105 protein-coding genes, 1 tRNA gene and 2 pseudogenes (2 of these 108 running past the window's edge) are annotated in these 113,740 nt (G+C 71.3%); 68 read left to right on the forward strand and 40 right to left on the reverse strand.

Annotated features, from left to right (window positions below):
- Together OU416_RS22480 and OU416_RS22485 are read left to right on the forward strand one after the other, a co-directional pair.
- Window positions 1-224: the final stretch of a TIGR02611 family protein gene (locus OU416_RS22480; protein WP_270928986.1), read on the forward strand. It extends 361 nt beyond the left edge of the window; the window shows 224 of its 585 coding nt (coding positions 362-585); its start codon lies beyond the left edge, outside the window; the stop codon is at window positions 222-224.
- Window positions 225-281: 57 nt separating this feature from the next.
- Window positions 282-353: transfer RNA gene (locus OU416_RS22485), tRNA-Val, on the forward strand.
- 235 nt (window positions 354-588) lie between these two features.
- On the opposite strand, the gene OU416_RS22490 is transcribed toward OU416_RS22485, so the two are convergent.
- Window positions 589-1,923 carry a serine hydroxymethyltransferase gene (locus OU416_RS22490; protein WP_270928987.1) on the reverse strand — a complete coding sequence of 445 codons (1,335 nt, stop codon included), beginning with the start codon at window positions 1,921-1,923 and terminating at the stop codon, window positions 589-591.
- 170 nt (window positions 1,924-2,093) lie between these two features.
- Between OU416_RS22490 and OU416_RS22495 the strand changes: the two genes are divergently transcribed.
- From OU416_RS22495 to OU416_RS22510, 4 genes and pseudogenes are all read left to right on the forward strand, one after another.
- Window positions 2,094-3,290 carry a helix-turn-helix domain-containing protein gene (locus OU416_RS22495; RefSeq protein WP_270928988.1) on the forward strand — a complete coding sequence of 399 codons (1,197 nt, stop codon included), beginning with the start codon at window positions 2,094-2,096 and terminating at the stop codon, window positions 3,288-3,290.
- Window positions 3,291-3,305: 15 nt separating this feature from the next.
- Window positions 3,306-3,506 (forward strand): annotated as a pseudogene (locus OU416_RS22500) (transcriptional regulator); the annotation flags it as partial.
- Between the two features lie 200 nt (window positions 3,507-3,706).
- Window positions 3,707-4,681 (forward strand): alpha/beta hydrolase, encoded by a 975-nt coding sequence (locus OU416_RS22505; RefSeq protein ID WP_270928989.1) that lies wholly within the window; start codon window positions 3,707-3,709, stop codon window positions 4,679-4,681.
- Between the two features lie 91 nt (window positions 4,682-4,772).
- On the forward strand, window positions 4,773-5,690 hold the full coding sequence (locus tag OU416_RS22510; RefSeq protein ID WP_270928990.1) for an acetoacetate decarboxylase family protein: 918 nt from the start codon (window positions 4,773-4,775) through the stop codon (window positions 5,688-5,690).
- Window positions 5,691-6,114: 424 nt separating this feature from the next.
- On the opposite strand, the gene OU416_RS22515 is transcribed toward OU416_RS22510, so the two are convergent.
- Window positions 6,115-7,377 (reverse strand): NADH:flavin oxidoreductase/NADH oxidase family protein, encoded by a 1,263-nt coding sequence (locus OU416_RS22515; protein WP_270928991.1) that lies wholly within the window; start codon window positions 7,375-7,377, stop codon window positions 6,115-6,117.
- A gap of 95 nt (window positions 7,378-7,472) precedes the next feature.
- On the opposite strand from OU416_RS22515, the gene OU416_RS22520 reads away from it, so the two are divergent.
- Both OU416_RS22520 and OU416_RS22525 read left to right on the forward strand, forming a co-directional pair.
- Window positions 7,473-8,075, forward strand: a complete 603-nt coding sequence (locus OU416_RS22520; RefSeq protein WP_270928992.1) for a TetR/AcrR family transcriptional regulator — start codon at window positions 7,473-7,475, stop codon at window positions 8,073-8,075.
- Window positions 8,076-8,164: 89 nt separating this feature from the next.
- The gene (locus tag OU416_RS22525) at window positions 8,165-8,611 is read left to right on the forward strand and encodes an SRPBCC domain-containing protein (protein ID WP_270928993.1); all 447 of its coding nucleotides are present in this window, start codon (window positions 8,165-8,167) and stop codon (window positions 8,609-8,611) included.
- Between the two features lie 26 nt (window positions 8,612-8,637).
- On the opposite strand, the pseudogene OU416_RS40315 reads toward OU416_RS22525, so the two are convergent.
- The 4 genes and pseudogenes from OU416_RS40315 to OU416_RS22540 form a co-directional block, all read right to left on the reverse strand.
- Window positions 8,638-8,811, reverse strand: a pseudogene (locus OU416_RS40315) (alpha/beta fold hydrolase); the annotation flags it as partial.
- Window positions 8,812-8,826: 15 nt separating this feature from the next.
- Window positions 8,827-9,204, reverse strand: a complete 378-nt coding sequence (locus OU416_RS22530) for a VOC family protein (RefSeq protein ID WP_270928994.1) — start codon at window positions 9,202-9,204, stop codon at window positions 8,827-8,829.
- Window positions 9,205-9,215: 11 nt separating this feature from the next.
- Window positions 9,216-10,112 carry a Vgb family protein gene (locus OU416_RS22535; RefSeq protein WP_270928995.1) on the reverse strand — a complete coding sequence of 299 codons (897 nt, stop codon included), beginning with the start codon at window positions 10,110-10,112 and terminating at the stop codon, window positions 9,216-9,218.
- A 552-nt stretch (window positions 10,113-10,664) separates the two neighbouring features.
- Window positions 10,665-11,168, reverse strand: coding sequence for a DinB family protein (locus tag OU416_RS22540; protein ID WP_270928996.1), 504 nt, complete (start codon window positions 11,166-11,168; stop codon window positions 10,665-10,667).
- A 429-nt stretch (window positions 11,169-11,597) separates the two neighbouring features.
- Between OU416_RS22540 and OU416_RS22545 the strand changes: the two genes are divergently transcribed.
- Window positions 11,598-12,005 (forward strand): MerR family transcriptional regulator, encoded by a 408-nt coding sequence (locus OU416_RS22545; RefSeq protein ID WP_270928997.1) that lies wholly within the window; start codon window positions 11,598-11,600, stop codon window positions 12,003-12,005.
- Here OU416_RS22545 and OU416_RS22550 read toward each other — a convergent pair.
- Window positions 11,992-14,676, reverse strand: coding sequence for a helix-turn-helix transcriptional regulator (locus OU416_RS22550; protein WP_270928998.1), 2,685 nt, complete (start codon window positions 14,674-14,676; stop codon window positions 11,992-11,994). The genes OU416_RS22545 and OU416_RS22550 overlap by 14 nt on opposite strands.
- Before the next feature lie 71 nt (window positions 14,677-14,747).
- Between OU416_RS22550 and OU416_RS22555 the strand changes: the two genes are divergently transcribed.
- Both OU416_RS22555 and OU416_RS22560 read left to right on the forward strand, forming a co-directional pair.
- The gene (locus tag OU416_RS22555; protein ID WP_270928999.1) at window positions 14,748-16,280 is read left to right on the forward strand and encodes an SDR family oxidoreductase; all 1,533 of its coding nucleotides are present in this window, start codon (window positions 14,748-14,750) and stop codon (window positions 16,278-16,280) included.
- A gap of 345 nt (window positions 16,281-16,625) precedes the next feature.
- On the forward strand, window positions 16,626-17,552 hold the full coding sequence (locus OU416_RS22560; RefSeq protein ID WP_270929000.1) for an NADP-dependent oxidoreductase: 927 nt from the start codon (window positions 16,626-16,628) through the stop codon (window positions 17,550-17,552).
- Window positions 17,553-17,558: 6 nt separating this feature from the next.
- Here the strand turns inward: OU416_RS22560 and OU416_RS22565 are convergent, their stop codons facing one another.
- The 3 genes from OU416_RS22565 to OU416_RS22575 all read right to left on the reverse strand — a co-directional run bounded on the left by OU416_RS22565 (window position 17,559) and on the right by OU416_RS22575 (window position 21,586).
- Window positions 17,559-17,969, reverse strand: a complete 411-nt coding sequence (locus OU416_RS22565) for a MerR family transcriptional regulator (protein ID WP_372907278.1) — start codon at window positions 17,967-17,969, stop codon at window positions 17,559-17,561.
- Window positions 17,970-18,107: 138 nt separating this feature from the next.
- Window positions 18,108-19,001 carry an MBL fold metallo-hydrolase gene (locus OU416_RS22570; RefSeq protein ID WP_270929001.1) on the reverse strand — a complete coding sequence of 298 codons (894 nt, stop codon included), beginning with the start codon at window positions 18,999-19,001 and terminating at the stop codon, window positions 18,108-18,110.
- A gap of 47 nt (window positions 19,002-19,048) precedes the next feature.
- Window positions 19,049-21,586, reverse strand: a complete 2,538-nt coding sequence (locus OU416_RS22575) for a helix-turn-helix transcriptional regulator (protein WP_270929002.1) — start codon at window positions 21,584-21,586, stop codon at window positions 19,049-19,051.
- Between the two features lie 218 nt (window positions 21,587-21,804).
- Here OU416_RS22575 and OU416_RS22580 point away from each other — a divergent pair, with 218 nt between their 5' ends.
- Window positions 21,805-23,118 (forward strand): helix-turn-helix transcriptional regulator, encoded by a 1,314-nt coding sequence (locus OU416_RS22580; RefSeq protein ID WP_270929003.1) that lies wholly within the window; start codon window positions 21,805-21,807, stop codon window positions 23,116-23,118.
- Here the strand turns inward: OU416_RS22580 and OU416_RS22585 are convergent, their stop codons facing one another.
- Window positions 23,119-23,592, reverse strand: a complete 474-nt coding sequence (locus OU416_RS22585) for a cupin domain-containing protein (RefSeq protein ID WP_270929004.1) — start codon at window positions 23,590-23,592, stop codon at window positions 23,119-23,121.
- 241 nt (window positions 23,593-23,833) lie between these two features.
- On the opposite strand from OU416_RS22585, the gene OU416_RS22590 reads away from it, so the two are divergent.
- Window positions 23,834-25,072 (forward strand): cytochrome P450, encoded by a 1,239-nt coding sequence (locus tag OU416_RS22590; protein WP_270929005.1) that lies wholly within the window; start codon window positions 23,834-23,836, stop codon window positions 25,070-25,072.
- Window positions 25,073-25,193: 121 nt separating this feature from the next.
- Here the strand turns inward: OU416_RS22590 and OU416_RS22595 are convergent, their stop codons facing one another.
- The gene (locus tag OU416_RS22595) at window positions 25,194-25,553 is read right to left on the reverse strand and encodes a hypothetical protein (RefSeq protein ID WP_270929006.1); all 360 of its coding nucleotides are present in this window, start codon (window positions 25,551-25,553) and stop codon (window positions 25,194-25,196) included.
- A 270-nt stretch (window positions 25,554-25,823) separates the two neighbouring features.
- Between OU416_RS22595 and OU416_RS22600 the strand changes: the two genes are divergently transcribed.
- From OU416_RS22600 to OU416_RS22640, 9 genes are all read left to right on the forward strand, one after another.
- Entirely contained in the window at window positions 25,824-26,399 is a 576-nt protein-coding gene (locus OU416_RS22600) for a DUF4232 domain-containing protein (protein ID WP_270929007.1), read from the forward strand.
- 69 nt (window positions 26,400-26,468) lie between these two features.
- A complete protein-coding gene (locus OU416_RS22605) occupies window positions 26,469-27,206 on the forward strand; it encodes a response regulator transcription factor (RefSeq protein WP_270929008.1) in 738 nt (245 codons plus the stop codon).
- A gap of 252 nt (window positions 27,207-27,458) precedes the next feature.
- Entirely contained in the window at window positions 27,459-28,328 is an 870-nt protein-coding gene (locus OU416_RS22610) for an ABC transporter ATP-binding protein (RefSeq protein WP_270929009.1), read from the forward strand.
- Window positions 28,325-29,302 carry a hypothetical protein gene (locus OU416_RS22615; RefSeq protein ID WP_270929010.1) on the forward strand — a complete coding sequence of 326 codons (978 nt, stop codon included), beginning with the start codon at window positions 28,325-28,327 and terminating at the stop codon, window positions 29,300-29,302. The genes OU416_RS22610 and OU416_RS22615 overlap by 4 nt, the downstream gene beginning before the upstream one ends.
- Before the next feature lie 121 nt (window positions 29,303-29,423).
- Window positions 29,424-30,371: a hypothetical protein gene (locus OU416_RS22620; RefSeq protein WP_270929011.1), complete on the forward strand. Its 948-nt coding sequence runs from the start codon at window positions 29,424-29,426 to the stop codon at window positions 30,369-30,371.
- Between the two features lie 55 nt (window positions 30,372-30,426).
- On the forward strand, window positions 30,427-30,828 hold the full coding sequence (locus OU416_RS22625) for a GntR family transcriptional regulator (protein WP_270929012.1): 402 nt from the start codon (window positions 30,427-30,429) through the stop codon (window positions 30,826-30,828).
- Window positions 30,825-31,673 carry an ABC transporter ATP-binding protein gene (locus tag OU416_RS22630; protein ID WP_270929013.1) on the forward strand — a complete coding sequence of 283 codons (849 nt, stop codon included), beginning with the start codon at window positions 30,825-30,827 and terminating at the stop codon, window positions 31,671-31,673. The genes OU416_RS22625 and OU416_RS22630 overlap by 4 nt, the downstream gene beginning before the upstream one ends.
- 234 nt (window positions 31,674-31,907) lie before the next feature.
- On the forward strand, window positions 31,908-32,582 hold the full coding sequence (locus tag OU416_RS22635; RefSeq protein WP_333779648.1) for a helix-turn-helix transcriptional regulator: 675 nt from the start codon (window positions 31,908-31,910) through the stop codon (window positions 32,580-32,582).
- Window positions 32,583-32,646: 64 nt separating this feature from the next.
- Window positions 32,647-33,657 (forward strand): sensor histidine kinase, encoded by a 1,011-nt coding sequence (locus OU416_RS22640; RefSeq protein WP_270929014.1) that lies wholly within the window; start codon window positions 32,647-32,649, stop codon window positions 33,655-33,657.
- A gap of 55 nt (window positions 33,658-33,712) precedes the next feature.
- Here OU416_RS22640 and OU416_RS22645 read toward each other — a convergent pair whose 3' ends face one another.
- The gene (locus OU416_RS22645) at window positions 33,713-34,636 is read right to left on the reverse strand and encodes an alpha/beta fold hydrolase (RefSeq protein ID WP_270929015.1); all 924 of its coding nucleotides are present in this window, start codon (window positions 34,634-34,636) and stop codon (window positions 33,713-33,715) included.
- Between the two features lie 574 nt (window positions 34,637-35,210).
- Here OU416_RS22645 and OU416_RS22650 point away from each other — a divergent pair.
- From OU416_RS22650 to OU416_RS22665, 4 genes are all read left to right on the forward strand, one after another.
- Window positions 35,211-35,894 (forward strand): helix-turn-helix transcriptional regulator, encoded by a 684-nt coding sequence (locus tag OU416_RS22650; RefSeq protein ID WP_270929016.1) that lies wholly within the window; start codon window positions 35,211-35,213, stop codon window positions 35,892-35,894.
- Window positions 35,895-36,129: 235 nt separating this feature from the next.
- Window positions 36,130-37,389 (forward strand): hypothetical protein, encoded by a 1,260-nt coding sequence (locus tag OU416_RS22655; protein ID WP_270929017.1) that lies wholly within the window; start codon window positions 36,130-36,132, stop codon window positions 37,387-37,389.
- 46 nt (window positions 37,390-37,435) lie between these two features.
- Window positions 37,436-38,089: a 16S rRNA (adenine(1408)-N(1))-methyltransferase KamC gene (gene kamC, locus OU416_RS22660; RefSeq protein WP_270929018.1), complete on the forward strand. Its 654-nt coding sequence runs from the start codon at window positions 37,436-37,438 to the stop codon at window positions 38,087-38,089.
- Window positions 38,086-39,243: a DUF371 domain-containing protein gene (locus OU416_RS22665; RefSeq protein ID WP_270929019.1), complete on the forward strand. Its 1,158-nt coding sequence runs from the start codon at window positions 38,086-38,088 to the stop codon at window positions 39,241-39,243. Before kamC ends, OU416_RS22665 begins: the two co-directional genes overlap by 4 nt.
- 12 nt (window positions 39,244-39,255) lie before the next feature.
- Here the strand turns inward: OU416_RS22665 and OU416_RS22670 are convergent, their stop codons facing one another.
- Window positions 39,256-39,723: a hypothetical protein gene (locus OU416_RS22670; protein WP_270929020.1), complete on the reverse strand. Its 468-nt coding sequence runs from the start codon at window positions 39,721-39,723 to the stop codon at window positions 39,256-39,258.
- Between the two features lie 269 nt (window positions 39,724-39,992).
- Between OU416_RS22670 and OU416_RS22675 the strand changes: the two genes are divergently transcribed.
- From OU416_RS22675 to OU416_RS22685, 3 genes are all read left to right on the forward strand, one after another.
- On the forward strand, window positions 39,993-41,210 hold the full coding sequence (locus OU416_RS22675) for an MFS transporter (protein ID WP_270929021.1): 1,218 nt from the start codon (window positions 39,993-39,995) through the stop codon (window positions 41,208-41,210).
- Window positions 41,211-41,414: 204 nt separating this feature from the next.
- On the forward strand, window positions 41,415-42,242 hold the full coding sequence (locus OU416_RS22680) for an SAM-dependent methyltransferase (RefSeq protein WP_270929022.1): 828 nt from the start codon (window positions 41,415-41,417) through the stop codon (window positions 42,240-42,242).
- Between the two features lie 159 nt (window positions 42,243-42,401).
- Window positions 42,402-43,181 carry an enoyl-CoA hydratase gene (locus OU416_RS22685; RefSeq protein WP_270929023.1) on the forward strand — a complete coding sequence of 260 codons (780 nt, stop codon included), beginning with the start codon at window positions 42,402-42,404 and terminating at the stop codon, window positions 43,179-43,181.
- A gap of 24 nt (window positions 43,182-43,205) precedes the next feature.
- On the opposite strand, the gene OU416_RS22690 is transcribed toward OU416_RS22685, so the two are convergent.
- From OU416_RS22690 to OU416_RS22700, 3 genes are all read right to left on the reverse strand, one after another.
- Window positions 43,206-43,955: an SWIM zinc finger family protein gene (locus OU416_RS22690; RefSeq protein WP_270929024.1), complete on the reverse strand. Its 750-nt coding sequence runs from the start codon at window positions 43,953-43,955 to the stop codon at window positions 43,206-43,208.
- Window positions 43,955-46,666: a DEAD/DEAH box helicase gene (locus tag OU416_RS22695; protein WP_270929025.1), complete on the reverse strand. Its 2,712-nt coding sequence runs from the start codon at window positions 46,664-46,666 to the stop codon at window positions 43,955-43,957. The genes OU416_RS22690 and OU416_RS22695 overlap by 1 nt, the downstream gene beginning before the upstream one ends.
- Before the next feature lie 284 nt (window positions 46,667-46,950).
- Window positions 46,951-47,781, reverse strand: coding sequence for an alpha/beta fold hydrolase (locus OU416_RS22700; RefSeq protein WP_270929026.1), 831 nt, complete (start codon window positions 47,779-47,781; stop codon window positions 46,951-46,953).
- A gap of 63 nt (window positions 47,782-47,844) precedes the next feature.
- Between OU416_RS22700 and OU416_RS22705 the strand changes: the two genes are divergently transcribed.
- Window positions 47,845-48,411, forward strand: a complete 567-nt coding sequence (locus tag OU416_RS22705; protein WP_270929027.1) for a CGNR zinc finger domain-containing protein — start codon at window positions 47,845-47,847, stop codon at window positions 48,409-48,411.
- A 97-nt stretch (window positions 48,412-48,508) separates the two neighbouring features.
- On the forward strand, window positions 48,509-48,694 hold the full coding sequence (locus OU416_RS22710) for a hypothetical protein (RefSeq protein WP_270929028.1): 186 nt from the start codon (window positions 48,509-48,511) through the stop codon (window positions 48,692-48,694).
- An 82-nt stretch (window positions 48,695-48,776) separates the two neighbouring features.
- On the opposite strand, the gene OU416_RS22715 is transcribed toward OU416_RS22710, so the two are convergent.
- From OU416_RS22715 to OU416_RS22725, 3 genes are all read right to left on the reverse strand, one after another.
- Complete coding sequence (locus OU416_RS22715; protein ID WP_270929029.1) at window positions 48,777-49,256, reverse strand: hypothetical protein; 480 nt, start codon at window positions 49,254-49,256, stop codon at window positions 48,777-48,779.
- 156 nt (window positions 49,257-49,412) lie between these two features.
- Window positions 49,413-50,696: an SLC13 family permease gene (locus OU416_RS22720; RefSeq protein WP_270929030.1), complete on the reverse strand. Its 1,284-nt coding sequence runs from the start codon at window positions 50,694-50,696 to the stop codon at window positions 49,413-49,415.
- 56 nt (window positions 50,697-50,752) lie between these two features.
- Entirely contained in the window at window positions 50,753-51,961 is a 1,209-nt protein-coding gene (locus OU416_RS22725) for a CaiB/BaiF CoA transferase family protein (protein WP_270929031.1), read from the reverse strand.
- Window positions 51,962-52,063: 102 nt separating this feature from the next.
- Between OU416_RS22725 and OU416_RS22730 the strand changes: the two genes are divergently transcribed.
- Both OU416_RS22730 and OU416_RS22735 read left to right on the forward strand, forming a co-directional pair.
- Complete coding sequence (locus OU416_RS22730) at window positions 52,064-52,708, forward strand: TetR/AcrR family transcriptional regulator (protein ID WP_270929032.1); 645 nt, start codon at window positions 52,064-52,066, stop codon at window positions 52,706-52,708.
- Window positions 52,709-52,834: 126 nt separating this feature from the next.
- The gene (locus OU416_RS22735; protein WP_270929033.1) at window positions 52,835-53,023 is read left to right on the forward strand and encodes a hypothetical protein; all 189 of its coding nucleotides are present in this window, start codon (window positions 52,835-52,837) and stop codon (window positions 53,021-53,023) included.
- Window positions 53,024-53,098: 75 nt separating this feature from the next.
- On the opposite strand, the gene OU416_RS22740 is transcribed toward OU416_RS22735, so the two are convergent.
- The 4 genes from OU416_RS22740 to pruA all read right to left on the reverse strand — a co-directional run bounded on the left by OU416_RS22740 (window position 53,099) and on the right by pruA (window position 57,594).
- The gene (locus OU416_RS22740; RefSeq protein ID WP_270929034.1) at window positions 53,099-53,734 is read right to left on the reverse strand and encodes a Pr6Pr family membrane protein; all 636 of its coding nucleotides are present in this window, start codon (window positions 53,732-53,734) and stop codon (window positions 53,099-53,101) included.
- Between the two features lie 198 nt (window positions 53,735-53,932).
- The gene (locus tag OU416_RS22745; protein WP_270929035.1) at window positions 53,933-54,709 is read right to left on the reverse strand and encodes a thioesterase family protein; all 777 of its coding nucleotides are present in this window, start codon (window positions 54,707-54,709) and stop codon (window positions 53,933-53,935) included.
- 140 nt (window positions 54,710-54,849) lie between these two features.
- Window positions 54,850-55,779: a proline dehydrogenase family protein gene (locus OU416_RS22750; protein WP_270929036.1), complete on the reverse strand. Its 930-nt coding sequence runs from the start codon at window positions 55,777-55,779 to the stop codon at window positions 54,850-54,852.
- Window positions 55,780-55,965: 186 nt separating this feature from the next.
- The gene (gene pruA, locus OU416_RS22755) at window positions 55,966-57,594 is read right to left on the reverse strand and encodes an L-glutamate gamma-semialdehyde dehydrogenase (protein ID WP_270929037.1); all 1,629 of its coding nucleotides are present in this window, start codon (window positions 57,592-57,594) and stop codon (window positions 55,966-55,968) included.
- 149 nt (window positions 57,595-57,743) lie between these two features.
- Here pruA and OU416_RS22760 point away from each other — a divergent pair, with 149 nt between their 5' ends.
- Window positions 57,744-59,396, forward strand: coding sequence for a PucR family transcriptional regulator (locus OU416_RS22760; RefSeq protein ID WP_270929038.1), 1,653 nt, complete (start codon window positions 57,744-57,746; stop codon window positions 59,394-59,396).
- A gap of 54 nt (window positions 59,397-59,450) precedes the next feature.
- A complete protein-coding gene (locus OU416_RS22765) occupies window positions 59,451-59,969 on the forward strand; it encodes a DM13 domain-containing protein (RefSeq protein ID WP_270929039.1) in 519 nt (172 codons plus the stop codon).
- 46 nt (window positions 59,970-60,015) lie between these two features.
- On the opposite strand, the gene OU416_RS22770 is transcribed toward OU416_RS22765, so the two are convergent.
- The 5 genes from OU416_RS22770 to OU416_RS22790 all read right to left on the reverse strand — a co-directional run bounded on the left by OU416_RS22770 (window position 60,016) and on the right by OU416_RS22790 (window position 65,095).
- Window positions 60,016-60,756, reverse strand: coding sequence for a hypothetical protein (locus OU416_RS22770; protein ID WP_270929040.1), 741 nt, complete (start codon window positions 60,754-60,756; stop codon window positions 60,016-60,018).
- 85 nt (window positions 60,757-60,841) lie between these two features.
- Window positions 60,842-61,033 (reverse strand): hypothetical protein, encoded by a 192-nt coding sequence (locus tag OU416_RS22775; RefSeq protein WP_270929041.1) that lies wholly within the window; start codon window positions 61,031-61,033, stop codon window positions 60,842-60,844.
- Window positions 61,034-61,304: 271 nt separating this feature from the next.
- Window positions 61,305-62,126: an SDR family oxidoreductase gene (locus tag OU416_RS22780; protein WP_270929042.1), complete on the reverse strand. Its 822-nt coding sequence runs from the start codon at window positions 62,124-62,126 to the stop codon at window positions 61,305-61,307.
- 300 nt (window positions 62,127-62,426) lie between these two features.
- Window positions 62,427-63,359: a type I pantothenate kinase gene (gene coaA, locus OU416_RS22785; RefSeq protein WP_093153900.1), complete on the reverse strand. Its 933-nt coding sequence runs from the start codon at window positions 63,357-63,359 to the stop codon at window positions 62,427-62,429.
- A 284-nt stretch (window positions 63,360-63,643) separates the two neighbouring features.
- Window positions 63,644-65,095, reverse strand: a complete 1,452-nt coding sequence (locus tag OU416_RS22790; protein WP_270929043.1) for an amino acid permease — start codon at window positions 65,093-65,095, stop codon at window positions 63,644-63,646.
- A 336-nt stretch (window positions 65,096-65,431) separates the two neighbouring features.
- Between OU416_RS22790 and OU416_RS22795 the strand changes: the two genes are divergently transcribed.
- From OU416_RS22795 to OU416_RS22810, 4 genes are all read left to right on the forward strand, one after another.
- Window positions 65,432-65,884: a universal stress protein gene (locus tag OU416_RS22795; RefSeq protein ID WP_270929044.1), complete on the forward strand. Its 453-nt coding sequence runs from the start codon at window positions 65,432-65,434 to the stop codon at window positions 65,882-65,884.
- The gene (locus OU416_RS22800; protein ID WP_270929045.1) at window positions 65,865-66,848 is read left to right on the forward strand and encodes an adenylate/guanylate cyclase domain-containing protein; all 984 of its coding nucleotides are present in this window, start codon (window positions 65,865-65,867) and stop codon (window positions 66,846-66,848) included. The genes OU416_RS22795 and OU416_RS22800 overlap by 20 nt, the downstream gene beginning before the upstream one ends.
- Before the next feature lie 222 nt (window positions 66,849-67,070).
- The gene (locus OU416_RS22805) at window positions 67,071-68,450 is read left to right on the forward strand and encodes an FAD-binding oxidoreductase (protein ID WP_270929046.1); all 1,380 of its coding nucleotides are present in this window, start codon (window positions 67,071-67,073) and stop codon (window positions 68,448-68,450) included.
- A gap of 16 nt (window positions 68,451-68,466) precedes the next feature.
- Window positions 68,467-69,699 carry an SAM-dependent methyltransferase gene (locus OU416_RS22810; RefSeq protein WP_270929047.1) on the forward strand — a complete coding sequence of 411 codons (1,233 nt, stop codon included), beginning with the start codon at window positions 68,467-68,469 and terminating at the stop codon, window positions 69,697-69,699.
- An 85-nt stretch (window positions 69,700-69,784) separates the two neighbouring features.
- Here OU416_RS22810 and OU416_RS22815 read toward each other — a convergent pair whose 3' ends face one another.
- Entirely contained in the window at window positions 69,785-70,204 is a 420-nt protein-coding gene (locus tag OU416_RS22815; RefSeq protein WP_270929048.1) for a MarR family winged helix-turn-helix transcriptional regulator, read from the reverse strand.
- 54 nt (window positions 70,205-70,258) lie between these two features.
- Here OU416_RS22815 and OU416_RS22820 point away from each other — a divergent pair, with 54 nt between their 5' ends.
- The 3 genes from OU416_RS22820 (at window position 70,259) to OU416_RS22830 (ending at window position 72,452) form a co-directional block, all read left to right on the forward strand.
- Window positions 70,259-70,807 (forward strand): cupin domain-containing protein, encoded by a 549-nt coding sequence (locus tag OU416_RS22820; RefSeq protein ID WP_270929049.1) that lies wholly within the window; start codon window positions 70,259-70,261, stop codon window positions 70,805-70,807.
- A 72-nt stretch (window positions 70,808-70,879) separates the two neighbouring features.
- Window positions 70,880-71,362: a VOC family protein gene (locus tag OU416_RS22825; protein WP_270929050.1), complete on the forward strand. Its 483-nt coding sequence runs from the start codon at window positions 70,880-70,882 to the stop codon at window positions 71,360-71,362.
- Window positions 71,363-71,597: 235 nt separating this feature from the next.
- The gene (locus tag OU416_RS22830; protein WP_270929051.1) at window positions 71,598-72,452 is read left to right on the forward strand and encodes a MerR family transcriptional regulator; all 855 of its coding nucleotides are present in this window, start codon (window positions 71,598-71,600) and stop codon (window positions 72,450-72,452) included.
- A 31-nt stretch (window positions 72,453-72,483) separates the two neighbouring features.
- Here the strand turns inward: OU416_RS22830 and OU416_RS22835 are convergent, their stop codons facing one another.
- Entirely contained in the window at window positions 72,484-73,872 is a 1,389-nt protein-coding gene (locus OU416_RS22835; protein ID WP_270929052.1) for a lipase maturation factor family protein, read from the reverse strand.
- A 101-nt stretch (window positions 73,873-73,973) separates the two neighbouring features.
- Here OU416_RS22835 and OU416_RS22840 point away from each other — a divergent pair, with 101 nt between their 5' ends.
- Entirely contained in the window at window positions 73,974-74,798 is an 825-nt protein-coding gene (locus OU416_RS22840) for a putative RNA methyltransferase (RefSeq protein ID WP_270929053.1), read from the forward strand.
- A gap of 101 nt (window positions 74,799-74,899) precedes the next feature.
- On the opposite strand, the gene OU416_RS22845 is transcribed toward OU416_RS22840, so the two are convergent.
- A complete protein-coding gene (locus OU416_RS22845) occupies window positions 74,900-75,394 on the reverse strand; it encodes a winged helix-turn-helix transcriptional regulator (protein ID WP_270929054.1) in 495 nt (164 codons plus the stop codon).
- Between the two features lie 99 nt (window positions 75,395-75,493).
- Between OU416_RS22845 and OU416_RS22850 the strand changes: the two genes are divergently transcribed.
- Window positions 75,494-76,093: a dihydrofolate reductase family protein gene (locus OU416_RS22850; protein WP_270929055.1), complete on the forward strand. Its 600-nt coding sequence runs from the start codon at window positions 75,494-75,496 to the stop codon at window positions 76,091-76,093.
- 122 nt (window positions 76,094-76,215) lie between these two features.
- Window positions 76,216-79,452, forward strand: coding sequence for an NACHT domain-containing protein (locus tag OU416_RS22855; protein WP_270929056.1), 3,237 nt, complete (start codon window positions 76,216-76,218; stop codon window positions 79,450-79,452).
- Between the two features lie 36 nt (window positions 79,453-79,488).
- Here OU416_RS22855 and OU416_RS22860 read toward each other — a convergent pair whose 3' ends face one another.
- From OU416_RS22860 to OU416_RS22870, 3 genes are all read right to left on the reverse strand, one after another.
- Entirely contained in the window at window positions 79,489-80,934 is a 1,446-nt protein-coding gene (locus OU416_RS22860; RefSeq protein ID WP_270929108.1) for an aldehyde dehydrogenase (NADP(+)), read from the reverse strand.
- Window positions 80,935-81,085: 151 nt separating this feature from the next.
- Entirely contained in the window at window positions 81,086-82,150 is a 1,065-nt protein-coding gene (locus OU416_RS22865; RefSeq protein ID WP_270929057.1) for a cobalamin-independent methionine synthase II family protein, read from the reverse strand.
- A gap of 161 nt (window positions 82,151-82,311) precedes the next feature.
- Window positions 82,312-83,661, reverse strand: coding sequence for an FAD-dependent oxidoreductase (locus OU416_RS22870; RefSeq protein WP_270929058.1), 1,350 nt, complete (start codon window positions 83,659-83,661; stop codon window positions 82,312-82,314).
- A gap of 226 nt (window positions 83,662-83,887) precedes the next feature.
- Here OU416_RS22870 and OU416_RS22875 point away from each other — a divergent pair, with 226 nt between their 5' ends.
- The 4 genes from OU416_RS22875 (at window position 83,888) to OU416_RS22890 (ending at window position 89,598) form a co-directional block, all read left to right on the forward strand.
- Window positions 83,888-84,790 (forward strand): SAM-dependent methyltransferase, encoded by a 903-nt coding sequence (locus OU416_RS22875; protein WP_333779649.1) that lies wholly within the window; start codon window positions 83,888-83,890, stop codon window positions 84,788-84,790.
- Entirely contained in the window at window positions 84,787-86,901 is a 2,115-nt protein-coding gene (locus OU416_RS22880) for a putative bifunctional diguanylate cyclase/phosphodiesterase (RefSeq protein WP_408642286.1), read from the forward strand. The genes OU416_RS22875 and OU416_RS22880 overlap by 4 nt, the downstream gene beginning before the upstream one ends.
- A 130-nt stretch (window positions 86,902-87,031) precedes the next feature.
- A complete protein-coding gene (gene thrS, locus OU416_RS22885) occupies window positions 87,032-89,047 on the forward strand; it encodes a threonine--tRNA ligase (protein WP_270929110.1) in 2,016 nt (671 codons plus the stop codon).
- A 71-nt stretch (window positions 89,048-89,118) separates the two neighbouring features.
- A complete protein-coding gene (locus OU416_RS22890) occupies window positions 89,119-89,598 on the forward strand; it encodes an HIT family protein (RefSeq protein WP_270929111.1) in 480 nt (159 codons plus the stop codon).
- A 67-nt stretch (window positions 89,599-89,665) separates the two neighbouring features.
- Here the strand turns inward: OU416_RS22890 and OU416_RS22895 are convergent, their stop codons facing one another.
- Window positions 89,666-90,193, reverse strand: coding sequence for a YceI family protein (locus OU416_RS22895; RefSeq protein ID WP_270929060.1), 528 nt, complete (start codon window positions 90,191-90,193; stop codon window positions 89,666-89,668).
- Window positions 90,194-90,412: 219 nt separating this feature from the next.
- Between OU416_RS22895 and pgsA the strand changes: the two genes are divergently transcribed.
- On the forward strand, window positions 90,413-91,018 hold the full coding sequence (pgsA, locus tag OU416_RS22900; RefSeq protein ID WP_270929061.1) for a phosphatidylinositol phosphate synthase: 606 nt from the start codon (window positions 90,413-90,415) through the stop codon (window positions 91,016-91,018).
- Between the two features lie 82 nt (window positions 91,019-91,100).
- Here pgsA and pdxS read toward each other — a convergent pair whose 3' ends face one another.
- Complete coding sequence (gene pdxS / locus OU416_RS22905; protein WP_270929062.1) at window positions 91,101-92,018, reverse strand: pyridoxal 5'-phosphate synthase lyase subunit PdxS; 918 nt, start codon at window positions 92,016-92,018, stop codon at window positions 91,101-91,103.
- A 206-nt stretch (window positions 92,019-92,224) separates the two neighbouring features.
- On the opposite strand from pdxS, the gene OU416_RS22910 reads away from it, so the two are divergent.
- Entirely contained in the window at window positions 92,225-94,339 is a 2,115-nt protein-coding gene (locus OU416_RS22910; protein WP_270929063.1) for an elongation factor G-like protein EF-G2, read from the forward strand.
- Window positions 94,340-94,472: 133 nt separating this feature from the next.
- Here OU416_RS22910 and OU416_RS22915 read toward each other — a convergent pair whose 3' ends face one another.
- Window positions 94,473-95,042 carry a helix-turn-helix domain-containing protein gene (locus tag OU416_RS22915; protein WP_270929064.1) on the reverse strand — a complete coding sequence of 190 codons (570 nt, stop codon included), beginning with the start codon at window positions 95,040-95,042 and terminating at the stop codon, window positions 94,473-94,475.
- A gap of 69 nt (window positions 95,043-95,111) precedes the next feature.
- On the opposite strand from OU416_RS22915, the gene OU416_RS22920 reads away from it, so the two are divergent.
- The 14 genes from OU416_RS22920 (at window position 95,112) to OU416_RS22985 (ending at window position 109,422) form a co-directional block, all read left to right on the forward strand.
- Window positions 95,112-95,813, forward strand: a complete 702-nt coding sequence (locus OU416_RS22920; protein WP_270929065.1) for an AzlC family ABC transporter permease — start codon at window positions 95,112-95,114, stop codon at window positions 95,811-95,813.
- Complete coding sequence (locus OU416_RS22925) at window positions 95,810-96,121, forward strand: AzlD domain-containing protein (protein WP_093153960.1); 312 nt, start codon at window positions 95,810-95,812, stop codon at window positions 96,119-96,121. The genes OU416_RS22920 and OU416_RS22925 overlap by 4 nt, the downstream gene beginning before the upstream one ends.
- Window positions 96,122-96,431: 310 nt before the next feature.
- Window positions 96,432-97,778, forward strand: a complete 1,347-nt coding sequence (locus tag OU416_RS22930) for an amino acid permease (protein ID WP_270929112.1) — start codon at window positions 96,432-96,434, stop codon at window positions 97,776-97,778.
- Window positions 97,775-98,428, forward strand: a complete 654-nt coding sequence (gene pdxT / locus OU416_RS22935; RefSeq protein ID WP_270929066.1) for a pyridoxal 5'-phosphate synthase glutaminase subunit PdxT — start codon at window positions 97,775-97,777, stop codon at window positions 98,426-98,428. Before OU416_RS22930 ends, pdxT begins: the two co-directional genes overlap by 4 nt.
- A 15-nt stretch (window positions 98,429-98,443) precedes the next feature.
- The gene (locus OU416_RS22940) at window positions 98,444-99,196 is read left to right on the forward strand and encodes a YebC/PmpR family DNA-binding transcriptional regulator (protein ID WP_270929067.1); all 753 of its coding nucleotides are present in this window, start codon (window positions 98,444-98,446) and stop codon (window positions 99,194-99,196) included.
- Between the two features lie 77 nt (window positions 99,197-99,273).
- On the forward strand, window positions 99,274-99,783 hold the full coding sequence (locus OU416_RS22945; protein WP_270929068.1) for a DUF4262 domain-containing protein: 510 nt from the start codon (window positions 99,274-99,276) through the stop codon (window positions 99,781-99,783).
- 108 nt (window positions 99,784-99,891) lie between these two features.
- Window positions 99,892-100,509 (forward strand): crossover junction endodeoxyribonuclease RuvC, encoded by a 618-nt coding sequence (gene ruvC / locus OU416_RS22950; protein ID WP_270929069.1) that lies wholly within the window; start codon window positions 99,892-99,894, stop codon window positions 100,507-100,509.
- Window positions 100,506-101,102: a Holliday junction branch migration protein RuvA gene (ruvA, locus tag OU416_RS22955; protein ID WP_270929070.1), complete on the forward strand. Its 597-nt coding sequence runs from the start codon at window positions 100,506-100,508 to the stop codon at window positions 101,100-101,102. Before ruvC ends, ruvA begins: the two co-directional genes overlap by 4 nt.
- A 249-nt stretch (window positions 101,103-101,351) precedes the next feature.
- A complete protein-coding gene (ruvB, locus tag OU416_RS22960; protein ID WP_270929071.1) occupies window positions 101,352-102,416 on the forward strand; it encodes a Holliday junction branch migration DNA helicase RuvB in 1,065 nt (354 codons plus the stop codon).
- A 438-nt stretch (window positions 102,417-102,854) separates the two neighbouring features.
- Window positions 102,855-103,235 (forward strand): preprotein translocase subunit YajC, encoded by a 381-nt coding sequence (gene yajC / locus OU416_RS22965; protein WP_270929072.1) that lies wholly within the window; start codon window positions 102,855-102,857, stop codon window positions 103,233-103,235.
- Between the two features lie 343 nt (window positions 103,236-103,578).
- Window positions 103,579-105,129 carry a protein translocase subunit SecD gene (gene secD, locus OU416_RS22970; RefSeq protein ID WP_270929073.1) on the forward strand — a complete coding sequence of 517 codons (1,551 nt, stop codon included), beginning with the start codon at window positions 103,579-103,581 and terminating at the stop codon, window positions 105,127-105,129.
- Window positions 105,126-106,301, forward strand: a complete 1,176-nt coding sequence (gene secF / locus OU416_RS22975; RefSeq protein WP_270929074.1) for a protein translocase subunit SecF — start codon at window positions 105,126-105,128, stop codon at window positions 106,299-106,301. Before secD ends, secF begins: the two co-directional genes overlap by 4 nt.
- Entirely contained in the window at window positions 106,298-106,852 is a 555-nt protein-coding gene (locus OU416_RS22980; RefSeq protein ID WP_270929075.1) for an adenine phosphoribosyltransferase, read from the forward strand. The genes secF and OU416_RS22980 overlap by 4 nt, the downstream gene beginning before the upstream one ends.
- Before the next feature lie 251 nt (window positions 106,853-107,103).
- On the forward strand, window positions 107,104-109,422 hold the full coding sequence (locus OU416_RS22985; protein WP_270929076.1) for a RelA/SpoT family protein: 2,319 nt from the start codon (window positions 107,104-107,106) through the stop codon (window positions 109,420-109,422).
- 366 nt (window positions 109,423-109,788) lie between these two features.
- On the opposite strand, the gene OU416_RS22990 is transcribed toward OU416_RS22985, so the two are convergent.
- Entirely contained in the window at window positions 109,789-110,628 is an 840-nt protein-coding gene (locus OU416_RS22990; RefSeq protein WP_270929077.1) for a peptidylprolyl isomerase, read from the reverse strand.
- A gap of 220 nt (window positions 110,629-110,848) precedes the next feature.
- On the opposite strand from OU416_RS22990, the gene OU416_RS22995 reads away from it, so the two are divergent.
- Genes OU416_RS22995 through OU416_RS23005 form a run of 3 tightly spaced genes read left to right on the forward strand, consistent with a single transcriptional unit; the run spans window position 110,849 to window position 113,458 of the window.
- Window positions 110,849-111,532, forward strand: coding sequence for an MBL fold metallo-hydrolase (locus tag OU416_RS22995; protein ID WP_270929078.1), 684 nt, complete (start codon window positions 110,849-110,851; stop codon window positions 111,530-111,532).
- A gap of 22 nt (window positions 111,533-111,554) precedes the next feature.
- Entirely contained in the window at window positions 111,555-112,823 is a 1,269-nt protein-coding gene (gene hisS, locus OU416_RS23000; RefSeq protein WP_270929079.1) for a histidine--tRNA ligase, read from the forward strand.
- Window positions 112,820-113,458: a hypothetical protein gene (locus OU416_RS23005; protein ID WP_270929080.1), complete on the forward strand. Its 639-nt coding sequence runs from the start codon at window positions 112,820-112,822 to the stop codon at window positions 113,456-113,458. The genes hisS and OU416_RS23005 overlap by 4 nt, the downstream gene beginning before the upstream one ends.
- A 92-nt stretch (window positions 113,459-113,550) precedes the next feature.
- On the opposite strand, the gene OU416_RS23010 is transcribed toward OU416_RS23005, so the two are convergent.
- Window positions 113,551-113,740, reverse strand: partial view of a YibE/F family protein gene (locus OU416_RS23010; RefSeq protein ID WP_270929081.1) — the 3' end only. The gene runs 1,187 nt beyond the window's last position; the window shows 190 of its 1,377 coding nt (coding positions 1,188-1,377); its start codon lies off the right edge, out of view; it ends in the stop codon at window positions 113,551-113,553.

The raw sequence follows: 113,740 nt of genomic DNA on the forward strand, positions 1-113,740 counted from the left end.
CCGAGTTCCACTGGGCCGGCCGCGTCAACGGCTTCGCCAAGCGCCACTACCGCCGCTGGGTGGACTGGCTCGGCCGCCAGCACCTCGCGACCAAGCTCGCGGTGATGGGCGGCACCTGCCTGATCGTGCTGGTCACGATGTGGATGCTCGGCCTGTTCGGCACGGTCGGGGGCTGGCTCGGCCTCCGCTGGAGCTGGTTGGCCTCCCCCCTGTTCGGGCCCTGAAAACACTCGTGTATTGTTCTTCCTGTCGCCGGGAACGGCGGCAGGAAAACAGAACAAGGGCGATTAGCTCAGGGGGAGAGCGCTTCGTTCACACCGAAGAGGTCACTGGTTCGATCCCAGTATCGCCCACGCAAAAATCCCCCCGGCTTGCTTCGCCGGGGGGATTTTTTCGTATCTCGTCGTGGAGGCCGAGCCCCCACGGTGCGGTGGTGGGTTTCGTCCGATCCTCGCGTTTGGGGAAGGTTCCCGGCCTGAGTCGGGGAACAGCTTCGTTCGTCGCTTCGCGCTGCACCTCCGGGTCGGCGCGCGGGAGCAGCGCTTTGCCGATCGCCCCGCAGTGCAACGGGTTTCGGCGTAGCCGGAGTCAGTGCGGCTGGTCCGCGGTGTAGTGCACACCGCTGAACTGCTTGCGCCAGACAGCGACGTCCAGCGCGACCGCGGCCGGGTCGCCATCGCGGTCCAGGCCGCGGGCGATCAACCCGGCCAGGTCGGTCATGTGATCGGGTTTCATGCCGAGCCGGACGAGCTCGGGCGTCCCCATCCGCAGGCCGTTGACGTCGCCCTCGACCGGGCTGTCCGGCAGGCCGATCCCGCAGGCGAGCAGGTTCGCCCTGCGAAGGTGCTTCGCGGCGGCCTGGCCGCCGCCCCACCGGTGCGCGCGGATGGCGAACTGGTGCGAACGGGTCGTCCCGCGAGCACCGGTGAACAGCGGCAGCCCGGCCTCCTCCAGTTCGGCGGCGAGCCGGGCGGCGGTTTCGACCATCGCAGCCGCGTACGCCTCACCCGCGACCTTCCAGTCGAGCATGGTGACAGCCAGCGCGGCAGCCTTGGCCGCGTCGAAGTTCGCGGTGAGGCCCGGGAAGGCGATCCTGTCGATGCGCTCGGCGAGCTCCGCGTCGTTGGTGACGATCGCACCGCCGGCCGGGCCTCCGAGGCTCTTGTAGGTGCTGAAGCTGATCAGGTGCGCACCCTCGGCCAGGGGTTGCTGCCAGGCCTTGCCCGCGATGAGGCCGCACAGGTGGGCGGCGTCGAAAAGCACCCGGGCGCCGACCTCGTCGGCGATCTCGCGGATCGATCCGACCGGGTGCGGGTGGAGGTTCAGGCTGGAGCCGATCGTGATCAGCTTCGGCTTCACCTCGTGCGCCAGGGCGCGCAGGGCGTCGACGTCGACGGTGTACCCGTCGGGCGCGACCGGTGCGGGCACCGTGTTGAGCCGGTACATCCCGGCCGAGCCACCGGCGTGGTGGGTGACGTGGCCGCCGATGGTGGTGGGCGGAGCGATGATCGTGTCGCCCGGTTCGCAGGTGGCGATGAAGGCGTAGAGGTTGGCGAGCGCGCCGGAGGCCACGCGGATCTCGGCGTAGCGGGCGCCGAAGACCTCGGCGACGAGCTCGGCGGCGATGACCTCGATCTGCTCGATCGCCTCGAGACCCATCTCGTACTTGTCCCCGGGGTAACCCAGCGATGGGCGCGAGCCCAGGTTCGCCGACAGCATGGCCTCGGCCCGCGGGTTCATGATGTTGGTGGCGGGGTTGAGGTTGATCGAGTCGATGTCGTGGATCCGCCGGTTCTCCTCGGCCAGCCGGTCGAGTTCGGCCAGCAGGTCGGCCGGGGTCGCGGCCGCCGCGGCTTCGGCGACGGTGCGGACCCGGTTCTCGGCGTGCTCGGGCACCCACGGGCGGTGGACGAGTGCGGTCATCTCCGGTGCTCCCCTCCCGGCTGATCCGGCGTCATCGCGGCCGCCCAGCCCGGTTCGACCAGTGTGTTCGCTCACCGTAGGGATCGACGGGGTGTCGGAGTACCGGCAGAACGCTCGGACTTGTGCGCGGCCTCTCCTACACTTGCAGGAGACGCGCGAAGGGGAGGGCCGTGCCGGAACGGCAGCTTCAGGAGCAGCTCGATGCCCTCGCGGTCGAGCTGCGGCGCGGGTTGACCATCGACAGCGTCAGCGGCGAACTGCTGGCCTACAGCGCGCAGCGCGACGACGCGGACCAGGTGCGGATCTCCTCGATCCTGACGCGGCACGTGCCCCCCGAGGTCCGCGAGTGGGAGCTGCGGCACGCGGGGAGCGAGCCGGGTGAACCGGTAGCGCTCCCGGCCAATCCCGAGATCGGCATGGCGGCACGGGTGTGCGTGCCGCTGCGCTGGAACGGTCGCACTCTCGGCCGCCTGTGGATGGTCGGCAGCAGCGACGGACTCGAGCGGGCGGTGCTGCTGCGCGGTGCTGACACGCTCGCCGAACTCCTCGCGCGGGCGGCCGACGTCGAGGTCCGGCCACGGCCTCCGCGGCGTGAACTCGACCGGCTCGTGCGGCGACTCCTGGAGGACGGGCAGGTCGAGGCCCACGACCGGTTCGTCGCCGCGGTTCCGGGTGTCGTGGACAGGGCGGTTCGGGTGGCCGCGATCGTCGCCGCGGACGACGCGGGTGCGGTCCGGCCCTGGTGTCCTGCGGAGTTCAGCGCGCTGAGCGGCTCGTTGAGCGCAGACCTCCGGCCCCTCGATGGTTTCCTCGGAGCGTGCGTGTCCCGCACGTACGCGCTCCTGGTGGTAGCTCGCGGGGACTGCGCCGAGGATCTCCGACCGGTCCTGAGCGAGATCGATCGTGTGGCGTCCCGGTGCCTCGCAGCTGGAACCCGGTTCACGATCGGGGTCAGCGACGGGGTGTCGCTCGGTCCGCGTTCGGCTCGCGATGCCCGTGCGCAGGCGCTCGCCGCGGCCGAACTGGCGGTGCTGGACCCGGAGTTGGACCGGCTTTCGCGGTGGAGCGAAATCGGCGCTTACCGGGTGCTGCTCGACGTCCGGGACCGCATCGACGACGTCCTCGAACCGGTCGACGAGGCGGGCCCGTCGGCGGCGATGCTGCTGACGACGTTGGAGACGTACTTGGACCTGGCGGGCGACGTGCAGAAGGTCGCAGCCCGGCTGTCCCTTCACCGCAGCAGCCTCTACTACCGCCTGGACCGCTTGGCCCGCCTGCTCCGGGCCGATCTCTCCGACGGGATGATCCGGTTGGAGCTGCATGCTGCGCTGAAACTCCGCCGAGTCGCCCGGCGGACCCTCAAGTAGTCGCACCCGGAAGTCGGCGCCCTCGAACTGACCTACGAGTCCCTCGATCTGCCCACCTCGCAGCGGGCCGTACACGACCTCTCGCTGTACACCGCCGAGCCGGGCAGTTCGCACGAAGAACGCCTGAGATTCCTCGCGAGCTGGTCGGCACCCGGCCCGCGAAGCACGTCGACGACCTCCGCCCCGGACCGCAGCGCCGACCGAGGCGGGAAGTAGCGCCGGGTTCCAGTGACTTTCCCCTTGCCGCAACCACTTTTGCCGGACACGTCGCGGCCGAAGGCTCGCGATGTGGCGGGAACGTGCCTGCGAGTTGCGTTCTGCGGCTGGCGCTCCACGATTGAAGCGGGCTTGCCCGTTTGGGGACGACTGTCAGCCGCGGCCGCTGGGCCGCACTACCTGCGTCACGTGGAGCCGACATGCCTGGGATTCCGCCACCGATCACTCCCCACCTCGAACCCGCCGCGAAGGAGCTGGCCGAAGCGACGGATCCGCACCCGCGGATCTACGAGGTCCCACCGGAGAAGGGCCGGGAGATCCTGGTCGGCCTGCAGAGCGACGAGAGCGTGCCCCGTCCGGAGGTCGACGAGGAGTGGGTCGACGTGGACGCCGGTGAGTGGGGCACCGTCCGCACCCGCATCATCCGGCCCAAGGGTGCGAGCGGGCCGCTGCCCGTGGTGTTCTACATCCACGGTGCGGGCTGGGTCTTCGGCGACGACGTGACCCACGACCGCCTCTTCCGCGAACTGGCCGTCGGCGCGGGCGCCGCGGGTGTGTTCCCCGTCTACGACCGGGCGCCCGAGGCGAAGTACCCCACCCAGGTGGAGCAGAACTACGCCGTGGGCCAGTGGGTCGTGCGGCACGGCGCGGAGCACGGGCTGGACACCTCGCGCATCGCCGTCACCGGCGAGTCGGTCGGCGGCTGCATGTCGACGGTGTTCGCGCTGATGAACAAGGAGCGCGGCGGGATCGATCTCAAGGCCCAGGTGCTGCTCTACCCGGTGACCAACGCCGATTTCGACACGCCCTCCTACGTGCAGTTCGCAGAGGGCTACTACCTCACCCGCGAGGGCATGAAGTGGTTCTGGGACGCCTACACCGCCGATCCCGCCCAGCGCGCCGAGGTGCACGCATCGCCGCTGCAGGCGTCGCTGGACCAACTCCGGGGGCTGCCCACCACGCTGGTCATCACCGACGAGGCCGACGTGCTGCGCGACGAGGGGGAGCAGTACGCCAACAGGCTGCGCGAGGCCGGTGTGGACGTCACCTCGGTCCGGGTGGCCGGGATGGTCCACGACTTCCTCCTCCTGGACAGCCTGCGCGACACCCGCGCCGCCAACGTCGCGCGCAAGCTCGCCGTCGACGCCCTGCGGACGGCGCTGCACGACAGCTGAGGGGGTGCACCCCATCGCAAAGTTGACGGTGCTCACATCCTGCCCTAGCGTGATGTGAGCACCGTACACATGTGATGGAGGAGTTGCGCCGATGCCGTCGACCGAACAGGACCGCGTCGAAGTCGATCTGGGTGGCCGCAGGGTCACCGTGCCGAAGGGCGGGCTGTACGACCGGTACCGGATGAACACCGATCTCGACGAGATCGCCCGCGATCCCCGCGTCAGCGGCGTGGACTTCTTCCGGCGGCTGCCCAAGACCGAGGTCGACTCGCCGATCGGGGTCACGCTCACCCCGAACTTCTACTACCGGATCTCGACCGCCCGGATCACGATGCTCGCCCGGTCCCGCGCGATCCGCACCCGCCTGCCCGGGGAGCTGGCGCCGCTGGAGATCGCCCCGGGCCTCGGGCTGATCTCGGTGATGTTCTTCCGCTACGACGTGTGCGACATCGACTTCTACACCGAGGCCGCCGTCGGGATCGCGGTCCGGCCGGCGCGGCACGGCAAGCTCGGCTTCGTCGACCTCGTCGCCGCGCTCAAGAACGAGCACCTCGACTCCTACGTGCTGTCCCTGCCGGTGAGCACCGGCATCGCCCAGGTCCGCGGCCACGACGGTTACGGCTTCCCGAAGTGGGTCACCGGTCTCGACGTCGCCATCGACGCCGAGCGGACGACCGCGCGGGTGGCCAACGACGCGGGCGGGACCGACCTGTCGCTCTCGGTGGCGACGCCCGCCCAGACCTCCTGTCCGAGCGGCGAGCGGGTCTCCTCGCTCACCTCGTACACGTCGATCAACGGTGCCTGGCACTCGACATTCAGCCAGACCAACGTGCTGTCGGCCGGAGCCGCGAGCTTCCCGCGCGACGTCGGCCTCCGGACCGGCGAGGGCCGCATGTCCGACGACCTGCGGTCGCTCAAACCGATCAGGACCGTTCGGCTCGACGTCGTGACCGAGGGCCAACTCGCCCTGCACATGCCCGTCCCCACCTCGGTCCGGACTCGGAACTAGGACACCCCGCGGGCGGCGCTGCGGGTTCGGCACAGCTGGGGACGCCCACGTCGACGACGCCGTCGCCAAGGGCGCGACGGTTCTCGCCGGGGGCGCGGCCGGATCTCGGGTCGCTGTGCTGCGAACCGGCGATCCTCACCGGCGTCACGCCGGGCATCCTCGAGTGCGCCGAGCCGCAAACCGTTGCACACCAACGAAACTCGCCCAGCGGTGTTTCGCACGAGACCTGGGCCGTTGTCCTGACCACCGTGCTGAGGGCGATCGGGCTGCACATCCACAATGGTGCGTCCGAATCGGGGGAGGGCTCCGGCCGTTGTCGGTGCCCTCCCTTTTGCTGCTCGCGCACCGGAGAGGAACACCGAAAAGCCCGTTGATCCTGCGCTTTCACGCAGTTCAACGGGCTTTCGGGTGCGGCTGGGGTCGCCTACGCCGGCCGACTCGCGGGCCTGGTGCTCTGTGCCGTGGGCAGCCAGGCGCGGTAGCGGCGCAGGGCCCGTCGCTGCTGGAGCTGCTCGCGAACCAGGGCGCAGGCCGGGTGGGTGCCCGGCGTGGGCTGGTTTCCGCGGGCGATGCGGCGCAACTGGTGGCGGACCTGCGCCATGCTGGCGGCCGAGGCGAGGGTCTTGTCGGACCAGGTCACCGGGCGCAACGTCCGGTCGGCCTCGCGGCCGTTCCGCCAGCGGTCCGGCAGGTCCGGGGTGACGGCGAGGGCGGTGCCCATCCCGACGAGCGCAACACCGCTGTCGAGCACCTTCTCGGCGGTGTCCCGCCGGGTGATGCCGCCGGTGAGCATCAGCGGGAGGGGGCTGGTCGTGACCAGGTCCTTCGCCAGTTCCAGGAAGTAGGCCTCGCGGGCGCGGGTGCGCGAATCCGCGGCGTTGCCCGTCATCGCCGGGCTCTCGTAGCTGCCGCCGGACAGTTCGACCAGGTCGACGCCGAGCGGTTCGAGCATCGCGATCACCTGCCGGGCGTCGTCGGCGTCGAACCCGCCGCGCTGGAAGTCGGCGGAGTTGAGCTTCACCGCGACCGCGAAGGAGGGCGAGACGGAGGCGCGGACGGCGCGCACGACGTCCAGCAGCATCCGGGCCCGGTTCTCCAGCGTCCCGCCCCAGGCGTCGGTGCGCTGGTTGGACAAGGGGGACAGGAACTGCGACAGCAGGTAGCCGTGCGCGGCGTGGATCTCCACGCCGTCGAACCCGGCCCGTTCGGCGCGCGCGGCGGTGGCGGCGAACCTGGTGACGGTGGCCTCGATCTGCTCCGGGGTCATGGCGACGGGGTTTCCGAAGCGGCTGCTGTGCTTGCCCAGGTCGACGCCCACCGCCGACGGGCCCCACACGACGCCGGGCATGTTCGCCTCGACCTGGCGTCCGGGGTGGTTGATCTGCATCCAGATCGATCCGCCGCCGGACTTTCCGGCTTCGGCCCACTCGATGAACGGCTCCAGCGGTGCGGCGTCGTCGAGCACGACGCCTGCGGGGCCGGTGAGCGCCTCGGCGTGGACCATGACGTTGCCGGTGATCAGCAGTCCGGTGCCGCCGGCCGCCCACCGCCGGTACAGCGCCAGCAGCTGCTGGTCGGGCAGCTGGCCGTCGCCGGCCATGTTCTCCTCCATGGCCGCCTTCGCGACCCGGTTGACCAGTGTCGCCCCGGAGCGCAGGTGCAGCGGCGAGAACAGCTCGTCAGCCATCGGGTTCACCCCTCACAGTTCGATCGCCTATGATGTGTGCATCGCTTACATTAGGCGAGGGATGTGAGCGCTGTAAACATCGGGGAGCGTGACGCATGCCGCACACGAGCGGTTCGTACCACCACGGCGATCTGCGCGCCGCCTGCCTGCGCGCTGCGCGGGAACTGCTGGAGGAGGACGGCAGCGCGGGCTTGTCGCTGCGAGCGGTGGCGCGGCGGGCCGGCGTGTCGGCGACGGCGCCCTACCGCCACTACCCGGACCGCGACGCGCTGGTCTCCGCGGTCGCCGCGGAGGGCTACCGCGAACTCGCCGAGCACCTGGCCGCGGCCCACCCCGCGCCCGCGACCCCCGACGACCTCGCCGCGATCGCCGTCGCCTACGTCCGCTACGCGCTCGACCACCCGGCCATGTTCCGGGTGATGTTCGCGGAGCCCTGCGACCCGAACAACGAGGAACGAGTCGCCGCGACCGCCGCCATCTGGGACTACGTCGGCGGCATCGTCCGGGGCGTCTTCCCCGGGGCCGATCCGGGAGCGCTGTCGAACGCGGTGTGGGCAGTGGTGCACGGCCTGGCCTTCCTGCACCTCGACGGCAAGCTCGACGCCACCACACCCGAGGCGGTCGCGGACCAGGTCCGCGCCGCCGTCACCGCGCTGTTCACCGCCACCCGGGCGGCAACCGGGCGGGCGGAGGCATAGCGGTCCGGTGATCACCGCGCGGCGAGGGCTTGCGGCACTTCGCGGAATAGCCCGGGATCGGTGCGGGTTGTCCCGGCATGATCCACGGGATGTTCTCCGTCGAGCGTGATTTCGCGGCGCCGGTCGAGCGGGTGTGGGCCGGGTACGCCGATCCGGGCATCCGGTCGCGGTGGCACCTGATCCCCGGTCGCGACAGCCGGCACGAGCTCGACTTCCGGGTCGGTGGGAGCGAATCGCTGACCGGCTCCTTCGCTCCGATGGGCGAGGTCGAGCAGATCGCCAACGTCGCCCGGTTCCACGACATCGTCGAGGGCGAGCGGATCGTGGCCTCTTACGAGGCGGTGGTCGACGGTGTTCTGCGGTGGGTCTCGCTGCTCACCCTCGATTTCGCCGGCACCGCCACCGGCACGCTGCTCACCCACACGGAGCAGTACGCCTTCCTCGTCTGGACCGGTGACGGCGCCGACGACGTCGCCCACCTCAAGGGCAGCGTTCCGTTGCGCCTCAACGCACTCGCCGGACTCGTCGAGCCGTGAACCGGCTGCGGCGCCTTGCCGGATGAGGGGCCGCAGCCGCGCAGGTCGACCGCTACCAGGCGGCAGCGATCGACCAGCTGGGTCGCCACGTCGCGCCACGCCGCGGCGTTGTGACCGCTGCCGTGGGCCAGCAGCACGTTCGCGCCCCGGCCGCCGAGGTCCAGTCCCGCCAGCACGCCGCCGCTGACGGGCACCTCCATCCGCTCCGATGCCGTCTACAGGTACGGGCTCGTGATCAGTTCGAGGGCGTGGCCCGCGGGATCCATGAAGTAGACGCCGCGGCCGCCGTGCCCGTCGTTGGTCTCCCCCGGGCGGGTCTGCTGCGGATCGGCCCAGTGCTCGATGTTCCTGCTCAGCAGCAGCGCGTAGGCCCGGTCGAAGTGCTCGTCGTCGACCAGGAAGGCGTAGTGCTGCATCTGGATCTCGTCGACCGGCGGTTCGGCGAACTGCAGCATGACGCCCTGATCGAGCAGGATGTTGGTGAACGGTCCCCAGGACGGCGCCTCGGCGGCTTCCAGGACGTCCCGGTAGAACGCCGCCGACTCGGCGCGGTCCTTGGCGGCGATGATGGTGTGGTTGAAGGTTGCTGGCATGCTTCTCCTGTTCAGTGATCGTGGGCGATGCGGGCGACCGAGCCGATTTCCAGCGCTGTCCAGGCGGCGCCGTCCGGTCCGATCGCGATGCCGTGCGGCTCCGAATCCGGTGTGGGCAGGTCGTGTTCGACGATGTGGCCGTCGGGCGAGATGCGGCCGACGCGGTTGCCGCCCCACTGGGTGAACCAGCAGCCGCCGGTGGGCGCCGCGGTGATGGCGTGCGGCTTGGCGCCCGGGTCGGGCAGCGGGAATTCCCGGAGGGCGCCGTCGACTTCGAGCCGCCCGACCTTGCCCGCCGCGATCCCGACGAACCACAGCGCGCCGTCGCTCCCGCAGGTGATGCCCACCGGCGCGGTGCCGTCGGGCAGCGAGTGGAGCGCCACCTCGCCGTCGAGGTCGATGCGGCCGATCGCGTCGGCCTGGTTGAGCGTGAACCACAGGGCTCCGCCGGGCCCCGGGGTGATGAACGACGGGAACGCCCCCGCCGCGGGCAGCGCGAAGTGGGCGATGTCGCCGTCGACCGTGATGCGGCCGATCCGGTCGGTGCTCATCTCGGTGAACCACAGCGCGCCGTCCGGGCCGGCGCAGATGCCGAACGGGCTGGCCGCGGGGTCGGGCAGCGCGAACTCGGTGAGCTCACCGCCGGTGGTGATGCGGCCGATGCGGCCGTCGGTGCGGGTGAACCACAGCGCGCCGTCCGGCCCCCGGGTGATGACGGTCGGCCGGCACGACGCCGAGCCCGCCGAGTACCGGCTGAGCTGCCCGTCGAGCGTCAGCCTGGCGATCTCGCCGCTGTGGGCGAAGGTGAGCCACAGCGCGTCGTCAGGGCCTGCCGCGATGCCGTAGGGGCCTTCGTCCGGCCCGGCGACGGCGAACTCGCGGATGCCGGGTTGAGCGGTCTTCTGCATTCAAGTCCTTTCCCGCGCCGACGCACCGGCGTGCTGCGGAACGCGCACAGCCGGGCGAGGCGACGAGTTGCATCGAGGAAGGGGACGCGGTGCCAGCTCGGACGTCCGGTCGACGCACGCAGCCGACCGCTGCCGGGCAGAACGTGCGGGGACGTGCCTTGATCGCCCAACAGGGCGGGGGAGGAGGATCCGATCCGGACCGCGTTGAGTGGGAGCCGAAACGGCTCCGGCGTCGCTCAGGTGGTCTTGAGACGTGGACGCATGGCGGTCTCCTCGGTCACGGTGCCTCCATGCCGACGTCGTCCACCCGACGCCGACACGCGGCACTGCCGAAATGTCTATCACGGACACCGGGAGGCGATCAACCTCTTTTCCGGCGGTCTCCCCGTGACGCCGGACTGCGGCCCGTGCGCCTCGAGGATCTCCGGCCCGCACGGGTGACCAGGAGCCCGGGGATCCCAAGTGGACGGTCGGCGGGTCGGGTGGACCCGGTCGGCGAATGCGAGCGGGATGCCCTGCGGCACCAGGACATCCCGGCTCCGCGATCGGCTTCTACCCGAGTCCGGTGGTGGGATGCTCGATCTGCTCGCGGAGGATGTCGCCGTGACCGGCGTGGCGGGCGAAGTCCTCCGCGAGGAGCAGGTAGATGAAGCGCAGGTTGACCTCGCCGAGGTCGGGGTGCGTCGTGGTGTCGTCGAGGCCGAACCCGGCGGCGATCTCGCGGGATCGTTCGCTGGCCCGCTCGAACTCGGCGATCACGTCGGGCACGGTCTCGTCGTCGGCCACGCGGAAGCTGGGATCGCGCGGCGTCGTGCCGCCATCGCACTCGCTCTTGGGCAGGCCTCCCAGCACGTGCTGGAACCAGATCCGCTCGGCGACCGCGGCGTGCTTGAGCAGGCCGATCGGGGTGGTCGGGGATGCGACGAGGCGGCGGCGGGCCTCGGCTTCGGAGAGGCCGCGCACCGTGTTGATCAGCTCGGACCGGTTGCGGTCGAGCGTGCTCTCCAGCAAGTGGCGTTCAGCGCCGGTGGTGGTTCGCGGTATCGACCAGGTCATCGTGGGCTCGATTCTGCTCGTGGGTGCGGGTCTGCCTGCGCGCACGTGGTTTCGGGAGTCGTGAGGGCGACCTCGGCCGCCGCCTGGCGCGGGCGCGGAGGTCGTCGGGTTCGCCGATCGCGCCGGTGCGCCGCTCGCTGAATGCGCGGCCGTCGGCGGTGATGCGCGAGATCTGCGCGTCGCGGGGCCGGGACTCGCCGGTTTGCTGCCTCGCGCGCAGGCGTCGCCCGCACCTTATCCCAAGCCGGGCGCGGGGTCGAGGGACGTCGGATCCTCGTGCCGCTGAACGCTTCTTCCGGTCCATCTTCGGCGTGTCCGATGTGGACTGTTCCGCCGGTGTTCGGCGCCGTGCGCAGGCGCTCCGCCTTCCGGCTGAACTTTGCATAGCCTAACCTTGCTTTTCCGGTTCGAGTTGGGTCGAATGGAACCATGGACGGACTGCTCTCGATCGGTGAAGTCGTGGCCCGCTTCGAGGTGCCGATCTCGACGTTGCACTACTGGGAACGCCGTGGGCTGATCACGCCCCACCGCCGTTCGGGACGGCGCCACTTCGACACCGATCAGCTCTACCGCCTCGCGCTGATCAAGCTGTGGCAGGGCACCGGGCTGATGAGCCTCGACGAGATCGCGACCGTGCTGGCGGGCCACGACGGCGAGCACGACTGGCGGGACACGGTCACCGGCCGGATGGCCGCGATCGAGGAGCAGGTGGCGCGGCTGAACGCAGGCCACGAGTACCTGCGCCACCTCTTGGAGTGCCCGGTCCAGAACGGGCTGGACGAGTGCCCGGAGTTCCGGGCCCAGGTCGCCGCGCTCGCCGACGTCAGCGCCGCTTGACGGGCGGGTCCGGCAGTCGGTTCTGGAGCACGCCGGCCAGTTCGTTGCGGGATGTGATGCCGAGCTTCGGGTACGCCTTGTAGAGGTGGTGGCCGACGGTTCGCGGGCTGAGGAACAGTTGCGCGCCGATGTCCCGGTTGCTCAGCCCTTTCGAGGCCAGCCGCACGACTTGCAGTTCCTGAGGCGTCAACGCGCCCAGCAGGTCCGGTGTCCGAGCCGGCTGCGTCTCACCGGTGGCGCGCAGCTCGGCTCGCGCCCGCTGAGCCCACGGTCCGGCACCTAGCCGTTCGAACTCCTCGGCGGCCGTTCGCAGCAGCGGGCGGGCATCGACCCGGCGCCGCCGCCTGCGCAGCCATTCGCCGTACAGCAGCTCGGTGCGCGCGAGCTCGAACGGTCGCCCGCCCGCCTGCCGTCCGAGGCGCACCGCTTCCGCGTAGCGGTGTTCGGACTCGTCGGCCGGTCCCAGCAGGGCAAGGCAGCGCTGCGCGATCCCACGCGCCCACGGCTGCTCGACGAGCTCGGCCCAGCGCAGGTAGCGCTGCACGGGCTCGTGCACCTGCTTGCCCAGCCGTGCAGCCGCTTCGGCCAGGTCGGGCACCGCCGACAGCGCGTCCATCCGGTTCGCGCCGTCGACCAGGGCGCTCAACCGGTCCCAGACCGCCTCGTGCCTGCCGAGGCCGAGGTCGAGCAGACCGAGGGCGCAGGCCGCGCGCACGTAGCTGTGCCCCGCTCCCGGTCGCCGTGCTTCGGCGGCCAGATCCGCACAGCGCCGCTCGTCGCCGTCCATCGCGGCGATGTGGGCGAGCCCGGCCGACGCGTGGGCGACCGCCTGCCGCTGGCCGATGTCCTCGGCGATGCGCAGCGCTTCCGTGCCGCTGGCCAGCGCATCGTGCCGTTGTCCCTGGTGGAGCTGGGTGCGGGCGAGCACGCCGAGCACGTGGACCAGCGAGCCGGCCGCGCCTCGGGAGCGGGCCTCCCGCTCGGCGGTCCGAGCCCAGTCGTGGGCGGCTCGGTGATCGCCGAGGAGCAGGTGCCACCAGGCGACCTTGCCGCACGGAACTCCTGCGCCGATCAGCTCGCGCAGTGCCGATACGCCGTCCGCGAGGTCGCCGGGGAGCGCTGAGTTCAGGCCGATCGCCGCTCTGGCCAGCAGACCGGCTTCGTCGTCCCCGAGCGCCCGGATCCGCGCCACGGCGTCGAAATCCGCTGCCGTCCAGGCGGTTTCGACCGCGAAGAACCGCATCCGGCTCGCGGCGCGGTCGTCGTGCTCGGCGACGGTGGCCGCCTCGTGGACGAGGATCCGGTGCGCTTCCAGCGGTCGGCCTCCCTCGTCGGCGAGCGTTGCGTGCAGGATTTGGCACTCGGCCAACGACTTCACGTCCGTCAGGTGCACCGCGGCCTCGCCCGCCAGGGCGCTCACGCGTTCGTTCTGCCCTGCTTCGTACGCCGCCTGCGCGGCGGCGAGAAGCCGGGTGCCGCGATCCTCCGGGTTCGGGCTCAGCGCTGCGGCCCGCTCGTAGGCCGCCGCGACCGAGGCGTAGCCGCCGAGCGAGCGGTCGGCTTCAGCGGCCTCGACCAGTGCGGCCGCCACCGACTCGTCCGGCCCGGTGGTCGCCGCCGCCAGGTGCCAGGCGCGCTGGCAGATGTTGTGCCGCCGCCCGAAGACCTCGGCGAGTTCGGCGTGCACGGCCAGCTTCTCGCCCAGCGTGGCCGACTGGTAGACCGCCGACCGGATCAGCGGGTGCCGGAAGTCCAGCCTGCCGTCGACGTGGCGCACCAGTCGCTGGTGCTCGGCGGCGGCCAGATCCGCGACACCGGCGTCGAACTTCCGCGCGGCCTCGAACACCGCATCCGGTTCGCCGGTGCCTTCCGCGGCCGTGATCAGCAGCAACGTCCGGGTGGCGGCCGGTAACTCCTCGATCCGGGCGGCGAAGGCCTGCTGGATCCGGCTGTGCGTCGGCAGCGGTGTCGGCTGCGCGGTCGACCTGCCCGCGCGCTGCGCGGCGGAGTACTCGTGCAGCGCGAGCGGATTGCCGCGCGCGTCCTCGGCTGTTCGCGCCTGAACGTGGCGGGGGAGATCACCGGCGTGCTCGTCGAGCAACCGCTGGGCAGCAGCTGCGGGCAGCGGCGCCAACCGCAGTTCGGCCACGCCGTGCGCGGGGAACGGCGGCGCGTGCAGGTCGCGAGCCGCGAACAGCAGCGCGATGGGCTCGGCCTCCAGCCGCCGCGCGGCGAACAGGAGCGCGTCGTTCGAGGCGTGGTCCAGCCAGTGCGCGTCGTCGACGATGCACAGGAGGGGCTGTTCCTCGGCCAGTTCGGAGAGCAGCGTCAGCAGCGCCGCTCCGACGAGGAACCGGTCGTTGCCCTGCGGAGGAGCGAGCGACAACGCCGACCGCAGTGCCGCGGCCTGCGGCTCGGGCAGTTCGCCGATGCGGTCGGTCAGGCCGGTGAGCAGCAGGTGCAACCCGGCGAACGGGAGAGGCGCCTCGGACTCGATCCCGACCCCGCGCAGCACGCGCATACCGGCTGCACCGGCCGCCGCGTGCTCCAGCAGCGCCGACTTGCCGATCCCGGCCTCACCGCGGACCACGAGAACACCGCTGCGCCCGGAGCGGGCACCGACGAGCAACCTGTCGACCGCGGCCAGCTCTTCGTCCCGGCCGTGAAGCATTCCGCCACCCTAGCCCGCACCAGTCACCTGACGGATGCCGAGCCCGCGGCCGGATCCCTAGCGTGACCTCCATGAACGAGCGAGACGCGGTGCTGGTCATCGGAGCGACGGGCAATGTGGGGCGGCAGGTCGTGCGGGAACTGGTGACGGCCGGGACACCGGTCCGGGCCCTGACCCGCAACCCCGCGGCCGCGCGGCTGCCGAGCGGCGCGCAGGTCGTCCAGGGCGACCACGCGGACCCGGAGTCCCTGCGCCCGCACCTGGCGGGAGTGCGCTCGGCCTTCCTGGTCTGGCCGCGCCTCGACGACACGGGTGCGGCCCGCGAGCTGGTGGACCTGCTCGCCGAGCACGTCGACCGGATCGTGTTCCTGTCCTCCGCCGCGGTCCGCGACGAGCTCGCCGAGCAGGAGGAACCGATCGGCCGGGCGCACCGGGAGATCGAGCTGGCGATCGAGCGCGCGGGGGTCCGGTGGACCTTCCTGCGGCCGTGGGCGTTCGCCGCGAACGCGCTGGAGTGGGCGGAATCCGCCCGCGCGGGAGACGTCGTGCGCGGTGCGTTCGGCGATCACCCGGTCACCATGATCGACGAGCGGGACATCGCCGCCGTCGCGGTCCGCGCGCTGACCGAGGACGGGCACGCGGGCGCCGCGTACGAGCTGACCGGGCCGGAACTGCTGAGCCCGGTCGAGCGGGTCCGGCTGATCGGCGAGGAGACGGGGGCGGAGCTGCGGTGGGCCGAGCTCTCCGACGAGCAGTGGCAGCAGCGGCTGCTGGCCACGGGCTTCGACGACGAGGCCGCGCGGGCGTTCCGCGAGAACTTCCGGGCATCGCTGGGCACCCCGCAGCCGGTCACCGACGCGGTGCGGGAGATCACCGGGCGGCCGGCCCGCACCTTCCGCGACTGGCTGCGCTGGCGCGCGGCCGAGTTCACCGACCCGCTGCCCGAGGTCGGTGCCCCGGACGCGGGTGTGGTGCTGATGAGCACCTGGACGCTGGACGCCCCGCAGCACCAGCGCGCGGCGGCCGACGCGGTGCTGGAAGCGTGGGCGGAGGGAACGTGGCCGCCCGGACTGCTGCGGCACAGCGTTCTCCTCGGCGCGGACGGTGCAACGGTCCTGCACTACTCGCAGTGGACGGACGAGGCGGCGGTGGCCGCGTTCCGCGAAGCCGATCGGCCGGAGCGCGTCGAGCGCATCGACGACGAGGTTCCCGGCATCCGCCGCAACGGCGTCACCGACTACCGGTTGTACCGCAGCAGGGTCGACGGTGCTTCCCACCGCCCGGGTTGCGTGGTCGTGGTGTCCTTCCGCACCGACACCGCGGAGACCGGACGGGCCTTCGTGGACGAGCTGCTGTCCTGGCAGGCGGGCGAACTGCCCGAAGGCGCGGTCGGCGGGATGTCCTCGAACCACTTCCACGTCGGCGTCGAGGGCACCAGCGTCGTCAACTACGCGGAGTTCGCCGACGAAGCCGCGCACCAGGCGGTGGTGGACGGCATGCTCGGCGCCGACGACTTCGTGCCCCGGCTGATCGAGAGCACCCCGGGCCTCACCGGCCTCGGCTTCCAGCGCTTCGTCCCCTACCGGGGCCTCACCCGCGGCTGACAGCGGTGCTGCCGATGAGGTGATGTTGCCGTGCTGCCCGCCGGATTGGTGCGGAATGAAGCACCGTGCGGAGCGTCGCGACGATCACCGGCAGGAGAGCGGAACGGCGCCCTGTGCTCCTGCTGCTCGCGCTCTCCGCGTGCTCGGCGCGATCCTCGCTGCGGCGACGCGGTCGCCCTTGAACTGCGCGAGCGGTGAGATCTTGCTGGAGCTGCGGGCCTTCCCCCCTTTGCTGCCCTTGTCGTCTGGGTCACACGGAGTGGAACCTGACATCAATGTCATGGAATAGCGTCGCACCGTCCTCGAGCCGACCGCCGGTGGAGGACGGTGAAGGAGGCCTCCGCGATGGGAAGAGCATTGGGGTACCGGACCTTCGGCGCTGCCGACGTCCAGGAGTTCTTCGAGCGGCCGGATCCCTCGCCCGGTCCCGCCGAGGTCCTCATCCGCGTCGCGGCCGCGGGGGTGAACCCGCTCGATCACCTGCTGCGGTCCGGGCACGTCCGCGAGCTGAACGGTCACGTGCCCTTTCCCCAGGTGATGGGGATGGAAGCAGCCGGAGCGGTGCTCGCGGTCGGTGACGAGGTGACCGGCCTGGCCGTCGGCGACCGGGTCACCGGGTTCGCGCTGACCGGTGCGGGCACGTACGCGGCGACGACTCTGCTGCTCGGCGAGTCCACCGCCCGCATCCCCGACGCCCTGCCGGAGACCTGGGCGGCGACCATCCCCGTCGCGGGCACCACCGCGCTGGACGTGCTCGACCAGCTCGACCTGCCCGCTGGTGCGTCGCTGCTGGTGAACGGGATCGGCGGTGGCGTCGGCATCGCGCTGGCCCAGCTCGCGCGGGACCGGGGCCTGGTCGTGGTCGGCACGGGCAGCACGGCCAAGCGGGAGCTCGCGACGACGACCGGCGCGACCTTCGTCGACTACACCACCGGCGACGTCGCGGACCGCCTCCGCGCGCACGCCCCGGACGGCTTCGACGCAGTCGTCGACACCGTCGGCGGCGAGTCCCTGCGCGGCATCGCCCCGCTGGGGGCGAAGCCGGACGCGCTCGTCTCCGTCGGGGACCCGTCGGTGACCGAGCTCGGCGGCGCGCCGGTCCACCGCCGCCTCGACCGGGCGAGCCTCGAACGCGTCGCCGAGCTGATGACCACCGGGCGCCTCGATCCGCACATCGCGCAGACCTACCCGCTCGCGCGGGCGCAGGAGGCGCTGGCGCTCGTCGAATCCCGCCACGCCACCGGAAAGATCGTCATCGACATGAGCCGCTGACCGCGCTCAGCCCGCGCCGCGATCACCCCGGCGCAGGCCGATCTGGTGCCGGACGTTCGCCGCGATCAGCTCGTCGAGGGCGTCCCGGGTCTCGACGAGCCGGGCGATGTCGGCGGTCAGCCGGTCGCGTTCGCCGACCATCGTGGTGAAGGCATCCTCGGTGACGTCCGCGGTGCCGCTGTCCACGCAGGGCAGCACCCGGGCGATCACCTTGCTGCTCAGCCCGGCGTCGAACAACCGCCGGATGATCTCGACCCGCGCGACCTCCGTCGCCGCGTAGAGCCGCTGCCCACCCGCGGACCGCGTGCTGTGCACCAGGCCCTGCTGCTCGTAGTACCGCAGCGAGCGGGCGCTGACCCCGGTCTGCCGGGCCAGTTCACCGATCCGCATGGTCGGGGCGAGCGACGTGGTGGTCATGAAGCGCCCGCCTCGCGCGCTGACAGGTATCGCACCCCACCACCTTAGCCCCGAAGCGCAGAACGCGGAGAAAGCCGGATTCCGGTGCACGCGGCGTTCGGCGCGACCAGATCAATCCATTGTGGAACATGCGAGGAGTCAGGCGTGTTCGGCGCAGAGGCAGGCCACTCCCTTCTCGATCCACTCCTGGCCCGTCCAGTCCGGGTGTCGTTCGAGCATCAGGGCTTCGACCTCGGCGGCGATGGTCTCCTCGCCGACCGCCGAGTCCCGGCGGGCCCAGGTCTCGTCGCGGAGGAGCTCCAGGTAGTCGCGGACGTCGGTGAGCACCTGGGGGCCGGAGGTTTCGCCGTGGCCGGGGACGACCAGGGCCGGGGCGGTGTCGATCAGGCGGTGCATCACCTCGATCCAGCGGAGGCCGGAGACGTCGGTGTCGTGCGGCGGGAACCACGGGAAGATCGAGAACTGGCCCGCTTCGACCAGGTCGCCGGCGAACAGGACGCCGGCGTCGGGAACCGTCACCACCTGGTCGCCCTTGCTGTGCGCGCGCCCGGTGGCTCGCAGCTGCACGATCCGGCCGCCCAGGTCGAGATCCCGGGCGTCGGGGTAGATCTCGTCCGGCGCGACCAGCTCGACGCCCTCCAGTTCGCGCTCGACCGGGCCGCCGAAGCCGCGGAACATCTCCAGGTAGCCCGGCCCCTTGTGCGCGAGGTCCGCGGCCTGCGCGCTGTTGGCGAGGTAGGTCGCAACACCGGCGAAGACCTGGGCGCCGAACGCGTGCTCGGGGTGGAAGTGCGTCGTCGTCAGGTACAGCCTGCGGCCCTCGGCGTACTCGGCGGCGAAGGCGAGGACCTTCTCGGCGTTGCGCGGTCCCATCCCCGTGTCGACGACCAGCACCGAGTGGCTGCCGCCGATGATGCCGATGTTGGGCACGAGCTCGACGCCGCGGTCGGGGATCACGAGCAGGTCGGGCGCCAGTTCGCGGGCGTTGCCGGGCTCGACGATCGGTTCGCGGAAGAGCGATTCGGAAGCCATGGGGCGAGTGTCCTTTCGATCAGCGTCCTGCGTCCAACACGTCCGGCTCATGCCGTCGGGTTCGCCGTGCCGTTGAGCATCGCTGCTGCGAGTTCCGTCCGGGAGCGGTAGCCGGTCTTGCTGAAGAACCTGGTCAGGCGGCCTTCCACGCTCTTCTCGCTGGTGCCCAGGACGGTGGCCAGCTGGGAGTTGGTCAGGCCTTCGGTGATCAGGGCGGCCAGCAGGCGCTCGTTCTCGGCCACGGTCGCGCTGCGGCCGGGCACCGTCATGTTCCGGGCTCGCATCAGCTTGCGCAGTCGTGCGCGCGGGATCAGCGCGTCCAGCTCGCCGAACATCTCGTACGCCGCGTGGGCGAGCTTCTGCTTCCCGGCAACGGATTCGGCGACCGCGGCGAGGGTGGTGGCGAGTTCGAACGGGCGGTTGCGGGCCTCGGCGAGCTCGATGGCCTCCGCCGCGGTGCGCGGATCCGGCTGGAGCAGCAGCCGCGCGAGCAGCGCGTTGAGCCGTGCGCCGGTGGTGCCCAGCTGTTCCGCGAGCTCCTGGACCCGCTTGGCGCACTCCCGCGCCGCGGCCGCGGTTCCGGTCTGCGACTCGAATTCGGCCAGCCGCAGCCACAGTTCGCCGGTGCCCGCGGTGATCCCGTTCTCGGTCGCGAAGCGGAGCCCGTCCTCGATGAGCGCCTTCGCCCGCTGGGTCGCGCCGAGCGTCGTTTCGAGCTCCGCCTCCGGGACCGCCAGCAGGTGCGGCAGCAGGAGGTGCTGGCGGCGGGCGTCGTCGAGGACCGTGCGCGCGCGGTTCAGCTGGCCGCGGGCGGTGAGGATTCCCGCCATCTCCCGGTACGTCGCGGTTCGCTCGGGGCCGTGGACGTGGGCCGATGCCGCGGCGAGGTCGGCTCGGGCGAGGTCCAGGGCCTCGTCCCACCGGCCCGCGAAGCTGGCGCCGATCGCGGTCGAGGGTTCGGGAACGTCCAGCCAGTCCGCGAGCGAGAGGGTGCGCCGCAGCACCTCGGAGGCAGCCTCCGGCGCGTTGTCGTCCTGCCGGCGGTTGAGCATGCGCAGCGCCGCAGCGCGGATGACCGTCCGGTTCTCCTCACCGCCCGGGATCGACCGCCAGCCGTGCTCCGCGAGCTCCTGCAAGGTGGCCGTGGCGCCGCTGCCCGCCAGGCCCACCACGTGGATGATCTGCAGGTCCTGCAAGGAATCCGGCGGGAGCTGGTCGGCGAGGTTGCGGAGCACGACCTCGGCGGACTGGAGGGCGGAGCCGAAGCGCTGGTGCCGCGCGCACGTCACGGCGTGCTGGTGCAGTGCCGCGGCGCGCCGGGCTGGGTCGGTGAGCAGCCTGGCCGCCGTCCACAGCCAGCGGTCGGCGAGCTCGCCGTTGCCGGTGCGGGCCGCCGCCGACAGCAGGTCCGCCGCGGCGCGTTCCCGGTCCGCCGGTGTGCCCGCGTCCACGAGCCGTTCCGGGAGGTAGTCGGGGGACTGGCAGGTCGCGGTGCCCGCCCGGAGCGCGTTCACCGCGAGCTGTGCGATCAGCTGTCTTTCGAACGGGCCGAGGCAGGCGGTGAGCAGGTCGGCGAGCACGGGTGCGCGGAACCGCCAGCTGCCCGCCGGTCGTCCGGGCAGCACCACGCCTGCCTCGCGCAGCTCGTGCAGCGCTTCCCCGACCGCCTCCTCCTCGATGCCGACGGCCTCGGCGATCAGCGCCGGGGCGGCGCTGCCCAGCGGATGCAGCACCGCCAGCGCCTTGACCACGTGCCAGGCCGGGTCCAGGTCGGCGAAGACGGGGTGGGTGGCCGGGAGTTCGGCCGCGCTGCGGACCAGGTGGGCCTGCTGGTCGACGATCCGCAGGCCGCCCGCCCGCTGGTAGCCCTCGACGGCGGCGCGCACGACCGCGGGAATTCCCGCGCAGGCATTGCGGATCGACGTCGCCAGGCCGGGCGCGGGCCTGGCCCGGAGCAGGTCGGTGAGCAGCTGCTCCACCGCCGACGCCGACAGCGGGCGGAGGCGCTCCTCGTGCACCAGCGCAGCCGCATCGGCGTCGAGCGCTCGGGCTGCGCACACGAAGGTGACCGGGGAGCCCGCGAGCGCGCTGATCGAGGAGGTCGCAACGGCGCGGGCATCGGCGTCGAGCCGGTGCACGTCGTCGAGGAAGACCACCAGGCGGTCGCGCCGCCCGGCCAGGGTGCTCACCACCCGGCTCAACGCGGTGCGCGCGCATTCGTCGCGGGCGAGCGGCAGGCCGAGTCCGTCGGAGAGCCTCGTCACCAGGTCCGGCAGGTCCGATTCCGCGCGGGGGATGCGGATTTCCGCGGTCGCGATTCCGGCTTCGACCAGCTTTTCCCGCACCTGCGACAGAACCGCGCTGCGGCCCATTCCGGTCGGCCCGGTGACCACGACCGCGGGCGCGGCCGGGCGGGCGCAGACGTCGAGCACGCGGGCGACGACGTCGTCGCGGCCGACCGAACGGACACCCGGGCCGGTCGTTCGGGCAGAGGTGCGTGCCGGGTCTGTCGCGGGGGCGGTGACCTGCGGCAGGGTCGGCAGGACGAGTTCGCCGGGCTGGATCGCGGATGCGGGAGTGAGCACGATTCCAGTATTGCCAGCGCTGCCGGAGCAGTTCGTGCGGAAACCGCGACAAGACCATTAAAACTTTCTTTCACGGGTGTTGGCGAATTCGAAAACATTGCCAGGTTCTAAAATCTGTCATTCATGATCCTTGGCGTGGCGACGTGCTGCGCGGAATCGGCGATAGCGTCCGCTCAGCGCTTCTCGGGAAAGCGGTGGCTACGGTGAGGACGGTCGGCATGGGTCGCGAACAGCTGCGGATCAAGGGCAGGGACGGCGCGCTCGCGGTGCTGCGGTCGGCATTGCGCTCCGGGGCGCAGCGCGGCCGGCTGGTGGTCGTGCGCGGTTCCGCCGGGATCGGGCGGACGCGGCTGCTGGAGGAAGTGGGCCGCCGCTGGCGCTCCCACGGCGTCCGGGTGGCCGATGTCCGGGTCGGCGGGCGTGATCGGCACGGCGTCGACGTGGTCGTCGAGGCGCTGCGCCGCGACTTCGACCGGCTGGGCGATCCCGGTCTGATAGACGGGATCAGCGCGCTGGTGCGGTTGTGCGGGTCCGAGGCCGGGTTTCCCGCGGTGGTGGCCGAGCTGGGCCGGGTGTTCGGCCGGATCGGCGGCCTCGGCCCGACCGCGGTGCTCGTCGACGACGTGCTGGGGATCGCCGATCCCGCGGCGCTGCTGCTCGCCGCGCGGCGCCCGGGCTGCCTGCTGGTGGCGTCGGTGCGCGCGGACGCCGAGCCCGCCAGGGCCGCGGAACTGCTCGAGATGGCCGATGAAGTGCTGGACCTGGAACCGCTGACCGACGAGGACGTCGCGGCGGTGGCCGAACTGGACGCGGACGCCCACCGGGCCCTGCGCACGGCGCTGGGCGAGCTGCACGGCAACCCCGGCACGGTTCTGGCCACCCTGGACCTGCTGCGCGAACAGGGGCGGCTCGTCGAAGCGGGCGACGGCCTGCACGCCCTGACCGACCCGGATTCGCCCATCGCGCTGCCCGGCGACCACGATCTGCTGCGCCGGGCCCGCGGCCTCGGTGAGCTCGCCACTCGCCTGCTCGCCGCGGTCGACGGCGGGCTGGACGTCGACGATCTCCGGTCGGTCGCGGCGGATCTGGGCTGCGACGTCGTCGAGTGCGGGCGGATGGTGGACCGGCTGGTCGCGAACGGGCTGCTGGTGGGGGATCCGTGGGGGCAGCTGCACTGCGCCTGCCCGGCGCTGACCGCCGCCGTCGTCCCGCTGCGGCGGCTGCCGGTCGGGCGGAACGCGGCCCGGACACCGTCCGAAGTGGACACAATGGTCGTCTCGTTCGCGCGGCCCGCGCCGGTCGGCGAGCACCGGCGCTCGCGGAGCTGGTCCGCCACCGAGGAGCGGATCGTCGAGCTGATCAGCACCGGGCGCACCAACCGGCAGATCGGCACGGTGCTCGGGCTGAGCGAGAAGACCGTGGAGAGCCACGTGACCCGCCTGCTGGCCAAGTCGGGATGCCGGTCCCGCGTGGGCCTGGTGGTGACGGCGAACCGCAGGCGCGGCGCGTCGCTCGGCATCCCGGCGGCGTGATCAACCCAGGCTGTAGCCGTACTTGTCCGCGGCGGCGGCCATCGCTGCCACGTCCGCGTCGTTGAGCGGCGGTCCCACCGCTCCGCGCTCGCCGGGCGTGCCGATCTCGGTGAACAGCCCTTCCACCCCGGCCGGGGTGTACATGAAGTACATGCGCGCGGGCTCGTCCTGGCTGAGGTTCCGGAAGGAGTGCCGGACGCCCTTGGGGATGTAGACGACGTCACCCGGGCCCGCCTCGTACTCCTGGTCGCCCGCGTTGATGACCAGCCGCCCCTCCAGCAGGACGAACGTCTCCGACTCGTTGTGGTGGGCGTGCGGCGGCGGCCCGGCGTTGGCCGGGACGATCGCTTCGAGCATCGAGAACTCGCCGTTGGTCTGCTCCGAGCGCAGCAGCGTCGTGTACGTGTCGCCGACGAGGTGGACGGCCTCGCCGCCGTCGGACGGAACGTGCACGGGGGAGATCTCGGATGACATCGGACGTCCTTCGTGTTGTGGTGTACGCGTTTTCGCGCCGGATGCGGCGAGAGTATGGCTGCCTGAACCACATCGGTGGGCTGCTGCCTCTTGTGCTCCGGAACTCTTCCCGATCGGCTCGCCCCGAACTGGTTTTCCGTTGTCCGAGCGGGCATTCCTCGTTGCCCGAAGGCGCGAGAGACGTGGGTGCTCCGGGGAATCCGGCTAGGCTGCCGGGCGAGTTCACGATGAGGAGCGGTCATTGTCTTCTGAAACCGGTGCCCATCCGCTTCCGCTGCCCCGCGAGCAGGTGTGCCCGTTCGGGCCGGCGCCCGAGGTGGCCGAGATCCGGCGGGACTCGCCGGTGCTGCGGGTGTCCTGCCCGACCGGCATCGACGCCTGGCTGGTCACCCGCTACGCCGATGTCCGGGAGGTGCTCGGTGACCCGGTGCGGTTCAGCTCCCGGCCCGGGATCTCCGGTCACGTGCTCGCCAACCAGCCGCCGGACGCCCCGATCGAGGAGGGCGACTTCCACCGGATGGACGGGCCGGAGTACCTGCGCTACCGGCGGGTCGTCGCACCCGCCATCACCGCGGTCAAGCGCACGGAGCTGTTCCGGCCGGTCGTGCAGCGCGTCGTGGACGAGCTGCTGGACGCGCTGGAGGCCGGTCCCGTCGACCTGCACGAGGAGTTCGCCGGGCCGCTGGCCTCATCGGTCATCGCCGAGCTGCTGGACGTCCCGCACGAGGACCGCTCCTTCTTCTGCGACCTCGCCAGGGCGCTGTTCGACGGCACCACCGACGTCGCCGAGCTGGACGCGGTGCGGCTCCCGCTGTTCGGATACCTGCACGAGCTGGTGGCCCAGCGCGTGCGGGAGCCCGGCGACGACGTGATCAGCGTGCTCGCGGCCAAGGCGCGGGCCGCGACTCGCCCGTTCACCGAGCTCGAGCTGCTGAAGATCGCGGCCGGGCTGCTGGCGGCCGGTTTCGACACGACCGCGAGCACCATCACCTACGGCGTCCTGGCGCTGTTGCGCCATCCCGATCAGTTCGCCCTGCTGCGCGAGGACCCGTCGCTGGCGCCGGGCGCGACCGAGGAGCTCCTGCGGCTGCTCACGGGTGGTTCCGGTGTGCTGCGGGTCGCGACCGTGGACACCGAGCTGGCCGGTACGCCCATCGCCGCAGGCGACTACGTCGTCGCCGCGGCGCAAGCGGCCGACCACGATCCGGAGCAGTTCGCCGATCCGGGCCGGCTGGACATCACCAGGCCGCGCGGCCCGCACCTGGCCTTCGGCCACGGGCCGCACCAGTGCCCCGGTCAGCACATCGCCCGGCTGGAGCTGACCACCGTGCTGGCCACGCTGCCGCGCCGCATCCCGTCCCTGCGGCTGGCGGTGCCGTTCGAGGAGATCGAGTTCCGCGCGGAGACCGTCGTGTTCGGGCCGAGGAGGCTGCCGGTCACCTGGGACGAGGTCCTGCCTGCGGAACAGCCGCGCTTTTGAGCGCGGCTCCGCGTCCCCGTCCGGTGATCAGTCCTCAGTGGAGAATGCGGGCGCCGTCGAGCCATCTCGTGGCTCGACGGTGCCCTTCACCTGGTCGAGGTGCGCGGAGTCGCGCCTGGGATCAGAACGGCTTGATGCCCGGGCCGTCGGGCGTGTCGATGGTGGCGATGTTCAGCCCGGCGCTCGGGTCGTAGGTGGTGGTGCCGATCAGCTCGTAGTCGTCGGCGTAGAACTCGACCTTCTCGGGCTTGTCGCCGCGGAGGTCGAACTCCAGGCACTGGCCGCTGGGCACGATCACGGTGGTGAGGCCGCCGCGCTCCGGGAACTCCGCCCAGGAGCCGAAGGAGCCCTCCGAGCACAGCGCGAGGACATCGGGAACGGCGGCCTGCGCGGCGCCCGTCGTGGCCATCGTGAGGGTGGCTCCGATCGCGGTGGCGAGCGCCAGTCCGCGACCTGCCCGGCGTCGAACGTTCTCCTGCATTGGACAGTCCTCTCATCCGTTTCGGATTGCGCTTGCCAATCAACCAGGAACGGGACCGAGCGCTCCGGAATCCCGGTGTTCCGGTGACTTTCGGCTCGCTTGATTGCCCGATGCCGCCCTGACCGTGTCCCGGTCGTGAGCAGTGGCTGAGCGTAAGACGTTTCAGAGCGGCCGGGGTTGCTCTTCGGTGACCAATCGAACTCCTGGGCATCCCGGGGTTGCGGTGCGCGTCTTCCGGTCTGAGAAGCGGATCGACCGAAGGAGCAGATCATGACCGCCAAGTTCCGCATCGCTGCCATCGCCGGAGCCGCGTGCGTCGTCGGGGTGGGCGCGGTGACCGCGGGTTCGGTGCTGGCCTCGGGTTCGGCGGTGAGCGCGAGCTCGGCGGTGACCGCGGGCCCGGTGTCGGCCGATCCCACCGAGGTCCCGTGCACCGCCGAGGACGTCACCATCACCGTGACCAAGGACCTCTCGCCGCCCGGGGAGTTCGAGGAGTTCCTGATCAAGTACACCGCGGCCACCCCGGAGACCAGCTGCACGCTGCAGGGCCCGCCGATCAAGGCCGGTCTGTTCACCGAAGCGGGCCCGGTGCCCGGCGTGGTGGTCGAGTCCGACGACGGCATGGGGGATCCGGTCATCGTGGAGGGCTCGATGTTCGGGATCTCGCGGCTCTCGCAGACCACCGGCGATCCGGCCAACCCGGTGATCCCCACCTCGATCGAGCTGACCCTGCCCGGGGTGCCTGCCGGGCAGGAGTCCCGCGAGGTGGCGGCGTGGCCCGCTGATGAGCCGGTCAAGGGTTCCTCGCTGTACGCCACCCAGATCACGCAGAGCGCCGCGGGCTGAGCGGATGAGCCGGGACGTCACCGCCGGGGCGAGCCGCCCCGGCGGTGACGCGCAGTCGAGGAGGGGATCGTGCCTGGCCGTTCAGCATCCGAGTCCGGTGGTGCCTGCCCGCCGCGGCGGGGCAGGCGGGTCCTGGTGGTGGAGGACGACCCGACGGTCGCGCAGGTGATCACCGGCTACCTGGGGCGGGCCGGTTTCGTCCCGGTGGTGGCGGCGGACGGGGTGACCGGGCTGGAGCTGGCGGAGAGCGTGGCGCCGGATCTGGTGGTGCTCGACGTGATGCTCCCGGGGCTCGACGGCATCGGCTTCTGCCGGGAGCTGCGCTCCCGCAGCCGGGTTCCGGTGATCATGGTGACCTCGCTGACCGAGGAGGAGGACCGGCTGCGGGGCCTGGAGGTCGGCGCGGACGACTACCTGACCAAGCCGTTCAGCCCCCGCGAGCTGGTGCTGCGGGTCCAGGCCGTGCTGCGGCGGAGCGACGCGATGCCGCCGCGACCGGCCGGTGGGGTGCTGCGCGCGGGAGATCTGGTGGTGGACCGGGCGGCGCGGGTGGCGACCAAGGGCGGGCGGCCGCTGAACCTGAAGAACAAGGAATTCGAGCTGCTGGTGTTCCTGCTGGGCAATCCCGGCCGGGTGGTGCGGCGGGACGAGCTGATGCGGGCGGTGTGGGCGCAGGAGTTCGGCGATGCCTCGACGGTCACCGTTCACGTCCGGCGGCTGCGGGAGAAGATCGAGGACGATCCGTCGCGACCCGGGATGCTGATGACGGTGTGGGGCGTCGGCTACCGGTTCGACCTGCCGCGGTGAGCGCGGGTGGTGTGGCCGGGACGCATGGGGGAGACGCCCCGGCCACACCACGAGTCTGGACCGTCCCGCGTCGGCGTCGGCCGGTGCGACCGCGGGCGGAGGGTTCTCCTTCACGGACGCCGAATCCGCTGGTGAGCAAGGGGATCCGCGCGCGGTCGGCCGGAGTCTCCGCCGTTGCGCGGACAACGCGCCCGAACTCTGGTGTACTCTTTCACTAGTTATCTAGTTAAATGATGATGTGGAAGGGTGATCATGAGTTCGGGACAGGTGCCCGCGGTGCGGGCGCACCAGCTGACCAAGAGGTACCGCCGCGGGTGGGCGCTGCGCGGGTGTTCGCTGTCGTTGCCCCAGGGCCGGGTGGTCGCGCTGGTCGGTCACAACGGGGCGGGCAAGAGCACGCTGATGGGCCTGATCGCCGGTCTGCTCAAGCCGACCGAAGGCGAGATCGAGGTGTTCGGACGTCGGCCCAGCGGCACCGGTGCGCCGGAGGAAGTCGCCTACGTGGCCCAGCAGAAGCCGCTCTACCCGGGTCTGACGGTGTCGGAGTCGCTGCGCTTCGCCGCGCGGATGAACACCCGCTGGGACCAGGCGTACGCCGAGCGGCTCATCCGCGCGGCGGAGGTGCCGTTCGAGGCCAAGGTCGGCAAGCTCTCCGGCGGGCAGCGCACCCGGGTCGCGCTCGTGCTCGCGCTGGGCAAGCGCCCCGGCCTGCTGATGCTCGACGAGCCGCTGGCCGAGCTGGACCCGCTGGCCCGGCAGGCGACTCTGCGCACGCTGCAAGAGGAATCGCGGCAGCACGGCATCGGGATCCTGCTGTCCTCGCACGTGCTGGAAGAGCTCGAAGCGGTCTGCGACCACCTGGTGCTGCTGGGCGGCGGCCGGGTGCGGCTGGACGGGTCGGTCGCCGATCTCGTCGCCGGGCACCGCGTGCTGCGGGGAGCCGGGCAGCTGCCCGTCGCGCCGGGCGAGGTCGTCGACAGCGGGCACTCCGGGCACGAGCAGGTCCTGATCGCCAAGCGGAGCGCTCCGGTGGCAGAACCCGGGTGGCGCGAGCAGGAACCCCGGCTCAACGACATCGCGCTGGCCTACATGCGCAACGACGACGCGGAGGTGGCGGCGTGATCTGGGTCGCCTGGCGCCAGCACCGCGCCCAGCTGATCACCTTGGCGGCTCTGCTGCTGCTCGGCAGCGCGGTGGTGCTGCTGCTGCATTCCAGCATGACCGGCTACATCGACGAGCACGGCTTGCAGGCGTGCACGGTGGACGGGCGAATAGGCGACGACTGCACGCAGGCGCGCAGGGCGTTCCAGGCCGAGTGGATCGATCGGCTCAAAACCGGGCAGGCGGCGCTTCTCGCGCTTCCGGTGGTGCTGGGCCTGTTCTGCGCTGCGCCGCTGTTCGCCCGCGAGATCGAGCACGGCACGCACGTGCTGGCCTTCACCCAGTCCGTCAGCAGGCTCCGCTGGATGATCACCAAGGTGGCGGTGCTGCTGCTGCCGTCCGCGGTGGTCGTGCTGGTGCTCCAGCTGCTGGTCGGCCGGTGGGTGGCGGCCGCCGGGATGCTCGGCACGTTGCGGTACAGCCCGTTGCACTGGCTGAGCTTCGACTCCACCGGGCCGATGCCGGTCGCGCACCTGCTGTTCAGCTTCGCCGCGGGTGCGTTCCTGGGCGTGGTCCTGCGGCGCTCGGTGATGGCGGTGGCCGCCACGTTCGCCGCGCTGATCGCACTGCGGGTCGCGGTGAGCAACGTCGACCTGAACTTCGTGCCGGTGCAGCGCTTGACCACGCCCGACCCGGCGGGCGACGCGAATCCCCGCGATTTCGGGGCCATGGTGCTGGACTCCGGTTTCCTCGGCGAGGACGGGCAACCGCTGAACCCGGAACCGCTGGACGTGTACGCCTGCCCGACGCCGCCGGACGGGTCTGCCACCGACTTCGGTGCCTGCTACGCGGCGAAGGGCCTGACCGGGAGGTTCGCCGACGTGATCCACCCGTCGGTGGCGCCGGGGCTTCAGCTGGCCGAGTTCGCCGCGTTCGGCATCGCCGCGGTCCTGCTGCTGGTGGGGACGGCGTGGGCGCTGCGACGGCAGCACTGATCCGCCGGGTGCCGCTTCGCGCACGCGGCAAGAGGAACAACGCGCTGGCCTACATGCGCAACGACGACGAGGTGGAGGTGGCGGCGTGATCTGGGTCGCCTGGCGGCAGCACCGTGCCCAGTTGACAACCCTGGCAGCTCTGCTGCTGCTCGGTGGTGCGGCGGTGCTGGTGCTGCACTCCAGCATGACGGGCTACATCGAGGCACACGGCTTGCAGGCGTGCGCGGCGGGCCGCGAGCTGGCCGACGGCTGCGGGACGCCGCAAGCGCGGGCCGACTTCCGGAAGGGGTGGTCCGGTCTGCTGATGGCGGGGAAGGTGGTGGTCCTCGCGCTTCCGGTGGTGCTGGGCGTGTTCTGCGCTGCGCCGCTGTTCGCCCGCGAGATCGAGCACGGCACGCACGTGCTGGCCTTCACCCAGTCCGTCAGCAGGTTCCAGTGGATGATCACCAAGGTGGCGGTGCTGCTGCTGCCGTCCGCGGTGGTCGTGGTGGTGCTCCAGTTCCTGGTGGAGCGGTGGGCCTCGGCCGCCGGGGACCTCGGTTCGGTCGTGGGCAACCCGTTCGTCTTCCTGAGCTTCGACACCACCGGGCCGATGCCGGTCGCGCACCTGCTGTTCAGCTTCGCCGCGGGTGCGTTCCTGGGCGTGGTCGCGCGACGTTCGCTGATGGCCATGGCCACCACGTTCGGCGCGCTGATCGCACTGCGCGTCCTGGTGAGCGGCGTCGACATGAAGTTCCTCCCGGTGCAGCGCATGATTTCGCACGATCCGGCCCGGAGCGCGCTGTCCGGTTCGGACGAACTCGTGGTGGTGCGCAACGGTTACCTCGGGCCGGACGGGCGGGACGTGCCCTCCAGCGCGGTGGACCTCAGCGCCTGCGCGCCGAGACCGGGTGTTCCCGAACCGGACATGGGCGCCTGCTACGCGCAGAGCGGCGTGACCGGGCAGTTCGCCGACGTGATCCAGGGGACGGCGGCGCCGGGGCTGCAGCTGGCGGAGTTCGCGGTGTTCGGCTTCGCCGCGGTCTTGCTGCTGGTGGGAACCGCGTGGGCGTTGCAGCGGCAGCACTGATCCGGCGCCGCCGGGTTCCGCGCTCGGATGAGCGGGGAGCACTATGCTGGGCCGTATGATCGAGTTCCGGATCGACCGTCGTTCCGGGGTCTCCACGTACGTCCAGATCATCCAGCAGGTCAAACAGGCCATGCGGCTGGGCCTGCTGGGGCCCGGTGATCGGCTGCCCACCGCGCGCGAGGTGGTGGAGGCGACGGCGGTCAATCCGAACACGGTGCTCAAGGCGTACCGCGAGCTCGAACGAGAAGGGCTGGTCGAGGCCCGGCGCGGGGTGGGAACTTTCGTGACGCGTTCGCTGGCGAGCGAGCTGACCGCCGTCGAAGCGCCGCTGCGGCGCGAACTGGAAGCATGGATGAGCCGCGCGAAAAGCGGTGGGCTGGCCGTGGAGGCGGTCGACGCGCTCTATGCTGCCGTCCGGGACGAGCACTTCCACGTTGAGGGGCCGAACGCACGATGAGCGCGTTGCGCACCACCGGGTTGTCCAAGAGCTACGGCCGGAAGCCGGCGCTGCGGGACTGCACCGTCGACCTGCCCGAGGGAAAGGTGATCGGGCTGGTCGGTTCGAACGGCGGGGGCAAGAGCACCTTCCTGGGGCTGGCGGCCGGACTCGTCCGGCCGTCGGCGGGGGAGGTGCGGGTGTTCGGCGACGAGGTGCGCGGCCGCCTGCACCCGGACGCGGCGTACCTGCCGCAGCACCGCCCGCTGTACAAGGACTTCACCATCGCGGAGATGATCCGGGCGGTGGGCGCGGTGAACGAGCGGTGGTCGTCGGAGCGCGTCGAGGAAGCCCTGGCCGCGCACCCGGAGATGGATCGCGGCAGCCGCGTCAGCTCGTTGTCGCAGGGCATGCGCACTCAGCTCGCGCTCGCGCTGTGCCTGGGCAGGCTGCCGAAGCTGCTGCTGCTCGACGAGCCGATGTCGGATCTCGATCCGCTGGCCCGCGAGGAGTTCCTCCGGCTGCTGCTGGCCGATGTCGCCGAGCGCGGGATGACGGTGGTGCTGTCCTCGCACTCGCTGGGCGAGCTGCGCGACGTGTGCGACCACCTCATGCTGCTGCACCTCGGCGAGGTGCTGCTCACCGGTGACGTCGAGGAGCTCCTCGACGACCACCTGGACGTCATCGGCCCCGCCGACGACGGATCGTCGATCACCGGAACGGTGATCCACACGCGGCGGACGGGACGGCAGCAGCGCTCGCTGGTCCGCGCTCCCGGCTCGCTCGCGGCGGGCTGGGAAGGACGGCGGCCGGAGCTCGAAGGGCTCGTGACCGACTACCTGCGGGCCAGGCGGACCAGCGGCTGACCGCTCCGCCGCGCCCGTTGCTGGGGGAAAACCCGCTGCACTGAGGACTTTCCGCACGCTGATCCGCACCGCGGAGGCAAGTGCGCGAACGCCCGGCCGCGCGCTGCGCACGTGAGGGGAAACCCGCTCCCGCAGGTGGAATCCCGTTCGACCGGCCTCCGCCGGGGCAGGCTGGGGCGAGGGTCGCGCCCGGACCGGGTGCGTGCGGCCTCGTAGCTCGGAGGATGGACGCGGATGAACCAGGCTGAACCGGCGGCGCACCAAGTCCGGCCGCGGGCCGCGGAGAAGCCGGTGGAGCGGATTCGGGTGGCGGTGTGGGCCGCGGACCCGATCACGCTCAACGGCCTGACCCAGACGCTGATGGGCCGCGTCGAGGTCTTCGTGGCGACCGGCGAGCTCGCCGAAGACGTCGACGTGCTGGTCTTCGCCGCGGACCGGGTCACGACCGAGGTGGTGGCGGCGATGCGGCGGGCCGGGTCGACCGCACCGGTGGTGCTGGTGGCCGGTGAGCTGGACCGGTCGCACCTGCTGGGCGTCGTGGAGTGCGGCGTGGTGGCGGTGCTGCACCGCAACGCCGCGACCGAGGAGCGGTTGGTCGGTGCGGTGGCGGTGGCGGCCAACGGTGGCGGGATCCTGCCGCCGAACGTGCTGGGGGACTTGCTGCGGCAGGTGCAGGAACTGCACGAGGAGGTCCTGGCGCCGCGAGGCCTGAACGCGGCCGGGCTGACCCCGCGGGAGATCGACGTGGTGCGGCTGCTGGCGGAGGGGCTGGACACCGAGGAGATCGGCAACCGGCTCTGCTACTCCGAGCGCACCGTGAAGAACATCATCCACGCCATGACCAGCAGGCTGAAGCTGCGCAACCGCTCGCAGCTGGTCGCCCACGGGCTGCGCGCCGGAGTCGTCTGAGCACGTCGGGGCGTGCGCGATCTAGGGGGCTGCCGGTGCTGTTCGTGTCCTCGGGTGATCACCGGTGAACGCGGTGCTGATCGCGCTGGTCGCGATATCGGAGTCGGTGGGCGTCGGACTGCTCGGTGTCGTGGCGCTGCGCCTGCTCCGGCCCCACCCGGTGGGCTTCTCGCTGCTCGCGATCGTCGGCATCACCGTGTGCGCGATGAACACCAGCACCGTCACCGCGGTGCTGCTCGCGCGGTCGGTCGAGGTGTCGCCGGTCGCGCACGTGACGATCAACCTGGTGGCCGGTGCGGTGGCCGTCCTGATCGGACTGCTGCTCGTCCGGGTGGTGCTGGCCGGTCGCCGCCTGCCGGTCGATGTCCCCGGCCGGCCGCCGGACGCGGGACCGACCACCGCCCGCGATGAGCTCGCGGGTTCGCCGCGCGCGGTGGAAGCAGCGCGGCGCTGGCTGGCCGCCTGGGTCTCGCACGACCTGCGCGGCCCGGTGCGCCGGATCCAGGGCGCGATCGAGTCCATCGAGGACGGATCCATCGACGCGATCCCCGCGTGCTGCGAGCAGATCCGCGCCGACACCGAGCAGTTCCTGGACATGGTGGACGATCTGCTGGCGCTCTCCCGGATGCGAGCGGGGGACGGTCGGCTGGAACCGCGCGAGGTGGCTCTCGACGACCTCGTCAGCGACGAGGTGGCCGAGCTCGACGCGCTGGCCGACGAGAACGGCATCCGGCTGCGGGCCGAGGTGGTCGAGCAGGTCCTGGTCCGCGTCGACGACCGGTCGATGACCCGGGTGCTCAGCGAACTGCTGCGGAACGGGATCCGGTGCAGCCCGGCGGGCGCGGTGATCTCCGTCGGGGTGCGGGAGTCCGGCGGTCAGGCGGTGGTGTCGGTGGCCGACGAGTGCGGCGGAATCCCGGAGCGCGACCTCGGATCGGTCTTCGAGGCGGGCTGGAGCGCCGCGGGCCTCGGGCTGGCCATCGCGCAGGAGATCGTGCGCGCCCACGACGGCGGTATCTCGGTGCGAAACGTCTCCGGCGGCTGCCGCTTCGAAGTCCGGCTCCCGCTTCCCTAGAAAAGCCGAACCGGGTGGGCCGCCTCGGCCGCCCACCCGGTTCGCCGCCCCAGGACTACTTCCCGGCGGCCTGCATGGTGACGCGCTCGATGGCCTGGACCGCGAGCTCCGGCTCGTCCCGGTAGACGTAGTGGCCGCTCTCGGTGGCCGTGACCAGGGTGCTGCGGGTGGACAGCGCGAGCCACTTCCGCTGACCCTCGGCCCAGATCCGCTCCAGGTCCACCCCGTACTCCGGGATGGCCGCGAGGTCCTGCCTGCCGTGCTGGACCACCTCCACCGGGACGTCCCCGGCGGAGCGGACCTCGCCGTCCTGGATCCGCAGCTGCTCCGGGTTGGCGCCCTCGCGCATCGCGATCATCTGCTGGCGCACCATGGCCGCGTCGCCGGTGTGGCTCTCGGGCACCAGCGCCAGCGTGTCGGCGATCGCCGTCGGCCCGGTGGCGTCCAGCAGCACCAGGCCCGCGACCCGGTCCTGGTGGTCGGGTGCGTACCGGGCGGCGATCAGCCCGCCCATGGAGTGCCCGGCCAGCACGACCTTCTGCTCGCCCATGGCCTCGTCGAGGACCGCGGTCAGGATCTGCCCGTTGGTGGCGAAGTCCTGCGGGCCGCCCGGCTGGTCGCTGGCGCCTTCGCCGAGGCGGTCGTAGGAGCAGACCCGGTTGTTCGCGCTGAGCGACTTCTGCAGGTCGCCCATCGCCTCCAGCCCGTCTCCGAAGCCGAGCAGCAGCATGATCGGCGGCTTGCCCTCGACCGGGTCGCCGGTGCAGGAGACGTTGACCGACTTGCCGTTCACGTCGATCCTCCGGGTGCCGGTGAACAGATCCCCGGCTGCGGCGGGAGTCGGGGCGAGCTCGGCGGACAGCTCCTCCTCCAACGACTGGAGGTCGCCACCAGAGTCCTCGTCGCAACCGGTCAGCAGTGCCACGACCGCGGCGCAGATCAGTGCGGTCGCACCGGATGCCTTGGAAAGGTGGAACACGTCGTTCTCCAAAACTAGTAGTGGTCCGAAAGCCGTGAAGTTCACGCCGTGGCGCGGAAATCCCGCTGGCCGGCGGCCGGTCGCGTCGAGCGACCGCAGCATCGGCTCGTTCCGCGCCGCATGACGTGCTCAGCGCGCGGTGCCACCGGCAGTGGTGCGCAATGGGACGAAGGTGGCGAGAGGAAGCTAGCGCGGGGCATCCGCCGCGTTGCTCCGCCGGTGTCCTGCGAAGCCCTTTCAGGCAGAAGTGCTGCCCGAACAGCTCGCGGGCGCGCATCCCGCCGCGCGGGAGGGGCGGGTGAACCCGGGAGCGCCCCGGGTCCGTGGTGATGGTGGTTGCTCAGCAGTGCGATCCGGGATTCCTGGTGGGGGAGGAACGCGTGCGAGGTGCACAGCGGCTGGTCGGCGCATCGGCGAGCGGACGATCTCGGCCAAGTGGGGGATATCCCGGCGCAGCCGCTCCGCGCCCCTCGGCGCCGTCGATGTTGCGCAGACTCGTGGTGTTCGCTCCGCGTCGTTCGCGAGCGGCGCGGCGCACTGCTTCTCGTGGTTCAGGTTCGGAGGGTGAACGAGGATGATTTCCCAGACCGGATTGGCGACCCGCCCGGCGGACCGGGCGGCCCGGAAGGAGTCGGGGGAACGGGTGCGGGTGGCGGTCTGGGCGGCCGACCCGATCACGCTGAACGGCCTGACCCAGACCCTGATGGCGCGCCTGGAGGTGTTCGTCGCGGGCGACGAGCACCCCGGTGACGTGGACGTGCTGGTGTTCGCGCCGGAGCGGGTCGACGCCGCGGCCACCGCCGCACTGCGCCGGGCGGCCGCCCGGACGGCGGCACCGGTGGTGCTGGTGACCAGCGAACTCGACCGCTCCCACCTGCTGAGCCTGGTCGAATCCCGGGTGGTGGCGGTGCTGCACCGGGGCGCGGCCACCGAGGAGCGGCTGGTGAGCGCGATCGACCTCGCGGCGCGGGGTGGCGGGGCGCTGCCGCCGAACCTGCTCGGCGACCTGCTGCGGCAGATCAAGGACCTGCAGCAGGACGTGCTGGCGCCGCTCGGCATGAACTCCGCGAGCATGACCCCGCGCGAGATCGACGTGGTGCGGCTGCTGGCCGAGGGCCTGGACACCGAGGAGATCGGCAACCGGCTGTGCTACTCGCAGCGCACGGTGAAGAACATCATCCAGGCGATGACCAGCCGCCTCAACGTGCGCAACCGGCCGCACCTGGTCGCCTACGGCCTGCGCACCGGCGTCATCTGAGGCCGTCGGCGAGCGGCTGCGGCCGAGCTGTGACCGCGGTGGTACCCGGAGTGCATACCCGCGCGATGGCGCTACCCGTTAGTGTGACGTTCAGCGATGACCACACTACAGGGATGGGGTGGCAGTGCCTCTGTTCTCGGGTCGCGGCCGATCGGGGCGCCCGTCCAGCGGGCGCGGGGATTCGCAACCAGGTCAGACCGGTCCCGGCCCGTTCTCGGTCGAGACCCAGCGGACGATGCCCATGGCGCCGGTCCGGCGGCGCGACGACCACAAGCTGCTGGTGCTGGCGGGCATCGGCGGGCTGGTGCTGATCGCGGCGCCGATCGTGGTCTTCAGCCAGTTGCCGGAGGTCGTGCCCTCGGGGGATCCAGCGGGTCTCGAAGCGCCCCTCACCGGTGAGTACGGCGGCCTGGGCGGCGTCGTCGAAGAACCGTCCCCCACCTCGCCGTCGCTGCGGGTCTCGCCGCTGCCCGGCGCGCCGTCCCGGCTGGACGGGTCGGGGCGGGTGGTGCTGGCGGCGACCAGCGCGAACGGGACCGTGGTGACCAGCACCCAGACGGATCGGCCCGAGCGGCAGGAGATCAGCGGCTGGACCGACTTGGGCGGTGCGGCCGCGGGCGACCCGGTCCTCGCCACCGACGCGATCGGTGAGATGTCGGCGTTCGTCGTCGGCACCGACGGCCACCTGATGCGCAACCGCGGCCTCAAGCCCGCCCTGAACGGCACGAGCAAGTGGCGCGATCTCGGCGGCGCGCAGCTGGTGGGAACGCCCGCGGTGGCGCAAGACGCCGAGGGCAAGCTGGTCGTGGTGGCGCGGGGCGCGGACGGCTCGCTGCAGGTGATCCAGCAGACCGCGGTCGTGGCCGACACCTGGGGCGAGTGGCAGCGGGTGCAGGTGCCCGCGGCCCACGACCCGGCGATCTACCGGGATTCGCAGGGCGAGCTGCGCATCTTCGCGTCCGGACCGGACGGCCGGCTGCGGACGATCGTGCAGGTCGGGCTCTCCGGAGCAGAGTGGAGCGTTCCCCAGGACCTGGGCGGTTCCCTCGCCGGTCCGCCTGCGGTGATCATGGATGCCGAGGGCAGGCTCCGGGTCTTCGCGCTGGACGAGGCCGGCGCGTTGCAGCACAACGTCGAGACGGGTACCGCGTCGGGCGCCTGGGTGGGCTGGGAGAACTTGGGCGGCCAGCTGACGGGCAGGCCCTTCGCCACCACAGGTGCCAGAGGCGGTGTGGCGGTGCACGTGCTGGACCCCAGCGGGAAGATGCGGGAGGTCTTCCAAACCGGGGTGGAGCGGGACGGGTGGTCCGAGTGGCAGGACCGCGACGGCAACCTCGCGCGACTCGTGGCGGTGGTCCAGGACCGGCAGGGCCGGTTCCTCGCGCACGGGGTCGGCAAGCGGGGCGGCATGGAGCGGGCGCTCCAGCTGGTTCCCTCCACCGCGCACTGGTCCGGCTGGGAAACCGATCTCGGCGGTGTCTTCCCCACCGGCTGACCTGCGCGCCCGGTGACTGCGCAGGCCCGGTCTCTAGACTGAGCGCATGCGCAGGGTGGTGGGCAAGAACGTCGTGGAGTTCTCCGCGGAGCAGTTCGACGAGATGGTGCAGCGGTACTCCGGCGGCGTGGTCCTCGACGTCGGGGCGGGCAACGCCAAGCACGCCTACCAGCTCGCCCGCGGGGCGCAGGACACCCTGGTGATCGCGCTCGACGCGGCCAAGGACAACATGCAGAAGATCGCGGGGAAGGCCAAGGCGTCCCCGGCCAAGGGCGGTGCGCCGAACCTGCTCTGCGTGTGGGCGGCCGCGGAGAAGCCGCCCGCCGAGCTGCACAGCGTCACGGAGCTGCACTCGCTGATGCCGTGGGGCAGCCTGCTGCGCGGGATGCTCGGGTCCGACGCGGAGATGCTGCAGGGGCTCGCGCGGCTCTGCCTGCCCGGGGCGGAGTTCCTGGTCACGCTCAACCTGCACGCGTGGCGGCCGCCCGTCCCGGAGGTGGGCGATCACCCGGAACCGACCCCGGATTCGGCGATGGAGCAGCTCGCGCCCTACTACGCGGCGGGCGGGTGGACGCTGAACGAGGCGAGGTACTTCGGCGCCGAGGAGCTCGACGCGCTGGCCACGTCGTGGACCCGGCGGCTGGGCTCGACGCGCGACGCGCTCGACGTGCTCGGGCTCACCGGCGTCATCGGGAAGTGACGGGGGACGTGATGGCCGACGTGCTGCTGCGCGTGAAGTGCCGGGGGCACGCCGACATTCGCGCCACGCACGGCAAGACCCTGGAGTTCGCGGTCGATCCGGAGATCACCGCGCGCGCGACCTGCGTCGTGGGGGTGGCCGCGGAGGTGGTCGAGCTCGGTGCGCCGGGGATCGCCGGGCCGGTGCGCATCACCATCGGCGTCGGTGACCGCAGCGCGACCGTGCGCGCGGTGGCGAACTCGATGTGGCGCCCCGGAACGACGGCGGTGGTGCGGCGCAGCTCCGAGCGGTTGGCGAACACGCTGGCCACCGATGCCGATCTCGCGGCGAGCGCGTTGCCGCGCGAGCTGCTCGACGGACTCCGCGATCCGGAGTCCGAAGTGGACATCACCGTCGAACGCGATCTCGATGCCGCGGGCGGGCTGGTGCTCTTCCACGCGCAGGAGGGCGGCGGTTCGAGGCTCGCCGCCGAGATCGCGTCCGCGGATCGGGTCCTGGTCGAGGATCAGCAGGCCCGCGCGCTGGTCGCCGCGGCGAAGGACCGCATCGTCGCCGACGCGCGCAAAGCCGATCGGGGAGCGCTGCGCGCCGCTTTGGAGCGGGGAGAGCGGGTCCTGGTGGTCTCGGCGGTCAGCGCCCGCAGCGACGTGGTCGCCGAACTGCTGGCCGCGACCGGGGACGTGCCCTTCGAAGTGCTCGGCCTGCCCGCGCAGCTGGCGGTCGCCGCGATCGCCCCGAGCGGGGCTCCGGCGGTGCTGGTCGACGACACCAGCCGGCGCGGCATCGTCAAAGCCGTGCGCAGGCAGGCGAACGCCGCGGTCGTCTTCCGGTGCGCTGCCGATCAGCTGCCGGGAATCGTCGAGGAGGCGGGGGAGCGCCGAGTGGCGCTGCTGCCGGTGGGAACCTCGGAACGGCCGCGGCTGGGCACCACCTCGGAGCTCCCGCCCGGCGGATCCGCGGAGATCTTCTGCTGCCTTGCCCCCGTCGCCGGCGCCGGTGAGGACACCGACGTCGACGCGCCCGGCCTGATCCGCGCCCTGCTCGACCAGGGCGTCTCGCAGAAGACGATCTCCCGCGCGCTGATCGACTCGGCGGGCTGGTCCCGCCGCCAGGCCTACGACCTGGTGCTGAGCCTCACCGACGACGGCGAGTAGCCGCACCCCGGGTCATTCGGCGGCGCGGGCGAGGTTCTGCCGGATCTTCTCGTGCACGAGGTCGAGGAAAGCGCCGTTGGCGGGGGCCGAGTACGACATCGTCGGATCCGGGTAGATGACGACGTCCACTCGCTCCCCGGCGGCGGAGATCACGGACAGCCCGGACGACCTGCGAGCGGTGTTGATCTTCACCGTGGCCGGGGCGACTCCGGCTCCAGGGCTGGGAAAGGTCTGCTTCAGCACCGGTTCGCCGAGACCGACCTGCCACAGCGAGACGGCTTCCCGGTCGACGCTGAGGATGAATCCGGCCAGGCTCCGCAAGCCCAGCGCTGGGCGGCACAGGAACGCGAGGCCGTGCTGGCGCAGCGCTGCCAAGGCCCTGCGCTGGTTGCGGACCGCGAGCCGCCCGTAGATCACCAGCGCGAGCAGCAGCAACAGCAGAAGCGCCAGTGCCACGACCAGGAGCGGGATGACGTCCATCGATCGACTGTAGCCGGATCCGGTCGTCGCCCGTGTGGGTTACGTGATGCTCGGGGTTCGACTACTGCGTGTTTCGGTTCACCTCGTTCTGGTTGGACAGGGCGGGGGTCCGGAGCTGAGACTGGATGCCGGGCAGCCGATGGGGGCGTGAATCCGATCAGGACGGCTGTCCTTGTTTTCGGAGTCGCTCTTTATCGATCCAGTTCGCCGTGTCCCCGAAACGCGGCGAACCACTCGCCGCCTTCCCAGCCTTCCCCGAGAGGAGAACTGTGCCCTTCGCGCTGGTCGCACTCGCCGTTGGCGCCTTCGGCATCGGCACCGCCGAGTTCGTGATGATGGGCGTGCTGCCGCAGGCCGCCGCCGAACTCGGCGTGTCCATCCCCACCGCCGGGAACCTGATCTCCGGGTACGCCCTGGGCGTCGTGGTCGGAGCGCCCGCGCTGACGCTGCTGGGCGCCCGGTTGTCCCGCAAGACCATGCTCGTCCTGACGATGAGCATGTTCACCGCGGGCAACGCGCTCTTCGCGCTGGCGCCCAGCGCCGGGGTGGGCGTGTTCTTCCGGTTCCTGACCGGCCTGCCGCACGGCGCCTTCTTCGGCGCCGGAGCGGTGGTGGCCGCCACCATGGCCGGGCCGGGCAACCGCGCCAAGGCCGTGTCGATGATGTTCATGGGGCTGACGCTGGCCAACGTCGTCGGCGTGCCGCTGGGCACGCTGCTCGGGCAGCAGTTCGGCTGGCGGGCCACCTTCGCGGTGGTCGCGGTGATCGGGGTGGCCGGCGTCGCCGCCATCGCCCTGCTGGTGCCCGACCAGGGCAGGCCTGCGGCCGGGCAGTCCGCGGTGCGCGAGCAGCTCGCCGCCTTCCGCTCGCCGCAGGTGTGGCTGGCGCTGGCCATCGTGACCTTCGGGCTCGGCGGCACCTTCGCCGTGCTGAGCTACCTGACCCCGATCCTCACCGACGTCTCCGGCTACTCGCCGACGGCCGTCACGCTGCTGCTGGCGCTGGCCGGGCTCGGCATGACCGCGGGCAACTTCCTGGGCGGCCGGATCGCGGACAGGGCGGTGATGCCCGGCGTCTACGCGGCGCTGATCGGCGTCGCCGCGGTGCTGGGGCTGTTCACCTTCACCTCCGGCAACAAGGTGGCCGCGGCGGTGACCGTGTTCGCCATCGGAGCCGTCGGCTTCATGGTCGCGCCGATCATGCAGGCCCTGGTGATGGACAAGGCCGGTGGCGCTCCGTCGCTGGTGTCGGCCGCGCTGCAGTCCGCCTTCAACATCGCCAACTCCATCGGCGCCTACGCGGGCGGCCTGGTGATCGCGCACGGCCTCGGCCTGCTGGCGCCGAACCTGGTGGGCGTGGCGCTGGCGGCGGTCGGCCTCGCCCTGGCCGCGACCCTGGGCGCCCTGGACCGCGAGCGCCCGGCGACCGCGGAGCCCGAGCCGGTCCCCGCAGCGGTGCGCCCGCTCCCGCAACCGGTCCCGGCCTGACCGGCGCGCGGGTGGAAACTTCAATGGAAGTCGGACGTCCGATTTCCATTGAAGTTGCGCCGGAGGTCGTCGGGACGTCGACCCGGCCCCCGGGTTCCCCGGAGCCGGAAGAGTTCGCCGAAGTTGCACGCGGCCGGGACCCAACGGTGATCAGGACGGGCTATGGTGGTCCGGACCACTAGGTGATCAACCCTGGAGCGTCCCGTGGAATGGGCAGCCAAGAGTTCGGCCGAGCAGCGCCCGCCGGTCGACCTGCGCACGGATGTGCCGCACTCGGCGCGGATCTACGACTACCTGCTGGGCGGGCGGGACAACTTCGCCGCCGACCGGGACGCGGCGGGGTCGATCACGGCCGACTGGCCGAACCTGCCGAAGTCGATGCGGGCGAACCGGGACTTCATGTGCCGGGTGACGCGGTTCCTCGCCGAGCGGGGCTACCGCCAGTTCCTGGACATCGGCACGGGCCTGCCGACCTCGCCGAACCTGCACGAGGTGGCGCAGGCGGTCGATCCCGGATCGCGGATCCTCTACGTGGACAACGACCCGATCGTGCTGGTGCACGCCCGCGCGCTGCTGACCAGCACGCCGGAGGGCCGGACGGCCTACGTCGACGCGGACCTGCACCAGCCGGCGGCGATCCTCGAATCACCCGAGTTCGCGGAGACCTTCGACCTGACCGAGCCGGTAGTGCTGAGCCTGCTGGCGATCGTGCACTTCATCCCGGACGACGACGAGGCGATCGAGCTGGTGCGGCGGATGGTCGAACCGCTGCCGAGCGGCAGCGTGCTCGCGCTGTCCATGACCACCGAGATCAGCGCCCCGGAGGAGGTGCGGCGGGGAGTGGCGGCCTACAACGCCAACGGCATCCCGCTCAAGTCCCGCACCGAGGCCGAGGTGGCGCGCTTCTTCGACGGCATGGTCCTGATGAACCCCGGCGTCGTGCTGGTCAACCACTGGCACCCGGACGCCGAAGCCGCGAAGGTCGCCGACGAGCACGTCCACATGTACGGCGCGGTCGCGGTCAAACCCTGACCCCAGGCCGTCACCCGCACCCCGGTCAATTTCGTACGAAATTGACGCATCGCCGGGTGGCGCCCCGGATCGTTAGCGTGGCGAAATTGGGTCTGGTCGCCGGGGGTTCGGGAGCTTAGGGTCGCCGCTACGAGGAACGCATCGGCGGACGGAGCGGCATTGAACGAGATCAGCAGCACCGAGCACGCGACCGGCTCCGTGGACGACCACGGCGTCGCCACGGTCACGATCCGCAACGCCAAGGCGCTGAACATCATCGGCAGCGCGGTCGGTGCGGAGGTGACCGCGGCGATCGGCGAGCTGGCCGCCCGGCCCGAGGTCCGGGCGCTCGTGCTGCGCGGCACCGGTGACCGGGCCTTCATCGGCGGTGCCGACATCACCGAGATGTCCACTTTGGACCGCGCGGGTGCGGAGGCGTTCATCGACGGGCTGCGCGTGCTGTGCCAGGCGGTCCGCGACTTCCCGGCGCCGGTGATCGCCCGCCTGCCCGGCTGGTGCCTCGGCGTCGGCGTGGAAGTGGCGGCGGCCTGCGACCTGCGGATCGGCAGCAGCACCGCGCGCTTCGGGATGCCGGAGGTCGCGGTCGGGATCCCGTCGGTGATCCACGCGGCGCTGCTGCCCGGGCTGATCGGCACCGGCCGCGCCGACTGGCTGATGCTCACCGCGGAGAACATCGACGCGCAGACCGCGCTGTCCTGGGGCCTGGTGCACGAGGTCGTCCCGCCGGAGGAGCTCGACGCCGCGGTGACCCGAACCGCCCGCCGGCTGGCGGAGTTCGGGCCGTCCGCGGTGCGGCAGCAGAAGAGGCTGCTGCGCTCCTGGGAGGAGCTGCCCGTCGAGCGGTCGATCGCGGAGAGCGTCGCCGAGTTCGGCGCGGCCTTCGACACCGGCGAACCCCAGCGCTACATGACCGAATTCCTCAACCGCAAGCGGTCGTGAGCGCGTAATCGCGTTCGAACGCACTCACGACCCCTCGGCGAGTTCCCAGGCGCGGGCTCGGGCGCGCTGGGCGGCGGCGATCAGCTGCCGCCAGGCGCGCTCGTCGAGGCCCGGGGCCGGGCCGAGCAGGTGCAGCGCTTCGGGCGTGTGCTCGTCGGGCCGGTGCGGGTGGACCTCGATGGCCGCGAGGTCGCCGCGGGCGGTGAACAGCGCGGCCGGATCCAGCTCCGGTGCCGAGCGGGTCGCGCGGAGCTCGGCGAGCAGCCGGTCCCGGTCCCGGCCGCGCAGGCGGGTCAGCAGGAACGGGTCGGAGTCCAGCATCGGCGCCAGCACGTAGTGCACCGCTGTCGCGTGCGCGCACGGTTCGGCGCGGCCGGGGCAGGCGCAGGTGGAGCGGAGCTCGCCGGTCTTCGGGAACAGCGACAGGTCGACCTCGCGCAGCGTGTCGTCGACGTCCTCCGGCAGCTCGCCCCGCAGCAGCGCGGCGGCGTGCCGGAGCTGCCCGGCCAGCGCCGCGACCGCGGTCCGCCATTCGGCGTCGGTGAACACCGGCAGCGTCAACGTCACGTCGAGGACCTTGGTGCGCGCGTGCACCTGCGCGCTGACCGTTCCCGGCGCGACGACGACGTCCCGCACGGCACCGTTGCGCGCCATCGAACGTCCTTGCGGCAGGCGGGAATTCGGGTAGGTGGCGCCGAGCGATTCCAGTGCTCGCCGCCAGCGCCGCCCCCACCAGGTGACGCCGAAGGCGTTCGCTTCCGTCTTCTTCGACATCAGTCCTCCGTGGACAGTTCGACGAGTTCGCGCAGCGCGTCGTCGGTCAGCTCGGTCAGCCACGACTCGCCGCTGCCGATCACCGAGTCGGCCAGCGCGCGCTTCTGCTCCAACAGTTCGGCGATGCGCTCTTCGAGCGTGCCGTGCGCGACCAGCTTGTGCACGTGCACGCGGCGGGACTGGCCGATCCGGTGCGCGCGGTCGGTCGCTTGGTCCTCCACCGCCGGGTTCCACCAGCGGTCGTAGTGCAGCACGTGCGTGGCGCGGGTCAGGTTCAGGCCGGTGCCACCGGCTTTGAGGCTGATGACGAGCACCGGCGCGGCGGTGTCGTCGTCCTGGAAGGCGTCCACCATCGCCTGCCGCCGCGCGGTGCTGAGCCCGCCGTGCAGGAACGGCACCGCGGGCAGGCCCAGCTCGGCGGCCAGGTGACCGGCCAGCAGCTCGCCCATCGCCCGGTACTGCGTGAACACCAGCGCCCGGTCCTCGGCGGCGACCGCTTCGGCCAGCATCTCGGTGGCGCGGGTGAGCTTGCCGGACCGGCCGGGCAGCGGGCCGGGTTCGCCGAGGAAGTGCGCCGGGTGGTTGCAGATCTGCTTGAGCTGGGTGAGCAGCTTCAGGATCCGGCCGCGCCGCCCGATCCCGGTGCCCAGGCCCGCGTCCAGCGCCTCGCGCACCGCCCGCCGGTACAGGGCGGCCTGCTCGTCGGTCAGCGCGCAGGTGACCACCGATTCGACCTTGGGCGGCAGGTCGGTGGCCACCTCGGACTTGCGGCGGCGCAGCAGGAACGGCGCGACGATCGAGCGCAGCCTGCGGGTGGCGTCGGTGTCGTGCCACCGCTCGACCGGGACCGCGAAGCGCTCCTTGAAGCGGTGGGAACCGCCCAGCAGCCCGGGGTTGGCGAAGTGCATGATCGACCACAGCTCGGCGAGCCGGTTCTCCACCGGCGTGCCGGTCAGCGCCACGCGGGCCCTGGCGCGCAACCGCCCGGCGGCCTGGGCGGTCTGGCCGGCCTGGTTCTTGATCTGCTGGGCCTCGTCGAGCACCACCACGTCCCAGTCCACATCGGACAGCAGCGGGGTGTCGGAGCGCAGCAGGGGATAGGTCGTGATCACCACGGCGCCCGGCGCGAACGCGGCAGGATCGATCGGCCGCCGCGGACCGTGGTGGCGCACCACCGCGAGCTTCGGCGCGAACCGGCGCAGCTCGCGCTGCCAGTTGTCCACCACCGAGGTCGGGCACACCACCAGCTGCGGCCGGTCCCCGGGGCGGCCCGCCAGCAGCGCGATGGTCTGCAGCGTCTTGCCCAGGCCCATGTCGTCGGCGAGCACCGCGCCGAAGCCCAGCTCGGCCATGCTCTGCAGCCACGCGACGCCCCGCAGCTGGTAGTCGCGCAGCGTGGCGTCGACGCCGGTCAGCCGCGATTCCGGCGGTGGTTCGCCCAGCCGGTCCACCAGCGCCCGCAACCGGCCACCGGCGGAGACGGCGACCTCGCCGAACTCGGTGCTGCGCGTTCCCTCCAGCACCGCGGCCAGCGCTTCGGACTCCGGCAGCGCGTGCGCCGTCCCGAGCCGGGTGCGGACCTCCGCCGCTTCCCGCGCGTCGACGCGGACCCAGCGACCGCGCCAGCGCACCAGCGGGCGGCCCAGCGCGATCAGCTCGTCGAGCTCGTCGGCGCTGAGCACCTCGTCGCCGACCACGGCCTCCCACCGGAAGTCCTGGCCGTCCGCGGCGTGCAGACGGGCCCGCAGCCGGCGCACTCCGGCGAGATCGGTCGGCACCTCGACGGCGATGCCCGCGGCGACCAGCTCCTGCTGCCCGGTGGCCAGGAACTCCGCGGCCTGCCCGATGTCCAGCCGCGCCTCGGTGGGCCGCTGCTCGGACAGCGCCGCGTCGAGCGGCCGGAAGAGGCGCGCGGCTTCCGCCAGGCCCTGCACCAGCGCGTCCTGCGGCGCACCGGGCAGGTCCGACCAGACCTGACCGGCGGGTACCGGCACGTCGCCGGCGGAGCGCAGGTGGAAGGTCAGCGCCCAGGGGCTCTCGTCCTCGGCCGGAACTTCCAGCCGCAGCTCCAGGTTCCCGCCGAGCGGTGGGCCGGACGGCAGCGCCCGGCCCCACTCCTGGAGCGCGGCCCCGTCGAGCTCGACGGCGGGATCGGGCCCGGTCAGCGCGGTGATCCAGGCGTTGCCGCCGGCGATCGCCTCGCCCCGCGCGCACGCATCCGCGACGGCGTCGCCGAAAGCGGCCAGCATCTCCGACGCGCCCCACAGCCCGCCGTCGCGCCGCAACGCGTGCGCGGCCGGGGGCATCGCAGCGGCCAGCGCGGCGAACCGGTTGTCGTGCAGGTTCGCCAGCCGCCAGCGCGCCGCGCCATCGCGCACGCCGGGCACCAGGTGCCCGGCGGTGACCTGCTCCAGCGCCAGCTTCGCCGCCACGCTCCAGGCGATCAGCGAGTCGCCGGGCCGCTGCCACGCGGGCCAGCGGTCCGGCGACGGCATCTCGGCGAGCGGGGCGAGCGCGTCGGCGACCGGCACCGCGACGGCGGGCACCTCCGCCGCGGCGACCGCGCCGTCGGCGGGCAGCACGGTGGCCAGCTCGTCCTCGCGACCGTCCGGCAAGCCGAGATCCCGGGCCGCTTTCGCGGGATCCGCGGTTCCCCACAGCGCGAGTTCGGCGGCCCCGGGCCGGAACGTCGCCTGCAACCGATCTGGCACGCCGCAACGTCGAGCGGAAATGGTGATCCTCCGTCCAGCGGGCGTCGAAGAGCGCACGACATCCCCGACAGCGATTTCCCGTGCCCCGAACGGTACCGGCGGCAATCCGGGATTTCCACCATCCCGGCAATTTGACAAATAGCCGGGAATAGTGCCTCCGGTGGACTTGACTTTTTCGATGCGTTTCCGACAGGACGGTTCTGAGCTGGGCTTATAGCCCGCGGAACACTTCGGGAATAGTTCGTGGTCACCGCGGGCTCGTGGTTTCCGCGCTGTCGAATCCGCTACCGATCGCGTTCGAAGAAGCGGATCAGTTCGGCCGCGGTGTCCTGCGGGTTGTCCTCGGCGACGAAGTGCCCGGCACCGGCGACGGTGGCCCGGCGCGCGCCGGAAATGGCGGCGGCGAGCCGGTCGCCCACCGCCGGGGCGAGCCATTCGTCGTGCTCGCCCCACAGCACCAGCGTCGGCGCGGTGATCCGGTGGAGACCGGCGACGGCCTCGCGGGTGTCCTCGAAGCTGATCGCCGCCACCTGGTCCACCCACCGCTGCTGCCCGTCGGGACCCGCCCACGGCGCGAGGTAGGCCGCCGCGGAGGCGTCGGACATGCGGTGCGCGGCGGTGCGCAGGCGCGGGGCGATGATGTCGGCGAAGACGTGCTGCGGCATCGTCCGGTAGGCCTGCTCGTGGCGCTGCATGTGCTCGGTGAACGGCGTGTTCCACGGTCCGATGACCGCCGCGTCCAGCAGCGCCAGGTGGCTGGCGGGCACACGCTCCACCAGGTGCGCCCGGATCACGGTGCCGCCGCCGATGTCGTGGCCGACGAGGCCGGGCGAGTCCAGCCCCCAGTGCTCGACGAGCTCGGCCAGCGTCCGCGCCTGCCGCGCGATGGACGGCGCGATCCCCGGATCGGCCCGGGAGTCGCCGAACCCGAGCAGGTCCCACACGTGCACCGCGAACCGCTCGGCCAGCAGCGGGACGACGTCGCGCCACAGGTAGGACCACGCGGGCGTGCCGTGCACCAGGACCACGGGAGGGCCCTCGCCGAACACGCCGGTGGCGACGTCGCCACCGGACACGCGGACCCGCTGGTCGAGCCGCCAGGTCGTGGATCGCATCGAACCTCCCAGGTAAGGTGTTAAGAAACGTTTCAACGGTTACTGTAGCGGGAGGGGTAAGGCTTGAAAATAGATTTAAGCGATTACTCGCGTGGTGCGGGGCTGGCATCCGATCTCGTCAACAGCGCGCCGGAGGTGCGCCGCGTCAGCGGTGAGCTGCTGGTCGACCCCGATGCGCTGGCGCGTTTCCTCGCCGAACGCGACCTCGATCCCCGGCGGGAACCGGTGGCGGAAGACCTCCTCCGAGTGCTCGAACTCCGCCGCGAACTGCGCACCGTCCTCGACGCGCAGGACGAGGACGCCGTCGCGGAAGCGGCGGGGGAGCTGGTCCGGCGGGCGAGCACCGGGCCGGTCCTCGGGCGCGACGCCGACGGCAGGTGGCAGTGGCAGGTCGAGACGGCTCCGAGCGCGTCCCTCGCCGACGAACTCGCGGTGCTCGCCGGGCTCGGGTTGCTGGGCGCGCTGCGCGCGCTGGGGCACGAGCGCTTCCGGGCGTGCGCTTCGCCGGAGTGCGACGGGGTTTTCGTCGACACCAGCAGGGCGGGACGCCGCCGCTACTGCACACCGGACCTGTGCGGCAACCGCATCAACGTCGCCAATCACCGGGCCAGGCGCCGCGAACGGGGCTGAGGGAGTTTCGCGTGACGCTCGTTGGTGGCAATGAACTAGCGCGGTCGTTGATCTCCGGCAAGTTGGTGATCGCACCCCAACTCACGAGGAGAAGTCGATGCACCGAGCCATCACCCGTTTCGCCGCCGCAGCCGGAATCGCCGCAGCGGTGCTCACCGGTTCCTACGCCATCTCCGCCATCCAGACCACCACGGAGCACCGCGCCGCCCAGACCTGCGGCGCAGTCGGCCAGAACCTGAACGTCCTCGACGTCGGAATCAACCTGACTCCCAAGCTCTGCTGACCGAAGTCCGATGTGGACTCCTGGGCCGCCGCTCCGGATCGGGGCGGCGGCTCCGCGCTGAACGGGGCCGCCGCGTCGGGGCTCAGCCGCGGCTCGTGCCGTCCGGCCACACGACGGTGACCGGGATCCCGCGCTCGCGCGCGGCTCGCACCACGTCGCCGGTGCCTCCGCGCCCGGCTGCCGGCTGGCCGTCCCAGACGGCGAACAGCGCGTCGACGATGCCCAGAACGTGCTCGCCGGCACCCATGTAGGCCTCGGGAGTGGACTCCTCGAACGGCATCGTGTGCACCTTCGACGCCTTGCCGATCAGCTCGTCGAACTGGGCGGCGTTGTTCGCCCGCACCTCGTGCTCCCGGTAGTCGGCGGCGGGCAGGACGACCTCGAACGAGCCGCCCGCGTCGAGGACCGCCCGGGCGAAGAGCTGGTCGGCGCCGCGCGCCAGGCAGGTGACCCCGACGAGCCCGCCGCGGTACCGCGACAGCTCGGCCGCCAGCGCTGCCTGGACGAGCGGAGCGCTCGCGGCGGTGAGGTTCAGGTGCCCGGTGATTCCGATGCGCGGCAACGCAGGCCCTTTCGTCGCAGGTGATCAGCCCTCGAACCGCGCCGAAGCCCGCGATTCGCACTGGGAGTCTCGCATCTTCCCGCGGCCCGGTTCACGAGTTCGGAGCAGAGCGGTGCGCTCGAAGCCGGGTTGGGTGGAGCCTGGTGGCGCGGTCGGTCACAGCAGCCATCCGAAGACGAACCAGGCGAGAACCGGCGCGAGGACGATCGCGCACAGCCCGTAGGTCATCAGCTGCCGGAAGAGACGCGCGCGGTGTTCGGGGGCGGCGGATCCGAGCAGCAGTCCGCCGGTGATGCCGAGCGGGTTGACGTCGACGAGCACCGCGGAGAGCGCGACGGCGATGATCGCGCCGACCGGTGGCACACCGGCCGCCACGAGCGGGGCGATCAGCGGCACGCCCGTCGCGATGACGGCGATCGAGGAGGCGAAGAACGAGGTCAGGCCGACGATGAGGCACACGGCGAGCAGCGACAGCAGCGGCGAACCCGTGATGCTGCCCAGCGCTGCGGTGATCTGCTCGAAAGCGCCGAGGTGTTCCATGAGCCCGACGTAGGTGAGCACACCGGCGATCAGGAGGATGATCTCCCAGGGCAGCCGGCGGATGGCCGACGTCGGTTCGACGCGCAGCAGGAGCTGAAGGGCGAGCGCGAGAGTCAGCCCGAGCAGACCGAGATCGACCTTGAACACCGCTCCGCCGATGACGAGTGCGACCAGTGCGGCGATCGAGGCCCACACGGCGATCCGGCTCGGTGCGGACGGTCGTCCCGCCGCGTCGTGGACGGGCGCGGCCTCGGCCACGACGGCGGTGCTGCCCGGCGCGGCTTCGCGCGCGGCCCGGATCGAGTGCCTTCCCACGAGCATCGCGGCCAGGCACAGCACGAGGCCGGTGCCGAGCACGGCGAGGAAGAGCGTGAGCGGGGTGTGGGCGGGTACCTCGATGCCGGACTTGGCCATGAGTCGTGGGGTGCTCGCGCCGAAGACCGCGATCGGTGAGAACAACCCGCACATGATGCCGTTGAGCGTGGTCAGGCAGAGCAGCAGCGGTGGGAGCCCGCGCTTGGCCGCGATGCCGAGCGTGATCGGCGCCATGATCGCGATGACCGCCGCGGGGAGAGTTCCGATCGCGGTGAGCAGTGCGCCGACGGCGAAGAGCAGCAGCGGGATCAGGGCGACCCGGTTCCCGATCGGTCGCAGCGCGCGGGACAGGAGCCAGTCCGTGGTGCCGGTCAGCTGGATCACGGCGAACAGCGCGGTGATGCCGACGATCAGGACGACGAAGTCGACCGGGAAGAAGTCGAACAGCTCGTCGACGCCGACACCGGCGAGGGTCGCCACCAGGAGAGCGGCGGGAAGGGCGGCGAGAGCGAGGCTGAAGCGCGGCGCGAAGGCGCCGAGGAACAGCAGGGCGAGCACCGCGATCGAGAGGAGTGAGGGGGCCATGGGTGTCCTGTCCTTCGGCGTCGTTGCGGAGGGAGCGGAGCGCAGGCGCGGTTCGGTCAGACGACGCCGTCGGCCCGCAGGGCGTCGACGGCGTGCTGGTCGAGGCCGAGCAGATCGATCAGGACCGAGTCGGTGTGCTCGCCCAGGCGCGGCCCCAGGGACCGGATCCGTCCGGGGGTGGCGCTGAGCCGTGGCAGCGGCGCGACCATCGGCAGGTCGCCCCAGTCGTCGTCGGCGACGGTGGTGATCGTTCCGCGCTCCCGGTAGTGCGGGTCCGCGGCGATGTCGGCGATGCTCATGATCGGCGAAGCGGGCACGCCGGCGTCGTTGAGGATCCGGACCGCGTCATCGGCCGGTAGCCGCCCCGCCCACGCCGCGATCACGGCGTACAGCTCGTCCTGGTTGTCCACGCGGCATTCGCGCGTCGCGAACCGGGGGTCCGCCGCGAGTCGCGGCATGCCCATGACCGCGGCGAGCTTGCCGAACAGCGCGTCCGTGCCGGCGTGCACCGAGATCCGCCGGCCGTCGGCGGTGTCGAAGTCGCTGGCCGGGACGATCTGGAGGTTGCGGTTTCCCTGCCGCTCCCGGACCGCGCCGAGCGCGGCGTAGCTCAGCAGCGCGTTCTCGGAAGCGCGGAAACCCGCTTCGTACAGGCCGAGATCCACGATCTGGCCGGTGCCCCCGTTGCGGTCCCGGTCGTAGAGCGCCGTGACGGTGGCGAACGCCGCGAGGTAGGCGGCCATGTAGTCGATCACGGCGTACCCGGTGCGGGTCGGTGGCCCGTCGGGTTCGCCGCTGACGTAGGTGAGGCCGGAGAACGCGCTGGCGATGCGGTCGAAGGCCCCCCGGTCGCTGAAGGGGCCCGACATGCCGTAGCCGGTGACCACGACCAGCACCGCCCGCGGGTTGATCTCCTGCAGGCGCTCCGGCGTCAGGTCCCACTTCTCCAGCGTCGGCGGGCGGAAGTTCATGACGACCACGTCGAAGTGCGGCACCAGCTCGCGGACGAGCTCCTGACCGCGCGCGGTGTGCAGGTCGACCGTCACCGACTTCTTGTTGCGCCCCTCCTGGATCCACTGCAGCGAGCGGCGCCCCGGTGCCGACGAACCCGGCCCGCCCCGGGTGAAGTCGCCGCGGCCGGGCTCCTCGACCTTCACGACCTCGGCCCCGAAGTCCCCCAGCATCGTCGCCGTCACCGGCGCGGCGAGGACGGTAGCGAGGTCCAGCACGCGGATTCCCGCGAGCGGCAGACGATCTTCCGACACTGCACACCTCCCTATGAACGTTCCGTTATTAACGAAGTGTTATTAACGGAACGGCAGGATATGGTGTGAGCGGCACGACGGTCAATGGAACGGAGGAGCGGGATGGCCGACGAGGTCGCCGGGGCGAAGCCCCGCCGCCGACGGCGCTCGCGAGAGGAAACCGAGTCGGACCTGCTCGACGCCGCGCTGCGGATCATGCGGCGCGACGGCCTCCTCGAAGGAGTCGCCCTGCGGGACGTCGCCGCGGAGGCGGGGGTCAACCACGGGCAGATCTACCAGTACTTCGGATCCCGGCAGGCCCTGCTGCGGGCGGCGATCACCCGCCTCCTCCAGCGGTCGGCGCTCGACCGCGACACCCACTGGGAGCAGCCGTTCGCCCAGCGCCGCACGGCGATGTGGCGCTGGGCGCTCCAGCAGCCCGACCTGCCCAAGCTGGAAGCGCTCCTGGCCCTGGAGGGCGACGACCAGCTCGTGCTGTTCCCGGAGCTGGAGCGCACTCGCCAGGCGCTCGACCGCGACCGCGCGACCGGTGCGCTGCCGCGCGACTCCGATGCCGACGTCGTGCACGCGATGACCGCGGCCACCTACATGGGCTACTGCATCTTCCGCGAGGCGATCGCCCGCGAACTCGGCCTGGAGCTCGGCGAGCTCGACGCTCGAGCCGGCGCGGTGTACGAACGACTCGTCGCCGGGCTCGCAGAGCCCGCACCCGAAGACCGCTCCGCACCGCGAGACATGGGGTCCTGATCTCGACGCGTGGAGGCTCGAACCGGTGGGTGGGTGACGGCCGGATCGGTGATCCGGCGGGTGGAGTCGACCGGGCGCTGGTGCGCTCACCGGTGGCAGCGCCGGAAGTCGAGGAAGGACAACGAGATGCGTCGTGCAGCAGTCGCGTTCCTGCTAGCGGGGGCGGCATTGCTCGGAACCGCTTCAGCGGCCCTCGCCCAAGAGGTGGTCACCGCCGAGCAGTGCGAGGACGCCGGTGGCCGCGTGGTTCGCGGCCCAGGTGTGGAGTACTACTGCATCAACGGCGACCACCACGGCTCCGAAGTCGTGGGCTGAATCCCAGGCGGCAGCAGGCCAGGGCTTGCCGGAACAACCGGTGAGCCCTGGCCTTTCCGCTGCGCGGGCGCGACGTCAGGCCGCGATGCGTTCCGGTTCCGGTTCCGGGGTGGTGGTGTTGCGGGGCAGGGCCCGGTCGACGGCCACCAGGGCCAGGCCGAGGAGCCAGAAGGCACCGCCGTAGATCAGCAGGTTCAGCGCGAGCCCGTCGTAGCCGATGGCGTCGACGTCGATGAACGGGTACGGGTAGCCGGTGCCCAGCAGCGCGCCGCGGCCCAGCGCGAACACCAGGTATCCCACCGGGTAGAGCAGCCAGGCGGCCGCGGCGGCCCAGCGGAACCGGCGGTGCTCGTCGAAGAGCAGCCAGTCCGCGACCGCGGCGATCGGCGTGATGACGTGCACCAGCTGATCGGAGAAGTCGGAGGTGCCCGCGCCCATCTGGAACGGTGCGTCGGCGAGCACCAGGTTGTAGACCAGGCCCGTGATGGCGATGTAGAGCGTGGTGCCGCCCTTCAGCCACGCCGGCGGTTGCCCGGTGCCGCGCACCGTCGCCCACGAGGCCCAGGCGAAGACGACCGAGACGAGCACGTTGCTCTGGATCGTGAAGTACACCAGGGAACTGGCGAAGCCGTCCTTCGAGGTCAGGTAGACCCCGGTGACGGCGGCGACCAGCACGGCGATCCGGAACAGCGCTGCCAACGGCCTACCCATGCCCACCCCGAAAATCCGAAAAATCCTTCACGATTCAGATTAACGGCGTCCCCCGGGCAGGCCGACGTGATCCCCGACGCACCCGTCCGAGCACCCGGCCCCTAGTGGGCTCCGTTTCCGCAGGTCAGGCTCCGTGAGCGCTTTGAGGGGCTATAGCACCCCAAAGCACTCACGGGCCGCCACCTGCGGAAAGTGCGGTCACTGCGCCAGCGAGCGGACGGTGAGCATCTGCTCCGCGCGGCCGACCGGGCCGCGGGTGTCGTGCAGGACGGTGGTGGTGATGCCCCGGCCGTCGGCGCCGAAGACGACGCTGGTGTCCAGCCCGGTCCAGCCGCTCTCGGGCTGGCGGTGCAGGTGGATGGTCAGGTCGACGTTCGGGAACATCCACTCGGTCGGCGGCTGCCGCACGGCGATGCCGTTGGCGGTGTCGACCAGCGCGAGGAAGGACGCCAGCGCGCTGACCTCCTCGCCCGCCACGAGGTCGTAGGAGGTAGACATCCACGCCGTGGCACGTCCGGGCTGCGGATCACCGACGGTGCGGGCCTCCAGCGAGGCGATGAACCCGCCCGACCACAGCGAGCTCATCGGCCAGGGCTCCAGCGCGTCCGGGTGCGGCAGCGCCTCGGGCGCACCGCCGGCGACGGTGCTGGTGTCCTGCGCCGAGAGGAACCAGGCGCGGGCGCGGACCACGGGACGCCCGCCGATGATCGCGGTGGCCTCCACCAGCTCGATGGTGCGGCCCGGCCGCAACGTCTCCACCCGCACCTCGAACTCGTCGAGGTCGATCTTGCCCAGGATGTCGAAGCTCACCCGGCTGATCTGCAGGCCCGGCCGCTCCCCGGAGCGCTCGATGGCGTGCACCAGCAGGCCGCCCAGCGGGCTGAAGTGCTGCTCGTCGCTGCGCCACGCGCCGCTGGCGTGGGCGGTCGGCTTGAACCGGTTCGCGTCGAGCCGTTCGAAGTAGCTGGGCGTCAACGAAATCCCTCTTCCCGCTCGTGACTTGCCGTTCCAGGGTATTTGCGGTGGCACCGAGCTCGAACGGGCTGTGGTCATCCCCACGAAAGCGGGCCCGGTCCGGAGGCGATCCGGACCGGGCCCGCTGCGGGGGCGCCGCGTCAGCTCTGGGTGATCAGCGAGCGCAGGAAGAACACCAGGTTCGCCGGGCGCTCGGCGAGACGGCGCATGAAGTAGCCGTACCACTCGTCGCCGTAGGCCACGTAGACGCGCAGCTTGCCGCCCTCGGCGGCGATCCGCCGCTGCTCCTCGGCGCGGATGCCGTACAGCATCTGGTACTCGAAGCTGTCCGCGTCGCGCCCGGCCCGCGCGGCCAGGTCGGTGGCGATCGAGACCATCCGCGGGTCGTGGCTGGCCACCATCGGGTAGCCCGCGCCGTCCATCAGGATCTTGAGGCAGCGCACGTAGGAGCGGTCCACCTCGGCCTTGTCCTGGTAGGCCACCGAAGCCGGCTCGGAGTAGGCGCCCTTGCACAGGCGCACCCGCGAACCCTCGGTCGCCAGGTCGCGGCAGTCCTGCTCGGTGCGGTGCAGGTAGGCCTGCAGCACCGCGCCGGTCCACGGGAAGTCCACCCGCAGGTCGCGGAGGATGCCCAGCGTGGAGTCGGTGGTGGTGTGGTCCTCCATGTCCAGGGTGACCGTGGTGCCCGCGTCGGCCGCGGCCTCGCAGATCAGCCGGGCGTTCTCCAGCGCGATCTTCTCGCCGTCGGTGGGCAGGAACTGGCCGACGGCGGAGAGCTTCACCGACACCTCGGCCCGGTCGGCCAGGCCCTCGGCCTTGATGACCGAGAGCATCCGCTGGTAGGCGCGGACGGTGTCGTCGGCCTGCTGCGCGTCGAGGGTGTCCTCGCCGAGGTGGTCGAGGGTGACGTGCATGCCCTGGTTGCGGAGCGCTCGGGTGGCGCTGACCGCGTCCTCGGGGGTGGTCCCGGCGACGAACCGCTTGACGACCGGCTTGGTCAGCGGGTTGGCCTCGACGAGACGGCGCACGCCCTGGGAACGGGCGGCGGCCAGCAAGGTGCTGCGCAGCATCGCGGCTCTCCTTCTGGTGAAAGTGTTCGGGGTGGGGGATCTCCTGCCTTCCGCGTTGCCTGCTGGATGCGTGCCGCGGTCGCCGGTGCCGTTGCGGGCGGCCGCCGACGAGGGGTTCGGAGGGGGAATTCGTGCGGGGTGAAGGGCACCTTTCGCCAAGTGAGGGGGCGAAAGGTGCCCTTCACCTCAGCCCATGTGGGGGTAGCCGATGGAGGTGGGGGCGTCCCAGGTCTCCTTGATGGCCCGCGGGCTGGTCCAGCGCTGGATGTTGAGCAGCGAACCGGCCTTGTCGTTGGTGCCCGAGGCCCGGCTGCCGCCGAAGGGCTGGCGGGAGACGATCGAGCCGGTGGGCTTGTCGTTGACGTAGAAGTTGCCCGCCGCGCCGCGCAGCTTGCGGTGCGCTTCGTCGATGGCGCTGCGGTCGGTGGCGAACACCGCGCCGGTCAGGGCGTAGGGGCTGGAGGCGTCGACGGTGTCGAGGATCTCCGAGTACTTCGCGTCGTCGTAGACGTGCACCGCGATGATCGGCCCGAAGTACTCGGTGGTGAACACCTCGTCGCCCGGGTCGCTGCAGACCAGCACGGTGGGCTCGACGAAGTAGCCGACCGAGTCGTCGTAGCCGCCGCCGGCCAGGACCTCGATGGTGTCGGTGGCCTTGGCCCGGTCCAGCGCCGCCTTGTGCTTGGCGAAGGCGCGGGCGTCGATGACGGCGCCGCCGAAGAAGGAGAAGTCGGTGACGTCGCCGTAGCGGACGCTGCGGGTCAGCTCCGCCAGCTCCTCGCGCAGGCCGCCCTCCCAGATGGAGCGCGGCACGTAGGCGCGGGAGGCCGCCGAGCACTTCTGGCCCTGGTACTCGAAGGCACCGCGGGTGAACGCGGCGGCCAGCGGCGCCGGGTCCGCGGACGGGTGCACGACGATGAAGTCCTTGCCGCCGGTCTCCCCGACGATGCGCGGGTAGCTGCGGTAGGAGTCCAGGTTGTCGCCGATCAGCCGCCACAGCTTCTTGAAGGTGGCGGTGGAGCCGGTGAAGTGCAGGCCGGCGAAGCCGGGGTCGCTCAGCGCGACCTCGGAGACGGCCTGGCCGTCGCCGGTGACCAGGTTGATCACGCCCGCGGGCAGCCCGGCGGCCTCGAACAGCCGCATGGTGAAGTGCGCGGCGAACTGCTGCGACGGGGTCGGCTTCCACACCACGGTGTTGCCCATCAGCGCCGGGGCGGTGGGCAGGTTGCCCGCGATGGCGGTGAAGTTGAACGGCGTGATCGCGGTGACGAACCCGTCCAGCGGGCGGTAGTCCATCCGGTTCCACTCACCGGGCACCGACCGCGGCTGCTCGGCGATGATCTGCCGCGCGTAGTGCACGTTGAACCGCAGGAAGTCGATGAACTCGCAGGCGGCGTCGATCTCGGCCTGCTGCACCGACTTGGACTGGCCCAGGATGGTCGCGGCGTTGATGGTGTCGCGCCACGGGCCGGCCAGCAGGTCGGCGGCGCGCAGCAGCACGGCGGCGCGCTCGTCGAACGAGGTCGCGGCCCACGCCGGAGCGGCGTCCTTGGCGGCCTGCACCGCGGCGGCGACGTCCTCGCGGGTGGCCTGCGCGGCCGTGCCCAGCACGTGGGAGTGGTCGTGCGGCTGGACGACGTCGAACCGGTCGCCACCGGCCAGGCGCTGCACCCCGCCGATGGTCTGGGTCAGCTCGACCTGCTCGGACTCCAGCTCGGCGACGCGCTTCTGCAGCGACTCGCGTTCCGGCGATCCGGGCGCGTAGCCCTTGACCGGCTCGTTGTACGGAACCGGGACCGAGGTGATGGCGTCCATGGCCAAAGTCGCCTCCTTGTGAGAAGTCGCTGTTGTGCGGGAAAGCCGCTGTTACTTGGGAGGTTAAGGTTTCGTTAGCCGATGGAGCTTGTCCGTTCGGCTATCGTTGTCCGTATCGGGTTGTCCGGTTGAACAAGTGGGGTTGACGAGTGCGCGAAGTCGAGGTCGACGCGGTCGGCGTCGCCGTGGCCGGGGTGCCATTGCGCCAGCTCCTCATCGCGGTCGGAGAACCCCTGGTCGACGTGCTCGCCGCGCCCCGCGGTTTCGACGTCGAGGTGCGCGACGTGGTCATTGTCGACCCGGAGGAGGAGTCCGGCAGCGGCCGCAGCGGCGACTTCGTGCTGGTGATCGGCGCCCGCGGGCGGGCAGCGGTGCGGCTGGTGCGGGCGGCCGCGCGCGAGGGCGCGGTGGCGGTCGCGGTGAAGGTGGGCGTCGAGACCGATGTGCGGGTGCTGCGCGACACCGCGATCGACAGCGGCATCGCACTGCTCGGCGTCCGGCCGGAGGTCCGCTGGGAGCGCTTGGAGTCCTTCGCCCGCTCCGCGATCGACAACGCCCGGCTGACCACCGACGCCGACGCGGGGGAGGCCCTCGGCGACCTGTTCTCGCTGGCCCAGACGGTGGCGGCGATGACAGACGGCATCGTCTCGATCGAGGACACCGCGAGCCGGGTGCTGGCCTACTCGCGCTCCGACGACGAGGTCGACGAGCTGCGCAGGCTGTCCATCCTGGGCCGCCAGGGCCCCGAGCCGTACCTGGCGATGCTCCGCGAGTGGGGCGTCTACCAGCGGCTGCGCGCCGGTGAGGACGTGGTCCGCATCGACGAGCGCCCGGACCTGGGCATCCGCCGCCGGATGGCGGTGGGCATCCACGCCGGAGCCCAGCCGTTGGGCTCGATCTGGGTGCAGGAGAGCAGCCGACCGCTCTCGGAACGCTCGGAGCGAGCGCTGCTCGGCGCGGCGCGAGTGGCGGCGCTGCAACTCGTCCGGCAGCGCACGGAGGCCACGGCAGGCCCGCGCTTCCGCGAGAACCTGCTGACCGGCCTGCTCGACGGGCGCATCGACGCCCAGTCGGTGGCCGACAACATCGGCGCGGACGCGGCGAAACCGGCGGTGGTCGTGGTGTTCACGCTGCGCCCGTCGGAACCCAACGCGGACCGCTCCGAGCTTGAGCTGCAACGCGCGGAGATGACCAGCCTGATCTCGGTGCACGCCTCGGCGTACCGGCGCAGCGCGCTGGTCACCACGATCGGCTCGCGCGTCTACGTGCTGCTGCCGGACCTGGCGGAGCGCTCGGCGAGCGCCTCGACGCTGAGCCTGACGCGCGAGATCGTCGCCGCGGCCAAGCACCACCTGCGGGCCCGCGTGCAGGTGGGCGTGGGTTCGGCGGTGAAGACGCTGGACGAGGTGGCGGAATCCCGCACCGAAGCGGACCGGATCCTCGACGCGATGACGCACGACCTGCACGCGGAGATCGCGACCATCTCCGACGTCCGCGCCCAGGTGGTGATCAGCGAGCTCCTGACGGTCCTGCAGAGCAACGAGCGCTTCCGCGACGCCCGCCTGACGGCCCTCCAGGAGCACGACGCCGAGCACGGCACCGGCCTGGCCCGCTCCCTGCTGGCCTACCTGGAAGCCTTCGGCGACGTCCGGGCGGCCAGCGACCGCCTCCACGTCCACCCCAACACCCTCCGCTACCGGGTCCGCCGAGCGGGCGAGATCACCGGCGTGGACCTGTCGAACCCCTCGGAACGCCTCAACGCCCACCTCCAACTCCTCCTGGCCCGCCGCGTGCGTCGCTGAAAACCCGCGACGTCGCAAGGCCCAGGAGCGAGGCCGGTGCAGTAGCGTCCAGACATGACGCGGCGTTCGCTGGTTCGGCACCCCGCTGCTTGGGCGGTCGTGGTCGTCGTTGTGCTCGTGATCGGTGCTGCGGCTTGGGCTTTCCAGCCGTGGCGGCTGTGGACCTCCACGACCGTCGACGAGGCGTTGCCACCTGCGCCGACGGTGGTGGTGCCGGAGGTGGGGCAAGCACCGGTCGAGCTGGCGGCCGGTGAGTTCGTCACGCAGGAGCACGAGACGAGCGGTGCGGCCAGGGTGCTGAAGCTGCCGGACGGTTCGCTGCTGCTGCGCTTGGACGAACTCGCCACCTCCGACGGGCCGGACCTGCACGTGTGGCTCACCGATCAGACGGCGGGCGGGGACTGGCACAAGTACGACGACGGCCGGTACGTGGCACTCGGCCAGCTCAAGGGAAACCGCGGCAACCAGAACTACGTGATCCCGCCCGACGCCCAGCTCCCGGGCCTGACCAGCGTCGTCATCTGGTGCGACCGCTTCAACGTCGCCTTCGGCTCCGCCCCGCTCGCGCTGTGACCCGCGACCTCTGCGCCATCGGCTCCGCGACACGTGCCGTTCTCGATCAGAGACGGGCTTCGAGGCGTTCCCGCAGCGGCGTGTAGTCGTGGTCGGGGAACAGCTCGGGGAAGACGCGGAGCATAGTCGTCAGGCCCTTCGCCGTGTGGTGGAAGTCGTTGCTCGCCAGCGATACGTGCGTGAACAAGTACTGCCAGCCGAAGGTGCCCTTCGTCAGGGCCAGCGCTTCCAGGTAGCCGAGGTAGTCCAGCTCCATCTGCAGCGGGCCGATCCGGGCATCCCACACCCAGATCTCCAGCGGGGTCCGGTTCGCCTCGACGCGTACCGCGGCGACCAGACCGGTGCCCGCTCGCGGGTGTCCGTCGATCTCCCGGAACTGCGCGAGGAGTTCCCGCTCGTCGTCCGGGGAACCCTCCCAGGCCAGTGGCGGCGCCGGTTCGAAGAGCGCAGCGAAGAAGTACGGGACCCGGAATTCCCCGCCCAGGCCCGTCGACTCATCGCTCGCGCGCCAGCGGCAGGCGATCCTGCTGAACCGCGGGGCGGATTCGGCGATCGCGGGATCGACCACGACGTCGCCCAGATCCGCGATCATGGCGCCCGCCGCCATGCTCTCCGCGGCCAGTTCTGCCGCCGCCATCCCGTCCGCACCGACGGCGTCGGACTGCACCACCAAGGTGTCCCGGGAGACGTCGATCGCGGGATGGTCCCGGAGCTCGGACAGGGACCCGGCGAGGAGTTCCTCGTACCTGGTGGGGTTCTCGATGGCGGTGCCGTCGGCGAGTCGCATCCGTCGTCCTCTTCCGTGCGCTGATCCGTGCGCGATGTTCAGTTCCCCCGTGAGTGTTTCGGGGCGCTATGACACCCCGAAACACTCACGGGTCTTTACCAGCGGAAGTGGAATCGCCGACCTGCCACTTCATCTCGTGGTTGATGAGCTGACCGGGATCCCGGTCGAGAGATCCGGCGTACTCCCACCCGACCGCCTCGGCGAACCGGGCCACCAGCTGCACCGGCTCGCGCTTCTTCAGCACCAGGCGGCGGCTTCGGGCACTTCCAGCGGACATGCGGCGCTCCTCGGCGCGTCGAGATCAGCACGGGTGGCGAACCCCTGCCCCGACCGCGGAATCGGGCTTGGTCGTCCTCGAAGGCACCGGCACTTCGGGTGCGCACAACGGGGTGAAGCGGTTCCACCCGAGATGATCACACCCGAAGCTCGCCGCCGTCCCCGGAACGGCTGGAAAAGCTCCGCACCCCGGCGCCTCGACGACTGAGCGTGGTCACCACCGAGCGTTCGGCCAGGTGGCGGTCAATTTCGTACGAAATTGACGCCGCCTCTCAGGCGCGGGGGCGCCAGCGGGCGAAGCCTCCTTCGGTGTTGAGGACCTGGCCGGTGATCCAGCGGGCTTCGTCGGTGGTGAGCCAGGCGATCAGGCGGGCCGGGTCGTCCGGTTCGCCGTAGCGGCCGTAGGGGAACATCGGGCGGATCGTCCGCCAGGTCGGTTCGTCCAGGTAGCCGGTGTCGACCGGGCCCGGGTTGACCGTGTTCGTCGTGATGCCGGTGTCCGCCAGCTGGTCGGACAGCGTCAGGGTGATCTCGGCGAGCGCACCTTTGGCCGCGGCGTAGGCGACTTCGCCGGGCATCGGGCCTTGCTGCTGGCCGGAGGTCATGAACACGATCCGGCCGCCGGGCCGCCCGTCGTGCTGCGCGGCGAAGGCCTGCGCGAGCAGGATCGACGACCGGGTGTTCACCGCCCAGTGCCCGTCGAGCATGGCCGCGTCGAGCTCGCCCAGTTCTCCATCGCCCCCGCTGCGCGCGTGGTTGCAGACCAGGATGTCCAGGTGTCCGAACTCGGCCGCCACCGCGTCGATCAGCTGCTGCGGTGCCGAAGCCTCGGCGAGGTCCAGCCCGGCTTCGGCGATCCGGGCCTCGGGCACCAGCTGTTCGGCGACACCGGCGCGCACCGCGTCGAGGTCGTCGCCGCCCCACGGTTGGTCGAGGTCGTGCGGCCGGTAGTGGTGCAGGAAGACCGAAGCGCCGTACGCCGCCAGACGACGGGAAATCGCGTACCCGATGCCTCGCCGGCGGCTGACACCGGTCACCAGCGCGGTTCGGCCGAGCAGCGGCAGGGGATCGCGGGCGAGATCAGCTGACGTCATGCGCCGGATGTTAGGGACGGATTCCGCTCCGGGCCAACGATTTCCCGCTACGAGCCGTGAGCGGATCTCGCCCTCCGTGTCGGTCTTCGCCGCGAATACGTACCCATGTGGGTATTTGCACCGGTCCGCGACGAGGCCCGATGCGGCACTCTCGATGGAGCTCGCCCAGTGGGAGCGAGCACCGGTTGACCGCTCTCTCCCCCCGAAGCAGGTCTCCGGAAACGTCGCGCCCTGTCGCCACCAGCGGCAGGGCGTGCGGTTCGTCCGGCCCAATCCCCGACGGGCCGGACGGACCGCGCGTCAGAGCTTGCGGAGCCGGACCCGGTTGATCGAGTGGTCCGCGTCCTTGCGCAGCACCAGGGTCGCGCGCGGGCGGGTGGGCAGGATGTTCTCCACCAGGTTCGGTTCGTTGATCGTGCGCCACAGGTGCCCGGCCTCGGCCAGGGCCTCCTCGTCGGAGAGCTGCGCGAAGTGGTGGAAGTGCGACTCCGGGTTGGCGAACGCCGTGCTGCGCAGCGCCAGGAAGCGGTCGGCGTACCAGCGGGCGATGTGCTCGGTGTGGGCGTCGACGTAGATCGAGAAGTCGAACAGGTCCGACACCGCCAGGCTCGGGGCCGGCTGCAGGACGTTGAGCCCCTCGATGATCAGGATGTCCGGCTGCCGCACCACGTTGTGCTCGCCGGGCAGGATGTCGTAGGCCACGTGCGAGTACAGCGGCGCCGCCACCTCCGGGGCGCCGGACTTCACCTCGGTGACGAAGCGCAGCAGCGCGCGCCGGTCGTAGCTCTCCGGGAAGCCCTTGCGGTGCATCAGGCCGCGGCGCACCAGCTCGGCCTTCGGGTAGAGGAAGCCGTCGGTGGTCACCAGGTCCACGCGCGGGTGGTCGGGCCAGCGGGCCAGCAGGGTGCGCAGCAGCCGCGCGGTGGTCGACTTGCCGACCGCGACGCTGCCCGCGATGCCGATCACGAACGGCACCTTCGTGCCGCCGGTCTCCTCGCCGAGGAACGTCGTGGTCGTCTGGTGCAGCCGCTGGCGGGCGGCCACCTGCAGGCTGATCAGCCGCGACAGCGGCAGGTAGACGTCGGCGACCTCGGCCAGGTCGACCTGCTCGCCGAGCCCGCGCAGGGCGTCGAGCTCGTCCTCGGTCAGCGACAGCGGCAGGGAATCTCGCAGTTCCCGCCACTGGTCCCGGTGCAATTCGACGTATGGGCTCAGCTCGCGAACGCGCGTCACAGGCACCCCTCAGCGTTGAGGCCCGGCAGGAACTTTCGGCGGAACCCTAAGCCGCTGAACGCCCGCCGCGCTGTGATCCACTCCACGCTGAGACGCAGCGAACATCCTGGATCGATCGTGTTCTTCCGCATCGCGAAGGACAACTTCCACGAGATGCGATTTCAATGGAGATCGGACACTTGATTTCCCTTGAAATCGCGGCAGGGCCCGGACGGCAGAACGCCGGACCGCGCTGGGCGATCCGGCGTTCTGCGGGGGTCCGGCCCTCGGGACCGGGGGTCAGCTCACTGCTCGGTGCTCTCGGCGTTGTCCGGGTTCAGCTTCGACTTGCGGTAGCCGTAGGCGAAGTAGATCACCAGGCCGATGGCGAACCAGCCCGCGAAGCGCAGCCAGGTCTCCGGGGCCAGGAAGGTGACCAGCCAGATCGAGAACACGATGCCGATGATCGGCACGATCGGCATGCCCGGGGTCTTGAAGCCGCGCGGCAGGTCGGGCCGCTTGTAGCGGAGCACGATCACCGCGGCGCAGACGATCACGAACGCCAGCAGGATGCCGATGTTGGTCAGCTCGGCGGCCTCGCCGATCGGCAGCAGGCCGGCGATCAGCGCCGAGGCGATGCCGATGAGCCAGGTGAAGCGGGTGGGAACCTTGCGCACCGGGTGCGTCTTGGCGAACCACTTCGGCAGCAGCCCGTCGCGGCTCATCGCGTAGCCGACGCGGGTCACGCCCATCATGAAGGTGAACAGCACGGTCAGGATGCCCAGGATCGCGCCGATCGCGATGATCGCGCCCAGCACCGGCAGGCCGACGTCGGAGAACGCCGACGCGAACGCGCTCTCGCTGCTGATCTGCGCGAACGGGATCATGCCGGTGAGCACGAGGCAGGCCAGCACGTAGAGCACCATCGAGATGCCCAGCGAGTACATGATCGCCTTCGGCATGTGCCGCTGGGCGTCCTTGGACTCCTCGGCCGCGGTGCTCATCGCGTCGTAGCCGAACACCGCGAAGAACACCGTCGCGGCCCCGGCGAACGCGCCGCTGATGCCGTACGGGAAGAACGGGTTGTAGTTGCCCGCGTCGATGTGGAACGCGCCCACGACGATGACCAGCAGGACGACGCCGACCTTCAGGTACACCAGGATGGTCTCGAACCGGGCGGCGTTCTTCATGCCCTGGTTGAGGACGAACGCGATCAGCAGGCACAGCAGCGCCGCGAACAGGTTGATCTTGTAGCTGCCGGGCGCTACGCCCTCGGCCTCGGTGCCCGGGGCGCCCATCATCCAGGCGGGCAGGTCGAGCCCGATGAAGCCGACCAGCTCGTTGAAGTAGCCCGAGATGCCGATGGCCACCACCGCCACGATCGCGGTGTACTCCAGCAGCAGGTCCCAGCCGATCAGCCAGCCGACGACCTCGCCGAGCACGGCGTAGCCGTAGGTGTAGGCCGAACCGGCCTTGGGGATCATGCCGGCGAACTCGGCGTAGGAGAACGCGGCCGCCGCGCTGGCGATGCCCGCGATGAGGAACGAGATCAGCACCGCCGGACCGGCCTTCTCGTTGGCCACCGCGCCCGCCAGCGAGAAGATCCCGGCACCGATGATGCCGCCGACGCCGATCGCCGTCAGCTGCCACAGGCCGAGCGACTTCTGGAGGCCGCCACCACCGGTGTCCTCGGTGATGGTGTCGATCGGCTTGCGACGGAATATCCCCCGCCCGGGCTGGAGACTTGGTGAGGTCACGGTTCTACTCCTGGTGCTTTCTCTTGCGCGAAAGGGTGACGTACATGGCGTGATTCGGCCCGGCGAACGTCCCGCGCAACGTCGTCCGTGTCGTGGATCACCAAATGGTTTGCACGTTGTTGGCGAAACCTACGCGGCTGCGGTGCGTGATCATGTTGTGGGGTCGGATGAGAGATGGCGGTATGGTTTGGCCGTTGCGACAAAACGGCCGGTGGGAGCGTGTCGGTCCGCTCACAGCTGGCGCGGGCGGGTCGCAACCCGTGACTGCGCGGCGTCGGGATCGTTAGGGTTCACGCCGGTGCCAGGCGAAAGATCAGCCAGGGAAGTGGGAGTGCGATGTCCAGTTACCGCACCGTGGTCGTCGGGACGGACGGCTCGGAGCCCTCGCTGCGCGCGGTCGCCCGCGCCGGAGCCGTCGCCGGCGACTCCGCCGCCCGGTTGGTGATCGTGTGCGCCTACTACCCGACGCCGGACCGCGAGGTCGAGCAGGCGCGCGACGAGCTGGGCGACGAGGCCTTCCAGGTGGTCGGCTCGGCGCCCGCCGAGGCCACGCTGCGCGACGCCGCCGACGTCGCCCGCCGGGCGGGCGCGAAGGCGGTGGACACCTCCGCTGCCGTCGGGGCGCCGATCGGGGTGCTGCTGGCCGCCGCGGAGCGGGAGTCCGCCGACCTGATGGTGGTCGGCAGCCGCGGGTTGAACACGTTGAAGGGGCGGATCCTCGGCTCGGTGCCGTCCGAGGTGTCCCGTCGAGCGGAATGCGATGTGCTCGTTGTCCGAACCACGCGATAAGCCGTCCGCGCGCGGCAACGTGGTCGAGGAGACCATCCTCGGCGGCGCCGCGCGCTACACCAAGGGCCAGGTCGCTGAGGCTGCGGGCGTGCCGGTGCAGCGTGCCGAGAAGCTGTGGCAGGCGATGGGGTTCGCGCACGTCGCCGACGACGCGGTGGTGTTCACCGATGCCGACATCGCCGCGCTGCGCTCGCTGGTGGAGCTGGTCTCGGCGGAGGTGATCCCGCCCGAGCTGGAGTCGGCGGTGGCCCGCTCGCTGGCGCAGACGATGTCCCGGCTGGCCGAGTGGCAGGTCGAGATCTTCGATCAGCTGCTCGGCGGGGAGTTCGCGGTGGACGTCGAGACCACCGCCCAGATCGCCTCGGTGATCCTGCCGGTGATGGAGCAGATGCAGGGCTACGTGTGGCGGCGCCACCTGGCGGCCACCGCGTCGCGGGAGATGACCGAGCGGGACGCGGGCGCCGACGAGCGGCTGCAGGTGATCGGCTTCGCCGACCTGGTCGGCTACACCCGGCTGATCCGGGACTTCAGCGAGCAGGCGGGCGAGCTGGAGGAGCTGATCGACGGCTTCGAATCGCTGGCCTGGGGCGTGGTCGCGGAGAACCACGGACGGGTGATCAAGACGATCGGCGACGAGGTGCTGTTCGTGACCGACACGGCCGCCGACGCCGCCGAGATCGCCTTGACGCTCAACGAGAAGGTCGCGGAGAACGGCCTGCTGCCGCCGCTGCGCATCGGGATGGCCGAGGGGCCGGTGCTGGCCCGCTTCGGCGACGTCTACGGCTCGACGGTGAACGCCGCCAGCCGCCTGACCTCGGTGGCTCGCCCGGCGTCGGCGCTGGTCGACCGGGAGCTGGCGCTGTCCCTGCGCAAGAACCCGGCGTACCGGCTGATCTCGGTCGGTCCCCAGAAGGTCCAGGGATTCCGCGGGCTGCACGCCTGGGCGCTGCGTCGCGCAGGGTGATCGACGCTCGGGGGATTCGTCCAAGCGATCGAATTCCCGGCGAATTCGGTTGTCTCGTACAACTACCTCCGGTGACGTCGCGTCTGAAGCCGCGACCAGCGGTTATCTCGATCTTGGTGGTGCCGCGCCGGGTCGATTTTCCGGATTTGCCGGGTCCTGCACGGTGGCTGCCGACCGCAAAACGGGATGCTCGCGGGCAGCCCCGGCAATAGAGTCGGGGGCATGGCCGATCGGGGAACAGTCGCGACAGGCAGCCATTCCGACGACGTAGTCGCTCTGGTCGCGGAGTACGCGCGACTGCCCGCAGGTGCGCCGGTGCGCTTGGCCAAACCCACCTCGAACCTCTTCCGGTTCCGCGATCCCGCGGCCGGTCCGGGCCTGGACGTCGGCCGCTTCGACAAGGTGCTGGAGGTGGACACCGCCAACCGCACCGCGCAGGTGCAGGGCATGACGACCTACGAGCGCGCCGTCGACGCGCTGCTGCCGTCCGGGCACATCCCGATGGTGGTGCCGCAGCTGAAGACGATCACGCTCGGCGGCGCGGTGGCCGGTCTCGGCATCGAGTCCACCTCGTTCCGCAGCGGCCTGCCGCACGAATCGGTGCGGGAGATGGAGATCCTCACCGGCTCCGGCGAGGTCGTGCGCGCCCGCCCGGACAACGAGCACGCCGAGCTGTTCCGCGGCTTCCCCAACTCCTACGGCACCTTGGGCTACGCGCTGCGGCTGGAGATCGAGCTGGAACAGGTCCGGCCTTTCGTGCGGCTGGAGCACGTCCGGTTCGACACGGCCCGGGAGTGCGCGGCGGCGCTCGCGCAGATCTGCCGCGAGCGCACCTTCGACGGGCACCCGGTGGACTTCCTCGACGGCACCGTGTTCAGCGCCCGCGAGCAGTACCTGACGATCGGGTCCTATGTGGACGAAGCGCCGTTCGCCAGCGACTACACCGGGCAGCAGATCTACTACCGCTCCATCCAGCAGCGGCGCACCGACCACCTGAGCGTCCACGACTACCTGTGGCGCTGGGACACCGACTGGTTCTGGTGCTCCCGCGCGTTCGGCGCGCAGCGCCCGCTGGTGCGGCGCTTCTGGCCGCAGCGCTACCGCCGCTCCGACGTCTACCGCCGCATCGTGGCCTGGGACCGCAGGCACGCGGTGACCGACCGGCTCGCGGTGCTGCGCGGTCACGGCGTCAACGAGCCGGTGATCCAGGACGTGGAGATCCCGGTCGACCGGCTGCCGGAGTTCCTGGAGTTCTTCCACCGCGACATCGGCATCTCGCCGGTCTGGTTGTGCCCGGTGCAGCTGCGCGACTCGAAGGGCTGGCCGCTGTACCCGATGGATCCCGACGAGCTGTACATCAACGTCGGGTTCTGGTCGACGGTGCCGCTGCGCAGGGGCGAGGCGCCGGGCCGGCACAACCGGGCGATCGAGCGGGTGGTGACCGAGCTGGACGGCCACAAGTCGTTGTACTCCAACTCCTACTTCACCGAGGAGGAGTTCTGGCGGCTCTACAACCAGCCCGCCTACCAGCGCCTCAAGGAGCGCTACGACCCGGCGGGCCGGTTGCCCGGGCTGTACGAGAAGTGCGTGCGGGAGAAGTGAGGAAGGGGATTCGCTGATGGGCTGGGCAGAGGTGTTCGCGCGCATCCTCGGGGACGGTGCCCCGGTGGAGATCCGAGCTTTCGACGGCAGCCGGACCGGGCCGCCCGGCGCCGAGATCCGCGTGGAAGTCCGCTCCCCGCTGGCGCTTTCGCACCTGGCCGCGGCTCCCGGCGAGCTCGGCCTGGCCCGCGCCTACGTCACCGGGGCGCTGGAGGTGCACGGCGACATGTACGCCGCGCTGGCCGCCTTCCCGTCGGTGGCGCTGCAGGACGTCCCGCCGGGATTGCGCCGCGAGCTGCTGGTGAAGCTGGCCGGGTACCGGCTGTGGTGGCCGGTGCGGCCGCCCGCGGTCGAGCACCGGTCGTCGGGCGGCTGGCGGCACTCCAAGCGCCGCGACAGCAGGTCGATCTCCTACCACTACGACGTGTCCAACCGGTTCTACGAGTGGGTGCTGGGCCCGTCGATGGCCTACACCTGCGCGGTGCACCCGACTGCGGAGTCCACTTTGGAGGAAGCGCAGTTCACCAAGCACGACCTGGTGGCGCGCAAGCTCGGGCTGCGGGAGGGGATGCGGCTGCTCGACGTGGGCTGCGGCTGGGGCGGCATGGTGATGCACGCCGCGGAGCACTACGGGGTCCGCGCGCTGGGCGTGACGCTGTCGCGGCAGCAGGCGCAGTGGGCGCAGAAGGCCATCGCCGAGCGCGGCCTCGCCGACCTGGCCGAGGTCCGCCACCTGGACTACCGGGACGTGCCCGAGACCGGGTTCGACGCGGTCAGCTCGATCGGGCTCACCGAGCACATCGGCCTGGCGCAGCTGCCGTCGTACTTCTCGTTCCTGCACGACAAGCTGGTGCCCGGCGGGCGGCTGCTCAACCACTGCATCACCCGCCCGGACGGCAGCTTCGGCGCCCGGCCGGGCAAGTTCATCAGCCGCTACGTCTTCCCGGACGGTGAGCTGGAACCGGTGGGAACCCTGGTCTCGGCGATGAACGACAACGGCTTCGAGGTGCGCCACGAGGAGAACCTGCGCGAGCACTACGCGCTGACGCTGGCGGGCTGGTGCGAGAACCTCGAAGCGCACTGGGACGAAGCGGTCGCCGAGGTCGGTCTGGAGCGGGCGCGCGTGTGGCGGCTGTACATGGCGGCCTGCCGGCTGGGCTTCGAGCGCAACATCGTCCAGCTCCACCAGGTCCTCGGCGTCCGCCTCGACGACGCCGACGCGCACTACCCGCTGCGCCCGGCGTGGTGAACCGGCGATTTCGCGCGAAATCGTTTTCCCGCAGGCGGAGCCGGCGCCGATTTCGCGCGAAACCGCCCTTCCGGCCACGTGCCGATCAGGTGAGCGCGTCGAGCGTGCCGCCGAGCAGGTTCCGGAGCTCGGCGACGCCGCTCTCGCCGATCCGCCGGGCGAGGTCGCGCTCGACCTCGGCGATCGCGGAGCCGACCTCGGTCACCGCCAGCCTGCCGCGCTCGGTCGGCACGACGAGGCGCACCCGGCGGTCCCGGGGGTCCACCTTCCGCTCGACGTAGCCGTGCTGTTCGAGGTGCGCGACCAGTTCTCCCATCGACTGCTGGGTCATCCCGGCCGCCTCGGCCAGCGCCGTCACCTTCGAGCCGGCCGGATCGAGGTACCGGAACACCGCGTAGTGCGCCGGCCGCAGATCGCTGAGCGGCAGCCTCTCGTGCACCCGGCGCTCGACCGCGCGAGTGGTCAGGACGAGCAGCTTGAGCAGAGACGCGTTCTCCGTTGACATGAAGCGAAGGCTACCTTAGCTTTTTGGGAAGGTTGCCTTCGTGAAGGAGAAGGTGTGGACACGCTGATCTTCCGGAACGGCCACCGCGTCACGCGACTGGCCGAGGGCAGGGACGACGACGGCCCGTTCCTGCGCCTCGAACACCGGATTCCCCGGCCGGAGCGGCAGGCCGGTTCCCACTGGCACCCCGCGCTCGCCGAGCGGTGGACCGTGCAGCAGGGCCGCGTGCGCTTCCGCGTCGCGGGGAAGGACATCGACGCCGGTCCCGGCGAAACCGTCGCGGCCGCTGCCGGGCAGGTGCACCGGTTCCGCACGGACTCGCCGGAAGTGGTGCTGCTGCACGAGATCCGCCCGCCGCTGCGGCACTGGCAGATGTTCCAGCTGTGGCGAAGCCTCGACGCGGCGGGCAGGACGACGCGAAATCGCGTCCCCCGCAACCCGTTGGCGGTCGCCCTGCTGTGGGAGTACCAGGACGGCTATCTCGCCGGCGTGCCCGCTGCGCTCCAGCGGATCGTGCTCGGCGGACTCGCCGCGCTCGCACGCGCGACCGGCTACGAGGCGCGGTGCCTCGCTGGCAGCACCCGGAGTCGACCGCCGCACTAGGCGCGGTTCAGCTGCGGTGGCCGGCCCACCTGTCCGCGCCGATAGTGGTGCGGGAGCGGACGGGAGACGACGATGGCCCAGATCGAGCAGAAGATCACCACCAACCTGTGGTTCGACACCGAGGCCGAGCAGGCGGCGGAGCACTACACCGGCATCTTCGAGGACTCGCGGATCACGCAGGTGCTGCGCTACGGCGAAGCCGGGCCCGGGACGCCGGGAACGGTGATGACCGTGCAGTTCGAGCTGGCCGGGCAGCAGTTCGTCGGCATCAACGGCGGCCCGGAGTTCACCTTCACCGAAGCGATCTCGCTGGAGGTCCGGTGCGAGTCGCAGGACGAGGTGGACCGGCTCTGGCAGCAGCTCGGCGAGGGCGGCGAGCCGGGCCCTTGCGGCTGGCTCAAGGACAAGTACGGCCTGTCCTGGCAGATCGTCCCGACCCGGCTGTACGAGCTGATCACCGACCCGGACCCGGCGAAGGCCGCCCGGGTCACCAAGGCGATGCTGGCCATGGGCAAGCTCGACATCGCCGCCCTGGAAGCAGCCGCCGCGGGCTGATCCGCCTCGCCGAGTTCTCGGGGCGCTGAGGACTCACGCGGGCGGGGCGTTGCGCCAGCTGGTTCCGCACGTCGCCCGGTCCCGATCGGGGCGATGCTGCCCCAGCAGGATGCGGTCGTTGCGGGGGAAGGGCGCATTGGCGCGGTGCGTACGGGGTTGCACCTTCCGCAGCGGCATGTGGTCCCGTTGACCTACGCCCCTCGAGGAAAGGCCCCTGCTCGTGCACTCGTCTTTCATGCCACCCCGCCAGGTCAAGATCGGTGACGCCGCGGCCTTCGCCGGCATCACGCCGAGGGCGATCCGCCACTACCACGAGATCGGCCTGCTCCCCGAGCCCGAGCGGGGCGGCGACGACCGCCGTCGCTACGGGTACGAGGACATGATCCGCTTGCTGTGGATCCGCAAGATGGCCGATGCCGGGATCGCCCTGGACGACATCCGTGACGCCTTCACCACCGGCACGGCTTCCGCCGGTGCGGACAGCGGAGAAGCTGTCGCGGGCATCCTGGACCGGTTGGTGGAAACCCTCGCCGAGCGAGAGGCGGAAGTGCGGCGGCAACGGGCCGCCGTGCAGCGGATGCGCACCGAGGGCAGCCGGATGGGCCTGCTCTCCGACTTCGTCACCGAACGCCTCAAGGGCCTGCCCGAGGGCTCCCTGCGCCAGGCGGACCTGGACGGTCTGCTGGTCACCGAGCGGATCTTCGGCCCGCTCGGCGCGGCCGTCCAGGCCACCCGCTTCGTCGCCCTCGCCACGCATCCCGCGCTGCGGGAGGAATCCGACCGCATCGATGCCGCCGAGGAAGCTCTCGACGACAGCGTCGCCGTCGATGATCCACGGGTGGCTCGAGTGGCCGCCGAGCGGCACGCCTTCGAAAGCGCCTTGCACGCCGTCATCGAGGAATCCGGCCTGGACGAGGACGACGATGCCCTCTTCGACGCCTGGGACGCTTTGCACCCCGCTGCCGCCGATGACGACTCCATGAGCGCGTTCGAAGCCATCGGCAAGATGCCCTACGACTTCTCCCCAGCCCGCCTGCGCTGCGTGGAACTGGTCGAAGAACTGTCCGCCCAGGACTCGCCCGCCATCTGAAACCCTGATGACCGCACCCGACGGCCGCAGGTCACGTCAGGTCGGCGAGCGTCAGCGGCGGGACGAAGTCGCCGACCCGGGTGCGGATCCAGAAGGCGCCCGTCTCGCGGCGCTCGGCGCGCGTGGTGAAGCGGTAGCGGTACAGATCCGCGCGGATCTGCAGCGGCGGCCGGTCCGGGAACGGGTTGTGGCGCAGCAGGCGCAGGACCTGCTCGTCGTTGCGCAGGAGCGCTTCTACCAGGCCGGGCAGCCAGGTGCGGCCGTAGCTGGGGGAGAGCGCGAGGAACCACATCAGCCAGTCCAGCCGGAGGTGGTAGGGCGCGACCTGCGGCGGGCGGCGGTGCGGGTCGCCGGGCTTGCCCTTGAACCCGTACTCCCGCCACTCGCCGTCGACGTCGGCGGCGCCCTCCACGACGACCTCGTAGCGGGTGCGGGTGATGCTGCCGAACGCGCCGTAGGTGTTGCCCAGGTGCAGCCTGTTGAAGCTGCGGTTCATCACCTGGCGCTTGCCGAGCATGTTGCGCACCGGCCAGTAGCTCAGCACCGCGAACACCACCGTCAACGCCAGCACCAGCGCGGCGAACCACGGTGGCAGCCCGGCCGTCGGCGGCGCGGGTGCGCTCATCGCCGAGAACGCCAGCGCGATGGTCAGCAGGTTCAGCCAGGCGAAGTTCCCGCTGAGCATCAGCCAGCCCTGCGTCACCACCACGACCAGCCCGGCCGCTGTGGCGACCGGCTGCGGTGCGAACAGCAGGAACGGCACGACGAGCTGGGTGAAGTGGTTGGCCAGCACCTCCATCTGGTGCACCGCGCGCGGCAGCCGGTGGAACCAGCGGCTCAGCGGGCCGGGCATCGGCTGGGTCTCGTGGTGGTAGTACAGCGCGGTGCGGTCGCGCCAGCAGACGTCGCCGCGCATCTTGATCAGCCCGGCGCCGAACTCCACCCGGAACAGCAGCCAGGTCAGCAACCACAGCACCAGGGTCGGCGGCGCGATCCCGGCCGGGCCGAGGAAGATCGCCAGGAACCCGGCTTCGAGCAGCAGCGACTCCCAGCCGAACGAGTACCAGACCTGCCCGACGTTGACGATCGACAGGTACAGCAGCCACAGCAGCGTCCACAGCGCGAGCCACGCCCACAGCGGCGCCAGGTCGGCGAACAGCGCCAGCGCGCTGCCTGCGATCCCGGCCCAGCAGACGCCCGCGAAGAACCGGTCGGAGTAGTGCAGGTGGAACAGGCTGGGCGATTCCCGGAACGGCACGTGCGCCAGGAAGCGGGGGATCGGGGTCAGCCCGCGTTCGCCGAGCAACCCCCGGAACTGCCGCAGCGCGCTGACGAATCCGAGCAGGTAGGTGAGGGCGACCAGGTGCGCGACCGCGAACCGCGCGGCCCAGTAGTCGGGAGCTGCTGCCCAATCCCACATCGCACCCACCGTCCCAGCTCGCGCCGAGCGTCGTCCGCGCGGCTCGCTCGCGCCGCCGACTTCTACAATCGCCTGTCGACGATGCGGTGTGGAGGGCTGGATTGCTGGACGACGTGGTGGCGGTGCTGGCCTGCCCGCATTGCGGTGCCGACCTGGACCGGACCGGCAACAGCCTGCGCTGCGCGGCGAACCACGTGTTCGACATCGCCCGCCAGGGCTACGTGAGCCTGCTGCCCGGCGGCACGAAGGTCGCCGGCGACACGGCGGCGATGGTCGCGGCCCGCGCGGACTTCCTCGCCGCCGGCCACTACGCGCCGATCGCCGACGCAGCGGCCGAGGCGCTGTCCGGTGTCGAGGGCTGCGTGGTCGACATCGGGGCCGGGACCGGTTACTACCTCGCACGTGCTCTTGAGGGTTCGGACCGCATCGGGCTCGCGCTGGACGTCTCGAAGTACGCCTCGCGCCGCGCGGCCAAGGCTCACCCGCGCATGGGCGCTGCCGTCGCCGATGCTTGGCAGCGGCTGCCGGTTCGCACAGGTGCGGCTTCGGCGGTGCTGAACGTCTTCGCGCCCCGCAACGCCGCTGAGATGCACCGCGTCCTGCGCCCGGACGGGCGGCTCGTGGTGGTCGTGCCCAACGGCGATCACCTGGCGGATCTGGTGTCGGCACTGGGCCTGCTCAAGGTCGACGAGCGCAAGCAGGAGCGCCTGACCGAGCAGCTGGCCGACCACTTCGACCTGATCGCGCAGCGGACCTGCGAGTTCCGGCTCTCCCTGGCGGAAGCGGAAGCCGAAGCGGTGGTGGCGATGGGCCCCAGCGCCTGGCACGCCGACCCCGAAGCCCTCCGCGCCCAGATCGCGGCGCTGCCCAAGCCCCTCGCGCCAACGGCCTCGGTCACGATCGCCAGCTACCGTCCCCGGCCCTGACACCGAGGCTCCGTCACCCGACGTCGTGTCAATTTCGTGCGAAATTGACGTTCACCCGGGTGACGGTCAATTTCGTGCGAAATTGACACAGCCCCGGGTGATCAGGTGCGGGCGAGTTCGGCTTCGTAGGCGGCGCGCAGGCGGTCGAAGACCGACTCCGCACCTTCCGGGCGCGGGATGCCCAGGTGCTGCTCGCGCAGCTCGTCCATGAACTCCGCCCACAGCTCCGGGCCGCCGCGTTCGAGCAGTTCGGCGCGGATGGCCAGCTCACGCGTCACCGGCAGGTGGCGGCGGCCCCAGGCGCCGAGCTGAGCCATCACGGGGACGAGCTGGATCGCGGGCTCGGTGAGGCTGTAGATCACCTTCTGCTTGTGGCTGGGATCGGCGGCCTTGGACACCAGCCCGTTCTCGGTGAGGCGTTGCAGCCGGGCGGCGAGGATGTTCGAGGCGATGCCCTCCTCGGAGTTGTTCAGCAGCTCCCGGAAGTGCCTCCGGTTGCCGAACATCAGGTCCCGGATGACGATCAGCGACCACTTGTCGCCGAGCACCTCGACGGAGAGGTTGATCGGACACCCGGAACGGTGCTCGTCCTTCACCGGTTCCTCCCATCTCCAGAAACAACCGCTTGCAATCTGCAGTCGGTCAGTAGTAGGTTATCACCGATTGCAAGGCGCAACCAGATCGCAGGAGGAGTCATGAGCACCAAGGTCGTGTGCGACCTCGCCGTCTCGGCCGACGGGTACACCGCAGGTCCCGGTCAGACCGCCGACAAGCCGTTCGGCGACGGTCCGGTCGACCGGCTGACCTCCTGGATGTTCCAGACCCCGGAGGAGAACGAGGCGGAGTTGGCGGCGGTCACCGCGGCCGGGGCGTACGTGATGGGCCGCAACATGTTCGGCCCGGGGCGCGGCGAGTGGGACCTGGACTGGAAGGGCTGGTGGGGCGACGAGCCGCCGTACCACGCGCCGGTCTTCGTCCTGACCCACCACCCGCGCGAACCCCTGGTCATGGGCGGTGGCACCACCTTCACCTTCGTCACCGAGGGGATCCACGCGGCGCTGAAGCAGGCGAAGGAAGCGGCGGGGGACCGCGACGTGGCGATCGCCGGTGGCGCGGCCACGGTCAACCAGTACCTGCGCGAGGGCCTGATCGACGAGCTCCGCACCCACGTCGCTCCGGTCGTCCTCGGTGCGGGCGAGCGCCTCTTCGACGGTGTCCCGTCCCAGCACCTGGAGATCGTCTCGGCCCGCCCGGCCTCCCTCGTCACCCACATCACCTACCGGATCAAGGGCTAGCTCCGGTCGGTTCTGGTGCTGATCCTCGGCCGGCGCCGAGTTCGAGCATTCGGCAGCAACGCAGATCTTGATCTCGATATGGTGACGCATCCGTCACGAATGATCACCATCCGAGGATCGAGTTGCCGCCAGAGCCGCACCGCAACGAGCACGCCGGAGCCGTCCGGGGCCCGATGGTCCAGGCCGGAACCATCGTCGGCGACGTCCACTTCCACCGGCGACGACCTCGCCGCGGTTCCCGGTGGCGCGCACCGGCCGCCGTCGGCTCGGTCCTGCTGGCCGGGCTGGCCGGGCTGATCGGCGGCGGCTGGTGGACGGAAGCGGCTCTGCTGCTGGGGGCGGGGAGCCCGCTGGAGTGGTGGCTGATCCGGCGGGCGATCCGGCCGGCGACCGGCGCCGACCCGCTGGACGAGGCGCTTTCCGGGCTGCGGCAGCAGGTTCGCAGGCAGTGGACCGAGGAGCGGGACAACCGGGGCTTGCAAGATCCCCGGCCGCTGCGCCTCCGGTGGCGCCCCACGGAGCGCCCGGTCCAGGTGCGGCTGACCGCGGCTGAAAGAGGTCGGGCCGAACAGCGGCAGGGCGAGCTGTTGCAGGCGGCCGATGAGACCGCGCCCGCTGCGGCGGCATTGCTGACGGCGTTTCAGCAGGACACCCGGCGGCAACTCGTGGTGCTGGGCGAGCGCGGCGCGGGCAAGAGCACTCTGGCGCTGCTGTTCACCCTGGTCGCCCTCGACGACGCAGCACGACCGGTGCCGGTGTTGTTGTCGGTGGCGGGCTGGAATCCGAAGGAGCGCATCGAGGACTGGATCGCCCGCAGGATCAGCGAGGACTACCCCGCGGTGTCGTTGCGCCAGGTCGAGCACCTGCTCGCCGACCGCCGGCTGCTCCCGGTGCTCGACGGGCTGGACGAGGTTCCGCCGCGGTTGCTGGAACGCGCGTTGCACGCGCTCAACCGCGCCGCGGTCCCGGAAATGGTGATCACCTGCCGCAGCGCGGAGTTCGAAGCAGCCGTGTCCCGGGGCGGGGCGCTGGTGCACGCCACGGTGGTCGAGATCGAACCGGTCAAACCCGAGGACGCGCGGGAGTTCTTCGAGCAGCGCGACCTCGAAGGCGCGCAGCGCTGGGACGACGTCGTCGACACCATGGCCGACCGTCCGGACGGACCGCTGGCCCGGCTGCTCTCGACCCCGCTGATGATCATCCTGGCTCGCCGGGCGTACCGCCGTCCCGGGAGCAGGCCGGACGAACTGGCGGAGTTCGGCACGGCCGAAGAAGCGGAAGCCCACCTGCTGTCGGAGTTCCTGCCCGCCGTCTACCCGGACGAGCGCTACCGGGTGAAGGCCCAGCGCTGGCTGGTCTTCCTCGCCCACCACCTCGATCGCCAGGGCAATCCCGACTTCGAGTGGTGGCGCCTCGCCCGCGCGATGCCCCGATGGCTCATCCCGACCGTGGTAGCGGGAGTCCTGACCGGTGTCTTCTTCCTCGCGGTACCGGACGACAACTACCTGTACACGCCGAACCCGGCGGTTGCGCTGCCGCTGGTCGTGATGATCGGGGTGCACGTGGGGCGGGTCTCCCGCCTCCCGGCGGCGCAGGCGCAGCGGAGTCCGGTCCGGGCGCTGGGCGGGAGGATGCTCCGCAACGCCGCGGTGGCCGGGCTCGCCGCGGTGGCGATGGCGCTGCTGTTCATCGCCGCCGTCCACTTCTCCGGTTCGCTCGACGGGAAAGCGGCGATCTACGGCTACCTCAACCGGTTGAGCTTCGAGTCGGCGGCCGTCGACCTCATATTCTCGATATCGATCATCGGCAGCTGCGCCGTGTCGAGCCTGTACCGGGCGGGAATGCCGCAGCGCGTCGTCCCCCGCCTGCGGACGCTGCTGCCGGCTCTCGGTGTCGGCCTGGGCGTCGGGCTGCTCTCCGGGGTGCTGGTGTGGCTGTTCTTCTTCGTGGGAAAGCTGAGATTCCTGACGATCGCGCCCGATTCCGCTGATGTCGTCTCGACCACCGCGTTCTCCAGCACCGCGGTGTCGCTGATCTTCGCGGTGTTCGTGGGGCTGCCGATCGGGGCGGCGCGCTGGCTCGCATCGCCTTCTTCCGTCGAGGTGGGGAACTCGCCGCGCGCCGTGCTTCGCGGTGATCGCGCGGCGATGCTGCTGGCGACCCTGGTGAGCGGTGTTCCACTGCTGGGGCTCGTCTTCGGCGCGTGGTCGGTCGAGGACAACTACCGGGAGTTGTTCACCGCGTGCGGGGTGCTGGTGATGGCGGCCGTGCTGTGCTGCTCGGGCAGCGCCTGGGTCTCCTACACCATCGCCAGGTCGTGGCTGGCGGTGCGCGGGCAGCTCCCGTGGCGGCTCACCGCGTTCCTGCGCAACGCGCACGCGATCGGTGTGCTGCGGCAGGCCGGTTCCGCCTACCAGCTGCGCCACGACGTGCTCCGCGCGCACCTCGCGGTCCAGCACCCGGGGCACCACCGCGAAACGCCTTCGCCGCGCGCGAAATTCGGGTGGACGGGGGTCGGCATCGTCGCTTCGCTCGTCGTGCTCGGCGGCGTGACCGCTGCGTTCCTCCCGGCTGGTGCGCCGCGCGAGTTCGCTGCTCCGGTCAATCCTTACAACGATGCCGGGCTCGACCGGTCCGGCTACCTCATCAACAGCGATGACGGCAAGGGCGCTGAGAGCGTTGTGGACCTGCTGTCGGGCGATTCCTTTCCGCTCCCCGAGGGTGGTTCGGTGCACTCGGCGCAGATCTCCCCGGACGGTTCCAGGATTGCGCTGAGCCTGCGCGTCGGGGGCGACGAATCCCTGCTGGAGGTCCGCGAAGTCGCCGGTGGGCGCGTGGTGCGGTCGGTGCCCGTCCCCTTGTGGGGCATCGTCAAGTACGGTCCCGGTGGGAAGTCCGTCGCGGTCGTCAATCCCTTCCGGCGGAGTGCGATCACCTTCGACGTGGAGAGCGGGAAGTGGGCCGCTGCTGCCACCGCGCCCCTCCCGGGCGGTCCTGTTTCGCCGTACTACTGGCAGTTGGTGGAGTCGTCGGACTTCGAGAGCCTGCTCCTGGTCAACGCGCGGGGCGAGCTGTGGAAGTGGGGCTACCTCAGCGGGATCTCCGAGAAGGTCGCCGACAACGCCTGCGCACCTGCGGGTCCCTGCCGGGTGTCGGTCGCCGACGGCGGGCAGGTCGTGGTGACTTCCCGCAACGAGGGAATCATCAAGAACATCAGCAGCGGCGCCACGCTGCACATCACCGATGTGACCGGACTGGTGCGCGCGCTCGACAGCTGGGAGCTCAGCGCCGATGGCCGCACGCTGTTCACCTACGCCGCCGGTGGCGTCGTCCGGGCGTGGGACGTTCCGGCGTTCTGAGAGGTGCCGGGCTCGGAGACCCGGCACCTCGGGCGATCACCTCGGCTCGTGCCTGGTCTGCGGGATTCCCCAGGGGTTTTCGTCGCGGAGCGCTTCCGGGAGGAGGTTCTGGGGGACGTTCTGGTAGGTGACCGGGCGGAGGAAGCGGTCGATCGCCGTCGTGCCCACCGAGGTGAAGCGGGCGTCCGTCGTCGCCGGGTAGGGGCCTCCGTGGTGCATCGCGGGGGAGACCGCGACGCCGGTCGGCCAGCCGTTGAAGAGGAGCCTGCCCGCCCGGTCGCGCAGGCGGCTCACCAGGGTTGCGGCGAATTCGGCATCCGAATCCTCGGCGTGCAGGGTCGCCGTGAGGTTGCCCTCGAACGCTTCGGCAGCTCGGCGGGCTTCGTCCTCGGAGGCGTAGGTGACCACGATGGACAGCGGGCCGAAGACCTCCTCCAGCAGCGCCTCGCGGTTGGCCAGCAGCGTGGCGACGTCGGTGCTCAGCAGCGTCGGCGCCGCGCCGTCGTCGACGCCGCCCTCCGCCAGCACCCGCACGCCCGGCACCTCGGTCACCGCGGCGCGGCGGTCGCAGTAGCCCTCGTGCAACCGCTCGTTGAGCATCTTGTGCGCTGCCACGGCCTTCGACTCCGCGGCCAGCAGCTCGTCCAGACCGTGGTCGGCGGGCAGGAACAGCAGCCCTGGTTTGGTGCAGAGCTGGCCCGCGTTGCCGGAGTACGACGTCACGTAGCCCTCGGCGATCTCCGGACCGCGCGCGCGAATCGCTCCGGGAGCGGCGAAGACCGGGTTGAGGCTGCCCAGCTCACCGAAGAACGGGATCGGCGCCGGGCGGGAGTTGGCGATGTCGAACAGCGCCCGGCCCGCCGGGACCGAGCCGGTGAACGCCGCCGCCTTGACCCGGGGATCCCGCAGCGCCACCGCACCGGCTTCCAAGCCCAGCACGACGTGGAAAACCCCGTCCGGAGCGCCGGATTCGGCCAGGGCGGCGGTGAGGATCTCGCCGGTGCGCGCGGAAAGCCGCGGGTGCCCCGGGTGCGCCTTGAGCACGACCGGGCAGCCGGCGGCCAGCGCCGAGGCCGTGTCGCCGCCCGCGACGGAGAACGCGAACGGGAAGTTGCTCGCCGCGAACACCAGCACCGGGCCCACCGGCACCAGGACGCGGCGCAGATCGGGCTTGGCGCCCAGCGGGAAGTCCGGGTCCGCGCTGTCCACAGTGGCCTGGAGGTGGCCGCCGTCGTCGAGAACTCCGGCGAACAGCCGCAGCTGGAACGTGGTGCGCTTGAGCTCACCCGTCAGCCGCCCCTCGGACAGGTTGGACTCGGCCATGGCCAGCGGCACGAGCTCGCCCGCGGCGGCGTCGAGCGCGTCGGCGACGGCGCGGATCTGCCTGGCGCGGGTGGCGGGGGACTGCGCGCCGAACGCCTCGGCGGCTTCGGCGGCCCGCTGCAGGGCGGTGTCGAGTTCGGCTGGCGTGGTGTCCGGGATCTCGGTCAACGTGCCCGTCCTTTGCGCGATGCGAGTGGCGACACCGACACCGTAGTACCTCCGGCGGCCGACAGGCCGGACAACGTTCGGCATAACGGCAGAGCCGGACACCTCGCCGAGGTGTCCGGCACGCGGAATTCCCCTGCCGGTGCTACAGGCCGAGGGCCTCAGCGGCCATGGCCGTGCCCCGGACCCGGGCTTCGATCTTGGCGAAGGCCGTGTCGCGGGAGGTGGAGGTGTCGTCGGCGAACGGGGAGAAACCGCAGTCGTCGCAGGTGCCCAGCTGGTCCGCGGGGAGGTGGCGGGCCGCCGCCAGCACCCGGTCGCGCACCTCCTCCGGCGTCTCGACGCGCGGGTCGATCGGGTCGGTCACGCCGACGAACACCCGGATTCCCGGCCGGAGGTGGTCGGCGATGATGCCGAGCACGCGGTCGGGATCGGCTTCGCTGGCCAGCTGGACGTAGAAGTTGCCGACCTGCAGGCCGAACAGCTTCGGCAGCAGGCCCGCGTAGTCCACGTCCGCGCTGTGCGTCGAATCGTGGTCCCCGCCTGGGCACGTGTGCACCCCGATCCGGGCCTGCTCCTCCGGGCCGAACCGGTCGAGCACCGAGTTGTTCAGCGCGATGAAGTCGTCGAGCAGACCACCCGACGGATCCAGCTTGAGCGACAGCCGGGCCTCGGTGAAGTCCAGCTGGACGCGGTGCGCACCGGCTTCCAGGCAGCGGCGGATGTCGGCTTCGGCCTCGTCGGCGAGGTCCTGGAGGAACGCTTCGCGGGAGTAGCCGTCGATGCCCTCCGCCGGGTAGAGCAGGCTCAGCGCGGACGGGGCGATGACCGCCTGCTTGACCGGCAGGTCGGTGTGTTCGCGGGCGCTGCGCAGGTAGCTGTCGGCGTGGGCCTGGTAGCGGAACGGTCCCGCGGTCAGGGCGGGCAGCTGCCTGGTGTGCCCGTCGGCGAACGGGATGACCGCGCCGTCCGGGGACAGGGTGTCGAGACCGGCGATCGGGTAGGTGAGGAAGCTCGGCTTGCGCTGCTCGCCGTCCACCACGACGGGGCACCCCAGCTTCGCCAGCCTGGTCAGGGTGTCGGTGGTCGCCTGGTCCTGGAGCGCGGCGAGAGCCGCGTCGTCGATCTCTCCGCGGGCGTGCGCGGCGAGGCCGTGCTGGAGCTCCTGCGGCCGGGGGATGCTGCCGATGGGCTCGGTGGGGAGTGTCATGGCTCGGACGATAGGGAGGGGCGGCTTCGCGGCCGCGAAGTTTCACCCGGTTGCCAGCGCCGCGTTGCCGGATTTCACCCTGGCAGCAGATCAACTGCGACGGCACCTCCGGCCGGGCGGTCGGAGGTGCCGTCGAAAAGCACTGCGGGAGCGGGAGAAAGTCACTCCGCGCGGGAGATGCGCACCATCTCGTCGCGGGGGACGACCTTGACCCGCTCGCGGCCCTGAGCCTCGCCCAGCGCCTTCTCGTGGGCGTCCAGGCGGCCCCAGCCCTCCCACGTCGTGTACTCCACGCCGCGCTCCTCCAGCAGCCGCAGGATGCTCTCGGCCGAGGGCTCCTCCGCCTGCGGCATCGACTCCAGGTCGGCCAGCAGGTTGTTGATCGTCTCCAGCGCGTCGCCCTTGGTGTGGCCGATCAGGCCCACCGGGCCGCGCTTGATCCAGCCCGTGGTGTAGACGCCGGGCATGTGCTCGCCGTCCAGGTCCAGCACCCGGCCGCCGTCGTTGGGCACGACGCCCGCGGCGTGGTCGAACGGGATGTCGGCCAGCGGCGAGCTCAGGTAGCCCACCGCGCGGTAGACCTGCTGCGCCGGGTACGTCTCGTACTCGCCGGTGCCGCGCACGTTGCCGTCACCGGTGAGCTCCATGACCTCGACCTTGAAGCCCTCGACCCGGTCGGTGCCCTGCACCTCGACCGGCGCGCGCAGGAAGTGCAGGTGCAGCCGCCGCGCGGTGTCGTTCTTCGGGTCGCGCAGCGCCCAGTCCTGCAGCGTCTTGACGATCGTCTTCACCTGGTTGTTGGTGCGGATCGCCTCCTCGCTGGCCTCGTCGAGCTCGAAGCCCTCCGGGTGCACGATGACCTCGACGTCGTCCTGGTGGTCGAGCTCGCGCAGCTCCAGCGGGGTGAACTTGGCCTGCGCCGGACCGCGCCGGGCGAACAGGTGCACGTCGGTGACCCGCGAATCCTTCAGGCCGCGGTGCACGTTCTCCGGGATCTCGGTGCTCAGCAGGTCGTCGGCCTGCTTGGCCAGCACGCGGGCCACGTCCAGCGCCACGTTGCCCGCGCCGATCACCGCGACCTGCTCGCCGTCCAGCGTCCACTCGCGCGGCGCCTCCGGGTAGCCGTCGTACCAGTAGACGAAGTCGGCGGCGCCGAAGCTGTGCGGCAGGTCGATGCCGGGGATGTCCAGCGGGCGGTCCTGGTCCGCGCCGGTGGCGAAGATGACCGCGTCGTAGTGGTGCCGCAAGTCGTCCAGCTTGACGTCCACGCCGTAGTCGACGTGCCCGAGGAAGCGGATCTCCGGCTTCTCCAGCACCCTGTGCAGCGCGCTGACGATGCCCTTGATGCGCGGGTGGTCGGGCGCCACGCCGTAGCGGATCAGACCGTAGGGCGCGGGCATCCGGTCCAGCAGGTCGATCTCGACCGGGGTCTCGGACTTGGTCAGGATGTCGGCCGCGTACACACCGGCCGGTCCGCTGCCGACGATCGCTACCCGCAGAGGGCGAGTCATTCCATCTCCTCCTACCCCGCGCGGTCCTCGGCCGGCCCGGAGTGCTCGCTGACTGGCCCATCACGACTGGGCCTGGTGGCGTCCACCAAGACCCCTCCAGCTTAGGTATCCCTTACCCCGGATCCCGCCATGCGGACGGTGACAATGCTCATACCGGAACCCGGATCCGATCGGCCGGAACGCAGAGTGCGTGACTAGATGCGGCGGGTGACAGTAGGATCCCCGCTTGATCAACGTTCCGGTCGCGGTGGCTACCTCGCTCGACGACGCAGAGATGATCTCGGTGGCCGGGCGGACCAACGGCTGGAGGTCACGCGAGATGCAGCAGCGGCCGGACTGGGCGCCCGAGGGCGTCGACCTGGACAAGCCCAGCGCAGCCAGGTGCTACGACTTCTACTTAGGTGGCGCGTACAACTTCGAGGTGGACCGCGAGCTCGGCCGCAAGGTCATGGAAGTGGTGCCCAACGTCCAGGAGATCGCGATCAACAACCGCGCCTTCCTGCGGCGCGCGGTGCGCTACTGCCTGGACCAGGGCATCCGGCAGTTCCTGGACATCGGCTCCGGGATCCCGACGGTGGGCAACGTGCACGAGATCGCCCAGGCCGCGGACCCGGAGTCCCGCGTGGTCTACGTGGACAACGAGCCGGTCGCGGTCGCGCACAGCCGCGCCATCCTGGGCGACACCGAGCGGGCCACCATCGTGCAAGCCGACCTGCTCGACGTCGAAGGCGTCCTGGACGCGCCCGAGACGCAGCGGATGCTCGACTTCACCCAGCCCATCGCCGTCATGATGGTCGCCCTGGTGCACTTCGTCCCGGACAGCAGCAACCCGCGCGAGGTGATCCGCCGCTACTACGAGCGCCTCCCGGCGGGCAGCCACCTCGGCTTCTCGCACGTCACCGGCGACCACTACATGGAGGGCGTGCAGGGGCTCGTGAAGCTCTACGAGGACAGCATCAACCCGGTCACGCTGCGCACCCGCGACGAGGTCGCCGAGCTGGTCGGCGACTTCGAGCTCGTCGAGCCCGGCGTGGTCTACGTCCCGGACTGGCGGCCGGACACCGAGGAGGACGTCTGGGAGAAGCCGGAGCGGTCCATCGTCTACGGCGCAGTCGGACGCAAGGTGTGATCTCTTTGCCAGCTCAGGCCTCCGGCGGAGCACCGGAACACGACGAAGTGGTGAAGGAGTGGACCCGCCGGGTCATCCACACCAGCTACGTCGCGATGGGGCGCCCCGAGCTAGAGACCTTCCTGGCCCGGTGCCTGGACGACCTGCTGGCCGCGCTCGACGGCGGACCGATCGCCGCCGCCACCGGTGTCGGCAGAAAGCTGGTCGACGTGCACTTCACCACCTCCGCAGCGCTGTCCGGCACGCTCCAGCACCTGATGACCGCGCTGCCCGCTCTCCGCGCGGTGGAACCGGCCCGGCTGATCGAAGTGCTCGGCGAACTGGCCGCCGGGTACGCCGGGGCGCTGCGCGAGCAGACGCTGGCCGAGCAGGCGCTGATCCAGCGGGCCGCGTCGGCCGCCCGCGACGCCGCCGAGGAGGCGTTGCGCGCCAGCGAGGCCCGCTCCCGCGCCGTGGTCATCTCCTCCGCGCTGGGCATCGCCGTCGTCCGGCTCGACGGCACCATCGAGGAGGCCAACGCCGCGATGCGCCGGATCTTCCGGCGCACCGACGAGGAACTGGTCGGCCACACCATCTTCGAGCTGACCGACGACGACTGGGTGGCCGAGCTGCAGGCCGCCAACGACGGCCTGGTCGGCGCGAGCGACGACCGCTACCAGCTCGACACCCGGTTCACCGCGCCGGACGGCTCGCACGTGTGGACCCAGCTGTCGGCCTCCCTGGTCCGCGACGCCCGCGGCGAACCGGACTACCAGGTGGTGCTCTACGAGGACATCACCGACCGGCACATGCTCCAGGAGCAGTTCCGCCGGCAGGCCGTGCACGACCCGCTCACCGGCCTGGCGAACCGGACCCAGTTGCAGTCCGGCCTGGACAAGGCGCTGGAGGAGACCCGCCCCGGCAGGCGGGTGGGGCTGTGCTTCTTCGACCTCGACGGGTTCAAGGCGGTCAACGACAGCCTCGGCCACCCGATCGGCGACCAGCTGCTGCGCACCGTCGCCCAGCGGTTGCAGGCCGCCGCGCGGGGCGCGCTGGCCGCGCGGATGGGCGGTGACGAGTTCGTCGTCCTGGTGCCGGACTCGACCGGCTCCGGCGACCTGGTGGCGCTGGTCGAGACGCTGCTGGCGGAGATCACCAGCCCCGCGCGCATCGGCTCGCACGAGCTCAGCGCCTCGGCCAGCGTCGGGATCGTGGAGCGTCCGGTCGCCGGCACCGACGCCGAGGCGCTGCTGCGCGACGCCGACATCACCCTCTACCGGGCCAAGCAGGACGGCCGGGCGCAGTGGGTGCTCTTCGACCCGGAGCGCAACGCGCAGGCGCGCGACCGCTTCAAGCTCTCCGCCGAACTGCCCGCCGCGATCGAGCAGTACGAGCTGTTCGTCGAGTACAAGCCGATCGTGGAACTGGCCACCGGCCGCTACGTCGGGGCCGCCTCCACGGTCCGCTGGGACCACCCGGAGTTCGGCGAGCTCGGCGAGGACCGCTTCCTCGGGCTGGCCGAGGAGACCGGGCTGATCACCCGGCTCGGCAGCTGGGCGCTGGAGCAGGTGTGCGAGCAGGCCGCGCGCTGGGTGGAGCGGCTGGGGCCGGCGGCCCCGATCGCCGCGGTGCGCCTGTCACCGCGGCACTGCCGGGACCCCGAGCTGGTCGCCGACGTGCAGCGCATCCTCGGCAAGACCGGGCTGCCGCCCGGGCACCTGGCGCTCGGCCTGCCCGAGTCCAGCCTGTTCGACGTGCAGGGCGACCCGCTGGACACGCTGGAGATCCTCGCCGAGATGGGCCTGCGGTTGTGCGTCTACGAGTTCGGCGAGGACTACGCCCGGATGCCGCGGCTGAAGGACCTGCCGCTGGGCATGGCGCGCATCGAGGGCTCGCACCTGGACAGCTTCACCGACCCGGACGGGCCCGCCCCGCTGGACCAGCACCTGGTGTCGGCCGCCTGCGGGGCCGCGGAGCTGCTCGGCCTGCCGGTCAGCGCCTCGGGCGTGCGCGACGAGCTGCAGGCCCGCCGCCTGCAGGAGCTGGGCGTGTCGATGGCGCTGGGGCCGTTCACCGGGGGCCGGGTCTCGGCGCTGGAGCTGGAGGAGCTCGTCGTGGAGCAGGAGGGCTGACGCGGCCGAAAACAGTCCGCGACCAGCCGATAGCATCGTGGTGCGAAGCGTGTCCGCGCCGGTCGGCGACCGGCCCAGCCGAGGAGTGAACGTGTCCGTACAGCCTTCCCAAGCCCAGCAAGCTCTCCGGGTGAAGGTTCCGGCGGGCACTACCGCGGGCGCGGCCGTGGCCGAGGCCGGGCTGCCGTCCAAGGGCGCCGACGCCGTCGTGGTGGTCCGCGACGCCGATGGCGCTCTGCGCGACCTCGCCTGGGCGCCGGAGGCCGACGTCGAGGTGGAGGCGGTCGCCGCCGACACCGAGGACGGCCGCAGCGTGATCCGCCACTCCGCCGCGCACGTGCTCGCGCAGGCGGTGCAGAACCTGTTCCCCGACGCGAAGCTGGGCATCGGCCCGCCGGTCAAGGACGGCTTCTACTACGACTTCGACGTGGACCGCCCGTTCACCCCGGAGGACCTGCAGGCGCTGGAGAAGCGCATGAAGCAGATCCTCAAGTCCGGCCAGAAGTTCGCCCGCCGCCGCCTGGAGTCGGTCGAGGCCGCCAAGCAGGAGCTGGCCGGTGAGCCGTACAAGCTGGAGCTGGTCGACCTCAAGTCCGATGTGGACACCAGCGAGGTGATGGAGGTCGGCGGCGGCGAGCTGACCGTCTACGACAACGTCGACCGGCACGGCGAGGTCGTCTGGGGCGACCTGTGCCGCGGCCCGCACGTGCCGCACACCCGGTTCATCCCGGCGTTCAAGCTGATGCGGGTGGCCGCGGCCTACTGGCGCGGCAACCAGAACAACCAGCAGCTGCAGCGGATCTACGGCACCGCGTGGGAGTCCAAGGACAAGCTCGAGGAGCACCTGGAGCTGCTGGCCGAGGCCGAGCGCCGCGACCACCGCAGGCTCGGCTCCGAGCTCGACCTGTTCTCCTTCCCGGAGGAGATCGGCTCCGGGCTGCCGGTGTTCCACCCCAAGGGCGGCATCATCCGCCGCGAGCTGGAGGACTACTCCCGCAAGCGGCACGAGCAGGCCGGCTACGAGTTCGTCAACACCCCGCACATCACCAAGGACACGCTGTTCAAGACCTCCGGTCACCTGGACTGGTACCAGGACGGCATGTTCCCGGCGATGCACCTCGACGAGGAGCGCGACGCCGAGGGCGAGCTGCGCAAGCCGGGCGTCGACTACTACCTCAAGCCGATGAACTGCCCGTTCCACAACCTGATCTTCCGCTCCCGCGGGCGCTCCTACCGGGAGCTGCCGCTGCGGCTGTTCGAGTTCGGGTCGGTGTACCGGTACGAGAAGTCCGGCGTGGTGCACGGGCTGACCCGGGTGCGCGGCATGACGCAGGACGACGCGCACATCTACTGCACGCCCGACCAGCTGCAGGACGAGCTGAAGTCGCTGCTGGGCTTCGTGCTGGACCTGCTGCGCGACTACGGCCTGGACGACTTCTACCTGGAGCTGTCCACCCGCAACGACGAGAAGTACGTCGGCGACGACGAGAGCTGGGAGGTCGCCACCGAGGCGCTGCGCAGCGCGGCCGAGGAATCCGGCCTGGAGCTGGTGCCGGACCCGGGCGGCGCGGCCTTCTACGGCCCGAAGATCTCCGTGCAGGCCAAGGACGCGCTGGGCCGCAGCTGGCAGATGTCGACCATCCAGGTCGACTACCACCTGCCGGAGCGGTTCAACCTGGAGTACACCGCGCCGGACGGCAGCAAGCAGCGGCCGATCAAGATCCACCGGGCGCTGTTCGGCTCCATCGAGCGGTTCTTCGGCGTGCTCACCGAGCACTACGCCGGTGCCTTCCCGGCCTGGCTCGCGCCGGTGCAGGTGGTCGGCATCCCGATCGCCGACGAGCACGTCGAGCACCTGCAGCAGGTGGCGGAGTCGTTGCGGGCCAAGGGGATCCGCGTCGACATCGACACCAGCGACGACCGGATGCAGAAGAAGATCCGCACCCACACCACGCAGAAGGTGCCGTTCCTGCTGCTGGCGGGCGGCAAGGACGTGGAGGCGGGCGCGGTGTCGTTCCGGTTCCGCGACGGCACCCAGATCAACGGCGTGCCGGTGGACACCGCGGTCGACGCGCTGGTCGACTGGGTGCAGCGCCGCGAGAACGCCTCGCCGACCGCGGAGAACTTCCAGGCGGGGACGGCGTGAACGCGGAGCTGACCGAGCAGCCGGGGGTCGGGGTCCAGGACGCGTTGCAGCGGTTGTGGACCCCGCACCGGATGGCCTACATCCAGGGCGAGGGCAAGCCGGAGGGCGACGACAGCGACGGCTGCCCGTTCTGCCGCCTGCTGGAGTCCGGGCGGCCGGACGCCGAGACGCTGATCGTGGCGCGCGGCGAGCTGGTCTTCGCGATCCTCAACCTGTACCCGTACAACCCGGGTCACCTGATGGTGCTGCCGTACCGGCACGTGGCCGACTACACCGAGCTGACTGCGGCGGAGACGGTGGCGGTGGCGGAGTACACGCAGCGCGCCATGCGGGTGATCCGCCGGGTGTCGGCGCCGCACGGGTTCAACATCGGGCTCAACCAGGGCCCGGTGGCGGGTGCGGGCATCGCCGCGCACCTGCACCAGCACGTGGTGCCCCGCTGGGGCGGTGACTCGAACTTCATGCCGGTCATCGGCCACACCAAGGTCCTGCCCCAGCTCCTCGGCGAAACCCGGGCCCTCCTCGCCGAGGCCTGGACCGCGGCGGACTGAACGCCCGCGAAGACGACGAGGGCCGGGGAAGCAGCGCTTCCCCGGCCCTCGTTTCGCGTTCGGTGCCTCAGCCGCGGAGGCGGGCCTCGACGTCGAGGGTGATGGTGATCTTCTCGCCGACCATGGCGCCACCTGCCGGGCCGACGCCGAAGTCGGTGCGGTTGAGGACGACCTTCGCGGACAGGCCCAGCAGGCCGTCCTCGGTGAAGCCGCCCAGCTCGGTCTCCAGCGACACCGGCTTGGTGACGCCGTGCAGGGTGAACTCGCCGTCGATGACGAAGTCCTCGCCGTCCTGGCGGACGCCGGTGGAGCGGAAGGTGGCGGTCGGGAACTGCTCGGCGTCCAGGAAGTCGGGGTTGCGCACGTGGGCGTCCCGGTCGGCGTTGCCGGTGTCGATCGAGGCGGTCTCGATGGTCGCGGTGACCGAGGAGTCCAGCGGGTTCGCCGCGGTGACGATCTCGCCCTGGAAGCTGCCGAAGCGGCCGCGGGACTTGCCCACGCCCATGTGCCGCACGGTGAACTGGATGTCCGAGTGGACGCTGTCGATGTCCCAGGTGCCCGCGACGTAGCCGGGGATCTGCGCGGTGGCGGTCATGGTGTCTCCAAAGGTGTGGCGTGCGAGTCGGCTTCGAACTCCGACCTGCCGCGCCTGGAGCAGCGGGGAGTTCTGACCGGCACCAACACCGTTGAACCTTCAATGATTCCACCCTGTGGTGGAGGTCACCGACGGCCGCGTCCGCCGACGTCGGTGATCAGCGCGGGCTAGTCTGCTGGCACGGCACACGACAAGCACAGGCGGCTGACCCCTCAAGCAATGCTCAACATCTTCGCGCGGGCCTCGATGTCCCGACTGACAAACCCGATCGGTGCGGGCCTGGTCCGGCTCGGCCTGTCGCCGAACGCGGTGACCCTGACCGGGACGGTCGCCAGCATCGCGGCCGCGCTGTGGTTCTTCCCGCGCGGCGAGCTGTTCGTGGGCACCGTGGTGGTCGCGGTGTTCCTGCTCTTCGACATCCTCGACGGTGCGATGGCCCGCGCCGGGGGCTGCGCGACCCGGTTCGGCGGAGTGCTCGACGCGAGCTGCGACCGGCTCGTCGACGGCGCGCTGTTCGGCGCGCTGGTGTGGTGGTCGCTGGTGGTCGAGGTGGACCGCGCGCGCGGCCTCGGCCTGCTGATCTGCCTGGTCGGCGCCCAGGTGATCTCCTACGTCAAAGCACGCGCGGAGGCCAACGGCCTGAGCGCCGACGGCGGCCTGGCCGAACGGGCCGAGCGCTTCCTGGTGATCCTCGTGGGCACCGGCCTGCACGGCCTCGGCGTCCCCCACGTCCTGGACGTGGCGATCTGGCTCCTGGTCCTGCTCACCCTGATCACCATCGTCCAGCGCCTCACCGCGGTCCACCGCTCGGCCAAAAACCCGTGAGCGTTTTGTGGGGTTATAGCACCACAAAACGCTCACGGGCTTTGAACTGGCCGGGTGCGCTCCGAGCCTCAGCTGAGCCGGGTCACCAGCCGCGCTGGGCGTAGCGCTGCTGCTCGGAGAGGTCGTCCAGGTTGATGCCGACCATCGCTTCGCCGAGGCCCCTGGAGACCTTCGCGATCACGTCCGGGTCGTCGTAGAACGTCGTCGCCTTCACGATCGCTTCCGCGCGCTTGACCGGGTCACCGGACTTGAAGATGCCCGAGCCGACGAACACGCCCTCCGCGCCCAGCTGGCGCATCATCGCCGCGTCCGCCGGGGTCGCGATGCCGCCCGCGGTGAACAGCACCACCGGGAGCTTCCCGGTGCGAGCGATCTCCCGCACCAGCTGCACCGGCGCGCGCAGCTCCTTCGCCGCCACGTAGAGCTCGTCGTCGTCCAGCACCGACAGCCGCCGGATGTCGGCGCGGATCTGGCGCATGTGCCGCGTCGCCTCGACCACGTTGCCGGTGCCGGCCTCGCCCTTGGAGCGGATCATCGCCGCGCCCTCGGAGATCCGGCGCAGCGCCTCGCCGAGGTTGGTCGCACCGCACACGAACGGCACGGTGAACGCCCACTTGTCGATGTGGTTGACCTCGTCGGCGGGCGTGAGCACCTCCGACTCGTCGATGTAGTCCACGCCCAGCGACTGCAGGACCTGGGCCTCGACGAAGTGCCCGATGCGGGCCTTGGCCATCACCGGGATCGACACGGCGCTGACGATGCCGTCGATCATGTCCGGATCGGACATCCGGGCCACTCCGCCCTGCACGCGGATGTCGGCGGGCACCCGTTCCAGGGCCATCACCGCGACGGCGCCCGCGTCCTCGGCGATCTTGGCCTGTTCCGGGGTGACCACATCCATGATCACGCCGCCCTTGAGCATCTCGGCCATGCCCCGCTTGACCCCGTCGGTCCCGGTCTGGGAGGTGCGGGCGGTGTCCTTGACGTCGACGGTAGTCACCTTCGGCCTTCCTCTCGGTGTTCTGCCGAATCGAGACTAGAGCCGAACTGGACCACCAACACGGTCCACTAATCCAGATTTCCGCTAGTCCACTTCGTCGGCCGCCGCACCGCTGGCTGACGACCGGGTGGCGGCCTTGCACGCGTTCGGCGTCGGGTGTGTGATCGGAGACACAATCGGTTGCCGGGAGCGTGCGAGGAGTACTCATGGGGAGCAAGCAGAGCGGCACAGTAGGAGGGCCGGCGATCCCGGCCCCCTCCGATCCCGCCGACATCCGCAACGTCGTGCTCGTCGGGCCCTCGGCGGCGGGCAAGACCACCCTGGCCGAGGCGATGCTGGCGGCCACCGCGACGATCCCGCGGAGCGGCGCGGTCACCGAGGGCACCACGGTCTGCGACCACGAAGCCGCCTCGATCGAGCAGCAGCGGTCCATCTGCCTGGCCGTCGCGCCGGTCCAGCACGGCAACATCAAGATCAACATCATCGACACCCCCGGTTACGCCGACTTCGTCGGTGAGCTGCGGGCCGGGCTGCGCGCCGCCGACGCCGCGCTGTTCGTGGTGGCCGCGGCGGAGGGCATCGACCCGGCGACGCGGGCGATCTGGCAGGAGTGCGCGGCCGTCGGCATGCCCCGCGCGGTGCTCATCGCCCGCCTCGACCAGCCGCGCGCCGACTTCGACACGGCGCTGCTGACCTGCCAGGACGCCTTCGGCGGGGGAGTGCTGCCGCTGTACCTGCCGCACCACGGCGCGGACGGGGAGCTGACCGGGCTGGTCGGGCTGGTCACCGAGAGCATCTACGAATCCGGTGAGCTGCGGCCCGCCGACGAGCCGCTGCGGGCCCGGATCGACCAGCCGCGCGGCGAGCTCATCGAGGCGATCATCGCCGAGAGCGAGGACGAGTCGCTGATGGACCGGTACCTCAACGGCGAGCGCATCGACGAGGACACCCTCATCGCCGACCTGGAGAAGGCGGTGGTCAAGGGCGGCCTGCACCCGGTGCTGCCGGTGTGCGCGACGGCCGGGATCGGCATCGCGGAGGTGCTCGACGGCATCGTCCGCGGCTTCCCGTCGCCGCTGGAGCACGCGCTGCCGGAGTTCACCGACCCGCACGGCCGCAACCCGCGCGCGCTCACCCCCGACCCGGCCGGGCCGCTGGCGGCCGAGGTCGTGCACACCTCGGTCGACTCCTACGTGGGCCGGGTCTCGCTGGCGCGGGTCTTCTCCGGCACGATGCGCCCGGAGCGCCCGGTGCACGTCTCCGGTCACGGCATGGCCGATCGCGGGCACCCGGACCACGACGAGGACGAGCGCGTGGCGCACCTGTACTCGCCGCTGGGCGCGAACCTGCGCGAGGTGTCGCACTGCATCGCCGGCGACCTGTGCGCGCTGACCAAGATCGGTTCGGCGGAGACCGGCGACACCCTCTCCGACCCGTCCGACCCGCTGCTGCTCACGCCGTGGCCGATGCCGGAACCGCTGCTGCCGATCGCGGTCACCGCGCACACCCGCAGCGACGAGGACGCGCTGGCCCGCAACCTCAACCGCCTGGTCGCCGCCGACCCCAGCCTGCGGCTGGAGCGCGACACCGAGACCCACCAGCTGGTGCTGTGGTGCATGGGCGAGGCGCACGCCGACGTGGTCCTGCAGCGGTTGCGCGAGGGCGGCGCGGAGATCGACACGGTGCCGGTGGAGGTGCCGCTGCGGCAGACCTTCGCCCAGCCCGCCAAGGGGCACGGGCGGCACGTCAAGCAGTCCGGCGGGCACGGCCAGTACGCGGTGTGCGACATCGAGGTCGAGCCGCTGCCGCGCGGATCGGGTGTGGAGTTCGCCGAGCGCGTGGTCGGCGGCGCGGTGCCGCGCCAGTTCATCCCCAGCGTGGAGAAGGGCGTGCGGGCCCAGGTGGAGAAGGGCATCAACGAGGGCTGCCCGCTGGTGGACCTGCGCATCACGCTGGTCGACGGCAAGGCCCACAGCGTCGACTCCTCGGACGCGGCGTTCCAGGCGGCCGGTTCGCTGGCCCTGAAGGCCGCCGCCGAACAAGCGGGCCTGGTCACCCTCGAACCGGTCGACGAGGTGGCGGTGCACATCCCGGACGAGCACCTCGGCGCGGTGCTGGGCGACCTGTCGAGCCGCCGCGGCAAGGTGGTCGGCACGGAGCCGGAGGACGGCGGCTGGACGGTGGTGCGAGCGCACGTGCCCGCCAGCGAGCTGATCCGCTACCCGGTCAACGTCCGCTCCCTGACCTCGGGCAGCGCGACCTTCACCCGCAACTTCGGCGGCTACGAGCCGATCCCGGACCACCTGCTCACCCGCAAGTGACCACAACCACCCGTCCGAGCCCGCAGACCCCCGCGATCACCCCGGGTCGGCGCGGGGGCCTGGTCAATTTCGTACGAAATTGACCATCACCCGGGTGAACGTCAATTTCGTACGAAATTGACGCGGCGGGTGGTCAGCGGTGCTCCATGAGGAGGACTGCGGTGGTGCCGGGGGCCAGGGCTTCGTAGCGGTGGGGGACGTCGCCGGAGAAGGAGATGTAGTCGCCCACCGCGAGCTCCACCGGGCCGTCCTCCGGGCCCACCAGCAGGCGGCCCGCGGTGAGGATCACGTGCTCCACCGAGCCGGGGATGTGGGCGTCGGCGCGGCGGACGCCGCCCGGTTCGAGTTCGAGCACGTAGAGGTCGCGGCGCGCGCCCGCCTGACCGGAGGACAGCAGGGCCGCCGCGTAGGTCGACTGCTCGGAGCGCACGATCGGCACCTGGCCCGCGCGGATCACCCGCACCTGCGGGGTCGGCGGGTCGACGAGCCGGCTGAAGGGCACGCCCAGCGCCACGCCCAGCGCCCACAGGGTTTCCACGCTGGGGTTGCCGGTGCCGGATTCCAGCTGGGAGAGCGTGGACTTCGCGATTCCGGCGCGCTTGGCGAGCTCGGTCAGGGTCAGCCCGGCGCGATCGCGCTCCCGGCGCAGGGACGCGGCGATGGTCTCCAGCGGCGCGGACGGGGTGTTCTCTGTCTCACTCATCGGTGTTCGCTCTGTCGGTCCTTCAATTCGGTTTGACGAACGCGCTCTGTTGTGTTCATGCTAGCGAACGTGAGTACGGTTCAGCGAACGCGAACGAGTTTCTGGCGGGATGCGCTGGTGCGCGACGTCCTCTCCATGGCGCTGGCGATGGCCATCGTGGGCGCCTCGCTCGGTGCGATCGCGGTGAGCAAGGGCGTACCGCTGTGGATGATCACGCTGATGGCGGCGGTGGTGTTCGCGGGCGGCTCGGAGTTCATGGCGGTCGGTCTGATCACCGCGGGCGCGGCGCCGGTCACCGCGGTGCTCAGCGGCCTGATGCTCAACGCCCGCCACCTGCCGTTCGGCCTGGCGGTCGGCGGGCTGCTCGACCGCGGCTGGCCGACCCGGCTGATCGGCAGCCACCTCATGGTCGACGAAGCCGTGGCCTTCGCGATGGCGCAGCGGACCCCGGAGCAGAAGCGGCGCGCCTACTGGCTCACCGGGATCGCCCTGTACTGCGCCTGGGCGCCGTCGGTGTTCCTCGGCGGACTGCTCGGGCAAGGCGTCGGCGACCCGGGCGCCTTCGGCCTCGACGCGGCGATGCCCGCCGCGCTGCTCGCGCTGATCATGCCCTCGCTGCGCGAGTTCCGGACGCTGCGCGCGGTGGCGGTGGGAGCGCTGATCGCGGTCCTGACGACACCGCTGCTGCCGGAGGGCCTGCCGGTCATGGTCGCGCTGGTCGGGGTGGCCGCGGTGCTGCCGCTGCCGAAGAAGCTGGAGGGAGCCCGATGACGCTCGGAGTGGTCTTCGCGCTGGCCGCGGGAACGTACGCGATGCGCCTGGCCGGACCGCTGCTGCGGGGACGGCTGCGGATCTCGCCGCAGTGGGAACAGCTGATGTCGATCGCGGCGATCGTGCTGCTCGGGGCGTTCGTGGCGACCAGCGCGCTGTTCGAATCCGGCGGGTTCGCGGGCTGGGCCCGGTTCGCCGGGGTCGCGGTCGGCGGCGTGCTGGCCTGGCGGCGCGCGCCGTTCGTGCTCGTCGTGGTCGCCGCGGCGGGCACCACGGCGCTGCTGCGCCTGTTCGAGCTGGCGGCCTGAAAGCCCGAAACAGGACATTTCCGCAGGTGGTGGCCCGTGAGCGGTTCGGGGTGCTATAGCGCCCCAAAGTGCTCACGGGCCCTGACCTGCGGCGCTGACCTGCTGCTCCACCCCGAGTCCGATCTCCTGGCGGCGCTGTCTAAGGTTCCCCTGGCCCATCCGGCGCAACGGCTTGCTGCGCCGGGGTGAACACCTCGAGCCGGGCGCACCCGGCTCCCGCCACGGGAGGACCACGCCCTTGGCCACCGCGCCCATCCACCGCACCGACGAAGAGGGCTACGCGAAGGGGCTCCAGAACCGGCACGTCCAGATGATCGCCATGGGCGGGGCCATCGGCGTCGGCCTGTTCCTCGGCGCGGGCGGCCGGATGGCCCAGGCAGGCCCCGCCCTGGTGGTGTCCTACCTGCTGTGCGGCATCGCGGCGTTCTTCGTGATGCGCGCGCTCGGCGAGCTCGTGCTCTACCGGCCGGTGGCGGGCAGCTTCGTGGAGTACGCCCGCGAGTTCATCGGCCCGTGGGCCGGGTTCGCCGCGGGCTGGCTGTACTTCCTGAACTGGGCGGGCTCCGGCATCGCCGAGATCACCGCGGCGGGCATCTACATCGGCAAGTGGTTCCCGGACTTCCCGCAGTGGGTGACCGCGCTGATCTGCCTGGCCGTGCTGCTGGCGGTCAACCTGCTGTCGGTGAAGCTGTTCGGCGAGCTGGAGTTCTGGTTCGCGGTGATCAAGGTGCTGGCCATCGTGACCTTCCTGTTCGTCGGCCTGGCCCTGGTGGTCACCGGCGCCGAGGTCGGCGGCGGCACGGCCGGTCCGCACAACCTCGTCGACCACGGCGGTTTCACGCCCAACGGGCTGCCCGTGGTGCTGATGAGCATGCAGGGCGTCATGTTCGCCTACGCCTCGATGGAGATGGCCGGCATCGCCGCGGGCGAGACCGAGGACCCGGCGAAGGTGATGCCGCGCGCCATCAACGGCGTGGTGTGGCGCATCGCGGTCTTCTACATCGGCTCCGTGCTGCTGCTGGCGATGGTGCTGCCGTGGACGTCGTACAACGGCGACCAGAGCCCGTTCGTGACGGTCTTCTCCAGCATCGGCATCCCGTGGGCGGGCGACGTCATGAACTTCGTGGTGCTCACCGCCGCCCTGTCCAGCTGCAACTCCGGCCTGTACGCGACCGGCCGGATCCTGCGCTCGCTGGGCACCCGCGGCGAGGCGCCCTCGTTCACCGCGCGGCTCAACTCCCGCCACGCGCCCTTCGGCGCGGTGCTGTTCACCGGCGCGGTGTTCCTGATCGGCGTGCTGCTCAACTACGTGGTCCCCAAGGACGCCTTCGACATCGCCACCTCCATCGCCTCGCTGGGCGTCATCGCGACCTGGGCGGCGCTGCTGATCGCGCAGGCGCAGCTGCGCAAGCGCGCTGCGCTGGGCGAGCTGGTCCGCCCGTCCTACCGGATGCCCGGCTCGCCGTGGACCAACTGGATCGTCCTGGCGTTCCTGCTGCTCATCGTGGTGCTGGCGGCCTTCTCCGACGAGCTGGCGGTGCGCGCCTCGTTCTACGCGGTGCCGGTCGTGGTGGTCGCGCTGTTCGCCGGGTGGCGGCTGGTGCGCAGGTCCCGGTCTTCGCCCGCCGAGGAGCGTGCAGGACAATCGGGGGTGTGACGAACCCCGTGATCGGCGTCCTGGCGCTGCAGGGCGGTGTGGCAGAGCACCTGGCCGCGCTCGAGCGCTGCGGTGCGGACGCGCGCCCGGTCCGGCGGGCCGAGGAGCTCGCCGCGGTGGACGGAATCGTGCTGCCCGGCGGGGAGTCCACCACGATGACCCGGCTGCTCGACACCTTCGAGCTGTACGAGCCGCTGCGCGAGCGGCTCGCCGCGGGGCTGCCCGCCTACGGCTCGTGCGCCGGGATGATCATGCTCGCCCGCGAGGTCTCGGACCAGGCCCCGGAGCGGCCCGCGGTCCGGCCGCTGGGCGCGCTGGACGTGGTCGTGCGGCGCAACGCCTTCGGCCGCCAGGTCGACTCCTTCGAGACCGACCTGGACTTCGCCGGAGTGCCGGACGGGCCGGTGCACGCGGTGTTCATCCGGGCACCCTGGGTGGAAGAGGTGGGACCGGAGGTCGAGGTGCTGGCCGTGGCCGATGCCCCGGACAGCACCGAGCGCTCGCCCGGCGTCGGTAGGATCGTCGCGGTTCAGCAGGGATCGGTGCTCGCCACTTCGTTCCACCCGGAGCTGGTCGGCGGTGACGAACGCGTGCACCGCTATTTCGTACAGATCGTCCGCGCGCGGCTGGATTCGGCAGCGCACGCGTAGAAAGACGGAGGAGAGATGAGCGGCCACTCCAAGTGGGCCACCACCAAGCACAAGAAGGCCGCCCTCGACGCCAAGCGCGGCAAGCTCTTCGCGAAGCTGATCAAGAACGTCGAGGTCGCCGCCCGCACCGGCGGGGGCGATCCCGATGGCAACCCGACCCTCTACGACGCCATCCAGAAGGCGCGCAAGAACTCCGTGCCGATGGACAACATCGAGCGCGCCCGCAAGCGCGGGGCCGGTGAGGAAGCCGGTGGCGCCGACTGGCAGACCATCATGTACGAGGGTTACGGGCCCAACGGCGTCGCCGTGCTGGTGGAGTGCCTGACCGACAACCGGAACCGGGCGGCGGGCGAGGTGCGCACCGCGATGACCCGCAACGGCGGCTCGATGGCCGACGCCGGTTCGGTGTCCTACATGTTCAACCGCAAGGGCGTCGTGCTGCTGCCCAAGAACGGGCTGAGCGAGGACGACGTGCTCTCGGCGGTGCTGGAGGCCGGAGCCGAGGAGATCAACGACCTGGGCGAGAGCTACGAGATCCTCTCCGACCCGGCCGACATGGTCGAGGTGCGCAAGGCGCTGCAGGCCGCCGACATCGAGTACGACTCGGCGGAGACCAACTTCCTGGCCTCGGTCAACGTGCAGCTGGACGCCGAAGGGGCGCGCAAGATCTTCAAGCTGATCGACGCGCTGGAGGACTGCGACGACGTGCAGAACGTGTTCGCGAACTTCGACGTCGACGACTCGGTGCTCGAAGAGGTCAACGCCTAGCACCGGAACGTGTCCGCGCCGCTCCCGTCGGTGGTCCTCGTGGCCGCCGGCGGGAGCGGCGTGCTTCGCAAGGCAGAATGGCGATCGTGGTCGACACGGATGAGGAACTGCGCCGCTGGATGGTCAACACCGCGGAGAAGCACGGCGCAGCGGTGATGCACGTGGCGGGCGACGAGCACGGTGCGCAGTACGCCTTCTCGGTCGGCGCGTGGCGGCGCTTCGGCAAGCCCGAGGTCGTGGTGATCGGGTTGCCCGACGAGGTTGCCAACGCGGTGGTGAACACCTACGTGCAGCGGGTGGGCCAGGGCGAGCGGTTCGTGCCCGGCCGGCTCTACGACGGCTTCCTGAAGGGCTGCCCGGTGACCTTCGAGAAGGTCGCCCTGCAGCACTACCCGGAGTACCTGGGCAGCGCGTTCCTGGTCTACAACGGGCCCGACTTCCCCGCCGTGCAGCTGATCGTCTCCAGCCCGGAGGACGCGAAGTTCCCGTGGGAGCCGGATGCGCCCGGCGGGTTCCGCGACTACCAGCCGGTGCTGACCGACAGCGGTCTGCCGGAGAGCTGGACGCCCGGCGCCGACGGCCCCTGATTCACCCGGTCAGGGGATGCGTGCGCGTGTCGGTGCGGGCGGCCGCCAGCGCGGTTCGATAGGGTTTCGAACGAGTGTTCAGGTCGAGCGTGGGCAGGTGGCGTCGTGGTGCGCGTGCTGGGAGTCGACCCCGGGCTGACCCGCTGCGGGCTCGGCGTGGTCGACGGGGGACGGGGGCGATCGGTTTCGGCCGTCGCCGTCGGTGTCGCGCGCACTCCGCCGGAGGACGAGCTGCCGCTCCGGCTGCGCGCGGTGGCCGACGAGGTCGAGCGGTGGATGGACCGGCACCGGCCCGAGGTGGTGGCCATCGAGCGGGTGTTCAGCCAGCACAACGTGCGCACCGTGATGGGCACGGCGCAGGTCTCCGGCGTGGTGGCGCTGCTGGCCGCGCGGCGCGGCCTGCCGGTCGCGTTCCACACGCCCAGCGAGGTCAAGGCGGCCATCAGCGGGTCCGGCCGGGCGGACAAGAAGCAGGTCACCATCATGATCACCAAGATCCTGGGGCTGGCCGAGGCGCCCAAGCCCGCGGACGCCGCCGACGCCCTGGCGCTGGCCGTCTGCCACCTGTGGCGGGCGCCGATGGCCGACCGCCTGGCCCAGGCGGAGGCCAGGGCCGCCGAGCTGGCCCGCAACCACCGGGCGCGGCTCAAGGCGGCCGCGAAGGCCACCGGAGGGCGCGATGCGAAGACGAACGTTGCGACACGACCAGGAGGGGTTGACCGATGATCTCCACGGTGCGAGGTCCGGTGCTGTCCATCGGGCTGGACCACGCCGTGATCGAAGTGGGCGGCGTGGGCATGGCGGTGCACGCCACCCCGGTCACGCTGGCCGGCCTGCGGCGGGGCGAGGAGTCCCGGCTGTGGACCTCGCTGATCGTCCGCGAGGACTCGCTGACCCTCTACGGCTTCGCCGACGCGGAGTCCCGCGACCTGTTCGTCCTGCTGCAGACGGCGTCCGGGGTCGGCCCGCGGCTCGCGCTGGCCGCGCTCGCGGTGCTCTCGCCGGACCAGCTCAGCCACGCGCTGGCCGACGGCAACCTGACGGTGCTCACCCAGGTCCCGGGCATCGGGAAGAAGAGCGCCGAGCGGTTGATCCTGGAGCTGCGCGACAAGGTCGGCGTGGTGGCCGGAACGGTGGAACCGGCGACCACGGCGGACCGCGGCCGAGTGCGCACGGAGGTCTCCGAGGCGCTGGTGAGCCTGGGCTTCTCGGCCAAGCAGGCCGACCAGAGCGTCGAGTCGGTCCTGGCAGCGGGCAACGGCGACCTCGACACCGCAGCAGTGCTGCGCAAGGCACTCGCCACACTCGGACCGAAGTGAGGTCGTAGATGTGACTGTCTGACGAACTCGTTTTGCGTGGCGGTGCGGGTAGCGGAACCTCAGCGCCCGCCTGGACTCCGGGTGCCCGGCCTGATGTATGACCAATGCACGGCGGCCGGGCCGTCCTCGCCAGGCGGACGCTGAGAACCCGCGGCGGTGCGAGCTGCGAGGGCGGGCTAAACGCCTCCGGCGTTTCAAAGACAAAGAACCCAGGTCGGGGACACGCACACTGCTAGGGGACAGGCTCAGATGCACCAGGACGAGGCCGACTGGTCCGGCGAGGGCGTCTCGCTGACCGCGCACCAGGACGCGTCCGACCAGGACGTCGAGACGTCGCTGCGGCCGCGCAAGCTCAGCGAGTTCATCGGCCAGGCGCGGGTGCGCGAACAGCTGGAGCTGGTGCTGCACGGCGCGCTCAAGCGCGGCGACCAGCCCGACCACGTGCTGTTCTCCGGCCCGCCAGGGCTGGGCAAGACCAGCCTGTCGATGATCATCGCCACCGAGCTCGGCTCGTCGATCCGGGTCACCTCCGGTCCGGCTCTGGAACGGCCCGGTGACCTGGCGGCGATGCTGTCCAACCTCGCCGAGGGCGACGTGCTGTTCATCGACGAGATCCACCGGATCGCCCGCCCCGCCGAGGAGATGCTCTACCTGGCGATGGAGGACTACCGGGTGGACATCGTCGTCGGCAAGGGCCCCGGTGCCACCAGCATCCCGCTGGAGCTGGCGCCGTTCACGCTGGTCGGGGCCACCACCCGGTCCGGCGCGCTGACCGGTCCGCTGCGCGACCGCTTCGGCTTCACCGCGCACATGGAGTTCTACTCGCCGGAGGAGCTGGAGCTCGTGGTGCGCCGCTCGGCGGGAATCCTGGGCGTGGACCTGCGCGACGACGGCGCCGTGGAGATCGCCGGCCGCTCGCGCGGCACACCGCGCATCGCCAACCGGCTGCTGCGCCGGGTCCGCGACTTCGCCGAGGTGCGCGCCGACGGCGCGGTGACCCTGGAGGTCGCGCGGGCCGCGCTGGAGGTCTACGACGTCGACGAGCTCGGCCTGGACCGGCTGGACCGGGCGGTGCTGAGCGCGCTGATCAACTCCTTCCACGGCGGCCCGGTGGGGATCTCCACGCTGGCGGTCGCGGTGGGCGAGGAGTCGAGCACCGTGGAGGAGGTCTGCGAGCCGTACCTGGTGCGCGCCGGGCTGCTGGCCCGCACCCCGCGCGGCCGGGTCGCGACCGCGGCGGCCTGGCACCACCTGGGCCTCACCCCGCCGCAGCACGCGCCGGGCAGCCCGCAGCCGGAACTCTTCGCCGAGTGACCCAACGGTGACAAAACGCCGATACCGTGTCCGAGGACCCGCCGCCGGACTCCTCGCGAGCCGCGGCCGCGGGTAGCGGAACCGCCCCGTCCGGACCGACGTCCCGGCCGGGTGCGCACCCGCGGCGGTGCGAGTCGCCCCACGGCTCCGCCGCCGGAGAACTGAAGACCGAACCTGTTCAAGCGCCGGTGACCGGGGCGCTGGTCGGGCTCCGCCGCGTGACGTTATCCTCCTCACGTCTCGTCCGGCGCCGATCGGACGGGTCGTGCGCGGCACGGCAGGCGCGGACCCGCTCCGGCGGGCCGCGGTGGCCCTCCCGACCCAGTGGGAGAGCCCGTCGACCCGAGTTGACCTGGCACACTGGGGCTTGAACATCCGAACAATTCGGGCGCAGTACTGCGAGGGCTGGGCCCCGAAGCGTCCGCTGAACGGAGCACGATGGACCTCAACTCCCTGATTCTCCCGCTGCTGATCGTCCTGCTCGCGGTGCCGCTGTTCCTCCAGGCGCGCAAGCAGAAGCGCGCGATGGCGGAGCAGCAGAAGCTGCAGAACTCGATCGCCCCCGGCGACCGGGTGATGACCACCTCCGGTGTGTTCGGCACCGTCGTGGCCACCAGCGACGACACCATCGACCTGGAGCTGGCCCCCGGCATGACCACCACCTGGGTGCGCCAGGCGGTCCGCGAGAAGGTCGTCACCGACAGCGCGCCCGCGGCCGAAGAGATCAAGGACGAGGCCCCGGCCGAGGTCGAGGCGAAGGTCGAGACCGAGTCGAAGGCCGAGGTCGCCGCGCCGATCGAGCAGCAGAAGACCAACTGACGACGGGTGGGAGCCCGCACCGGGGCCGGATCTCGGCCCCGCGCGGCGGGCCGTCGCCCACCAGGTAGCGACGCGGGCACGGAGGAGCGCTTCCGGGCCCGCGTCCGTGCGTGATCGCTGATCGACGCACTGTCGCCACCCGGTGCGGTGACGCCCGCGCCGGGCCTGTCAGACTGACACGGTGGTGTCCCCACCGGGCACCCGAACACCCGCGGGTTCTCAGACGTTCTCTCGGGGGACGATCGCTGTCCCGCCGCGAGAGAGCGGCCGAGGTTTCGCCGGGTGCGCGCCTGCGCAACACGACCAGTGCACCGCTTCGATACCGGACAGGAGAACGAACGCCGTGGCACCTCCGGCCGGGCAGATCCGCCCAGGGCGTTATCTCGCGATCTTCACCTTGATCGTGGCCGCGTTGTACTCGCTGGTGTTCTTCACCGGCGACGGCAAGCCCTATCCGAAGCTCGGGATCGACCTCCAGGGCGGCACCCGGGTGACGCTCACCGCGCGCACCCTGGACGGCCAGCCGCCCACCAACGAAGCCCTCAACCAGGCGCGGCAGATCATCGAGACCCGCGTCAACGGCATGGGCGTCAGCGGTTCCGAGGTCACCCGCGACGGCAGCAACCTGGTCATCACGGTGCCCGGCGAGGACGGCGAGGACGCCAAGCAGCTCGGGCAGACCGCGGAGCTGAACTTCCGCAAGGTCACCAGCGCGCTGCCCGCGCAGACGCCGCCCGCGGGCACCACGCCGCAGGCCGCGCACCAGCAGCAGCCCGGTGACCAGCAGCGCGAGATCGACGAGGCCAAGCGCACCCGGCAGAGCACCGACCCGAACGTGCAGATGCAGGCGTTGCAGGCGCTGAACTGCTCGGTCGACGACCCGCTGCGCGGCAACGACGACCCGAAGCTGCCGCTGGTCACCTGCGACCGCGAGGGCGAGTTCAAGTACGTCCTGGAGCCGGTGTTCCTGCCCGGCCGCGAGGTCGCCACCGCGCAGGCGGTGCCGCCGAACCAGCAGAACCCGGGCTGGACGGTCTCGCTGGACTTCAAGAGCGAGGGCGCCAAGATCTGGGCCGACTTCACCTCCGCCAACGTCGGCCAGCAGGCCGCGTTCGTGCTGGACAGCGAGGTGGTCTCGGCACCGACGATCCAGGCCGCGCTGCTCGGCGGCAACGCGCAGATCACCGGCCAGTTCAACCAGCAGAGCGCGACCGACCTGGCCGACATCCTCAAGTACGGTTCGCTGCCGCTGGCCTTCGACCAGTCCGAGGCCGAGACGGTCTCCGCGACGCTCGGCGTGGCCTCCCTGGAGGCAGGCCTGTTCGCCGGTGGCATCGGCCTGCTGCTGGTCGCGGTGTACTGCCTGCTCTACTACCGGCTGCTGGGCATCCTGACGATCCTGTCGCTGGTGCTCTCCGGCGGCGTGGTCTACGGCGTGCTGGTCCTGCTGGGCCGCTGGGTCGGCTTCACCCTCGACCTGGCCGGTGTCGCCGGTTTCATCATCGCCATCGGCATCACCGCGGACTCGTTCATCGTGTTCTTCGAACGCCTCAAGGACGAGATCCGCGAGGGCCGCACGTTCCGGTCGTCCGTGCCGCGGGCCTGGACGCGGGCGCGGCGCACGATCCTGTCCGCCGACGCGGTCAGCTTCCTGGCCGCCGCGGTGCTCTACGTGCTGGCCGTCGGCCAGGTGAAGGGCTTCGCGTTCACCCTGGGCATGTCCACCGTGCTGGACCTCGTGGTGGTCTTCCTGGTCACCCACCCGCTGGTGGCGCTGGCCTCCAAGAGCAAGTTCCTGTCCAAGCCCTCGGTCTCCGGCCTGGGAGCGGTGCAGCGCGTCGGTAATCAGAACCGGGCTGCCCGCAAGGCCGCGACCACCGCCAAGGAGGCGTGAAGGTGACGACTCCAGGTACCGAAGGCACCCGCCGCCGCGAGAGCGTCTTCCACCGCCTCTACGTCGGGACCGGCGCCTTCGACATCGTCGGCAAGCGCGCCCGGTGGTACGTCTCGCTGGGCCTGCTGGTGCTGGTCTGCATCGGCTCGATCGGGTTCAAGGGCTTCAACCTCGGCATCGACTTCGAGGGCGGCACGAAGCTGCAGATGCCCGCGGTCGGCGCGCAGGGCCCGATCACCGACGGCCAGGTGCAGGACGCGTTCCGGGAAGCGGTGGGGCGCCCGGCGGAGACGGTGCAGATCGTCGGCACCGGCGCGAACCAGTCCATCCAGATCCGCACCGAGGCGCTCGACGTCGACGAGGTCGGCGCGGTCAAGCAGACGCTGTTCACCCAGCTCCAGCCGCTGGACGCCCAGGGGCAGCCGAGCGAGCAGGTGATCAGCGACAGCGCCGTCAGCGGCACCTGGGGCGGTGAGATCACCCAGCAGGCGCTGATCGCGCTCGGCGTGTTCCTGGTGCTGGTCACCGCGTTCCTGGCGTTCTACTTCGAGAAGTGGATGGCGGTGGCGGCGCTGGTCGCGCTGCTGCACGACGTCGTGGTCACGGCGGGCATCTACTCGCTGATCGGCTTCGAGGTCACGCCCAGCACGGTGATCGGTCTGCTGACCATCCTCGGCTTCTCGCTCTACGACACCGTGGTGGTCTTCGACAAGGTCAAGGAGAACACCCGCGGTCTGCTCGGGCTGACCCGCCGCACCTACCCGGAGGCGGCGAACCTGGCGGTCAACCAGACGCTGATGCGCTCCATCAACACCTCGGTCATCGCGCTGCTGCCGGTGGCCGGGCTGCTGGTGGTCGGCGCCGGGATGCTCGGCGTCGGCATGCTGCGCGACCTGGCGCTGGTCCAGCTGATCGGCATGACCGCCGGTGTCATCTCGTCGATCTTCCTGGCCTCGCCGCTGCTGGTGGACCTCAAGATGCGCGAGCCGAAGTACCGCGAGCACGAGGTCAAGGTGCGGCAGCGCCGCGAGCGCGCCGCGGCCAAGGCCGCCGGCGAGGACGTGCCGGAGGAAGCCCCCAAGCAGGCCGTCTCGGCCGGTGCGGGCGCTTCCCGGCGGCCGAGCCGCCCGGCGGGCAAGTCCGGTCGTCCCACCGGGAAGCGGCGCCGATGACGGAGCAGGTGGCGGTCCAGGTCACCGACGAGTCCGACCTGGACCTGCGGCGCGCTGCCGCGCTGATCCGCGAGGTGCCCGACTTCCCGGAGCCGGGCGTGCTGTTCCGCGACATCAGCCCGATGCTGGCCGACGGCGCCGGGCTGCGGTCGGTGGTCTCGGCGCTGGGCCGGGACTGCGAGTTCGACGTGGTCGCCGGGGTGGAGGCGCGCGGGTTCCTGGTGGGAGCGGCGGTCGCGCAGGCCTTCGGCACCGGTGTGATCGGGCTGCGCAAGCCCGGCAAGCTGCCGGTCGTCGCCGACCGCGTGGACTACGCGCTGGAGTACGGCCGGGCCACCCTGGAACTGCCCGCGGACACGCTCCGGCCGGGGCAGCGCGTGCTGATCGTGGACGACGTGCTCGCCACCGGCGGCACGCTCGGCGCGGCCTGCCGGCTGGTGCGGCAGGCGGGCGCGGAGGTCGCGGCCGCCGCGGTGGTGCTGGAGCTCACCGCGCTGGAGGGCCGCGACAAGCTCATGGGTGAGGAAGTCCGGGCTCTCCTGCAAGCCTGACCCGACACCCGAGGCGGTGGGGGACTCGCAACTCCGAGGGCAAACCGGCGCGCCGTTTTCGCTGAAAATCGCGCCACGGTCACCTGATCTGGTGATCAGCCGGGGTGAAGTCGCCCGGTCGATCGACTGCACCAGGTGACCGCTGGGCGTATCACAACCGCACCAGGGAAGGTGCGTAGCCCCGATGGCGTTATTCTCAGTGTCCGGGTCCCCGGACCTGGGAATGCAACACCTGATCCCGGGAGCGTGCGGTGAGCCAACACGTCGAATCTCCTGCGTCGGCAGCCGAGCCGGTTGCCGAGCCGCGACCGGCGTCGGCCACCCGCCGCGTCCGCGCCAGGCTGGCGCGGAAGATCACCGCGCAGCGCGCCGCCCAGGTCAAGCAGGTGCTGGAACCGCTGGCCACCGTGCACCGCGAGCTGCACCCGCAGGCCGACCTCGGGCTGCTGCAGCGGGCCTACGACGTGGCCGAGGCCAAGCACCGCACCCAGAAGCGCAAGTCCGGCGATCCGTACATCACGCACCCGCTGGCGGTCGCCACCATCCTCGCCGAGCTGGGCATGGACACCACCACGCTGGTGGCGGGCCTGCTGCACGACACCGTCGAGGACACCGACTACTCGCTGGACAAGCTCGCCGCCGACTTCGGCGACGAGGTCGCGCACCTGGTCGACGGCGTCACCAAGCTGGACAAGGTCAAGCTGGGCGCGGCGGCGGAGGCCGAGACCATCCGCAAGATGATCATCGCGATGGCCCGCGACCCGCGAGTGCTGGTGATCAAGCTCTCCGACCGGCTGCACAACATGCGCACCATGCGCTTCCTGCCGCCGGAGAAGCAGGCCCGCAAGGCCCGCGAGACCCTCGAGGTGCTCGCCCCGCTGGCCCACCGGCTGGGCATGGCGACGATCAAGTGGGAGCTGGAGGACCTGGCCTTCGCCATCCTGCAGCCGAAGAAGTACGACGAGATCGTGCGCCTGGTCGCCAACCGCGCGCCCTCCCGCGACACCTACCTGCGCACCGTGATCGACGAGCTGTCGCACCAGCTCGACACCGCCCGGCTGGCCGCGAAGGTCGAGGGCCGCCCGAAGCACTACTACTCGATCCACCAGAAGATGATCGTCCGCGGTCGCGACTTCGACGACATCCACGACCTGGTGGGCGTGCGGATACTGGTCGACGAGGTCCGCGACTGCTACGCGGCGATGGGCGTGGTGCACGCGCTGTGGCAGCCGATGCCGGGCCGGTTCAAGGACTACATCGCCCAGCCCCGCTTCGGCGTGTACCAGTCGCTGCACACCACGGTGATCGGCCCCGAGGGCAAGCCGCTGGAGGTGCAGATCCGCACCCACGAGATGCACCGCACCGCCGAGTACGGCATCGCGGCGCACTGGCGGTACAAGGAGGCCAAGGGCCGCAACGGCAGCGGCGGCCAGGCGGCCGTCGAGGTCGACGAGATGGCGTGGATGCGGCAGCTGCTCGACTGGCAGCGGGAGGCCGCCGATCCGGGCGAGTTCCTGGAGTCGCTGCGCTACGACCTGGCGACCAGGGAGATCTTCGTCTTCACGCCCAAGGGCGACGTGATCACGCTGCCGTCGGGCTCGACGCCGGTGGACTTCGCCTACGCGGTGCACACCGAGGTCGGGCACCGCTGCATCGGCGCGCGCGTCAACGGCCGGCTGGTGGCCCTGGAGCGCAAGCTGGAGAACGGCGAGGTCGTCGAGATCTTCACCTCCAAGGCGGAGGGCTCGGGCCCGAGCCGGGACTGGCTGTCCTTCGTGGCCTCGCCGCGGGCCAAGGCCAAGATCAAGCAGTGGTTCGCCAAGGAGCGCCGGGAAGAGGCGATCGAGTCCGGCAAGGAGCTGATCGCCAAGGAGATCCGCCGCCTCGGCCTGCCGGTCCAGCGCCTGGTCTCCGCGGAGACCCTCGGCGCCGTGGCCCGCGAGCTGCACTACGTCGACGTCACGGCGCTGTACGCGGCGGTGGGGGAGAAGCAGCTCTCCGCGCAGCACCTGGTGCAGCGGCTGGTGGCGTTCATCGGCGGCCCGGAGCAGGCGGCGGACGAGATCGCGGAGCGGTCGACGCCGTCGACGCTGCGCGGCAAGCGCCGCAGCAGCGGCGACTCGGGCGTGGTGGTCAAGGACGCCGGCGACGTGTGGGCGAAGCTGGCGCGCTGCTGCACGCCGGTGCCCGGCGACGAGATCCTGGGCTTCGTGACCCGCGGCGGCTGGGTCAGCGTGCACCGCACGGACTGCACCAACGCCGACGACCTGCGCCGGACGCCGGAGCGGCTGGTCGACGTGTACTGGGCGCCGTCGGCGTCCTCGGTGTTCCTGGTGGCGATCCAGGTGGAGGCCCTGGACCGGCACCGCCTGCTCTCCGACGTCACCAAGGTGCTGGCCGACGAGCGGGTGAACATCCTGTCGGCCTCGGTGACGACCTCGAAGGACCGGGTGGCGGTCAGCCGCTTCTCCTTCGAGATGGGCGACCCGAAGCACCTGGGCCACGTCCTCAAGGCGGTCCGCAACATCGAAGGCGTCTACGACGTCTACCGCGTCACCTCCGCCGCCTGAGTCCTCTGGACGCCGTCGCCACCACCAGCCCGGTCACGTGACCGTCTCGGCCCGCCCGCTGCGACGCGCACCCTCCTGACCACGCCCACGGCCGTCCCGGTGGTGCCGAGCTTCGTCGATTTCGCTTGAAATTGGCGGCCTCGCCACCGCGGGATTCGTCGATAACGCTGCCAATTTCAGGCGAAATCGCTACCCCCGCACCACCTACCGCTTTGAACCCAAACCCGGCCACGCCCTCAACAGCCCGTCACCACCCCAACCCGGCCGCACCATCACCGCGGATCACCAGGTACCGCGCTCTCGACGCCCAGGAAGCATGCGAAAGGGCGCGACCCGGAGGCCGCGCCCTCATCGCATCCGAGCCGGTCAGGCCTTGATCTCGACCTTCTCGAAGTTGACCTGCTTGTTCGGCTTGCCGCCGCCCGGCGACGGCTCGTAAGCGCCGTCGTCACCGGCGCGGGCGACGTCGTCGATGACCTTCAGGCCTTCTTCGGTGATCGTGCCGAACACCGTGTAGTCCGGGGACAGCGGTGCTTCGCCGAAGACCATGAAGAACTGGCTGCCGTTGGTGTTCGGGCCGGAATTGGCCATCGCCAGGTAGCCGCGCCCGTACTGCAGCTCGGGGAAGGTCTCGTCGTCGAAGGCGTAGCCCGGGCCGCCGCTGCCGGAGCCGGACGGGTCACCGCACTGCAGCATCTGCAGGCCGGTGGTGCCGATCCGGTGGCACGAGGTGCCGTCGTAGAAGCCCTGCTGGGCCAGGCTGACGAAGCTGTTGACGGTGCACGGCGCCAGCGACCGGTCCAGGGTCAGCGGGATCGCGCCCTGGTTGGTGTTGATGGTCGCCTGCACGGTGCCGTTCGAGGACACCTGGCCGTTGGCCGGCGGGTTCACCGGCTTGCTGGCCGGCTCGCCGTTGGGCTTGTACTCGCAGGAGACCGGGTCCGCCAGCGGCGTCGGCCGCTTGGGCGCGGGCGCGAGCTCGGTGGGGATCTGGATCTCCGGCTGCGCCTGCGGCGGTATCTCCTGCTGGGCGGTGTCGTCACTGGTGCGGGTGAAGTAGAAGACGCCCACCACGACCGCGATGACCACGACGATCGTCGCGCCGATGGTGATCGTCCGGCGTCGCTTGGCCTGCACGGCCCTCCGCTCCAGCTGGCGTTCGAGCTTCCGCTTGGCCGCCTGGCGACGTTGCTCGTTGCTGGGCACCTGCTCCCTCCCCGGATTCGGTGAACATGATGTTGTCCGGGGAGTTTATGGGGTGCCCTCACGGCACTTCCTGAGAGCCCGGCGGCGAATCGCTCAGGTTCGGCCGGGCGACCACGAGCAACGCCCGCCCGGCACGCGGGAGGCGCACGCGGCCGGGACGATAATCTGGGGTCAGCCGACCCGCGCCGTCGGGTGTCGCCGCAACGAAAGGTCGCTCTTCGTGCTTGTCCTCGGGTTCCCGGTAGGACCGCTGCAGGCGAACTGCTACGTGCTCGCGCGCGGGGAGGGCGAACCCTGCGTCGTGGTGGACCCCGGCCAGGACGCCGCGGAGCCGCTGCGCGCCCAGCTGGCCGAGCGCCGGCTCACCCCGGCCGCGGTGCTGCTCACCCACGGCCACTTCGACCACGTCTTCTCCGCCGGTGAGATCTGCGCCGAGCACGGAATCCCGGCGCACGTCCACCCGGCGGACCGGCACATGCTCACCGATCCCGGCTCCGCGCTCGGCCCGGCCGGGCGGCAGCTGTTCGGCGACGGCCTGGTGATGGACGCGCCCACCGACGTCCGCGAGATCGCCGGCGGCGACGTGCTGGAGCTGGCCGGGCTGCGCTTCGAGGTCACGCACACGCCGGGCCATACCGGCGGGTCGGTGCTGTTCGGCGTCAAGACCGAGGAGGGCGGGCAGCTGCTGCTGTCCGGCGACACCCTCTTCGCGGGCGCCATCGGACGCACCGATCTGCCCGGCGGTGACCACGGCCAGATGCTCGAGTCGCTGAGCACCGAGGTGCTGCCGCTGGACGACGACGTCGTCGTGCTGCCGGGCCACGGACCGACCACCACCATCGGGCGCGAGCGCGCGGGCAACCCGTTCCTGCAGGGCCTGCCCGCTTCCGACGCCATCTCCTGACGAGGACTGAGAACCCCCACCCATGAGCACGTTCAACGCACCCAAGGGCATCCCCGAGTACTACCCGCCGGAATCGGCCGACTTCCTGGCGGTCCGCGACACCCTGGCCGACGCCGCCCGCCGCGCCGGCTACGGCTACATCGAGCTGCCGCTGTTCGAGGAGACCTCCCTGTTCGCCCGCGGCGTCGGCGAGTCCACCGACGTCGTGAGCAAGGAGATGTACACCTTCGCCGACCGCGGCGGCCGGTCGGTGACGCTGCGGCCGGAGGGCACCGCGGGCGTGACCCGCGCGGTCATCGAGCACGGCCTGGACCGCGGCCAGCTGCCGGTGAAGCTGTACTACAGCGGCGCGTTCTTCCGCTACGAGCGGCCGCAGGCCGGGCGCTACCGGCAGCTGCAGCAGCTCGGCGTCGAGGCGATCGGCGTCGACGACCCGGCGCTGGACGCCGAGATCATCGCGATCGCCGACGAGGGCTACCGGCGGCTGGGCCTGACCGGTCACCGCATCGAGATCACCTCGCTGGGCGACAACACCTGCCGCCCGGCCTACCGCGCCAAGCTGCAGGAGTTCCTCAGCGGCCTGCCGCTGGACGAGGACACCCGCCGCCGCGCCGAGCTCAACCCGCTGCGGGTGCTCGACGACAAGCGGCCCGAGGTGCGGGAGATGGTCGCCGACGCGCCGCTGATGGTCGACCACCTCTCGGCCGAGTCCAAGGAGCACTACGAGCAGGTCAAGGCGCACCTGATCGACCTGGGCGTGCAGTTCGCGGAGAACCCGCGCCTGGTGCGCGGTCTGGACTACTACACGAAGACGACCTTCGAGTTCGTGCACGACGGGCTCGGCGCGCAGTCCGGCATCGGTGGCGGCGGCCGCTACGACGGCCTGATGGCCGAGCTCGGCGGTCAGGAGCTGTCCGGCGTCGGCTTCGGCCTCGGCGTGGACCGCACGCTGCTGGCCTGCCGCGCCGAGGGCCTCTCGGTCGGCGACCCGGCGCGCTGCGACGTCTACTGCGTGCCGATGGGCGAGACGGCCAAGCGCAAGCTGGTCGCGGCCGCGGGCGGCCTCCGGGCGGCCGGTGTCCGGGTCGACGTCGCCTACGGCGGCAAGGGCCTCAAGGGCGCGATGAAGGCCGCCGACCGCTCCGGTGCGCGGTTCGCGCTGGTGCTCGGCGAGCGCGACATCGAATCCGGGACCGCGCAGCTCAAGGAACTGGCCAGCGGGGAGCAGCGCGCGGTGGCGCTGGAGAACCTGGTGGACGAGGTGCGCGCGGCCGTGGAGTCGCCCAGATGAGCGAAGCCGAGTCCCTCTCGCTCGACCTCCTGGACCGCAAGACGGTCCGGGCCAGGGCCCGCAACATCATGATCGCGGCCGTCCTCGTGGCGGCCGCGTTCGGCGGCATCGTGGGCCTGTTCGCGGGTGGCCAGGGGTTCGCCATCGCCGCGGCGATCGTGGCGGTCCCGCTGCTGCTGCTGGCCCTGGTCGAATCCCGCAAGACCCTGTCGCTGCGCGACGGCCAGGTGATCGCCCGCGCGCTGGGCACCCGGGTGGTGTCGCTGCGGGAGGCCGACCGGCTCGAACTGTTCATCACCGACGTGCGCGGCGCGCGCACGGTGAACCTGCTGGTGGGCGGGCCCCCGAAGGGCAAGGCGATCAGCATCTCGCTGGCGATGTACGCCGGGACCGGCGGCCGCGAGCTGGGCATCTACGCGCTGCGGCGGCTGGCGGACACGCTGGCCAGCAACGCCGACACCCGCGCCTTGGTGCTCTCGCAGCTGATCGTCGAGCAGCTGCGCGCGGAAGCCCGCGGTGACGCGGCCCCGCAGCGTCCGCTGTACGTGCTGGCGTCGGCGGCCCCGCAGGGCCGCGTGGCGCAGCGCCTCAACCCCGACGCGGTGTCGAAGTTCGTCGCGGAGCTCGGCCGCTGAGAGCTTGTTGGTGGTTGCGCTGCTCGGGTGGTCGCTTGGCGGAACCCGCTTACGAGGCGCCGACAGGCTCTGACTGAAACGCCGTCCCGGGATCACACCCCGGGACGGCGCCGACGGCGCACGGTGGGCGATTCGGCGCTGGTGGCCGCGGCCTGCCCGACCCGGTCGGCCACCGACGCCCGGTGGGTGCTCTCCGCGGGTTCCCGGACGGCCACCGCGGCGGCGATCGCCGTGGTGATCGGGACCGCCGCGACCAGGCCGATGCTGCCCACCAGGGTCCGC

It is taken from the genome of Saccharopolyspora indica (genome assembly GCF_027853965.1).
GTDB lineage: Bacteria > Actinomycetota > Actinomycetes > Mycobacteriales > Pseudonocardiaceae > Saccharopolyspora > Saccharopolyspora indica.

Coding starts and splice junctions, on each gene's coding strand:
- OU416_RS22490 (WP_270928987.1), bottom strand. CDS start 1,923: ATGACCGCACTCGTCCACCGCCCGTGGGTGCCCGAGCACGCCGAGAAC.
- OU416_RS22505 (WP_270928989.1), top strand. CDS start 3,707: ATGCCTGGGATTCCGCCACCGATCACTCCCCACCTCGAACCCGCCGCG.
- OU416_RS22510 (WP_270928990.1), top strand. CDS start 4,773: ATGCCGTCGACCGAACAGGACCGCGTCGAAGTCGATCTGGGTGGCCGC.
- OU416_RS22515 (WP_270928991.1), bottom strand. CDS start 7,377: ATGGCTGACGAGCTGTTCTCGCCGCTGCACCTGCGCTCCGGGGCGACA.
- OU416_RS22520 (WP_270928992.1), top strand. CDS start 7,473: ATGCCGCACACGAGCGGTTCGTACCACCACGGCGATCTGCGCGCCGCC.
- OU416_RS22525 (WP_270928993.1), top strand. CDS start 8,165: ATGTTCTCCGTCGAGCGTGATTTCGCGGCGCCGGTCGAGCGGGTGTGG.
- OU416_RS22530 (WP_270928994.1), bottom strand. CDS start 9,204: ATGCCAGCAACCTTCAACCACACCATCATCGCCGCCAAGGACCGCGCC.
- OU416_RS22535 (WP_270928995.1), bottom strand. CDS start 10,112: ATGCAGAAGACCGCTCAACCCGGCATCCGCGAGTTCGCCGTCGCCGGG.
- OU416_RS22540 (WP_270928996.1), bottom strand. CDS start 11,168: ATGACCTGGTCGATACCGCGAACCACCACCGGCGCTGAACGCCACTTG.
- OU416_RS22545 (WP_270928997.1), top strand. CDS start 11,598: ATGGACGGACTGCTCTCGATCGGTGAAGTCGTGGCCCGCTTCGAGGTG.
- OU416_RS22550 (WP_270928998.1), bottom strand. CDS start 14,676: ATGCTTCACGGCCGGGACGAAGAGCTGGCCGCGGTCGACAGGTTGCTC.
- OU416_RS22555 (WP_270928999.1), top strand. CDS start 14,748: ATGAACGAGCGAGACGCGGTGCTGGTCATCGGAGCGACGGGCAATGTG.
- OU416_RS22560 (WP_270929000.1), top strand. CDS start 16,626: ATGGGAAGAGCATTGGGGTACCGGACCTTCGGCGCTGCCGACGTCCAG.
- OU416_RS22565 (WP_372907278.1), bottom strand. CDS start 17,969: ATGACCACCACGTCGCTCGCCCCGACCATGCGGATCGGTGAACTGGCC.
- OU416_RS22570 (WP_270929001.1), bottom strand. CDS start 19,001: ATGGCTTCCGAATCGCTCTTCCGCGAACCGATCGTCGAGCCCGGCAAC.
- OU416_RS22580 (WP_270929003.1), top strand. CDS start 21,805: ATGGGTCGCGAACAGCTGCGGATCAAGGGCAGGGACGGCGCGCTCGCG.
- OU416_RS22585 (WP_270929004.1), bottom strand. CDS start 23,592: ATGTCATCCGAGATCTCCCCCGTGCACGTTCCGTCCGACGGCGGCGAG.
- OU416_RS22595 (WP_270929006.1), bottom strand. CDS start 25,553: ATGCAGGAGAACGTTCGACGCCGGGCAGGTCGCGGACTGGCGCTCGCC.
- OU416_RS22600 (WP_270929007.1), top strand. CDS start 25,824: ATGACCGCCAAGTTCCGCATCGCTGCCATCGCCGGAGCCGCGTGCGTC.
- OU416_RS22610 (WP_270929009.1), top strand. CDS start 27,459: ATGAGTTCGGGACAGGTGCCCGCGGTGCGGGCGCACCAGCTGACCAAG.
- OU416_RS22625 (WP_270929012.1), top strand. CDS start 30,427: ATGATCGAGTTCCGGATCGACCGTCGTTCCGGGGTCTCCACGTACGTC.
- OU416_RS22630 (WP_270929013.1), top strand. CDS start 30,825: ATGAGCGCGTTGCGCACCACCGGGTTGTCCAAGAGCTACGGCCGGAAG.
- OU416_RS22635 (WP_333779648.1), top strand. CDS start 31,908: ATGAACCAGGCTGAACCGGCGGCGCACCAAGTCCGGCCGCGGGCCGCG.
- OU416_RS22650 (WP_270929016.1), top strand. CDS start 35,211: ATGATTTCCCAGACCGGATTGGCGACCCGCCCGGCGGACCGGGCGGCC.
- OU416_RS22655 (WP_270929017.1), top strand. CDS start 36,130: ATGCCCATGGCGCCGGTCCGGCGGCGCGACGACCACAAGCTGCTGGTG.
- kamC (WP_270929018.1), top strand. CDS start 37,436: ATGCGCAGGGTGGTGGGCAAGAACGTCGTGGAGTTCTCCGCGGAGCAG.
- OU416_RS22670 (WP_270929020.1), bottom strand. CDS start 39,723: ATGGACGTCATCCCGCTCCTGGTCGTGGCACTGGCGCTTCTGCTGTTG.
- OU416_RS22690 (WP_270929024.1), bottom strand. CDS start 43,955: ATGTCGAAGAAGACGGAAGCGAACGCCTTCGGCGTCACCTGGTGGGGG.
- OU416_RS22700 (WP_270929026.1), bottom strand. CDS start 47,781: ATGCGATCCACGACCTGGCGGCTCGACCAGCGGGTCCGCGTGTCCGGT.
- OU416_RS22710 (WP_270929028.1), top strand. CDS start 48,509: ATGCACCGAGCCATCACCCGTTTCGCCGCCGCAGCCGGAATCGCCGCA.
- OU416_RS22720 (WP_270929030.1), bottom strand. CDS start 50,696: ATGGCCCCCTCACTCCTCTCGATCGCGGTGCTCGCCCTGCTGTTCCTC.
- OU416_RS22730 (WP_270929032.1), top strand. CDS start 52,064: ATGGCCGACGAGGTCGCCGGGGCGAAGCCCCGCCGCCGACGGCGCTCG.
- OU416_RS22735 (WP_270929033.1), top strand. CDS start 52,835: ATGCGTCGTGCAGCAGTCGCGTTCCTGCTAGCGGGGGCGGCATTGCTC.
- OU416_RS22740 (WP_270929034.1), bottom strand. CDS start 53,734: ATGGGTAGGCCGTTGGCAGCGCTGTTCCGGATCGCCGTGCTGGTCGCC.
- OU416_RS22750 (WP_270929036.1), bottom strand. CDS start 55,779: ATGCTGCGCAGCACCTTGCTGGCCGCCGCCCGTTCCCAGGGCGTGCGC.
- pruA (WP_270929037.1), bottom strand. CDS start 57,594: ATGGACGCCATCACCTCGGTCCCGGTTCCGTACAACGAGCCGGTCAAG.
- OU416_RS22765 (WP_270929039.1), top strand. CDS start 59,451: ATGACGCGGCGTTCGCTGGTTCGGCACCCCGCTGCTTGGGCGGTCGTG.
- OU416_RS22770 (WP_270929040.1), bottom strand. CDS start 60,756: ATGCGACTCGCCGACGGCACCGCCATCGAGAACCCCACCAGGTACGAG.
- OU416_RS22775 (WP_270929041.1), bottom strand. CDS start 61,033: ATGTCCGCTGGAAGTGCCCGAAGCCGCCGCCTGGTGCTGAAGAAGCGC.
- OU416_RS22780 (WP_270929042.1), bottom strand. CDS start 62,126: ATGACGTCAGCTGATCTCGCCCGCGATCCCCTGCCGCTGCTCGGCCGA.
- OU416_RS22795 (WP_270929044.1), top strand. CDS start 65,432: ATGTCCAGTTACCGCACCGTGGTCGTCGGGACGGACGGCTCGGAGCCC.
- OU416_RS22805 (WP_270929046.1), top strand. CDS start 67,071: ATGGCCGATCGGGGAACAGTCGCGACAGGCAGCCATTCCGACGACGTA.
- OU416_RS22810 (WP_270929047.1), top strand. CDS start 68,467: ATGGGCTGGGCAGAGGTGTTCGCGCGCATCCTCGGGGACGGTGCCCCG.
- OU416_RS22815 (WP_270929048.1), bottom strand. CDS start 70,204: ATGTCAACGGAGAACGCGTCTCTGCTCAAGCTGCTCGTCCTGACCACT.
- OU416_RS22825 (WP_270929050.1), top strand. CDS start 70,880: ATGGCCCAGATCGAGCAGAAGATCACCACCAACCTGTGGTTCGACACC.
- OU416_RS22830 (WP_270929051.1), top strand. CDS start 71,598: ATGCCACCCCGCCAGGTCAAGATCGGTGACGCCGCGGCCTTCGCCGGC.
- OU416_RS22835 (WP_270929052.1), bottom strand. CDS start 73,872: ATGTGGGATTGGGCAGCAGCTCCCGACTACTGGGCCGCGCGGTTCGCG.
- OU416_RS22850 (WP_270929055.1), top strand. CDS start 75,494: ATGAGCACCAAGGTCGTGTGCGACCTCGCCGTCTCGGCCGACGGGTAC.
- OU416_RS22865 (WP_270929057.1), bottom strand. CDS start 82,150: ATGACACTCCCCACCGAGCCCATCGGCAGCATCCCCCGGCCGCAGGAG.
- OU416_RS22870 (WP_270929058.1), bottom strand. CDS start 83,661: ATGACTCGCCCTCTGCGGGTAGCGATCGTCGGCAGCGGACCGGCCGGT.
- OU416_RS22890 (WP_270929111.1), top strand. CDS start 89,119: ATGGCCTACATCCAGGGCGAGGGCAAGCCGGAGGGCGACGACAGCGAC.
- OU416_RS22895 (WP_270929060.1), bottom strand. CDS start 90,193: ATGACCGCCACCGCGCAGATCCCCGGCTACGTCGCGGGCACCTGGGAC.
- pgsA (WP_270929061.1), top strand. CDS start 90,413: ATGCTCAACATCTTCGCGCGGGCCTCGATGTCCCGACTGACAAACCCG.
- OU416_RS22910 (WP_270929063.1), top strand. CDS start 92,225: ATGGGGAGCAAGCAGAGCGGCACAGTAGGAGGGCCGGCGATCCCGGCC.
- OU416_RS22915 (WP_270929064.1), bottom strand. CDS start 95,042: ATGAGTGAGACAGAGAACACCCCGTCCGCGCCGCTGGAGACCATCGCC.
- OU416_RS22925 (WP_093153960.1), top strand. CDS start 95,810: ATGACGCTCGGAGTGGTCTTCGCGCTGGCCGCGGGAACGTACGCGATG.
- OU416_RS22930 (WP_270929112.1), top strand. CDS start 96,432: ATGATCGCCATGGGCGGGGCCATCGGCGTCGGCCTGTTCCTCGGCGCG.
- OU416_RS22940 (WP_270929067.1), top strand. CDS start 98,444: ATGAGCGGCCACTCCAAGTGGGCCACCACCAAGCACAAGAAGGCCGCC.
- OU416_RS22945 (WP_270929068.1), top strand. CDS start 99,274: ATGGCGATCGTGGTCGACACGGATGAGGAACTGCGCCGCTGGATGGTC.
- ruvA (WP_270929070.1), top strand. CDS start 100,506: ATGATCTCCACGGTGCGAGGTCCGGTGCTGTCCATCGGGCTGGACCAC.
- ruvB (WP_270929071.1), top strand. CDS start 101,352: ATGCACCAGGACGAGGCCGACTGGTCCGGCGAGGGCGTCTCGCTGACC.
- yajC (WP_270929072.1), top strand. CDS start 102,855: ATGGACCTCAACTCCCTGATTCTCCCGCTGCTGATCGTCCTGCTCGCG.
- OU416_RS22980 (WP_270929075.1), top strand. CDS start 106,298: ATGACGGAGCAGGTGGCGGTCCAGGTCACCGACGAGTCCGACCTGGAC.
- hisS (WP_270929079.1), top strand. CDS start 111,555: ATGAGCACGTTCAACGCACCCAAGGGCATCCCCGAGTACTACCCGCCG.
- OU416_RS23005 (WP_270929080.1), top strand. CDS start 112,820: ATGAGCGAAGCCGAGTCCCTCTCGCTCGACCTCCTGGACCGCAAGACG.